Annotated in this window: 98 protein-coding genes, 3 tRNA genes and 1 pseudogene (2 of these 102 only partly in view); 45 read left to right on the top strand and 57 right to left on the bottom strand. The window is 33.6% G+C overall.

Annotated elements, in window-relative coordinates:
* From K5V07_RS02135 to K5V07_RS02120, 4 genes are all read right to left on the bottom strand, one after another.
* Nucleotides 1-1,977 carry the 5' portion of an alpha-amylase family glycosyl hydrolase gene (locus K5V07_RS02135; protein ID WP_221916169.1) on the bottom strand. 912 nt of this gene lie to the left of the window's left edge, so the window shows 1,977 of its 2,889 coding nt (coding positions 1-1,977); the start codon lies at nucleotides 1,975-1,977; the stop codon falls past the left edge of the window.
* A gap of 75 nt (nucleotides 1,978-2,052) precedes the next feature.
* Nucleotides 2,053-2,874 (bottom strand): SusE domain-containing protein, encoded by an 822-nt coding sequence (locus K5V07_RS02130; protein ID WP_221916167.1) that lies wholly within the window; start codon nucleotides 2,872-2,874, stop codon nucleotides 2,053-2,055.
* A 28-nt stretch (nucleotides 2,875-2,902) separates the two neighbouring features.
* A complete protein-coding gene (locus tag K5V07_RS02125) occupies nucleotides 2,903-4,513 on the bottom strand; it encodes a RagB/SusD family nutrient uptake outer membrane protein (protein ID WP_221916166.1) in 1,611 nt (536 codons plus the stop codon).
* 10 nt (nucleotides 4,514-4,523) lie between these two features.
* On the bottom strand, nucleotides 4,524-7,460 hold the full coding sequence (locus tag K5V07_RS02120) for a SusC/RagA family TonB-linked outer membrane protein (protein WP_221916164.1): 2,937 nt from the start codon (nucleotides 7,458-7,460) through the stop codon (nucleotides 4,524-4,526).
* A gap of 236 nt (nucleotides 7,461-7,696) precedes the next feature.
* Between K5V07_RS02120 and K5V07_RS02115 the strand changes: the two genes are divergently transcribed.
* From K5V07_RS02115 to K5V07_RS02055, 13 genes and pseudogenes are all read left to right on the top strand, one after another.
* Nucleotides 7,697-8,716 carry a LacI family DNA-binding transcriptional regulator gene (locus tag K5V07_RS02115; RefSeq protein WP_221916162.1) on the top strand — a complete coding sequence of 340 codons (1,020 nt, stop codon included), beginning with the start codon at nucleotides 7,697-7,699 and terminating at the stop codon, nucleotides 8,714-8,716.
* Nucleotides 8,717-8,989: 273 nt separating this feature from the next.
* Nucleotides 8,990-10,348, top strand: a complete 1,359-nt coding sequence (locus K5V07_RS02110; protein ID WP_221916160.1) for an MFS transporter — start codon at nucleotides 8,990-8,992, stop codon at nucleotides 10,346-10,348.
* 5 nt (nucleotides 10,349-10,353) lie between these two features.
* Entirely contained in the window at nucleotides 10,354-11,007 is a 654-nt protein-coding gene (gene pgmB, locus K5V07_RS02105; RefSeq protein WP_221916158.1) for a beta-phosphoglucomutase, read from the top strand.
* A 103-nt stretch (nucleotides 11,008-11,110) separates the two neighbouring features.
* Entirely contained in the window at nucleotides 11,111-13,414 is a 2,304-nt protein-coding gene (locus K5V07_RS02100; RefSeq protein WP_221916157.1) for a glycoside hydrolase family 65 protein, read from the top strand.
* Between the two features lie 254 nt (nucleotides 13,415-13,668).
* Nucleotides 13,669-15,474 (top strand): glycoside hydrolase family 13 protein, encoded by a 1,806-nt coding sequence (locus tag K5V07_RS02095; protein WP_255577461.1) that lies wholly within the window; start codon nucleotides 13,669-13,671, stop codon nucleotides 15,472-15,474.
* 91 nt (nucleotides 15,475-15,565) lie between these two features.
* Nucleotides 15,566-17,218 (top strand): alpha-amylase family glycosyl hydrolase, encoded by a 1,653-nt coding sequence (locus K5V07_RS02090; RefSeq protein ID WP_221916152.1) that lies wholly within the window; start codon nucleotides 15,566-15,568, stop codon nucleotides 17,216-17,218.
* Between the two features lie 158 nt (nucleotides 17,219-17,376).
* Entirely contained in the window at nucleotides 17,377-18,054 is a 678-nt protein-coding gene (locus K5V07_RS02085; protein WP_221916151.1) for a glycerophosphodiester phosphodiesterase family protein, read from the top strand.
* A 104-nt stretch (nucleotides 18,055-18,158) separates the two neighbouring features.
* A complete protein-coding gene (locus K5V07_RS02080) occupies nucleotides 18,159-18,566 on the top strand; it encodes a GxxExxY protein (RefSeq protein ID WP_221916150.1) in 408 nt (135 codons plus the stop codon).
* A 394-nt stretch (nucleotides 18,567-18,960) separates the two neighbouring features.
* The gene (locus K5V07_RS02075; RefSeq protein ID WP_221916148.1) at nucleotides 18,961-20,184 is read left to right on the top strand and encodes an NAD(P)/FAD-dependent oxidoreductase; all 1,224 of its coding nucleotides are present in this window, start codon (nucleotides 18,961-18,963) and stop codon (nucleotides 20,182-20,184) included.
* A 79-nt stretch (nucleotides 20,185-20,263) separates the two neighbouring features.
* The gene (locus tag K5V07_RS02070) at nucleotides 20,264-20,485 is read left to right on the top strand and encodes a DUF2683 family protein (protein ID WP_144891415.1); all 222 of its coding nucleotides are present in this window, start codon (nucleotides 20,264-20,266) and stop codon (nucleotides 20,483-20,485) included.
* A complete protein-coding gene (locus K5V07_RS02065; protein ID WP_144891413.1) occupies nucleotides 20,467-20,742 on the top strand; it encodes a Txe/YoeB family addiction module toxin in 276 nt (91 codons plus the stop codon). The genes K5V07_RS02070 and K5V07_RS02065 overlap by 19 nt, the downstream gene beginning before the upstream one ends.
* Nucleotides 20,743-20,803: 61 nt before the next feature.
* Nucleotides 20,804-20,905, top strand: a pseudogene (locus K5V07_RS02060) (hypothetical protein); the annotation flags it as partial.
* Between the two features lie 83 nt (nucleotides 20,906-20,988).
* Nucleotides 20,989-21,726 carry a hypothetical protein gene (locus tag K5V07_RS02055; RefSeq protein ID WP_144891411.1) on the top strand — a complete coding sequence of 246 codons (738 nt, stop codon included), beginning with the start codon at nucleotides 20,989-20,991 and terminating at the stop codon, nucleotides 21,724-21,726.
* 30 nt (nucleotides 21,727-21,756) lie between these two features.
* Here K5V07_RS02055 and K5V07_RS02050 read toward each other — a convergent pair whose 3' ends face one another.
* The 3 genes from K5V07_RS02050 to K5V07_RS02040 all read right to left on the bottom strand — a co-directional run bounded on the left by K5V07_RS02050 (nucleotide 21,757) and on the right by K5V07_RS02040 (nucleotide 24,203).
* On the bottom strand, nucleotides 21,757-22,236 hold the full coding sequence (locus K5V07_RS02050) for a TspO/MBR family protein (RefSeq protein WP_144891409.1): 480 nt from the start codon (nucleotides 22,234-22,236) through the stop codon (nucleotides 21,757-21,759).
* Between the two features lie 203 nt (nucleotides 22,237-22,439).
* On the bottom strand, nucleotides 22,440-23,153 hold the full coding sequence (locus tag K5V07_RS02045) for a LytTR family DNA-binding domain-containing protein (RefSeq protein WP_221916146.1): 714 nt from the start codon (nucleotides 23,151-23,153) through the stop codon (nucleotides 22,440-22,442).
* A gap of 3 nt (nucleotides 23,154-23,156) precedes the next feature.
* The gene (locus tag K5V07_RS02040) at nucleotides 23,157-24,203 is read right to left on the bottom strand and encodes a sensor histidine kinase (protein WP_221916145.1); all 1,047 of its coding nucleotides are present in this window, start codon (nucleotides 24,201-24,203) and stop codon (nucleotides 23,157-23,159) included.
* A gap of 204 nt (nucleotides 24,204-24,407) precedes the next feature.
* Between K5V07_RS02040 and K5V07_RS02035 the strand changes: the two genes are divergently transcribed.
* The 7 genes from K5V07_RS02035 to K5V07_RS02005 all read left to right on the top strand — a co-directional run bounded on the left by K5V07_RS02035 (nucleotide 24,408) and on the right by K5V07_RS02005 (nucleotide 31,931).
* Entirely contained in the window at nucleotides 24,408-26,807 is a 2,400-nt protein-coding gene (locus tag K5V07_RS02035) for an outer membrane beta-barrel family protein (RefSeq protein WP_221916144.1), read from the top strand.
* 101 nt (nucleotides 26,808-26,908) lie between these two features.
* Entirely contained in the window at nucleotides 26,909-27,991 is a 1,083-nt protein-coding gene (locus tag K5V07_RS02030) for a diphosphomevalonate/mevalonate 3,5-bisphosphate decarboxylase family protein (RefSeq protein WP_221916143.1), read from the top strand.
* 41 nt (nucleotides 27,992-28,032) lie between these two features.
* Nucleotides 28,033-28,227: a hypothetical protein gene (locus tag K5V07_RS02025; protein WP_221916142.1), complete on the top strand. Its 195-nt coding sequence runs from the start codon at nucleotides 28,033-28,035 to the stop codon at nucleotides 28,225-28,227.
* Between the two features lie 52 nt (nucleotides 28,228-28,279).
* Nucleotides 28,280-29,218 carry a mevalonate kinase gene (locus K5V07_RS02020; protein ID WP_221916141.1) on the top strand — a complete coding sequence of 313 codons (939 nt, stop codon included), beginning with the start codon at nucleotides 28,280-28,282 and terminating at the stop codon, nucleotides 29,216-29,218.
* Between the two features lie 89 nt (nucleotides 29,219-29,307).
* Nucleotides 29,308-30,264 carry a geranylgeranylglycerol-phosphate geranylgeranyltransferase gene (locus tag K5V07_RS02015; RefSeq protein WP_221916140.1) on the top strand — a complete coding sequence of 319 codons (957 nt, stop codon included), beginning with the start codon at nucleotides 29,308-29,310 and terminating at the stop codon, nucleotides 30,262-30,264.
* 320 nt (nucleotides 30,265-30,584) lie between these two features.
* Nucleotides 30,585-31,493: a pseudouridine synthase gene (locus K5V07_RS02010; RefSeq protein ID WP_144891393.1), complete on the top strand. Its 909-nt coding sequence runs from the start codon at nucleotides 30,585-30,587 to the stop codon at nucleotides 31,491-31,493.
* Nucleotides 31,494-31,568: 75 nt separating this feature from the next.
* The gene (locus K5V07_RS02005; RefSeq protein WP_158728438.1) at nucleotides 31,569-31,931 is read left to right on the top strand and encodes a nuclear transport factor 2 family protein; all 363 of its coding nucleotides are present in this window, start codon (nucleotides 31,569-31,571) and stop codon (nucleotides 31,929-31,931) included.
* 77 nt (nucleotides 31,932-32,008) lie between these two features.
* Here the strand turns inward: K5V07_RS02005 and K5V07_RS02000 are convergent, their stop codons facing one another.
* On the bottom strand, nucleotides 32,009-34,156 hold the full coding sequence (locus tag K5V07_RS02000) for a M3 family metallopeptidase (RefSeq protein ID WP_221916139.1): 2,148 nt from the start codon (nucleotides 34,154-34,156) through the stop codon (nucleotides 32,009-32,011).
* 180 nt (nucleotides 34,157-34,336) lie between these two features.
* On the opposite strand from K5V07_RS02000, the gene K5V07_RS01995 reads away from it, so the two are divergent.
* The 5 genes from K5V07_RS01995 (at nucleotide 34,337) to K5V07_RS01975 (ending at nucleotide 39,604) form a co-directional block, all read left to right on the top strand.
* Nucleotides 34,337-36,103, top strand: a complete 1,767-nt coding sequence (locus tag K5V07_RS01995) for a DUF885 family protein (protein ID WP_221916138.1) — start codon at nucleotides 34,337-34,339, stop codon at nucleotides 36,101-36,103.
* A 5-nt stretch (nucleotides 36,104-36,108) separates the two neighbouring features.
* Nucleotides 36,109-36,795, top strand: coding sequence for a hypothetical protein (locus tag K5V07_RS01990; protein WP_221916137.1), 687 nt, complete (start codon nucleotides 36,109-36,111; stop codon nucleotides 36,793-36,795).
* A 255-nt stretch (nucleotides 36,796-37,050) separates the two neighbouring features.
* A complete protein-coding gene (locus K5V07_RS01985) occupies nucleotides 37,051-37,785 on the top strand; it encodes a hypothetical protein (RefSeq protein ID WP_221916136.1) in 735 nt (244 codons plus the stop codon).
* 47 nt (nucleotides 37,786-37,832) lie between these two features.
* Nucleotides 37,833-38,843 carry a sensor histidine kinase gene (locus K5V07_RS01980; RefSeq protein WP_221916135.1) on the top strand — a complete coding sequence of 337 codons (1,011 nt, stop codon included), beginning with the start codon at nucleotides 37,833-37,835 and terminating at the stop codon, nucleotides 38,841-38,843.
* Between the two features lie 2 nt (nucleotides 38,844-38,845).
* On the top strand, nucleotides 38,846-39,604 hold the full coding sequence (locus tag K5V07_RS01975; RefSeq protein WP_221916134.1) for a LytTR family DNA-binding domain-containing protein: 759 nt from the start codon (nucleotides 38,846-38,848) through the stop codon (nucleotides 39,602-39,604).
* A 129-nt stretch (nucleotides 39,605-39,733) separates the two neighbouring features.
* Here K5V07_RS01975 and K5V07_RS01970 read toward each other — a convergent pair.
* Nucleotides 39,734-39,815, bottom strand: a tRNA-Leu gene (locus K5V07_RS01970).
* 111 nt (nucleotides 39,816-39,926) lie between these two features.
* Here K5V07_RS01970 and K5V07_RS01965 point away from each other — a divergent pair.
* Nucleotides 39,927-41,315, top strand: a complete 1,389-nt coding sequence (locus K5V07_RS01965; RefSeq protein WP_221916133.1) for a dipeptidase — start codon at nucleotides 39,927-39,929, stop codon at nucleotides 41,313-41,315.
* Nucleotides 41,316-41,618: 303 nt separating this feature from the next.
* Here the strand turns inward: K5V07_RS01965 and K5V07_RS01960 are convergent, their stop codons facing one another.
* The 6 genes from K5V07_RS01960 to K5V07_RS01935 form a co-directional block, all read right to left on the bottom strand.
* Nucleotides 41,619-42,239 carry a hypothetical protein gene (locus tag K5V07_RS01960; RefSeq protein ID WP_221916132.1) on the bottom strand — a complete coding sequence of 207 codons (621 nt, stop codon included), beginning with the start codon at nucleotides 42,237-42,239 and terminating at the stop codon, nucleotides 41,619-41,621.
* A gap of 319 nt (nucleotides 42,240-42,558) precedes the next feature.
* Entirely contained in the window at nucleotides 42,559-42,957 is a 399-nt protein-coding gene (locus K5V07_RS01955; RefSeq protein WP_221916131.1) for a DUF4345 domain-containing protein, read from the bottom strand.
* A 294-nt stretch (nucleotides 42,958-43,251) separates the two neighbouring features.
* Nucleotides 43,252-43,692, bottom strand: coding sequence for a hypothetical protein (locus K5V07_RS01950; RefSeq protein WP_221916130.1), 441 nt, complete (start codon nucleotides 43,690-43,692; stop codon nucleotides 43,252-43,254).
* A 184-nt stretch (nucleotides 43,693-43,876) separates the two neighbouring features.
* On the bottom strand, nucleotides 43,877-44,704 hold the full coding sequence (gene lgt / locus K5V07_RS01945; protein WP_221916129.1) for a prolipoprotein diacylglyceryl transferase: 828 nt from the start codon (nucleotides 44,702-44,704) through the stop codon (nucleotides 43,877-43,879).
* 17 nt (nucleotides 44,705-44,721) lie between these two features.
* The gene (locus K5V07_RS01940; RefSeq protein ID WP_221916128.1) at nucleotides 44,722-45,081 is read right to left on the bottom strand and encodes a hypothetical protein; all 360 of its coding nucleotides are present in this window, start codon (nucleotides 45,079-45,081) and stop codon (nucleotides 44,722-44,724) included.
* Between the two features lie 182 nt (nucleotides 45,082-45,263).
* On the bottom strand, nucleotides 45,264-45,617 hold the full coding sequence (locus K5V07_RS01935) for a lysozyme inhibitor LprI family protein (RefSeq protein WP_221916127.1): 354 nt from the start codon (nucleotides 45,615-45,617) through the stop codon (nucleotides 45,264-45,266).
* A gap of 290 nt (nucleotides 45,618-45,907) precedes the next feature.
* Between K5V07_RS01935 and K5V07_RS01930 the strand changes: the two genes are divergently transcribed.
* From K5V07_RS01930 to K5V07_RS01905, 6 genes are all read left to right on the top strand, one after another.
* A complete protein-coding gene (locus K5V07_RS01930) occupies nucleotides 45,908-46,333 on the top strand; it encodes a hypothetical protein (protein WP_221916126.1) in 426 nt (141 codons plus the stop codon).
* 9 nt (nucleotides 46,334-46,342) lie between these two features.
* Nucleotides 46,343-46,717: a BlaI/MecI/CopY family transcriptional regulator gene (locus tag K5V07_RS01925; protein ID WP_086455077.1), complete on the top strand. Its 375-nt coding sequence runs from the start codon at nucleotides 46,343-46,345 to the stop codon at nucleotides 46,715-46,717.
* On the top strand, nucleotides 46,714-48,075 hold the full coding sequence (locus K5V07_RS01920; protein WP_221916125.1) for a M56 family metallopeptidase: 1,362 nt from the start codon (nucleotides 46,714-46,716) through the stop codon (nucleotides 48,073-48,075). Before K5V07_RS01925 ends, K5V07_RS01920 begins: the two co-directional genes overlap by 4 nt.
* 152 nt (nucleotides 48,076-48,227) lie before the next feature.
* Complete coding sequence (locus K5V07_RS01915; RefSeq protein ID WP_221916124.1) at nucleotides 48,228-49,589, top strand: M56 family metallopeptidase; 1,362 nt, start codon at nucleotides 48,228-48,230, stop codon at nucleotides 49,587-49,589.
* Nucleotides 49,590-49,741: 152 nt separating this feature from the next.
* On the top strand, nucleotides 49,742-51,106 hold the full coding sequence (locus tag K5V07_RS01910) for a M56 family metallopeptidase (RefSeq protein WP_255577457.1): 1,365 nt from the start codon (nucleotides 49,742-49,744) through the stop codon (nucleotides 51,104-51,106).
* Between the two features lie 28 nt (nucleotides 51,107-51,134).
* On the top strand, nucleotides 51,135-52,598 hold the full coding sequence (locus K5V07_RS01905) for a M56 family metallopeptidase (protein WP_221916123.1): 1,464 nt from the start codon (nucleotides 51,135-51,137) through the stop codon (nucleotides 52,596-52,598).
* Nucleotides 52,599-53,886: 1,288 nt separating this feature from the next.
* On the opposite strand, the gene K5V07_RS01900 is transcribed toward K5V07_RS01905, so the two are convergent.
* The 16 genes from K5V07_RS01900 to K5V07_RS01825 all read right to left on the bottom strand — a co-directional run bounded on the left by K5V07_RS01900 (nucleotide 53,887) and on the right by K5V07_RS01825 (nucleotide 71,511).
* A complete protein-coding gene (locus tag K5V07_RS01900) occupies nucleotides 53,887-54,267 on the bottom strand; it encodes a hypothetical protein (protein WP_221916122.1) in 381 nt (126 codons plus the stop codon).
* Nucleotides 54,268-54,530: 263 nt separating this feature from the next.
* Nucleotides 54,531-55,418: a class A beta-lactamase, subclass A2 gene (gene bla / locus K5V07_RS01895; RefSeq protein ID WP_221916121.1), complete on the bottom strand. Its 888-nt coding sequence runs from the start codon at nucleotides 55,416-55,418 to the stop codon at nucleotides 54,531-54,533.
* 10 nt (nucleotides 55,419-55,428) lie between these two features.
* Complete coding sequence (locus K5V07_RS01890; RefSeq protein ID WP_221916120.1) at nucleotides 55,429-56,355, bottom strand: alpha/beta fold hydrolase; 927 nt, start codon at nucleotides 56,353-56,355, stop codon at nucleotides 55,429-55,431.
* Nucleotides 56,356-56,364: 9 nt separating this feature from the next.
* The gene (locus tag K5V07_RS01885) at nucleotides 56,365-57,420 is read right to left on the bottom strand and encodes a serine hydrolase (protein ID WP_221916119.1); all 1,056 of its coding nucleotides are present in this window, start codon (nucleotides 57,418-57,420) and stop codon (nucleotides 56,365-56,367) included.
* A 427-nt stretch (nucleotides 57,421-57,847) separates the two neighbouring features.
* Nucleotides 57,848-58,732, bottom strand: a complete 885-nt coding sequence (locus tag K5V07_RS01880; protein ID WP_221916118.1) for an aspartyl protease family protein — start codon at nucleotides 58,730-58,732, stop codon at nucleotides 57,848-57,850.
* 8 nt (nucleotides 58,733-58,740) lie between these two features.
* A complete protein-coding gene (locus tag K5V07_RS01875) occupies nucleotides 58,741-60,318 on the bottom strand; it encodes a S41 family peptidase (RefSeq protein WP_221916117.1) in 1,578 nt (525 codons plus the stop codon).
* 80 nt (nucleotides 60,319-60,398) lie between these two features.
* Nucleotides 60,399-61,196, bottom strand: a complete 798-nt coding sequence (locus K5V07_RS01870) for an AraC family transcriptional regulator (protein ID WP_221916116.1) — start codon at nucleotides 61,194-61,196, stop codon at nucleotides 60,399-60,401.
* Between the two features lie 118 nt (nucleotides 61,197-61,314).
* Nucleotides 61,315-61,857, bottom strand: a complete 543-nt coding sequence (locus K5V07_RS01865) for a GNAT family N-acetyltransferase (RefSeq protein ID WP_144891349.1) — start codon at nucleotides 61,855-61,857, stop codon at nucleotides 61,315-61,317.
* Nucleotides 61,858-61,968: 111 nt separating this feature from the next.
* On the bottom strand, nucleotides 61,969-62,742 hold the full coding sequence (locus K5V07_RS01860) for a M23 family metallopeptidase (RefSeq protein WP_221916115.1): 774 nt from the start codon (nucleotides 62,740-62,742) through the stop codon (nucleotides 61,969-61,971).
* 487 nt (nucleotides 62,743-63,229) lie between these two features.
* Nucleotides 63,230-64,120 carry a DUF1963 domain-containing protein gene (locus K5V07_RS01855; RefSeq protein WP_221916114.1) on the bottom strand — a complete coding sequence of 297 codons (891 nt, stop codon included), beginning with the start codon at nucleotides 64,118-64,120 and terminating at the stop codon, nucleotides 63,230-63,232.
* A 96-nt stretch (nucleotides 64,121-64,216) separates the two neighbouring features.
* Nucleotides 64,217-64,744: a hypothetical protein gene (locus K5V07_RS01850; protein ID WP_221916113.1), complete on the bottom strand. Its 528-nt coding sequence runs from the start codon at nucleotides 64,742-64,744 to the stop codon at nucleotides 64,217-64,219.
* Between the two features lie 343 nt (nucleotides 64,745-65,087).
* Complete coding sequence (locus K5V07_RS01845) at nucleotides 65,088-67,718, bottom strand: carboxypeptidase-like regulatory domain-containing protein (protein ID WP_255577454.1); 2,631 nt, start codon at nucleotides 67,716-67,718, stop codon at nucleotides 65,088-65,090.
* Nucleotides 67,719-67,770: 52 nt separating this feature from the next.
* Nucleotides 67,771-68,538: a GLPGLI family protein gene (locus K5V07_RS01840; RefSeq protein ID WP_221916112.1), complete on the bottom strand. Its 768-nt coding sequence runs from the start codon at nucleotides 68,536-68,538 to the stop codon at nucleotides 67,771-67,773.
* 53 nt (nucleotides 68,539-68,591) lie between these two features.
* Nucleotides 68,592-68,801, bottom strand: a complete 210-nt coding sequence (locus tag K5V07_RS01835) for a hypothetical protein (RefSeq protein WP_221916111.1) — start codon at nucleotides 68,799-68,801, stop codon at nucleotides 68,592-68,594.
* A gap of 255 nt (nucleotides 68,802-69,056) precedes the next feature.
* Nucleotides 69,057-69,716 (bottom strand): response regulator, encoded by a 660-nt coding sequence (locus K5V07_RS01830; protein WP_221916110.1) that lies wholly within the window; start codon nucleotides 69,714-69,716, stop codon nucleotides 69,057-69,059.
* A 424-nt stretch (nucleotides 69,717-70,140) separates the two neighbouring features.
* Entirely contained in the window at nucleotides 70,141-71,511 is a 1,371-nt protein-coding gene (locus K5V07_RS01825; RefSeq protein WP_221916109.1) for a saccharopine dehydrogenase family protein, read from the bottom strand.
* 180 nt (nucleotides 71,512-71,691) lie between these two features.
* On the opposite strand from K5V07_RS01825, the gene K5V07_RS01820 reads away from it, so the two are divergent.
* The 3 genes from K5V07_RS01820 to K5V07_RS01810 all read left to right on the top strand — a co-directional run bounded on the left by K5V07_RS01820 (nucleotide 71,692) and on the right by K5V07_RS01810 (nucleotide 75,037).
* Nucleotides 71,692-72,093: a DUF423 domain-containing protein gene (locus K5V07_RS01820; protein ID WP_221916108.1), complete on the top strand. Its 402-nt coding sequence runs from the start codon at nucleotides 71,692-71,694 to the stop codon at nucleotides 72,091-72,093.
* A gap of 64 nt (nucleotides 72,094-72,157) precedes the next feature.
* Entirely contained in the window at nucleotides 72,158-73,759 is a 1,602-nt protein-coding gene (gene pckA / locus K5V07_RS01815) for a phosphoenolpyruvate carboxykinase (ATP) (RefSeq protein WP_221916107.1), read from the top strand.
* Nucleotides 73,760-73,936: 177 nt separating this feature from the next.
* Nucleotides 73,937-75,037: a DUF4407 domain-containing protein gene (locus K5V07_RS01810; RefSeq protein ID WP_221916106.1), complete on the top strand. Its 1,101-nt coding sequence runs from the start codon at nucleotides 73,937-73,939 to the stop codon at nucleotides 75,035-75,037.
* Nucleotides 75,038-75,126: 89 nt separating this feature from the next.
* Here K5V07_RS01810 and K5V07_RS01805 read toward each other — a convergent pair whose 3' ends face one another.
* Both K5V07_RS01805 and K5V07_RS01800 read right to left on the bottom strand, forming a co-directional pair.
* Nucleotides 75,127-75,840, bottom strand: coding sequence for a PH domain-containing protein (locus tag K5V07_RS01805; RefSeq protein ID WP_221916105.1), 714 nt, complete (start codon nucleotides 75,838-75,840; stop codon nucleotides 75,127-75,129).
* A 120-nt stretch (nucleotides 75,841-75,960) separates the two neighbouring features.
* Nucleotides 75,961-77,133, bottom strand: a complete 1,173-nt coding sequence (locus tag K5V07_RS01800) for a glycosyltransferase (RefSeq protein ID WP_221916104.1) — start codon at nucleotides 77,131-77,133, stop codon at nucleotides 75,961-75,963.
* Nucleotides 77,134-77,277: 144 nt separating this feature from the next.
* Between K5V07_RS01800 and K5V07_RS01795 the strand changes: the two genes are divergently transcribed.
* Genes K5V07_RS01795 through K5V07_RS01785 form a run of 3 tightly spaced genes read left to right on the top strand, consistent with a single transcriptional unit; the run spans nucleotide 77,278 to nucleotide 83,136 of the window.
* Complete coding sequence (locus tag K5V07_RS01795; RefSeq protein WP_221916103.1) at nucleotides 77,278-80,370, top strand: hypothetical protein; 3,093 nt, start codon at nucleotides 77,278-77,280, stop codon at nucleotides 80,368-80,370.
* Nucleotides 80,370-81,599 (top strand): hypothetical protein, encoded by a 1,230-nt coding sequence (locus tag K5V07_RS01790; RefSeq protein WP_221916102.1) that lies wholly within the window; start codon nucleotides 80,370-80,372, stop codon nucleotides 81,597-81,599. Before K5V07_RS01795 ends, K5V07_RS01790 begins: the two co-directional genes overlap by 1 nt.
* On the top strand, nucleotides 81,583-83,136 hold the full coding sequence (locus K5V07_RS01785) for a cellulase family glycosylhydrolase (protein WP_221916101.1): 1,554 nt from the start codon (nucleotides 81,583-81,585) through the stop codon (nucleotides 83,134-83,136). Before K5V07_RS01790 ends, K5V07_RS01785 begins: the two co-directional genes overlap by 17 nt.
* On the opposite strand, the gene K5V07_RS01780 is transcribed toward K5V07_RS01785, so the two are convergent.
* Genes K5V07_RS01780 through K5V07_RS01770 form a run of 3 tightly spaced genes read right to left on the bottom strand, consistent with a single transcriptional unit; the run spans nucleotide 83,133 to nucleotide 85,924 of the window.
* On the bottom strand, nucleotides 83,133-84,311 hold the full coding sequence (locus K5V07_RS01780) for a glycosyltransferase (RefSeq protein ID WP_144891313.1): 1,179 nt from the start codon (nucleotides 84,309-84,311) through the stop codon (nucleotides 83,133-83,135). The two genes, K5V07_RS01785 and K5V07_RS01780, sit on opposite strands and share 4 nt — an antisense overlap.
* A gap of 38 nt (nucleotides 84,312-84,349) precedes the next feature.
* Nucleotides 84,350-85,609 (bottom strand): sugar isomerase, encoded by a 1,260-nt coding sequence (locus tag K5V07_RS01775; RefSeq protein ID WP_221916100.1) that lies wholly within the window; start codon nucleotides 85,607-85,609, stop codon nucleotides 84,350-84,352.
* A 24-nt stretch (nucleotides 85,610-85,633) separates the two neighbouring features.
* Nucleotides 85,634-85,924 carry an STAS domain-containing protein gene (locus tag K5V07_RS01770; RefSeq protein ID WP_221916099.1) on the bottom strand — a complete coding sequence of 97 codons (291 nt, stop codon included), beginning with the start codon at nucleotides 85,922-85,924 and terminating at the stop codon, nucleotides 85,634-85,636.
* A gap of 153 nt (nucleotides 85,925-86,077) precedes the next feature.
* Between K5V07_RS01770 and K5V07_RS01765 the strand changes: the two genes are divergently transcribed.
* A complete protein-coding gene (locus K5V07_RS01765) occupies nucleotides 86,078-88,138 on the top strand; it encodes a tetratricopeptide repeat protein (RefSeq protein ID WP_221916098.1) in 2,061 nt (686 codons plus the stop codon).
* Nucleotides 88,139-88,608: 470 nt separating this feature from the next.
* On the opposite strand, the gene K5V07_RS01760 is transcribed toward K5V07_RS01765, so the two are convergent.
* From K5V07_RS01760 to ruvC, 12 genes are all read right to left on the bottom strand, one after another.
* Nucleotides 88,609-88,956 (bottom strand): hypothetical protein, encoded by a 348-nt coding sequence (locus tag K5V07_RS01760; protein ID WP_221916097.1) that lies wholly within the window; start codon nucleotides 88,954-88,956, stop codon nucleotides 88,609-88,611.
* A gap of 105 nt (nucleotides 88,957-89,061) precedes the next feature.
* The gene (locus K5V07_RS01755) at nucleotides 89,062-89,769 is read right to left on the bottom strand and encodes a LytTR family DNA-binding domain-containing protein (protein ID WP_086452840.1); all 708 of its coding nucleotides are present in this window, start codon (nucleotides 89,767-89,769) and stop codon (nucleotides 89,062-89,064) included.
* Between the two features lie 12 nt (nucleotides 89,770-89,781).
* A complete protein-coding gene (locus tag K5V07_RS01750) occupies nucleotides 89,782-90,099 on the bottom strand; it encodes a histidine kinase (RefSeq protein WP_086452839.1) in 318 nt (105 codons plus the stop codon).
* On the bottom strand, nucleotides 90,086-91,123 hold the full coding sequence (locus K5V07_RS01745) for an ATP-binding protein (RefSeq protein WP_221916096.1): 1,038 nt from the start codon (nucleotides 91,121-91,123) through the stop codon (nucleotides 90,086-90,088). The genes K5V07_RS01750 and K5V07_RS01745 overlap by 14 nt, the downstream gene beginning before the upstream one ends.
* Nucleotides 91,123-92,259 (bottom strand): FIST signal transduction protein, encoded by a 1,137-nt coding sequence (locus K5V07_RS01740; RefSeq protein WP_221916095.1) that lies wholly within the window; start codon nucleotides 92,257-92,259, stop codon nucleotides 91,123-91,125. The genes K5V07_RS01745 and K5V07_RS01740 overlap by 1 nt, the downstream gene beginning before the upstream one ends.
* Nucleotides 92,256-95,240, bottom strand: a complete 2,985-nt coding sequence (locus K5V07_RS01735) for a PAS domain S-box protein (protein ID WP_221916094.1) — start codon at nucleotides 95,238-95,240, stop codon at nucleotides 92,256-92,258. The genes K5V07_RS01740 and K5V07_RS01735 overlap by 4 nt, the downstream gene beginning before the upstream one ends.
* A 4-nt stretch (nucleotides 95,241-95,244) precedes the next feature.
* On the bottom strand, nucleotides 95,245-95,787 hold the full coding sequence (locus K5V07_RS01730; protein WP_086452835.1) for a heme NO-binding domain-containing protein: 543 nt from the start codon (nucleotides 95,785-95,787) through the stop codon (nucleotides 95,245-95,247).
* Nucleotides 95,788-95,792: 5 nt separating this feature from the next.
* The gene (locus K5V07_RS01725; protein ID WP_086452834.1) at nucleotides 95,793-96,206 is read right to left on the bottom strand and encodes a response regulator; all 414 of its coding nucleotides are present in this window, start codon (nucleotides 96,204-96,206) and stop codon (nucleotides 95,793-95,795) included.
* Between the two features lie 116 nt (nucleotides 96,207-96,322).
* Nucleotides 96,323-96,688 carry an MmcQ/YjbR family DNA-binding protein gene (locus K5V07_RS01720; RefSeq protein ID WP_221916093.1) on the bottom strand — a complete coding sequence of 122 codons (366 nt, stop codon included), beginning with the start codon at nucleotides 96,686-96,688 and terminating at the stop codon, nucleotides 96,323-96,325.
* Nucleotides 96,689-96,690: 2 nt separating this feature from the next.
* Nucleotides 96,691-97,449, bottom strand: coding sequence for a cyclase family protein (locus tag K5V07_RS01715; protein WP_144891287.1), 759 nt, complete (start codon nucleotides 97,447-97,449; stop codon nucleotides 96,691-96,693).
* A gap of 92 nt (nucleotides 97,450-97,541) precedes the next feature.
* On the bottom strand, nucleotides 97,542-98,675 hold the full coding sequence (gene hemW / locus K5V07_RS01710) for a radical SAM family heme chaperone HemW (protein WP_221916092.1): 1,134 nt from the start codon (nucleotides 98,673-98,675) through the stop codon (nucleotides 97,542-97,544).
* A gap of 50 nt (nucleotides 98,676-98,725) precedes the next feature.
* Nucleotides 98,726-99,280 (bottom strand): crossover junction endodeoxyribonuclease RuvC, encoded by a 555-nt coding sequence (gene ruvC, locus K5V07_RS01705; protein ID WP_144891283.1) that lies wholly within the window; start codon nucleotides 99,278-99,280, stop codon nucleotides 98,726-98,728.
* 166 nt (nucleotides 99,281-99,446) lie between these two features.
* On the opposite strand from ruvC, the gene K5V07_RS01700 reads away from it, so the two are divergent.
* Nucleotides 99,447-100,409 carry a flippase-like domain-containing protein gene (locus K5V07_RS01700; protein ID WP_221916091.1) on the top strand — a complete coding sequence of 321 codons (963 nt, stop codon included), beginning with the start codon at nucleotides 99,447-99,449 and terminating at the stop codon, nucleotides 100,407-100,409.
* A 4-nt stretch (nucleotides 100,410-100,413) separates the two neighbouring features.
* Nucleotides 100,414-101,523, top strand: coding sequence for a glycosyltransferase (locus K5V07_RS01695; RefSeq protein ID WP_221916090.1), 1,110 nt, complete (start codon nucleotides 100,414-100,416; stop codon nucleotides 101,521-101,523).
* Here K5V07_RS01695 and K5V07_RS01690 read toward each other — a convergent pair.
* From K5V07_RS01690 to K5V07_RS01680, 3 genes are read right to left on the bottom strand one after another with little or no spacing between them, the layout of a single operon-like run.
* Nucleotides 101,516-102,229, bottom strand: coding sequence for a DUF4184 family protein (locus K5V07_RS01690; protein WP_221916089.1), 714 nt, complete (start codon nucleotides 102,227-102,229; stop codon nucleotides 101,516-101,518). The genes K5V07_RS01695 and K5V07_RS01690 overlap by 8 nt on opposite strands.
* 3 nt (nucleotides 102,230-102,232) lie before the next feature.
* Entirely contained in the window at nucleotides 102,233-102,709 is a 477-nt protein-coding gene (locus K5V07_RS01685; protein ID WP_221916088.1) for a hypothetical protein, read from the bottom strand.
* Between the two features lie 43 nt (nucleotides 102,710-102,752).
* Complete coding sequence (locus K5V07_RS01680; RefSeq protein ID WP_221916087.1) at nucleotides 102,753-103,139, bottom strand: hypothetical protein; 387 nt, start codon at nucleotides 103,137-103,139, stop codon at nucleotides 102,753-102,755.
* Nucleotides 103,140-103,190: 51 nt separating this feature from the next.
* On the opposite strand from K5V07_RS01680, the gene K5V07_RS01675 reads away from it, so the two are divergent.
* Nucleotides 103,191-103,691 carry a DUF456 domain-containing protein gene (locus K5V07_RS01675; protein ID WP_221916086.1) on the top strand — a complete coding sequence of 167 codons (501 nt, stop codon included), beginning with the start codon at nucleotides 103,191-103,193 and terminating at the stop codon, nucleotides 103,689-103,691.
* A gap of 91 nt (nucleotides 103,692-103,782) precedes the next feature.
* Here the strand turns inward: K5V07_RS01675 and K5V07_RS01670 are convergent.
* From K5V07_RS01670 to dnaE, 6 genes are all read right to left on the bottom strand, one after another.
* A tRNA-Asp gene (locus K5V07_RS01670) sits at nucleotides 103,783-103,859 on the bottom strand.
* A 279-nt stretch (nucleotides 103,860-104,138) separates the two neighbouring features.
* Nucleotides 104,139-104,212 (bottom strand) — tRNA-Asp (locus tag K5V07_RS01665).
* 86 nt (nucleotides 104,213-104,298) lie between these two features.
* Complete coding sequence (locus K5V07_RS01660) at nucleotides 104,299-105,246, bottom strand: DUF58 domain-containing protein (RefSeq protein ID WP_221916085.1); 948 nt, start codon at nucleotides 105,244-105,246, stop codon at nucleotides 104,299-104,301.
* Nucleotides 105,247-105,405: 159 nt separating this feature from the next.
* Nucleotides 105,406-105,723 (bottom strand): thioredoxin, encoded by a 318-nt coding sequence (gene trxA / locus K5V07_RS01655; RefSeq protein WP_024980008.1) that lies wholly within the window; start codon nucleotides 105,721-105,723, stop codon nucleotides 105,406-105,408.
* 349 nt (nucleotides 105,724-106,072) lie between these two features.
* A complete protein-coding gene (locus K5V07_RS01650) occupies nucleotides 106,073-106,996 on the bottom strand; it encodes an outer membrane beta-barrel protein (RefSeq protein WP_221916084.1) in 924 nt (307 codons plus the stop codon).
* Nucleotides 106,997-107,201: 205 nt separating this feature from the next.
* Entirely contained in the window at nucleotides 107,202-111,746 is a 4,545-nt protein-coding gene (gene dnaE, locus K5V07_RS01645) for a DNA polymerase III subunit alpha (protein ID WP_221916083.1), read from the bottom strand.
* Between the two features lie 696 nt (nucleotides 111,747-112,442).
* On the opposite strand from dnaE, the gene leuC reads away from it, so the two are divergent.
* The 3 genes from leuC to K5V07_RS01630 all read left to right on the top strand — a co-directional run.
* The gene (leuC, locus tag K5V07_RS01640) at nucleotides 112,443-113,837 is read left to right on the top strand and encodes a 3-isopropylmalate dehydratase large subunit (RefSeq protein WP_221916082.1); all 1,395 of its coding nucleotides are present in this window, start codon (nucleotides 112,443-112,445) and stop codon (nucleotides 113,835-113,837) included.
* Nucleotides 113,838-113,952: 115 nt separating this feature from the next.
* On the top strand, nucleotides 113,953-114,549 hold the full coding sequence (gene leuD / locus K5V07_RS01635) for a 3-isopropylmalate dehydratase small subunit (protein WP_221916081.1): 597 nt from the start codon (nucleotides 113,953-113,955) through the stop codon (nucleotides 114,547-114,549).
* A gap of 86 nt (nucleotides 114,550-114,635) precedes the next feature.
* Nucleotides 114,636-115,343 carry the 5' end (the start) of an alpha-isopropylmalate synthase regulatory domain-containing protein gene (locus tag K5V07_RS01630; protein ID WP_255577429.1) on the top strand. 813 nt of this gene lie beyond the right edge of the window, so 708 of the gene's 1,521 nt are visible here — the first part of the coding sequence; it begins with the start codon at nucleotides 114,636-114,638; its stop codon lies beyond the right edge, outside the window.

Genomic DNA, 115,343 nt, shown 5'->3' with positions numbered 1-115,343 from the left:
AAACCCTCTACTGGAAGCGTTCATTCCTGATATGTTTCCTGCAAATCCTTTTGTAAGATTGTTGTATTGACCCGTCAAAATTCCCCACATCATTACTCCTTTACTTGGAGTTTCATTCAATCTGTAATTTGCCCATTGCTGTTCTTCGTCATTTCCACCTAAATGTTCGAAAATAACATAGTGATTGGGATCTAAACTCCAAGAATAATCGGCATATTTTTGCAATACCTCTACTCTATCTTGCTGTCTATTACCAGTGCAATTTTCCTGACCACCAGCCACATTAGCTGGACAATTTTGGGTAAACCCTTTGGTTAAATCCCATCTAAATCCATCAATTTTATATTCTTCAACCCATTGTTTAATGACCCGTTGCACATAGTTTTGTGCTCTAGGTTGCTGGTGGTTAAAATCTTCACCCACACTGTAACTATGCATGGCTGTTGTATTAAAATAAGGATTCTCAGTAGAAGGTGAACCCCAGCCATCACCGTCAGGATCATTCATCCACATACGAACCATAGGATTACGACCAAAAGCATGATTTAACGCCACATCAAGAATTACGGCTATCCCGTTTTGATGGCACAAATCAATAAATTCTTTTAGTTTATCTGATGTACCATAAAACTTATCTAAAGCCATGTGAAATGAGGTATTGTACCCCCAACTTTCGTTGCCTTCATACTCCATCACTGGCATTAACTCAATTGCATTGATTTTCAAATTTTTGAAATAATCAATCTTATTAATTAAGTCCTGATAGCTTCTATTAGCATCAAAGTCACGCACTAATAATTCGTAAACAACTAGTTTTTCTTTTTCTGGCTTCACAAAGTTGGTAGTAGCACTGCTCCAGTTATAAGGAGCTTTACCCGTTTGCAAAACAGTAACCTCACGTTCTTGCCCTACTGGATATACAGGCATGTTTGGATACTTTGCTGCTGAGATTCCACCATCATCAAAAGGAGATAATACAAGCGTCGAATACGGATCTGCAGTTTTTACTAAAGAAGGTGTACCTGCAATTGGAGTAGCATCAACAACCCAGTATTGATAGGTGTAATTTACTCCTGATGTTAAGCCTGTTAATTCTAACCAAAACTTCCCAGAGATCGGGTCCTTTTTCATAGCATAAACGTCTGTAGGTTGCCAATTATTAAAACTTCCTGCAACGTAAACAAAGTCTTTAAATGGCGCATCAAGTACAAGTGTTGCTTTTGAGGCATCCGCATTATTATAGTTTATACCATCTAACAACCCCATTGGTATGGCTTGGCTAGCAGCATTTGGGTTTACAATAGCGCTGAATTTTTTACTAATTGTTGTTGCTCCTTGTGTTACTTGAAGTTCGTAATTTTGATTACTAGTAATTCCTATTTGATTAAAATTGTAGTTAGCAGTAGCAGGGTTTGTGTTTACTGTTACTCCGTTTGCTTTTAACACATAACTCGCACTACCACCCGTATTTGAAGCTGAAATATTTAAACTTCCGCCACTAGAAATGATAGTTGCGCTGTTTTCTGAAGGAGCAGTCAATGTTACTTGAAACGAACCTACTTCATTGATTATATCCTGCGATTTTTTATCTCCCGTACCGTCTTTAGCTTTTACTAAAAAACCAATTCTTCCTATTCCGTTTCTGTTATAAAAAGTGTTTGGTGTAAATGTTTTTGTGTAGGTATCTGAGCCCGAATCATACGTAAATCGGTTCGCTTCATTAGATGCTGTCCATGCACCATTAGTAGGACAATCAACAATATTTGCATCATTGATGTCAAAAGACCATGCCCAAATATATAGTGCATTTCCAGTTACTCCCCAAGCAGACTCATTTACACTACTCCCATTGATGGTAATGGTTATAGAATTAGTTTCTTCAAAAGTAGGAGGACTGATGCTATAGCTAACTGTTTGTTGTTGAGCTGAAGCGACAATTGAAAAGAAAAACAATAAAAAAAGTACAATTTTTTTCATGGTTTAAAGAGTTAGATTTAGTGAAATAAAAAAAGGGCTATCTGTATGACAGCCCTTTTTTATCAAAAAAAAAATTTAATTTAAAGTGATCGTCTTAGCAACACCATCAACCTTCAAGACTCTTACTCTTGTTGTACCTGTATATTTAAAATTACTATCACCATCATTTGCATTAACTAATTCAGGAGTAATAGTATATCCAGCATTAGCATAAAACGGATAGTTTCTACTTGAATCCCAATTTCCGTTGCTTGTAAAGTTGTTTCCTAAAAAGATACGAAACGCTTCACCATTTTTTAATACTACGGATACTTGGTACACATTAGTTTGACCCGGTACAAGAGGAAACTCAGTTTCTGCATCGTTATCCCATGTCCATCCACCTGGAGTGGCAGCACCAACTAACCAGTGTGAAGATGCTAGTGGTACTCGGTAAGGAGTAACTTTAATAGTAAATGAATTAGAAAATTGAGCAGCAGTTGCAGCAGCACCCACTGATGATTTAATACGAATATCAACTAGATTTTCTTGCTTGTCTATAAAACCTCCGTTATTTAGTGCAGCATTTAACTCTGCAACAGTAATACTTTTAAAACGACTTGTAGTTGTAGTTACTACTGTTGGAGTAGCAAATTTAGTACCTGCTTTTGCAATTTCAATACTGTAGTTTACAACAGTTGAAGTTCCAGCATAAGCTGCATCATCCCATACCATTGTAGTAGCAATATCTTTTTCGGTAGCTTTAGAAAGAACAATATTAAAATCTCCTTTTGGTGTCAATAATACAGGTGCAGTAGTTGCTGCTACAGCCTCTCTATCCGTATTTTGAATGTCATCGGTACATGAAATGGCTACTATACTTAACATAGCCAGTACTATTTTATTAAAATTTTTCATTTTTTATGTTTTTTGAATTAAATATTATTTAGTAACCCGTGTTTTGAGTTAAGTTTGGATTTGCAGTAATAGAAGCGCTAGGAAGTGGAAACACATTCAACTCAGAAGGAATAGAAGTTCCATTTGCAATATTACCTTTCCAAGCCCAATTGTAAGATCCACCACCATATTTGTTAAAACGAATCAAATCTTGACGTCTGTGTCCTTCCCAATGCAATTCACGTGATCTTTCGTCAATCATAAAATCAAGATTTACTTGTGATTGCGTAACATTTGCAATTGTTGCTCCACCATTTGCACGTTGTCTTAAAGCATTAATATATGTTAATGACTGAGCAGTTGCAGTTGTAGCATTGTTAGTGTTTGTAGCACCATCTTTTCTCATTTGAGCTTCGGCATACATCAAGTAGGCATCAGCTAATCTAAAAAGTGGAAAATCTGTATCCACAAAAGTAGAGTTTACACCAGCAACACCTGTTGTTGTTTTATTAGAATATTTGCGTAAAATGTAACCTTGTCCAGCATTGGTCAAATCGGCAATATCAATAGGTCTAGAACCTGCAGAATACGTTTTTCTCTCATCATTATTAAATTGAGAACCATCAAACTTTTCAACAAATTGTTTTCTAAGTCTAAGGGCACCACCCCAACCACCTACAGCAAACTCAGCACCATTAGACTCAACCGAACCAACTTGACCGTTAATCATAACAGTTGTTGCACCATAATTTTGAGTTTTTACCCCGTCTGATTGTAAAGTAAAAATCATTTCAGAGGAAGTGTGGTTATTTGCCTTAAAGTTGTCAAGGTATTTTGTAGTTAAGGTATATCCACCAGCAATTACCTCTTGACATTTTGCCATACACTCAGCATACTTTGGAGTACCAATGTAAACTTGAGCATTCAAATACATCTTAGCCAAAATCATTTGAGCCATAGCTTTGTCTAGCCTTCCGTACTCATTTGTTCTAGCTGCTTTTAAATTAGGAATAACCTCATTCAATTCTTTTTCAATAAAAGTAAAAAGCTGCTGTCTATTATATTGTGGTCCTTTAAAATCTAAAGGATCATTTTCAGTAATAAACGGTGCTTTTCCAAACAAGTCCATCATGTTATAATAAGCAAATGCTCTTAATACACGTACTTCATTTCTATAAAAATTGATCTCAGCAACATCGGCTGGACTTGTAATTCCTCTTGAACTAAGCAAAGCTGGAGTAGATTGTCTCAAGAAATCATTAGCTAGAGCAACCTCAGCCATCGTTCTACTAAACATTCCCAATAAAATAGGATTAGCAGATGACCATATATTACGCTGAAGTTCAGCAGTCCCTTCGTCATTCTCATAAGTCCACACTACCTCATCAGTAGTTAAATTTTGTAAATACCACATACAACGACCAAACTGGCTTGTACCGGCATCAATACCTTGTAAGAAAGACGAACCAGCATCACCAGTTCCTGTCAAGCTTAAATTACCGTAAACTCCTCCTAGTGCTTGCTTGTACCCTTGAGGCGTAGAAAACAACTCCGCAGGCGTTAGCACACGAGAATCCTCAGCTACAACATCTAAATCACCGGTACACGATTGTAAGGTCGCGAAAGCAAATAGTATGTAAATAAAATTTATTTTTTTCATAATTTAATTATTAAAATTTAACATTAACCCCACCTAAAATAGAACGTTGTCTAGGATAAATTGTTTTATCAACACCATTATTAGCAACCTCTGGATCCAATCCTGAATAATCAGAAATTACAAAAACGTTTTGCATTCCAGCAAACAAACGCAATGAAGCTTTGCCTTCTAACCATTTTGGGAAAGTGTACCCTAATGTGATGTTATCCATTCTTAAAAACGATGCGTTTTCTACATACAAATCAGACAAAACAACATTTGATGTTGTTTTAAAATCAGTATCTAAAACTGATGTAGGAATGTTACCTACTGTAGCACCACTTACTAATTGATCATATTGAGCTCTTCCAGCATTAACAGCGTTAAGCACTCTATTTCCTAAACTCGCTCTTAAGTTGAAAGAGAAATCAAGGTTTTTATAATTTAATGTTGAAGCAAAACCAAAAGTAGCTTTTGGATCTGGATTTCTGTATACATATTTATCATTAGCATTGATCACACCATCATTATTTAAATCTTGATATCCATTCTCAATTGGTTTTCCTGAAGTATCAAATAATTGTTTGTACAACAAAAAAGAGTTTGGTGCAAAACCTACTTGATGTACTTGCCCTTGACTTCCTGTACCTGCAATAAGATCACCTGTTACAATTAAATCTGTTGTTAATTTTGTAATCTCTCTTTGAAAAGTAGTTGCATTAAAGTTTAAATTCCAGTTTACAGCTTCTGTTTTTATAACATCAGCGCTTAAAGACAATTCAGCTCCCTTTGTAGTAAAGCTTCCAATATTTTGCCAAGATCTGTTTGAAAAATTACTACCATCAGCAGTAGCAACATCAGCTAATAAATCTTTAGAATCTTTGTAAAAAACCTCTACACTACCTGTGATTCTATTTCCATACAATCCAAAATCTAAACCTGCATTGTAAGTTGTTGTTTCTTCCCATTTAAGATTAGCACTTTGTCTTGCAGAAACCGCAATAGGCAAGGCAACAGTTCCAAAATAGTATTGAGAGCTTCCGCTTCCTAAATTATATTGTTGTAGGTAATCATTATTATTACCTATTTCTTGTTGACCAGTAATACCGTACCCTACTCTAAGTTTCAAGTCAGATACTGTTGTGTTATTTGACAATAAATCTTCTTTAATTTTCCAAGCAAATGCAGCAGCTGGGAAATTAGCCCATCTGTTGTCTTTGTCAAAACGTGACGATCCATCTCTTCTATAAGACAAAGTTAACAAATATTTGTCTTTGAAATTTAAGTTAGACCTCCCAAAGAAACCAACATTTACTCTATCAAAATCAATATTTGTTTGTGGAAAACCTGTCAATCCAGTTGGTAAATTTGGATCGTTTGTATTTCCTGTTACATAATTAAAAGAATCCCATTTTTGATACGAGTAACCTGCAGTAACATCATACACCAAATCTTTGTATGTGTTGTTGTATACTAAATAAGCATCTAGTAATTTGTTTTTTCTTTCGCTTCGTGAAAATTCCTTAGTCCCATAAGGAATATCATTATTTGAACCGCTACTTGCAGCAAATAAAGATGCAACTCTTGATCTTTCTCCATCAGCTTGATCATAACCTGCATTTACTACAGCTCGTAAAGCTGGCATGAAATGAAATTTGTAGTCCACCTCAAAATTACCAAAAACTCTATTATTAATTCCTTTATCAAATGTTTGTAACAATTGAGCAACAGGATTTCTTGGCGTTTGAGGAAATAATTTATTGTCATTACGGTTGTAATATTCAAAGAAACCACCATAAATAGACCCTGCGCTGTAAATAGGTTGTGTTGGATCAAATCGAATTGCTGAACCTTCTACATTATCTGCAAATCTATTTTTCTCATTAGAGTAATTTGCATTCAATTTTATTCTTAAATGATCTTTCAAGAAGGAAGGGTTTAAGGCTAAACCAACTGTGTTTCGGTTAAACGTATTCGTTAATCGCAATCCTTCTTGGTACGTATTACCTACAGTTAAACGAGTAGGTATTGTATTAAATAAGTTCCCTCTTATAGAAACGTTATTATCAACAAAATCAGTTTTTCTATAAATTGCTTTTTGCCAATCCGTGTTTGCAGTACCTAGTTTAGATAAATCGCTCGGACGCTTATCTGCAATTAATGCTCTAAATTGGTCTGCATTAAATACTGGAATCGTTTTATCAAGTGATCCACTTCCGTATTGAAAATTATAATCAACAGCTAAGTTTTTACTACCTTTTTTTGTTGTAATAATAATCACACCATTAGAAGCTCTTGAACCATAAATAGCAGTTGCCGAAGCATCTTTTAATACGGTCATAGACTCTATAGTACTTGGGTTAAGTGATGCTAAAATAGAAGTTGAACCTGTTCCAGCTGTATTCTCAATAGGCAATCCATCAATAACAATTAAAGGATCATTACTTGCAAATAAAGATGATCCACCACGAATTCTAATTTGAGAACCAGAACCTGGCGCACCACTAGTATTCACAGTAACACCAGCTACTCTACCGTTTAATAAATTCTCAGCAGTTACGTTTGCTCCTTTATTAAAATCTTTCGTACCTAATACAGTTACAGCACCAGTAGCGTCTTTTTTCTTAACAGTTCCGTAACCTACTTGCACCACTACCTCTTTTAACTGGTTTGAATCTTCTTGCAAGCTCACATTAATTGTTTTTTGGCTTAGGAATTCTAAAACAGCACTTGTATATCCTATAAAAGAATAAACAATCTTATCTCCTGTTTTCACATTGTTTATTAGGTATTTCCCTTCGTAATCAGTAGATACTCCATTTTTAATACCTTGAACGTTGACGTTTACTCCAGGAATAGGTTGACCTGTGGTTTTATCAACAACAGTTCCACCTACTGTACTCTGAGCCAGAATACTAAATGGGAGTAGCAGTACTAAAATCAACAACTTTTTATAAATTGTTTTCATACTTTTTGTTTATTTTAATTTAATTTTGTTTTGGTTGCGTTATAGCTTTAACAATTACTTCGAATGTTAAATTTATGTAAAATTTAATACACACAACAAGCTAAAAAAAATATCAGGTTACGAAAACGTAATAGTGTTGAAAACTTTCTGTTTTATTGAAAATTTTGAGAGTATAATTACCATATTAAAAATTTAATTTTATCTTTATTGAGAATTAAATTATATCAAATGCTATCATGAAAAGGAAAATAACGCTTAAACAAATTGCAAAAGAATTAGACGTTTCCATTTCTACCGTTTCCAAGTCCTTAAGAAATAGTCTTGAAATAGGCGAAGAGACAAGACTTAAAGTTCAGGCTTTCGCCAAATTTTACAATTACAAGCCCAACAACATTGCGCTAAGTTTAAAAAACCGAAAAACTAAAGCCATAGGTATCATAATCCCAGAGATAGTGCACCATTTTTTCTCCACTGTAATCAATGGTGTTGAACAAGTTGCAAATGAGCATGGGTATAGCGTAATCATTTGTCTTTCTGATGATTCTTTCGACAAAGAAGTATTAAACATGGAAATGCTCGCAAACGGCAGCATTGATGGCTTTATCATATCGTTATCAAAAGAAACCCAATTTAAAGCAGATTTTCATCACATTACTGAAGTCATCAATCAAGGAATGCCGGTTGTCATGTTTGACAGAGTTACCAATGATGTTTTATGTGATAAAGTAATTATTGATGATCAAGCAGCAGCTTATGAAGCCGTACAAAGCTTAATTGATAAAGGTCGAAAAAAAATAGCCCTAGTAACTACTGTAGACTACGTTAGTGTGGGCAAGTTACGAACTGATGGTTATACAAAAGCACTATTGGATAACGGAATTCCATTTAATGAAGATCTAATCATTAAAATTGAAGACGTAAACACCTGTGAAATCACCATTAGTAAACTCTTAGAAGACAAGGCTATTGATGCGGTTTTTGCTGTAAACGAACTATTTGCCGTAACAATAATCAAAACAGCTAACAAAATAGGTTTAAATGTACCCAAAGATCTAGCAGTAATTGCTTTTACAGATGGTATCATTTCTAAATATTCTACTCCTACTATTACCACTGTAAGTCAAAGTGGGGTAAAAATGGGAAATAAAGCGGCAAAAATGCTAATTGACCGACTTGAAGCCGAAGATGAAGAGGATGAAAACTACAAAACCGAAATTATAGAAACCCACTTGATTGAGAGAGAATCTACAAATTAGTAGTTATCCGATTTAAATCGCAGTTTTCAGCTGCAGTTATTAGTCCCTTTTTGTAAACTGCAGCTGAAAACTGAATTGATTTTTTAAAAATTCTTGTATTATATTCATTACTACAACCTTGTAGTTAAAAAAGATTGCTGATATTTCTATTTGCAAAACAATTGTTCCAAATATCTTTTTATATTTACCCCTCAAAGCTTTAACTTTTACTTCGAAAAAAAAGATAAGTTTTGATAAGCAAAGCGCTTATCGTATCACAATTAAATTACGATAATGGAAAAGCGTAGATTAAGTTTCTGGGAAATTTGGAACATGAGTTTCGGTTTCTTAGGAATTCAAATGGGTTTTGCACTGCAAAATGCTAACGCCAGCAGAATTCTCCAAATTTTTGGCGCTGACGTTCATGAACTCTCCTGGTTTTGGATTATTGCCCCGCTAATGGGACTTATTGTACAGCCTATCATAGGCCATTACAGTGATAAAACGTGGGGAAAATTCGGAAGACGAAAACCTTTCTTTTTAGTGGGTGCCTTGTTAGCTTCTATTGGTCTCATATTAATGCCTCAAGCCGAAATCTTTATTTCGTTTTTGCCTGCACTTTGGGTGGGAGCAGGAATGCTAATGATTATGGATGCTTCGTTTAACATTGCCATGGAACCTTTTCGTGCCTTGGTGGGCGATAATTTACGTACTGACCAACGTACGCTAGGATTTAGCGTGCAAACAGCCTTAATTGGGTTTGGTGCTGTAATCGGATCTTGGTTACCTTACGTATTAACCAATTGGTTTGGCGTTTCTAACCGTGAAGAAAATGGTGGCGTACCAATGCACTTAATCTTGTCATTCATCATTGGAGCTGCAATTCTTGTGGGTTCTATTTTGGTTTCCATCTTTACAACTAAAGAATATTCACCTGAGGAATTAGCACAATTTGAAGACGAAATGGCACATCAACAAACTACGGTAGCTGATGCAAATCCAAAAGAATCCAGTTTACTTGACATTTTTGATGATTTTAGAAAAATGCCTACCACCATGCGACAATTAAGCTGGGTGCAATTTTTCTCGTGGTTTGGTTTATTTGGAATGTGGGTTTTTACCACGCCAGCTATAGCCCATCATATTTATGGCTTACCCATTTCAGACAGCAAGAGTGAAGCATATCAAAATGCGGGAGACTGGGTTGGAGTTCTTTTTGGTATTTACAATTTAGTATCTGCTTTTTATGCTTTTGCTTTGCCTTACATCGCAAAAAAAATAGGCCGAAAATTAACACACGCCATCTCCTTAATTATTGGAGGACTTGGACTAATTTCCATCTATTTTGTAACCAATGAAAACTGGTTAATTCTTTCCATGGTTGGTGTGGGAATAGCTTGGGCAAGTATTTTATCTATGCCGTACGCCATATTAGCGGGATCAATTTCTCCAATGAAAATGGGCGTTTACATGGGGATTTTCAATTTCTTTATTGTTATACCTCAAATTATCAATGCCTTAATTGGCGGACCATTAGTTAAATATGCATACAATGACAATGCCATATTTGCATTAGTTACCAGCGGTGTCAGCTTCTTGATTGCTGCAATATTAGTAGTAAAAGTGAAAGATGTTGATGACGTAATAAAATAATAGTAATGACTAAAAAAGCATTTATATTCGACCTTGACGGAGTGATTGTTGACACGGCTAAATACCATTTTTTAGCATGGCAAAAAATTGCAAATGAATTAAATATCGAATTTACACTCGAACACAATGAATTATTAAAAGGAGTAAGCCGTGTGCGCTCCCTTGATATCATATTAGAATTAGGAAAAGTAACCGCTTCGCAAGAAGATAAAGACCGATGGTTAGTTCAAAAAAATGAAGATTATTTATCCTATATAGTTGACATGGATGAAAGCGAAATTCTTCCAGGAATTTTCCCAATACTTCAATTTTTAAAAGTAAAAAAACAACCTATAGCATTAGGTTCAGCAAGTAAAAACGCTAGACCCATTTTAGAAAAAACAGGACTGCTACCCTATTTTGATGCAGTCGTAGATGGAAATGATGTGACCAATGCAAAACCAGATCCGGAAGTTTTCTTGATGGCTGCAAAATTGCTAAACATCTCTCCGGAAAATTCCATCGTGTTTGAAGATTCAGTAGCAGGAGTTCAAGCGGCTAATATTGGGAATATGACCAGCATCGGAATTGGAGAAGCATCTACGTTGCATGAGGCAAAATATATCTTTAAGGATTTTACCGAAATTGATACCGCTTTCATTGCAGCATTGATACAATAAAACGAAATATATTTTAAAGTTTTCGAGACTACTTGAAACCTTACCCGAGGTGTTGCCAAATTGTATGGAGCGCAGCGGAATAAAACTTTAAACAAAAAATAAAATGAATCAAGATTATATAAAACCAGACAATTGGTCCATCATAGAAGAAGGTTTTGACGCTGAACGTGTAAAATCATCCGAAAGTTTGTTTAGTATTGGCAACGGTGCTATGGGACAACGCGCTAATTTTGAAGAAAATTATAGCGGCGAAACCTTCCAAGGCAGCTACATTGCTGGAATTTATTATCCAGATAAAACAAAAGTGGGCTGGTGGAAAAACGGATATCCAGAATATTTTGCCAAAGTTTTAAATGCACCAAACTGGATTGGGATTGACATTGAAATCAACGGTGAAAAATTCGATTTGAATGCGTGTACTAATGTCAAAAACTTTCGTCGAGAATTGAACATGAAAGAAGGATGGTACCATCGTTCTTTTGAAGCTACTTTAAAAAATGGAACTGAAATTTCGGTAAATATTCGTCGTTTCCTTTCTATCGTTTTGGATGAAATTGGTGTTATCAATTATGAAATTACACCTTTGAATAAGGATTCTAAAATTGTATTCAAACCTTATATTGATGCTGGTGTAACTAATGAAGATGCAAACTGGGAAGAAAAATTCTGGGAAACGGCTGATGTAAAAAAATCAGGAAATGAAGCTTTTGTAACAGCTCAAACCTTCAAAACCCATTTCAAGGCAACCACGTTCATGCACAACAGCATTTTAACTAATGGTGAAAAAACAGGAATTTCACCATCAAATATTGATGCCACTACAGATAAAATCCAATTTAGCTACGATGTAATAGTGGCTCAAGGCCAAAAAACATCTATCCAAAAAATTGGAGGTTATACGGTATCTTTAAACCATGAAAACACCATTACTGCTGCTGAAAAAGTCATACAATCTGCCTTAACATTGGGCTACGAGCAGTTATTACAAGACCAGATTGACGCTTGGGCAAAAATTTGGGATATGTCAGATATTACTATTGATGGCGATGTCAAAGCACAACAAGGAATTCGTTTCAATATTTTTCAATTGAACCAAACCTATCTTGGTAAAGATTCTCGTTTGAATATTGGACCAAAAGGTTTCACTGGCGAAAAATATGGTGGTTCTACCTATTGGGATACCGAGGCGTATTGCATTCCGTTTTACATGGCAACCAAAGACCAAGAGGTAGCCCGAAACTTGTTGACGTACCGCTACAATCAATTAGACAAAGCCATTGAAAATGCAACTAAATTAGGATTTACTAATGGTGCAGCTTTATACCCAATGGTTACTATGAACGGTGAAGAATGTCATAACGAATGGGAAATCACTTTTGAAGAAATTCATAGAAATGGAGCCATAGCATTTGCCATTTATAACTTTTACAGATACACCGGAGATTACAGTTACATTCCTGAAAAAGGTCTTGAAGTCCTTATTGGCATTGCACGTTTTTGGCATCAACGAGCGAATTTCTCGACTAATTTAAACCAATATGTAATTCTTGGTGTAACGGGTCCAAACGAATACGAGAACAACGTAAACAATAATTTTTATACCAATTATATTGCAAAATGGTGTTTAGAATATACATACGAGCAAATTCAGAAAGTGTCCCTGGAATATCCTTCAGATCACAAAAGAATTACTGAAAAAGTAAACATCACAGATGCAGAATTACAATCTTGGAAAAAAGTTTCGGACAATATGTACTTTCCGTTTTCGGAAGAACATAATGTATACTTACAGCAAGATGGTTTCCTAGAGAAAGATTTGGTTCGCGTAGCTGATTTGGATAAAAGCCAAAGACCTATCAATCAAAAATGGTCTTGGGATCGCATTTTACGTTCGCCATACATCAAGCAAGCCGATGTTTTACAATGTTTTTATTTCTTTGAAGATCATTTTTCGAAGGAAGAACTAAAAAATAACTTTGAATTCTATGAATCCTTTACGGTTCATGAAAGTTCACTTTCGCCTTGCGTACACTCGATTCAAGCGGCTTTATTGGACAAAATGGATATGGCATACACGTTCTATTTAAGAACGTCACGCCTAGATCTTGATGATTACAATAAAGAAGTAGAAGAAGGTTGTCATATTACCTCAATGGCCGGAACTTGGATGAGTATCGTAGAAGGTTTTGGAGGAATGCGCGTGAAAGAAAATACACTTCATTTTTCGCCAAAAATTCCAAAAGAATGGATAGCATATTCGTTTAAAATCAATTTCAGAAATCAAATTTTGACAGTGAATATCAATCACAAAGAAACTACTTTCTCTATTGTTGGCAATACAGAATTGACAATTGTAGTAAACGGAGAGCAGGTTATTGTCTCTCCAGAAAACGCACTTGCAGTATAAAAAAATGTTAGAACTTGTAGTACAATCTATCATTTACAAAGTCCTTTACTAGGAAAAAACAATCCCAATTTTTATTGGGATTGTTTACATAATAATGATTCTTAAGTACATTTAATAGTAGAATACACCTCGGAATAGCATCAATTATTTCAACATCGCTTTTTAAAATTATATCATTGACCATGGACAAAATTATTTCTCTACCTTTCGCTAACAGGAAATTTTTTAAAAAGATAACCTTATTCCTTTTTTTTATGTCTGTAACGTTACATGCTCAAATAGACAAGATGGAACCTCCGTTTTGGTACGCAGGAATGAAAAATCCAGAATTGCAGATTCTGTTATATGGCAAAGACATTTCTCAATATCAAGTCACGGTTTCTAATGGGGTAAAAATAAGCTCCGTTCAAAAGACAGAAAATCCAAACTATCTTTTTGTAACCATTGATACCAAAAAAGTACCCGCTTCTGATTTTCTATTTACCTTTAAAAGTAAAAACAAAGAAACGTTTACACAGACATATTCTTTAAGGAAAAGAAGAGAAAACTCAGCGCTTCGCAAAAGCTTTGATTCATCGGATATGATGTATTTATTAATGCCAGACCGATTTGCGAATGGGAACGCAAATAACGACAGTGAAAATTCAACTCAAGAAAAATTTAATAGAGATTTACCTGGCGGAAGACACGGTGGAGATATTGAAGGAATTATAAAAAACTTAGATTACATTTCGTCCTTAGGCACAACGACCATTTGGAGCACGCCACTTTGCGAAGACAACGATGCTAAATTTTCGTATCATACTTACGGACAATCTAATGTCTATAAAATTGATCCGCGTTATGGAACTAATGCTGATTATGCTAGATTGGCTTCTGAAATGCATAAAAGAGACATGAAACTGGTAATGGATTATGTCATCAACCATTGGGGAATTGAACACTGGATGATTAAAGATTTACCCACAAAAGATTGGATCAACCAATTTGAAAAATACACTCAAACCAATCACAAACGCACGGTCATTCATGATATCAATGCTTCTGAAATTGATAAAAAAGTAGCTACTGATGGTTGGTTCGTACCATCGATGCCTGATTTGAATTTAAAGAATCCTTTGACTTTAAAATACTTGATTCAAAACGCCATTTGGTGGATTGAATTTGCCGATTTAGATGGATTTAGAGTAGACACCTACAACTATTCCGATCCAGCAGGAATTGCAACTTGGACAAAATCTATCACCGATGAATACCCAAATTTTAATATCGTTGGCGAAGTTTGGATGCAAAGTCAGGCGCAAATGGCATATTGGCAAAAGGACAGTAAAATTGCAGCTATTCAAGATTACAACTCAAACCTGCCAAGTGTGATGGATTTTACCTTGTACGAAGCCACGACCAAAGCATTCAATGAAGACGATGCAGGATGGGACAAAGGCTTGATGAGGTTTTACGACAATTTCGCAAATGACTTCTTGTATCCAAACCCAAACAATATTTTGGTTTTTGCGGAGAATCATGACACGAATCGCATCAATGAAACTTACGGAAAAGACATTAGGAAATACAAAATGGCAATGACGATTCTTGCAACTGTTCGCGGAATTCCTCAATTGTATTACGGTAGCGAAATAGGTATGGCCGGTGATAAAAACAAAGGTGATGCTGATATTCGTCAAGATTTTCCAGGCGGTTGGAATGGCGATACCAACAATGCTTTTACAGATGCAGGACGAACTGCGGAACAAAAGCAATATTTTGATTTTACGGCTAAGTTATTAAATTGGAGGAAATCAAAAACAGCTATTCATAACGGAAAAATGACGCATTACATTCCGGAGAACAATGTTTACGTGTATTTTAGATACAACAATGATCAAACGGTAATGGTTGTGATGAACAACAGTAACGAAAACAAAACGATAAAAACCGATCGTTTTAAAGAGAACATTAAAAACTTTAAATCAGGAAAAGACGTTATTTCTGAACTTACTTTTGACGTTACCAATGAAATTAAAATCGAAGCTAAATCGGTTTTGATTTTAGAATTGAAATAGTGTAAACCATATTAGTCATTTAAGAAATTTGAAAGTAATTAATATAACTTATATGTTTCAAAAAAAACCATCAATTACTACTAGAAAAAAAATGAAAAAATATTCCCTTTTGCTTTTTACCATAATAGTTTTAAGCAGTTGTTCTAATGCACAAAAAGTTGTTCAAAGTAATAAAACTCCTTTCGTTTGGGAAGGAGCTAATGTGTACTTCTTGATGACGGATCGTTTTAATAATGGCGACACATCCAACGACTTAAACTTTGACAGAAATAAAACCACAGGAAAACTGCGCGGATTTGAAGGTGGTGATATCAAAGGAATCTCTCAAAAAATTGATGAAGGCTATTTTGATAAACTGGGAATTAATGCCATTTGGTTTACACCAATAGTGGAACAAATTCACGAGGGCGTTGACGAAGGAACTGGTTTGAGTTATGGCTTTCACGGCTATTGGGCTAGAGATTGGACGGCTTTAGACCCTAACTTTGGAACCAAACAAGAGTTAGCCGCATTAGTTCAAAAAGCACATGCACACGGAATCCGAATTATTCTTGACGGCGTAATCAATCACACCGGACCGGTTACTGCTGAAGATACCGTTTGGCCGCAAGATTGGGTACGAACAGGACCAACTTGCGATTACAAATCATTTGAAAACACAACCGCTTGTACCCTGGTATCCAATCTTCCGGATATAAAAACAGAAAGCAATCAAGCTGTAGCTTTACCTCCTTTTTTAATCGAAAAATGGAAAAAAGAAGGACGTTACGAACAAGAAATGAAAGAGCTAGATGGTTTTTTTGCTCGTACAGGATATCCAAGAGCGCCAAAATATTACATCATCAAATGGTTGACGGATTATATTACTGAATACGGAATTGACGGATACCGCGGCGACACCGTAAAACACACCGATGAAACCGTTTGGGCCGATTTCAAGATCCAATGTGATTACGCATTTGAAACTTGGAAAAAAAACAATCCAACAAAAGTATTGGATAACAACTCCTTTTATACCATTGCTGAAGTCTATAATTATGGCATCAGTGGCGGTCAAGATTTTGATTTTGGCGATAAAAAAGTAAACTATTTTAAAAATGGTTTCAACAACATGATCAATTTCGAATTCAAGTGGGATGCTCAAAAAGATTACGAATTTATTTTCTCTAAATATTCCAATAAACTAAATAATGACTTGAAAGGCTTTAGTGTTTTAAATTATATGTCATCGCACGACGACGGTGCACCGTTTGATGCGAAACGTACTAAAAATAAGGAAACGGGAACCAAATTGTTGCTTTCGCCAGGAGTTTCACAAGTATATTACGGTGATGAAAGTGCTCGTTCATTAGTAATTGAAGGAACACAAGGCGATGCAACCTTACGTTCTTTTATGAATTGGGATGCTATTAAATCGAATCCTGAAACTCAAAAAACACTGTTGCATTGGCAAAAATTGGGTCAATTCAGAAAAAACCATCCTTCAATAGGTGCGGGAATTCACAAACAAATTTCAGCTCAACCTTATACTTTTTCTAGAACTTTCTCAAAAGAAGATTATACAGATAAAGTGGTTGTTGCATTGGATTTAAAAATTGACACTAAAGAACTTTCAGTGGGAACAATTTTCGCTGAGGGTACCAAAGTGAAAGATGCTTATTCTGGAAAAGAATCGGTAGTGGCTAATGGAAAAGTGACAATCGATACTGAATTTGACATTGTTTTATTGGAGCTGAAAAAATAAAAAAACCTCTCCCCTCCCGACGCTTCGGGACTATCCAAAGGAAAGGGAGACGAAACTAAAAAAAATTTAACTGAATTTAAGTTTAGAATTTAAATCCAAACGCCTTTAGAAATAAAGGCGTTTTTTTTATGTTTACCTTTACCAAAAATTAAAAGACAATGCTCAAAATTGGACATCGTGGCGCAAAAGGATACGAACCCGAAAATACTTTGGTTTCCTTTAAAAAAGCATTAGACCTGTACGCAGATGGCATTGAACTCGATGTGCATTTGAGTGCTGATGGTGAAATAATCGTAATTCACGATGAAACTATTGACCGAACAACTGATGGAAAAGGTTTTGTAAACACATTATCTTTGCAGGAATTGAAGGCTTTTTTAATAGATGGAAAACACGAAATCCCCACGCTCGAGGAAGTTTTTGATTTGACAAACCAAAAGTGTTTAATCAATATAGAACTCAAAAGTCATGATGCAACTGATAAAGTGGTTGAGCTAATTGAAGAGTATGTTATTGAAAAAAGCTGGAAATACGACCAGTTTTTAGTTTCTAGTTTTGATTGGAATGCGTTGCAGCGAGTGGCATCGTTAAATGATAAAATTGGCATCGGCGTATTAACAGAAACCGATTTAGACTTGGCTTTGGCTTTTGCCAAAACGACACAAGCAAAATCCATTCATCCGTATTTTCATTTATTGACAATAAAAAACACAGCGCATATCCAGGAAAAAGGTTTTCAGGTTTTCCCTTGGACTATCAATGAAGTCGAAGACATTCAAAAAATAAAAACATTCAACGTAAACGGAATCATAACCGATTTCCCCGATAGAATATGAATCAAAATTTTGAAATTATTACTACCATTTTTCCAAATAAGATTTTATTTTTAAACCATTAAGTGAGTTAAGTCAATTAAGCAACGAGGTAAATAATTCTGTTTATGACAAAAAAAGAGATAACGCAATTATCCTATGAAATTATTGGCTATGCCATAAAAGTTCACAAAAAACTAGGACCAGGACTATTAGAAAAAATTTATGAAGAATGCTTGAAATATGAGCTAGAAAAAAACGGGTATAATGTAAAACAACAATTAAATGTTGAAATAGATTACTATGATTTAGAACTCGCACATCCTTTACGATTGGATTTATTAGTAAATGATTGTATTGTTGTTGAGTTAAAAACAGTTGAAAAATTCCACCCAATTGATGAAGCTAAACTATTAACTTACATGAAATTATTAGGCATGCCTCAGGGATTGCTGATCAATTTCAATACTACTAATATTTCTAAATCGTGCAAACCATTAATTAATGAATATTTTTTAAGGCTACCTGATGAATAACTTAAAAATAAAAAAAGCTTTTTCAATAATTCAGAAAATTAAGGTCATTAAGCAATTTATATAAGTACGAAACTTAATTATTAACTTAACTCTCTTAATGGTTCAAAAAATATACTGATTTAAACAATTAAGAAAATTAAGGTCATTAAGCAATTTATATAAGCGCAAAACTTAATTAACTTAACTCTCTTAATGGTTCAAAAAATATACTGATTTAAACTATTAAGAAAATCAAGATCATTAAGGAATCTGAATAAGTGCGAAACTTAATTAACTTAACTCTCTTAATAGTTAAAAAAGCTTATTCAATAATTAATAAAAAACGGATTAAAGCTTCAAAGAATTTATATTTGCACAAAAAACCTAATCATCTCAATTCCAGAAATATTTAAAAATGAATCAAAATTTCGATATAATAATTGTAGGTGGTGGCGCAGCTGGTTTTTTTACAGCAATTAATATTGTGGAGAAAAATCCAAAACTGAAAGTCGCAATTTTAGAACGCGGTGCAGAAGTATTACAAAAAGTACGTATTTCCGGCGGTGGACGTTGCAATGTAACACACGCTTGCTTTGAACCGAACGAGTTGGTAAAGTTTTATCCTCGTGGCGAAAAAGAATTGCGTGGTCCTTTTCATCAGTTTTGTTCAGGCGATACGATTGAATGGTTCGAAAAACATGGCGTAGAACTTAAAATTGAAGCGGACGGACGCATGTTCCCAGTTTCGAATTCCTCACAAACCATTATTGATTGTTTTTTGAAAGCCACACAAAAACTGGGAATCGCCGTTCTTACAGGACAAAGCGTACAATCTATTTTCAATCCCGAAGTTTCAGGAGAAAACGTTTGGAAGATAGAAACCCAAACTGAAAATTATCTTGTCGAAAAGTTAATTCTGGCAACAGGCAGCAATCCAAAAGTTTGGGAAATGTTACAACATTTTGGTCATGCTGTAGTCAGCCCAGTTCCTTCTCTATTCACTTTCAACATTAAAGATCCCAGAATAAAAGAATTACCCGGAGTTGCTGCACAAGTAACCGTAAAAGTGAAAGACACCAAACTCACCACAACAGGCCCGTTGTTAATTACCCATTGGGGAATGAGCGGACCGGCAATTTTGAAACTCTCCGCTTGGGGAGCCCGAATCTTGAATGAAAAAAATTATCAGTTTACCATTTTCGTGAATTGGTTGAATGATGAAGACACAGCAGAAGTTGAGAAAAAGCTAAAAGACTTAAAACAAGAGCACGCGAAAAAATCAGTTTCTAAAAAATCACCTTTCGAACTGACCAACAGGTTATGGGAAAGTTTGGTACTCGCTTCCGGAATTGAAGTGGAGACCAAATGGGCCGATTTGTCCAAAACGCAATTGCAAAATCTAGCGAATCAATTGACAAAAGCGACTTTTCAAGTGAATGGAAAAAGTACTTTTAAAGAAGAGTTTGTAACAGCTGGCGGAATTGATTTAAAAGAAATCAACTTTAAAACTATGGAAAGCAAGTTGCATCAAAACCTATATTTTGCCGGAGAAATTGTGAATATTGATGCTATCACAGGCGGTTTCAATTTTCAAAATGCTTGGACCAGCGGTTTTATTGTGGCGAATGCAATCGGTTAAACCCATAACGCATTAAAAATCAACACCAAGCAAAATCTACGATACGACATTTTTTTGTAAATTTGTAAAAAAGTAATTTATGACAACGATAACCTTGAAAATCAATGAAAATACTAAAAAAGGCAAAGCTTTTTTAGAAATGGCTCGTGTCTTTTTTGAAAACTCAAAAGAAATTGTACTCATTGAAGAAGATAATAAAAGCCCCTATAATCCAGAGTTTGTAAAAAAAATTAAAAAAGCAAGCAAGGAAAAAGGAAGAGTTATGAATAGTGCAGAGGAATTATGGGACAATATCAAGTAATTATCAAACAAACAGCTGAAAGAGATTTAGTAAAACATAAGAAATCGGGCGATGTTGCTTCAATAAAAAAAATAATAAAAATACTGACCGAATTACAGGACCATCCATACACTGGGATCGGAAAACCAGAAGAATTAAAACATGAATTAAAAGGTTTTTGGTCAAGAAGAATTAATAAAAAAGACCGCTTGATATATGAAGTTCATGAAAGTACGGTTACTGTTTATGTTGTTTCAGCAATGGGTCATTACTCATAATTATAAAAGTCAGTTCAGTAAGATCTAACCAAATGATCTCCTCTTAATCTCCAAAGATAAATTATTTTTTTTCCTCAATAAATTAGATGTAAATGCTATCACAGACGGATTCAATTTTCAAAATGCGTGGACAGGTGGGTTTATTGTGGCGAACTCCATTTGAGTTTAATTAACAAGAGTTTAAAACTTCAGTAAGTTTTATTTAAGATGATTCTGATAACTTTACCATTCTATTATCAGAACTTTATGAAAACAAAATTACTCGCTTTACTTCTTTTTGTGCTTTATCAAAGTGGATTTTCGCAAGTTACAGAACGCATTCAAGGGCAAATAGTTTTTGATAAAACTGTGGTAAACAAAGTAGAGGTTATCAATGCTACAAGTAAAAATGTCGCCTTAACAGATACTGAAGGTAAATTTACCATTACAGTCGAAGCGAACGATCAATTGGTTTTTGTAGCCAAAAATCATGAAATAAAAGAATTGAAAGTTACAGCTGCAATTTTAAAAGAAGGTTTCATAAACATGACTTTGGTCGCCAAAGTGGAAGAGCTAAAAGAAGTAGTGGTACAAAACACTCCTTCAATCAAATTAAGTAAAGATGCCAAATGGGAACAAGCCAAACTAGATCAATACACATTAGAGAAAAATGCTAGCAAACTAAAAAATCCAGGGGTTTACGATGGCACCATTGAAAACGGCATGGATATAATGAGGATTGGCGGAATGATTGCTAAATTATTCAAAAACAAAAATACCGACCTTGAGACAAAAAGTCCTGTATTACCGTTCACAGAGGCAGCAAAAACACAAATCGAAACCGAATTTTATACCGATACTTTGCAACTTCGTCAAGAAGAAATAGCTGCTTTTCTAGACTTTTGCAACAAAGACCCCAAGTCGAAAACGATTGCTGCACAGCAAAATATACTTTCACTGCAAGAATTTATGAGTAGCAAAATATTGCAATTCAAAAGCCTATAAAATTTTAATGATTAAACAGACTGAAAACTGTTAACTATTATTCAACCACCAAATACTTCCGTTCAAAACCGCAGCAAAACTCACCCAAGCCAAATAAGGAATAAACAAATAGCCCGCAATCTTGTCAATCTTTGCAAACTGAACATAGGTTTCGTAAATCATCAACCACAGTACAATTATTTCTAATCCTGCGAGCATTGGGTTATGCAAACCAAAAAACAAGTACGACCACAAAGCATTTAGTCCGAGTTGTATCAAAAAGAAAATTAAGGCTTTTTTCACGACCTCTTCATTGCTTTTAATTTCGTTCCAGACCAATCCTGCAGCTACACCCATCATGGCATACAAGGTACTCCAAACTGGTGCGAAAATCCAATTGGGCGGATTAAAACTAGGTTTTATCAAGGTAGGGTACCAAGTTGTAATAGAAGAGCGGGTCACCATTCCTGATGTATATCCAATAGCAAGACAAATAACAACTGCGACTAGTATTCGGGTGATTTTATTCATGTTTATTTTATTTAATATAAGTCAAATTTACTCAAATATTCAGTAGGATTTCATAAAACAATAAAAGCTTTCGCTAGACCGGAAAATGGAGTACAATTGGAACTAATTTTAAGGAATACATTACAGTTTAAAATACTTCAAAAAATTTGCTAGAGTATTAATTGCAAAAAAATCGCTTTGAATATCAAGAGAGTTTGAAGATGCTATAATTTTTTTTGTTGAATGATATCAAATAATTCTTTCTTGTAGGTATCGCCAATAGGAATGCTTTTTCCGTTTATAAAAACATTTAAAGAATCCGTTTTCGTGATATGACGCAACGAAACAATAAATGATTTATGCGTTTTAACAAAGTCACTGGTTGGTAAAAAATCCTCGATACTTTTTAGGGTATTATTGGTGATCACTTGTCTGTCTTTTAAATGAATGGCAACATAATTTTTAAGCCCTTCAATAAAGCAAATCTCATTAATTTGCACTTTTTCAAAATTATTTTTACCATCTGTTTTGATAAAAATAAAATCATCCACTTCTTTTGAAACCTCTTTTACCTCAGTTTTAAAACTACTTTTCACTTTTAAAACCGCTTCGTAAAAACGTTCAAATTCAAATGGTTTTAATAAATAATCAACGGCATCCACTTCGTAACTTTGTATGGCAAACTGCGGATAAGCAGTCGTGAAAATAATTTTTGTTTTGCCTTTCACGAGTTTAGACAATTGCAAGCCTGTTAAATCGGGCATTTGAATATCCATAAAAACGAGGTCAATACCTCCTTCTTCGATAAGAGATAATGCTGTAAGTGCACTGGTAGTCGAAGAAACTAATTCCAAGAAGGGAACTCTACTCAAATATTTTTCTATCAATCGGATAGCAGGCGGTTCATCATCAACAATTAGGCATTTTATTACTTTCATAATTTATATTTTAAAGGGCAATTGAAGCAAGGTTGTAAATACATCATTTGAATTGGTGTAAAGTAAAACAAAATCCTCTTTATAAATCGCACTCAATCTACGTTCTAAATTATCTTTTCCAATGCCTGTGTTGGTATACTTTTCTGAAGAAGAAATACTATTTGAAGTTTCAATAATCACTTCTCGCTCCGTAATTTGTATTTTAATTTTTGCTGGAAAGGCCGCATTATTAATCATGCCATGTTTGAAAATGTTTTCTACAAAATGTATAAATACAAGCGAAGGCACTCTTTGCTCGCCAACAATTCCTTCAACGGTGTACTCTAAAAATAAAGTATCTTCAAATCGTTTTCGGTGCAAATAAATATAATCTTCTATGAATTTAATCTCTTTGCTGAGGGGCATAAATTCATTTCCAGCTTCATACGTTACATACCGCAGGAGTTGTGACAACCGATAAATATCTTTGGCCACCTTGGGTTGTACATCAATTAAATCAGTATAAAAAGTATTTAACGTATTGAACAAAAAGTGAGGTTCGATTTGTGATTTAAGCAAATTCAATTCTGCTTTGTTGTAGTCGAGTTCTAGCTTATGCAGTCTACTTTGATTGGCCGCAAATTCAAAAAAGTAATACACTACGGTACTATACAAAATTGATTTTATAGCAAAAATCGAATTATCAAAAGTGTAGAATAAAAACTTGCGGGATTCTTCAAAATAATTGTGTTTCCCTGTAAAATGATACAAAATTACTTCCTCAAGCAAGTATCGAACACGTCCAAAAATAATAATCAAAAATAGCACACCAATAGCAAATCTCCAATAGTGTTTCTTTCCTAAAGTGTAGGGACTTACAAAGTAATAATTAACAGCATACGTTGTAAATGTTGCCGTGTACATGATGATTTGATTGTAATTTAAGGGGAGTTGAAAATTCCTCAAAAAGCCTTTGCTACCTCCATAAACATAATCCGAAAAAAGATCCATTAATACAATAATGAGCAAGAGCCCAAAATGAAAGTACCATTGTTTTTTATTTATTTCCATAAATCGAATTTACGCATTCTCGTTTTACTTATTATTTTTTTTTGGATGAACGCCTAATTTCTCTGTACGAACAGGTTTTTTTTTAATCAAAACAATAAAAAAATTCTTTTTTCAGGTTTCATGTAGTAGAAAACCACTCTGGTGTAAAACGACTTTTTGCCTTGGGTATCTCCTATACATTTGCTGATAACAAAACCAAACAACATGAAAACCACAATCGCCTTTTTATTATTTTTCAACATTAGCCTACTGTTTGCACAAAGCCCAAAAATTACAGGAGTAGTTACTACAAAAAAAAGTACCGAAAAAGTAGCTTTTGCAACTGTTTCCCTTTTTGATGCCAATAAAAATTCTTTTATTTCATTCACGACAACTGATGAAAATGGAAAGTATGAAATTCCTCTTGCTTCTGCCGCATTCTACATCAAAATCGAGTTGTTAGGTTATAAAACTTTACAGTCAAAAACCTTTGCATCTACTACTAAAAATGTAACTCAAAATTTTGACTTAGAGGAAGATTCGGTAGCGCTAAACGAAGTAGTTGTGCTGCAAAAGAAGAGTGTTATAAAACTCAGCAGAGACAAGATGATTGTAGATATTGATAAAGCAGGTTTTGGCAATGGCAATGACGGACTGGAAACCTTAAGTAAATTGCCTGGTGTACAATTAGACAAAGATGACAATGTAGTATTTAGAGGCAACGCCAACCTTCAAATTATGATTGACGGAAAACCATCCCTTTTATCAGGTGAGGAGTTGAAACAGTATCTTAAATCAGTTGATGGCGCCAACATTAAATCCGTTGAAATAATAGCAAATCCTTCGGCAAAATATGATGCTTCAGGAAGTGCCGGAATTTTTAATATCGTTCTAAAAAAATCAGCTGCTACCGGTTTGACTGGAAATGCACGAACCTCAGTAGGCTATGCTGAATTTATCAAAAGTAACAACGGATTAAACCTGTACAATAATACCGAAAAATGGAATCTTAAATTTGGCATGAATTACGGTTACGTAGAAAGTGTGAATCGCAGAACGATAGACCAAACCGTGGAAACGCCAACAATTACAACTACTTTGCAACAAAAAAATGATTGGCTACCCGTTTCAAACAATTATTCAGGAAATTTTGGAGCAGGATATAAAATAAATAAAAATGCGAGCATGGGTGCATCAGCTAATTATTCCTTGTACAAAAGTGATGAATTTACAAAAGGACGTACCAACGAATTTGATGATATGGTTTACAAAAGATACACGATCTTAAACACTCAAAACGACTTGGTGAACAATACCCTAACGGGAACTGTATTTTACAATTTTGCATCCGATAGTTTGGATACCAAGATAGATGCTCAACTTAATTATGCTAATTATAAAAATGATAGCGACCGCATAACGACCAACTCCTACTTCACCTCAGATACGAATGAAATGTATCGCAACACCGAAGATGTTAAATATCAAAACCCTACAAATTTCAATATTATCAGTGCTCGAGTAGACTTCGAAAAAAAGATCAATGACAAATTCAACTTTGAAACCGGTAGCAAACTGAGTTACGTAAACAATGACTACACGATCATTTTAAAAGATAGAAATGATCAAGGAGAATACATTACAAACACAAATAGAAGCAATCAATTAATTTACAAAGAATCCATTCTATCGGGCTATGGCATTACCAATTTCACCAAAGGGAATTTTGACATTCAAGCTGGACTAAGAGCAGAATATATCAATTACAATGCCACCTCATTAACCTCAAATAACACCAACAAAGACAACTATTTATCGCTTTTCCCTTCATTCAGTATTAACGGGAATTTCAAAAACGATCAATTCAAGTTTTCATACAGCCGCCGTATTCAAAGACCGCGTTACTTATACTTAAATCCTTATTTTGAATATATTGACACCTACAATGTATCTGTAGGAAATCCAAATTTAACACCTCAATTTACAGATGCTTTTGAAGTGGTGTGGATTAAAAAACAAAAAACGTCACTTTCACTTTTTGCTAATTTTTCAAAAGATGAAATGTACCAAATTATTGATTATAATACTGATACCAAAATAACTACTTTGTCCTATGACAATATCGGAAAATCAAAAACTATTGGATTGTCACTCAATACAAGTATCACCGTTAAAAAATGGTGGGAAGCACAATTGAGCAGCGAGCTTACGTATGGTCAAGCAACTTCTGATTTGGAAGGTTACAAATTTAACGATAGTGGTGTCTCATTTTCGGGAGCATTAAATCAATCATTTACTCTGGCTAAAGATTGGAGTGCCACATGGAATAGTTTTTATAGCCAAAATGGCGCTTACGGAAACACCACTTTCAAACCAAACTACGACATGTCATTTACCATGCGAAAAGACTTTTTTGACAAAAAAATTCGTTTGAACTTGAGTGCTCAAAATGTATTAAGAAAGAGTCAATGGATACAAAGCACCAAACAAGATAACGTAACTACTAATTGGGTCAATCGTTGGGAAACTCGCAAAATAACGTTGTCCCTTACGTACAATTTTGGAACAGCAAAAAAGAAAGAAGTAAAAGAGGCCGACCTGAATGAGGAGCAAAACAGATTGTAAGGGTTAACCATTCCGTTTTACTCAAAAAATGGTACCGATTTAAAAAAACTACGAATCAGTGATGGCGAAAAAAAAGTATCTTTGCGTAAATTTTTAATTTTATGATTGCAGCAAACGATTTTATTCCATCATCATATACCAATACTGTTGAAAGTGGTAATTTTCAATGGAGCGCACCTAGTAATATTGCACTTGTAAAATACTGGGGGAAAAAAGAAAATCAAATTCCAGCGAATCCATCGGTGAGTTTTACGTTGAATAATTGCAAAACGATTACCAAATTGGCTTTCACCAAAAAAGAAAACAACGGTTGTTTTTCTTTTGATTTGCTTTTTGAAGGGCAACCTAAAGAAGATTTCAAACCAAAAATTCAAAAGTTTTTGGAGCGAATAGAAATCTATTTGCCGTTTTTAAAAGACTATCATTTTACGATTGATACCGAAAATACGTTTCCGCACAGTTCCGGAATTGCGTCATCAGCATCAGGAATGGCTGCTTTGGCCATGAACTTGATGAGTTTAGAAAAAGCGTTAAACCCAGCCATGTCTGAAGATTATTTCTATCAAAAAGCGTCTTTACTTGCCCGTTTGGGTTCTGGAAGTGCTTGCCGAAGTGTAAAAGGACAAGTCGTGGTTTGGGGCAATCAGGTGAACATTCCTAGAAGTTCAGACTTATTTGGAGTGGAATTTCCGCATGCGATTCATCCTAGTTTTTCGAATTTTCAAGACACCATTTTACTGGTTGACAAAGGCGAAAAACAAGTCTCGAGCACCGTTGGTCATGACTTGATGCACAACCATCCTTTTGCCGAAAGGCGATTTGCACAAGCACATGAAAATTTAGATGCGATGATTACTATTTTTAAAAGTGGCGATTTAGACGCGTTTATCAAAATTGTAGAAAGTGAAGCCTTGACGTTGCACGCCATGATGATGACCTCCATGCCCTACTTTATATTAATGAAACCAAACACATTACAAATCATTAATGCTATTTGGAAATTCAGAAACGAGACCAAAATACCTGTTTGTTTCACGCTAGATGCTGGTGCCAATGTACATGTTTTGTATCCCGAAAACGTTAGCGAAAAAGTTTTGCAATTTATTAAAGACGAATTAGTTGGCTATTGTCAAAATGGGCAGTACATTTGTGATCAAATAGGAAACGGAGCAACGCTTGTTTAATCTTTTTTTGTGTATCTTTAAACATTCTTAAAAAGAACGTGATGGATATTCAATCAGAAAAAATAGAATTGATCAAAATGTTACTTGCAACTACTGATGCATCTTTATTAGTAGCCGTTAGAAACGTTTTTGAAACACAACAACAAACTATTTGGACAGATTTGTCAGCCGAAGAACAAGAACAAATTGAAATTAAAATCCAAGAAGACAATCGAGGCGATCAATTGGATTTATAAAAAATAAATACAGTATAATTACCAACCCCAAATTGTTAATTTAAAAATACATATGAAAGGACCATTATTTTATTCAAAAATATTACTCTTTGGAGAATACGGAATCATTCGTGATTCAAAAGGGCTTTCTATTCCTTATAACTTTTACAACGGCGCTTTAAAAAGAGACGAAAATCCATCTGATGAGGCTATTAAATCAAACGGTCATTTAAAACGATTTGTTGTTTATTTAGAAACCTTGCAAACGGAGCAACCGGAACTGGTTACTTTTGACCTTGACTTATTAAAAGAAGATGTTAATACGGGAATGTATTTTGACTCTAGTATTCCCCAAGGTTACGGCGTAGGAAGTAGTGGTGCATTAGTTGCAGCTATTTATGATAAATACGCTCACCATAAAATCACGGTTTTAGAAAATCTAACTCGTGAAAAATTATTGCAGTTAAAAAATATATTTTCTCAAATGGAAAGTTTTTTCCACGGGAAAAGTTCTGGTTTAGATCCTTTAAATAGTTACTTGAGTATTCCAATTTTGATTAATTCGAAAGATAATATTGAAGCAACGGGAATTCCTACTCAAAGTTTTGATGGCAAAGGCGCTGTATTTTTGTTAGATTCAGGTATTGTGGGCGAAACCGCTCCGATGGTCAACATTTTTATGGAAAACCTGAAAGACAAAGGTTTTAGAACCATGTTGAAAAATCAATTTGTAAAATACACCGATGCTTGCGTTGAAAATTTCTTAGGCGGAGATATGAAATCACTTTTCATGAATACGAAGAAACTTTCAAAAGTAGTTTTGAACAACTTCAAACCAATGATTCCTGAGCAATTTCACGGCATTTGGCAACAAGGTATTGACAGTAACGATTACTACTTAAAACTTTGCGGATCAGGCGGTGGCGGCTACATTCTTGGTTTTACCGAGGACTTAGAAAAAGCAAAAGCTTCTCTTAAAGATTACAAACTAGAAGTAGTTTATCAGTTTTAAAAAATACAAACTCCCTGACCCATTCATCAGGGAGTTTCTTAATACACTCATTTGTACCACGTACTCCAATACTCTTTAACCAATTTAAAATGTTAAGCAGACAACACAAACTTCTTATAATGAAAATTGCAAGTTTGTTCTCTGTTGTGCGAGGATATAACATTCCCATTATCATTATCGCGCAATATCTATCTGCGATCTTTATTCTTGCACCAGAAAAAAGAGCGCTGGATATTGTTCTCAATTTCAATCTTTTTATATTGGTATTTGCATCGTCACTTACGATTGCTTCGGGTTACATCATCAATAATTTTTACGACAGTCAAAAGGATTTAATCAACAGGCCTACTAAATCAATGTTGGATCGTTTGGTGAGTCAAAAAACTAAACTAAACGTTTATTTTGCGTTGAATTTCATTGTCGCCTTGATGGCGTTATTTGTATCTTGGCGTGTATTTTTATTCTTTTCAGGATACATCTTTTTCATTTGGTTTTATTCTCATAAAATAAAAAAATATCCTATCATAGGAAATCTTACTGCTTCGTTACTAGCTGTGATGCCTTTTTTTGCAATCCTCTTGTACTTTTATACGCGGATTCCATTTGAAGAAATTGAAAATTACAAACAACAACTTGGTGTTATTTTTGCCCATGCATCCTTTTTATTTTTACTACTGCTCATACGAGAAATGATCAAAGATTTAGAGAACTTAAAAGGCGATTTAATCAATAACTACCAGACTATTCCTGTGGTGTATGGCGAATCACAATCAAAAAAAGTCATTACTTTACTAACCCTACTCACTATAGTGCCTGTATATCTTTTGATTGCTATTTATGATGTGGGGTACATGGATATTTACTTTTACTCCAGCCTTATTGTTTTGATTTTTTTCTTGCTTTACTTGTGGAAATCCAATGCTAAATCTCAATTTTTATTGCTTCACAACGTCTTGAAATTTCTTATTGTTGCAGGTGTTTTTTGTATTGTACTCATTAATCCGAGTGTACTGTGGCACGGAAAAAAATTATTGATGACGGTTTAGATTTATTCTAGTTCTAGAATATAAAAGGGTTGCATAAATACGCTAAAAGACTACCAAATGTTTCATTGAAGATAGCCCCGATTACTTCACTATATTTCTACTTTCAGCGGAATTCAGTGAACTTCGTTTGCAGTGAAAATCCTTTTCTTTTTTCCTTTAAAAAAGAAAAGATTGCAACGGATAGCGGGAATTAGCTCCAAAAAAAACGATACTTAAATATATTAATTAGCTTACTAACTAGCCAGTTAGCGTTTTTATAATTGGTGGTTATTGATTGCCAAGTATATAAATAGTATCTTTGCATAAATTATTGGAATATTATGAATAACAAGGAAGGCAATAATAAGAAAAGTGGTCCAAGAGCAAACAGCTCAAGACCAAGTTCGAATAAGCCAAAACCTGCCATGCAGAAGCGCGCCCAAGGGCCGAAAAAAGTTAAAGTTACTACTAAAGTTGCCGATATTGCTACTGATAAAGTAGAGAAAAAACCAAATCAAGCACCAAAGAGACCGAAAGTAAAAGACGAAATTCGTTTGAATAAATATATTGCCAATTCTGGTGCGTGTTCACGTCGTGATGCCGATATTTACATACAATCTGGGACGGTAAAAGTAAATGGAATTCCTGTAACCGAAATGGGATACATGGTAAAACCAGGCGATGTTGTTAATTTTGATGGATCTACATTGACTCCAGAGAAAAAAGTATACATCTTGTTGAACAAACCGAAAAACTTTACGACAGCCATGGACGAAGGTCAGGAATACCGTAACGTTTTGGAACTGGTTAAAGGTTCAACGACTGCAAAAATTGGTGCGGTTGGGAGAATGGACAAAAACACAACTGGTTTGTTATTGTTCACGAATGATACAGATATGATTCGTAAATTTACGTTGCCAAGTCAAAAATCATCTAAGATTTACCAAGTTTCATTAGACAAAAATCTAAAATTTGAAGATTTAGAAAAAATCCAAAAAGGATTAACGCTAGACGGTCACCGTGTTTTTGTAGAAGACGTGAGTTATATTGATGGCGAAGCAAAAAGTGAAATTGGATTGCAATTGCGCTCTTCAAATGTGAAAGTAGTTCGTTCTATTTTTGAGCATTTTGACTATGATGTATTGCGAATCGATAGAGTTGCTTTTGCTGGTTTAACCAAAAAGAATTTACCAAGAGGAAACTGGAGGTTGCTTACTGAACAAGAAATTATCAATTTGAAAAACGTATAAACGCTTTTCAAAATTTCATTTTAATCCCTTTCGGTTTTTTCGAAAAGGGATTTTTTTATACACTAACAAACACGTATGACTCCAGAAAAATTACAATCTATTGCTTTTAAATGGTTTGAAACTTTCAATGCTAAAGAATTAGAAAAATTACTATCTCTGTATGATGATGAAGCCATACATTATAGTCCAAAATTAAAAATGTACAAACCCGAAAGTGACGGTTTTGTAACGGGTAAAGAAGCGTTGCGCGCTTGGTGGCAAGATGCCTTTGAACGATTACCGAGTTTGAATTACAAAGTAAAATCACTTACTGCAAATGGCGACCGTGTTTTCATGGAATATACCCGTACCGTTGTAGGCGAAGAAGATTTACTTGTTGCAGAGGTCCTTGAAATTAAAGACGATAAAATAATAGCTTCTCGCGTATACCACGGGTAAGCTCTTTTTGATATTAAAAAAAAGCCCTATAACAGCACTTTGCTGTTATAGGGCTTTCTTGTATGCAATAACTAGGACTAGCCTTTTAATTTCTTTACTGGCTCTTGTTTTTTGTCCAGACCACGTTTTCTTAAAAGTGGTTCAATGCTAGGCTCAGCTCCACGGAAACGTTTGTACAAAACCATTGGATCCTCAGTTCCTCCTTTTTCTAACACATTTTCACGGAATAATTTAGCTTTCTCTGGATTGAAAAGAGTTGTTGTTTTAAAAGCTTCAAAAGCATCAGTATCTAAAACACCTGACCAAATATAACTGTAATACCCAGAAGAATAGCCACCAGAAAAAATATGACTAAAATACGTACTGCGGTATCTAGGAATAATCGATGGAATTAAACCAATTTTTGTCATGGCTGCTTTTTCGAAAACGTTAGCATCAACAGTAATGTCTTTGGTTTGTGAGTGGTATTCTAAATCCAATAGCGAAGCTGCTAGGTATTCTGTCGTTGTAAAACCTTGATCAAAAGTTCCTGCTTTTTTTAGTTTGTTTACTAGCGTTTCTGGTATTACTGCTCCAGTTTGATAGTGTTTGGCATACATTTTTAAAACCTCAGGCTCTGCAGCCCAGTTTTCCATAATTTGCGATGGAAGTTCAACAAAATCTCTTGGAACACTAGTTCCTGCAAGACTTCTGTACGTTACATTAGACAATAAACCGTGTAATGAATGTCCGAATTCATGAAAGAAAGTGGTCACCTCATCAAAAGTTAACAATGCTGGCGCAGTTGCTGAGGGTTTTGTAAAATTACAAACAATAGAAACTACGGGAGCAACACGCTTGCCATCAACCGTTTTTTGGCTGCGGTAGGATGTCATCCAAGCGCCGCCACGTTTCGACTCACGTGGATGAAAATCCATGTATAAAACTCCTAAGTGCGTTCCGTCTTTTTCTAAAACTTCCCAAACCGTTACATCTTCATGGTATTTTGGTACATCTGTTAAGGCTTTAAACTGAATCCCATATAACTTTTCGGTTACTTGAAAAACTCCTTTGCGCACATTATCCAAACTGAAATAAGGTTTCAATTCTTCTTCGTCAAGATCAAAACGTTCTTTTCTGATTTTTTCAGTGTAATATCGCCAATCGTATGGTTGAACCGCACCTTTAATGCCATCCTTCACCATCATTTTTTGAATATCAGCGGCTTCTGTTTTGGCAATTTCAAGAGCTGGTTTCCACAAATCATTCAAGAGTTTGTTCACATTTTTGGGTGTCTTGGCCATTGATTCCTCCAAAACATAATCAGAGTGTGATTTATAACCTAATAATCGTGCTTTTTGTCCACGTAAATTAGCTAGTGCAACCGCATTAGCTTTATTGTCAAAAGCATCGTCATGGTTGGCTCTAGTTTGATACGCATTCCAAATTTGTTGGCGCAATTCTCTATTTGAACTGTATTGTAAAAATGGCATCACACTAGAATTGGAAAGCGTAAAAACCCATTTGCCTTCTTTCCCCTTTGCTTTAGCATCTGCGGCAGAGGCATCAATAAGTCCTTGAGGCAATCCAGCTAAATCTTTCTTAGAATCAATAACCAATTCATAACTATTGGTCTGCGCCAAAATGTTTTGACCGTATTTTAAACTTGTCAAGGACAAATCACCGTTGATTTTGCGTAATATTTCCTTATCTGAATTAGACAAATTAGCGCCGCTTCGAACAAAATCTTTGTAGGCATTGTCTAAAATTTTAGCTTGTTCTAAATTCAAACCCAAACTTTCTTTTTGGTTCCAAAGCGACTTTACTCTAGCAAATAATTTTTCGTTCAAGTAAATGTTATCGCGGTGCGCCGATAGATTAGGTGCTGTTTCTTTGGCAATATTTTGAATTTCCTTGTTGGTATTCGCAGAGTTCAAATTAGAAAAAACCGTATTCACATTCGATAATAATTCGCCTGCATTTTCCATCGCTAGGATGGTATTGTCAAAAGTAGCAGGTTGCGTATTGTTTGCAATAGCATCAATTTCCGCTTGATGCTTACTTATTCCTTCTAAAATGGCAGGTTTAAAATGTTCGTTTTTGATTTTGTCAAACGGCGGAACATTGAAAGGCGTGTTATAAGCCTGAAAAAATGGATTCATAATAGTGTTTTCTTTTTTTTCTTGTGCTTGGATGGTGAGCATATTTCCGATGACTAGCATCAGAAAAAGGGATTTCTTTCTCATTTCAATTTGTTAATTAGTAACGTAAATTTAACCTAAATCCTTTTCATACACCAATCACAGCTTTGCCTTAACTTAATTTTATGATAAAAAAGAGCTAGTTCTCTAAAAGGATTTCAAGATCATAATTTAAGTATTGAAATAAAATCAATACATTAGCTATTTAAATCACAAACCTAAATTATGAAAAAAATAACCGTTCTACTTTTTACACTAACTACTGCCCTGCTGTTAGTAAACTGTAAATCTGAAGATAAAAAGCAAGATTTTACTAGCTTAACAAAAAGCTATTTTGACGATAAGAATGCACTAGATCCATTGGGTGCAACCCAAAGTGGCCAAAACGAGTACAACGATCAGTTGCAATTTGAAATGACCGATAGTTACAGAAAAACGCAAGCGGCTTTTTTTGACAAATACCAAACAGAGTTGCAAAATGTTGCTGTAGCCGATTTATCTGAAGAAGAAAAAAACAGTTACGAAATCATCAAATGGGAATTAGAAGTTGGAAAAGAAGTGTTAGAACAGCCAACTAATTTAATTCCGGTTCATCAATTTTGGGGAACACACTTAACCATGGGTCAGTTTGCAGGTGGAACCGGTGCACAGCCTTTTAAAACAGAACAAGATTATACCAACTTTTTAAAACGAATGGACAAATATGCCGTTTGGATTGATTCGGCAATGGTGTACATGAAAAAAGGATTAGACAAAGGAGTGGTTTTACCAAAAGCGTTGACCGTAAAATTAATTCCTCAATTTGCCTCGATGGAAACTCCAAATATCGAAGACAATTTGTTTTATTCTTCGATAAAGTTAATGCCAGCATCGTTTCCTGAAAGCATCAAGAAAGACTTAACGGCAAAATATACGGCTACAATCACCACTAAATTGATTCCGCAGTACAAGAAAATGGCTGATTTTCTGAACAAAGAATACCTGCCAGCATCAAGAGCAACGAGCGGAATAGGCAGTTTACCTTTTGGAAAAAAACTATATGCAGCTTATGTAAAACAATGGACTACCACCAATAAAACTCCTGAGGAAATTCATGAATTGGGATTGAAAGAGGTAGCAAGACTGACTGCCGAAATGGAAAAAGTAAAAGCCCAAGTTGGTTTCAAAGGTACTTTGATTGAGTTTTTTGAAGAAGTACGAAACAAGAAAGAATTAAAACCTTTTACCAAACCAGAAGAGGTTATTGCTAACTTTAACAGTATTTACACCCGAATTAAACCTAATGTTGACAAGCTATTTGCTTTACAGCCAAAAACAAAATTCGAGGTAAGACGCACCGAAGCTTTTAGAGAGCAAACCGCTAGCGCCGAATACAATCAAGGAACGGCTGATGGAACGCGTCCAGGGATTTTTTATGTTCCGATTCCGAATGTAAAAGAATACAACATGTATGGCGACGAAGATTTGTTTTTGCACGAAGCCATTCCGGGACATCATTTTCAAATTTCATTACAGCAAGAAAACAAAAGTCTTCCAGATTTTAGAAAATTCAATTGGTTTGGCGCTTATGGTGAAGGTTGGGCTTTGTACACCGAAAGTTTAGGTAAAGAGCTAGGTTTGTACCAAGATCCGTATCAATATTTTGGGATGTTGGGTAACGAAATGCACCGTGCGGTACGCTTGGTAGTTGATACTGGACTACACGCAAAAGGCTGGACAAGAGAACAAGCCATTAAATATTCCTTGGCAAACGAAGCCGAAAGTGAAGAGAGTATTATTCCTGAAATAGAGCGCTACATGGCTATTCCTGGTCAAGCCCTCTCTTATAAAATTGGACAATTGAAAATAATGGAACTTCGCAAAAAAGCAGAAACTAAATTGGGTACAAAATTTGATATTAAAAAATTCCATGAAAAAGTATTGGAGTCAGGTGTGATGCCATTGGCTTTATTGGAACAAAAAATTAATGAGTGGATTAACGACAAAAAATAAATACTATGAAAAAATTATTAATAAACAGTGTATTATGCATGTTTGCTTTTTCGGCAAATGCGCAACTTCTTATGGATGCGCTAGACCCAACCGCATCTGGCACTTTGTTTAGAAACGATGTAATGAACAAGAAAGATTTGGCTGAAATCAAAGGGTCAGCTTATTTAGTAGACGAGTTTAGACTAGCAGATGTAGCTGGGATAAAACAACAAATCATGGTGCGATACAATGCAATGACCGATATGATTGAAGTAGAAACTCCAAAGAAGGAAGTCTTTTCATTGATGAAAAAAGAGCCTTTTAATACGATAACGATCATTCCTTTTACGGATAAAATCAAACTATTGAATTACAAAACCAAAGAAACTGAAATTTATGGCTATTTAGTGGAGTTATTTAATTCTAACAAAATTGCCTTGTATAGAAGAGATCGTGTTATTTTACAAAAAGGAAAAGAGGCTTTAAACACTTATTCTCCTGCTGTACCAGCCAGATATGTAAAAGCAAATGAAGAGTTTTTTATCAGTAAAAATGGTGAAATGGCTTTTCCAGCGCCACGCAATAAAAAAGAGCTATTAGAAACTTTTCCTGAAAAGAAAACCGAAATTACAGATTTCATCAAGAAGAATGATTATTCACACAAAGATGAAAAAAGTATGCTGAATATGATACGTTTTATTTCAGGTTCTTAAAAAGCAAGTTAAAAGCTTCTCACCACGAGAAGCTTTTTTTTGAACCTTACTGAACTACAATTCACTGATGCAACCTTAATATACATTGGTAAAAGCACCTTCAGCTTTTTAATTTAAAAATCACTTTTACTTTTATAGTTCATTTCAAATTTCCCTTGTTTCAAGTTCATTTTCCCCTGATTGAGAATTAATCCGTTTTAAGGCAAGCGTAAAGCTTCTACTTTAGCAACATAGAAATCCTTAAGACAACATATCATGAACACAACCGATGCAAAATTGAAATTTTTAACGCGCTACTCAACTTTTTTAACCTTACTAATGCTTTGCTTTTTTTTATTCTCCTTTAACAAACTAAAAGAGATTGAAAATTTTGAAGAAATCAACGTAAAAAGAATCAATATTATCGAAAACGATGGCACTCTAAGAATGGTACTTAGCAATAAAGAATTGCAACATTCAGGCAGAATGGATGGCAAAGATTGGGAAAAACGAGAAAGACCATCAGGACTTATTTTCTTTAACGATCAAGGCGATGAATGTGGTGGACTTATTTATCAAACAAAGCAAACAAAGAACGGTTTTATTTCTGGAATGTCAATCACGATGGACCGCTATAAAGACGATCAAGTTTTACAATTATCCAATCAAGAATCAATTGTTAATGGCAAAATCATGTCGCAACGTGGCATTAACATCAATGATTATCCTGCAGAAAGTAATATTACCACAAGAATGGAACTTTTTGCCCAAGCTGAAAAAATAACCGATCCTGAAACACGCAAAAAAAAGATAAATGAAATATACGAGCAACATGGTGAGCGCAATCTTTTGTTCTTGGGGAAAACTAGAGCAAACTCGCAAGGTTTGTTTTTAAATGACGCTACAGGCAAGCCCAAACTAATGATTTATGTAGACGAAAAAGGCAATCCTAAAATTCAAACATTCAACACAAAAGGCGAAATGAAAAATGTGATAACTGAAGATTTGTAAACTGATACTCCTTACAAGGTTTTATTATATTTGCAAAAACAGCAGGAATGAAAACAAAAAGTAGCCTAAAAAATATTTTCTTCACAATACTAGTGGTAATTGTTGTCAACACTACACAGATTTATACGTTGTACCAAACACGTAAGTTTGGTTCAATTAATTTTTTTGCAATCGAAGATCATGTTTTTGGGCTCTCTACTTGTTTCCTGGCCTTGATTAGCTCCTACTTATCATGGCAAATCATCTCTAAAAAGCAGTTCAAAAACACCCAAAAAATCATACTTTCATTTGCACTCTCCTTATTAATATTCGCTGTTTTTACAAGTTTATTTTTTATTTCTTACCGCTATTTAGTACATGGCTTAGCTACGTCAACCTGGCTTTTGATTGGTAATATTGCTTTCGGCGTCACCACTTATCACTTGTACACCTGCGGGTTTACGCTTATTTACCTTTATTTTAATAATTCTAAAAAATTGGAACTCGACATAGCACGATTAGAGCGAGAAAAAGAAATTTTTAAATCTAAAATGCTACAAAAAAACTTAGAACCTCATTTTCTATTCAACAATTTGAGCGTGCTTTCTAGTTTAACTCATAAAAATCCAGAAAATTTAGAAAACTTTATCGACGATTTTTCGGGAGTGTACCGTTATTTTTTAGACCATTACGAACAGGAAATCGTACCACTATCTGAAGAGCTTGAATTTACAAAACGATACCGAAATCTAATTGAAAAAAGATTCAACAACGCCTATAAAGTTGTTTCAAGTATCAATGACACATCAGGATTTATATTGCCTTGTACTTTGCAATTAGGAATTGAAAATGCCATAAAACACAATAAGGGAAGCGAAGAAAATCCTCTGATTATTGAATTGTATCGAAATGAAAACACGATATTCATAAAAAACAAATTGAATGCAATACAACAGCTAAACAGCTCTAAACTAGGAAACCAATACCTCAAAAAACACTATAAACTCATGTTTAACTTGGATGTCATTTTCACAAAAACAGAAAATGAGTATTGTGTAGCAATTCCTTTAATTTACTAAATATGAAATGTATAATCATTGAAGATGAAAATCATAATGCCGAAATCATTAGGAATCACATTCATAAATTTGACCCAAACATTACTATACTTGCTCAAATTAAAAGCAATGAAGAGTTGCGCAATTGGGCCACAAAAAAGGAAACTGTAGACGTCGTTTTTTCAGATATCGAGCTATTAGATGGAACAGTTTTTTTATCGTTAAAAGATAATATTATTAGCGCTCCAATTATTTTTACGACAGCCTACAATACTTTTTATCAGGAAGCTTTTGACACAAATGGCATTGGATATTTACTAAAACCTATTAGTTACAATCGCTTTAACGAAGCCATGCAAAAATTCCTCAACCTAAAAAAGAAAGAGAAAAACACCGTTAACTGGCACGAAATGGCGCTGTCACTATTACAACGCGAAGAGAAAAAATACAAAGAGCGAATTATCATCAAAAATAATGAAGGAATGGCTATGCTGAACACAAATGAAATCGCAGCAATAGTAGCAGAATCAGGCAAATGTGTTGCAATTGACACCTCAGGAAAAGAACATGCCTTTAAGGATACTTTAAGCGAATTGATACAAGAGTTGAATCCAAAAGTGTTTTTTCAAATCAATCGTGGCGAGATTATTAATATCAATAGTATTTTAAAAATAGAAAATTACTTTAATGACCGATTAGCAATTCAGTTAAAAAACTATAAAAAACGTTTCATTACAAGCACCTCATCAACGGCTGAATTCAGACGCTGGATCAATCAATAAATTCCAAAAAAAAGCTTCTCGATTTGAGAAGCTTTTTTTGTGCGGATAAAAGTCCTTCCCGATGAAATCGGGATAATCTTCTCGCCCTAATTCCACAAAAAAAGCCCAAAACTTTCGTTTGGGCTTTTGTGCGGATAATAGGACTCGAACCTACACGCCTTGCGGCACCAGATCCTAAGTCTGGCATGTCTACCAATTTCACCATATCCGCATGCAATTGTGGGTGCAAAGATACACTTAACTTCGAATATTCAAAACAATTTTGATAAAAAATATTCATACTCTTTTTTGTACTTTTGAAAATATAAACAACATTCAACTAATGGAAAACATAAAAGCATACGTTCAAGAACACAAAGAACGCTTTATCAATGAGTTAATCGAATTATTAAAAATTCCTTCTGTAAGTGCTGATACCGCTTATTCGCACGATGTTTTTGAAACTGCCGATGCCGTAAAAGCCAGTTTAGAGAAAGCCGGCTGCGATTTTGTCGAAATTTGCGACACACCAGGCTACCCAATCGTGTATGGAGAAAAAATCATCGACCCTAATTTACCTACCGTTTTAGTCTACGGACATTATGATGTGCAGCCGCCAGACCCAATGGAGTTGTGGACGTCTCCCCCATTTGAACCCGTAATTAAAAAAACCGATATCCATCCTGAAGGCGCCATTTTTGCCCGTGGAGCCTGTGATGACAAAGGCCAAATGTACATGCACGTAAAAGCGCTGGAATACATGGTACAATCAAACACTTTGCCTTGCAACGTCAAGTTCATGATTGAGGGCGAGGAAGAAATTGGTTCCAAAAGCTTGAGCTGGTTTGTAGAACGCAACCAAGAAAAACTTAAAAACGACGTCATCTTAATTTCTGATACCGGAATGATCTCTAACCAGCAACCGTCTATCACAACCGGATTGCGCGGTTTGAGTTATGTAGAAGTGGAAGTTACAGGTCCTAACCGCGACTTGCATTCTGGCTTGTACGGTGGAGCCGTAGCAAACCCAATCAACGTGTTGGCTAAAATGATTGCTTCGCTTCACGACGAAAACAACCACATCACCATTCCAGGTTTTTATGACAATGTTGAGGAATTGTCTCTTGAAGAAAGAGCCGAAATGGCCAAAGCGCCCTTTAGCTTAGAAAAATACAAAAACGCCTTGCAACTCAACGATGTTTACGGTGAAAAAGGCTATGTAACCAACGAAAGAAACTCCATCCGACCTACGCTAGATGTAAACGGAATTTGGGGCGGCTACACCGGCGAAGGCGCCAAAACGGTAATCGCCAGCAAAGCATACGCCAAAATATCTATGCGTTTAGTGCCTAATCAAGACTGGGAAGAAATCACGGAATTGTTTACCAAACATTTCAACAGCATTGCCCCTGCAGGCGTTACCGTTTTGGTAAAACCACATCACGGCGGGCAAGGCTACGTAACCCCAATAGACAGCATTGGCTACAAAGCCGCAAACATGGCGTATACCGAAACCTTTGGTGTACCAGCCATTCCCGTGCGTTCCGGAGGCAGCATCCCTATTGTAGCATTATTCGAAAAAGAACTGAAATCAAAAACCATCCTCATGGGATTTGGTCTCGACAGCGATGCCATTCACTCGCCAAACGAACACTTCGGGATCTTCAATTACCTCAAAGGAATCGAAACCATACCGTTGTTTTACAAGTATTTTGTAGAATTATCAAAATAAATTCTGGTAAAACCCACATCATCCGCTCTCCACAGGGCGGATTTTTTTTAGGCGTTCCCTTGTTGCATAAAATCCTTCTTGAACAACACAATTCATCAAGCAACAAGGTCAGGCTGTACGTTCTCAATCTTTTTAGCCGCCAAAAAAAGGCGCCTAAAAAGGATTTCCACTTCCATCCTTAACGCAAAAGAGTGCTCGTTGATAGTTTTTTTTAGAAGAGATAAAATGCTGCGATGATACAAAACAACTTGACACTAAGTTAGATTCTAAACTATTGCCAAAACTGTAACCATTTAATATGTTTTAGTTGAAATGTATATAATCCGTATATCTATTGATATCGTATTTTACTTTAAATCTTTGTAATTCGGTATAATCTAGCTTTGTTATAATAACACTTTCATCCTTAATTATCTTTGATTCATATAAGTTGGGTAAAATTATTTTTTCAAAATAATCAGATAAAAAATTAAATTCTTTAGAGGTGTGAACATAAAAAAGATGTTTATGAGTTTCATCATTTAAAGTGAATGATACATAGTTTTCAATTCCTTGATATTGACTGTCATCATCGTCCCATTTATTTTTATACGCAATTAAATATATTTCTATATTTTTTAATGCATTCCAATCATAAGAGTCATATTTATTATTTTCCCAAATCTTGACTTCTTGTTCACTAAAATCTATGAATTTATCTTTTTGAATTATTTTTAAGGTTGTGAATTTATAATCACTAAAATAATTGAATGTCATTAATCCAAAAAAACCAATAACTAAACTCCAGCAATAGATTCCTTGTTGTGTAAAAACACCGTAAGTAAAAGGAAGAAAGATAAATGCAACTAAAAATAAAATCAAATAATTTTCCAATTTAGTTGCCGTTGGATGAATTACAATTGGAAAAATCAAATTTTCACTCATTTCAGATTTGCTTTTTATTTTATCATTTTATTCTGCGCAACTTTAACATGTGCCGCATAAAAATCAATTTTTTACAATTTCTAATTTTTAGATTTTTCTTTGATAGCGTTTGAAATTTTTATGAATTTGAAGAGGATTTTTCACGGTCTTACTTTCTCTGACTACAACAGATTTGTTGGTAAACAAAATTAAGTATAGTATTCAGATTTACAACCGAGCTAGTTCGACTAATATCATCCTAGATTCAAAACCATTTGTCCATGAAACCAATTGCTAAAAACTTTTGCAGTATTTGTTTACTATTAACTTTCATGAAATTTTATTCTCTCCTATTATATTTTTTTAATTGAAAAATCGAATAAAATCCGAGCACAAATTCCGCAATAATTCCAAAAATATAACCGCCTGTAGGAAATCCGTCCATTATCATACTTATTGCTCGTCCAGTTGCAAGAGAGAGCATAAATAAAACATTTAATTGCGTAGCAGTTTTCCAATATTCAGTTCTCCAAATTCCCAAAATCCAAATGAATGAAATTCCGAGATACAAACACGTTATTGCTTTTAACATATTGGAAAAGTCAACTGTATTTACTTTTATGTTTAAATACTCCGGCAGAATTGACGGCGAACCATAAATTATTGCTGTTGGAACTACAATCGATAACGATATTATTAGATGTAGATTTTGTAGAATCCAATTTATTTTGCTTTTCATTTATACTTTGATTTCTAAATTCTGTTTCGCATCTTTTTTCTCTTATTCTTTTAACAATGCATATAACATCAGCCTGTACAAAAAACAAAATCAATCTCTTGTAAGTTTGATATTTGATTTTTTTTTCGCTGCATTCCCAATATCAATAAATTTTAAGAGATTTATTCACGGTCTTACATTCCAATATTTTAAGAATTTTGTATTTTATAATCATTACATCTACGTTTAACAAAAACTTGAAACAAAAAGGTGCTAATAAATAACTCAAGTTACTTAAAAATGACTGTTACTTGTTTACTTTTTCAATTCGATTTTTAATCTTTCTACAACCATCTTTTCAAACTCTCTTTTTATCAATATATTTTCAAATAAGCTTAAGTCCTGATTGACCAATTGCCATTTTTCATTTTTATTTTTAACAGCAACAAAAGCTATATTTGTTTCGTTTTCACCAAAGGATCTTGTCCATGAATGAATTTTTTTGTCTTCTAAATCAAAATAAATATTATGCCAATAGTCTGAAGAATCATTATCCTTTAAATCCGTATTTTTAAGATTTAGTTTATCAATTGCTTTGATGATTTTTTCTTCGGAGTAATTGAGATAATATGTTTCCGCATAAGGATAACTTCCTGCCGCATAAAAATGAAAAGTAGAAAAAAAAGAAATTACATAATATGAAAATGCAAGAACTAATACAATAATAATTGAAAGCTTAAATTTAGATTTATTCATTTAATTTCTATTAGGATAAAATATTATACATCGTTCCAGCATTACAAGCATTTCGAGTTTAAATCATGTTTATTATTCGGTTGTAAACTGAATGATTGCGAATAACTTCATCCTAGATTCAATATCATTTGTCCATTAAGACAATTCACAACACCATTAATGTAATCTTCAATGCTCTGGATTTTTAGTACAAACGGTTTCTTGCTACATTCTTTCCCATAAAATAAATCCCAATTGCTATAAAAGGCAGGCTCAACAATTGACCCATATTCAATAGCATTCCCTCTTCAAATTCTACTTGATTGATTTTGACAAACTCAATTAAAATGCGCATTGTAAAAATTAAAGTTATTGCCAGACCAAACAAAAATCCATTTCCTAGCGTAATGTTTTTCGTTTTGTAAATAGCAAAAACAATCCCGAAAATGAGCAGATACGCAATGGCTTCATAAAGTTGGGCTGGATGTCTAGGAACACTATCAATCTTACCAAAAATAAAGGCCCAAGGCAAGGTTGTGGGGTTGCCTATCATTTCTGAGTTCATTAAGTTGGCAAGCCTAATAAATGCTGCTCCTAATGGTGCAACAATAGCTATTAAATCTAGTATTTTCAGGTATTTTATTTCGTATTTTTTTGAATATAAAAAAAGTGAAACAATCAACCCAACCGTTCCACCATGACTGGCTAAACCTGCATAACCACTAAATTTATATCCTCCGTTTATCGTTTTTTGAATGGGTAAAAAGATTTCTAATACGTTTTTTGAATAATAGTCAAAATCATAAAACAAACAATGTCCCAATCTTGCTCCAGCAAAAATTCCTATAATTCCATAAAGAAACAATGCTTCATGAGCGCTATCCTTTAAGTTTTCTCTTCTATAAATTACTTTAAGAATGTACATGCATAAAAGCAAGCCACTGGCAAATAAAAGCCCGTAATATTTTAAGGGGAAACCAAAAATATTTATTATGTCGGAATCAAAATCCCAATTGATGTATAGTGTTGTCATCTTGTTCTGTGTTTATTTTAATCTAGTAAAATTGTTGGATCAAAAACTTCTTTTCTATTTTTTAAAATTGTGTCAAACTCTAAATTAATCGAATTCTCATAATATTCTTCTTCAGTATTATAAATTTCCAAAATCTTAGCTTTAATTTCTGCATCAGGTTTTTCCAAATACCTCTCACACAAACATAATGCTAATTCACGTTTTGCCGATTCAAATTCCCATTGGTTTGAGATTGAATTATTTTCATCAATTTCTTTTTGTCCATTACCAAAACTCATGTATTCAACTTTACAATTTCTGAAAGTTATAGTTTTAGTTTCGTCTTTTTTGCAAGAAATAATCGTGAAAAAGATTATTAAAAAAATAATTCTATTCATAACTATTTGTGTTTAATGATTAGCGGTGAAGTTCCGCTAATAAAGTGGATTTAGAATACATTAAGTCCAATATTTAGATATAACATACAAAAGAAACTAGATGCTAAAATCCTTATGATTGGATCTTGATAAAGCAAAATTTGAAGTATTAAGTTCTTAATTTGGATAGTTTAAGCATTGCGTTATTTATCTCTTTCTTTTATACTTACTTTAATTTCTAAAATTCTTTTCCTTGTTAATTCTTCTAAACAAGTTGAATAGATGAGTGGTTTTATACTTCCGCCTTCATATTGTGAAGATTCAAATTTACAGCTTGAATCTCTAAATTTAACCCAATCCTTTTCAGCTTGAATCAATAGTAATTTTTCACTTTGATTAAGTATTGAAATTAATTGCTTGTACACTTTATTGAGTTCGGCATCAGCTTTTCTGTATTTAGCATCTGCTGCTTTATTCATTTCTAATTGCGTTTGCGCAAATGAATTAGTAGAAAAGCATAGCGCAACTAGAACGATTAAATAATATTTCTGTTTCATTTTGATTTTTATTTGATTACTATCCAACAGCTCATTACTGCTAACTTGTACTTATTTGAAACATACCTAAATCTAGATTCATTTTCGATGGTCTGTTTCGATTTTCCTTGTTCAAATATAAACAAATTTCTTACGGCTAGATAGAGTATACTGTTAAATCGATATATGGCTTTAGCAAAACTCTATTTCAATTACTCCTGTAAATCCTTGACGGACAATTTTTTTACAAAACATTTGTTTATTTCAAATTTTACTCTACATTTGTAGAGCAATGTTTCAAACTGTAGAATATGAAAAACCGCAATTACTATTTTATCATCCTTATAAGCCTCTACATCAGCCTAGCAAGTTGCAGTATCAATCAAACTAAAAACGGTTACAAAACCGGGAAATGGGTAGAAAGCAAGGAGTTTATGAAAATTGAATCTAGTGCTATCGGTCGTTACCGTAAAGGGAACAAAACCGGAACGTGGAAGCACTTCTTAGGGGAAAGATTAGTATCGCAAGAAAAATTTAAAAAGAACAGTTGCCATGTGATTAAATACCACAACACTGGAAGAATTCAGCAAATAGGATTTTCAAAAAAATACCTAATCGACTCAAAAGAAGAATGGCTGCCCACCGGATATTGGGAATTTTATGACTCAGAAGGAGTTTTACTAGGCACCAAAATCTACGAAAAAGGAATACCCGTTCAAGAAACATACACCAATTAAAAAACACACATGCAACAGCTCACCAACGCCGAAGAACAACTCATGGAACACCTTTGGCAACTCGAAAAAGCCTTCATGAAAGATTTACTCGAAGCTTATCCAGAGCCAAAACCTGCTACCACAACGGTTGCTACTTTGCTAAAACGCATGATTGACAAGCAATTTGTAGCCTACCGCGAATATGGAAACTCAAGAGAATATTATCCTTTGGTCAAAAAAACCGACTATTTCTCGAAACACGTTAACGGATTGATTAGTAATTTTTTCAACAATTCGGCATCACAATTTGCTTCTTTCTTTACCAAAGAAACCAATTTGTCACAAACGGAACTGGAAGAACTCAAGAAAATAATTGACAGTGAAATTCTAAAAAAGAAAAAATGACCGACTTTCTAATCAAATCGACCCTTAGCCTTGTGGTGCTTTTAGGAGTGTATCACTTACTGCTAGAAAAGGAAAAAATGCACCATTTCAATAGGTTTTACTTGTTGTTTGCTTTAGTTTTCTCGCTGGTGATTCCGTTTATAACTATTGAAGTTGTTCAAGAAATTGCACAACCCACAGTAACACCCGGAAATATCCAAATCTTACCAGCAACTGCCGTTGTAGTGGAAGAGACAAACTATGTAGCAATAGCGCTTTGGGGTTTGTATGGTTTAGTCACTCTTGTTTTGGGGTTTAGATTCATGCGCAATGTGGTGCAGATTTCAAAAAAAATGAAGTCCAATACTCCCATTGCCTACCAGAATGCTCAATTGGTTTTGGTTCCCGAAAAAACGCTACCGCACACGTTCTTAAACACCATTTTCATCAACGAATCAGAATACAACAACCGTCAAGTTGAAGCCGAATTGTACACACACGAGCTTACGCATGTGACTCAAAAACACACTTTGGATATTTTGTTTATCGAAGTATTGAAAACCGTTTTTTGGTTCAACCCCGTTTTTATTTTTTACAAAAAAGCCATACAACTCAACCACGAATTTCTCGCCGATGAGAAAGTTGTGCACTCTTATAACAATGTTCCGTTTTACCAATCTTTGTTGCTTTCAAAGGCAAACGCGAACCCAACTTTTTACTTGACCAGTAATTTGAACTATTTAATAACTAAAAAACGATTACTTATGATGACTAAAACCACATCAAACTCAAAATCAATTGCGAAGAAAATCATTTTGATACCTGTTCTATCTGGACTATTTTTCTTGTTTTGTTTCAAAACTATTGCTCAAGTAAAAAACATTGCACAAGTTACCACCAAAACTAAACTTATAGCAACAAACGATTCCAAAAAAGATGAATACTACGCAGGAGTAAGAGTGGTCATTCATGATCTTGTAAAAAACAAGGAAATTGACACCAAATATGAAGATCTAAGTGAAGAGTACAAGAAAAGAGCTTTATTCTATGTGCCAACTGCTCGCGAAAAAAAATCACCAACAACTCAAGAACTAGAAAACTTTAAAGATCCTAAAAAATACGCCATTTGGATAGATGATGTTCACCAAACGAATAAATCACTAAACAATTTTAAACCTAGTGAAATTGCTTTTTTTCAAGGTAGCAGCGTTTATAAAAATGCAAGAAGCAAGAAATTCCCTCAGCCTTACCAATATAATTTTTACACACATAATTATTTCGATAAAAATTTAAAAAACTCGCACAAAAAATTCAGTGGAGAAAAATTAGAAGTTACAATTTGTAAAGATAAAAATACAAGACCAATCAGAACTAAATAGTAGACAAGAACATAGACTAAAAAAACTAAACTTCTATCTCCTTTCTGGATAAACCTTTATACTTATTTCTTTAGCAAAGAAACCAATTTGTTGCAAAAAGAACTGGAAGAACTCAAGAAAATAATTGACAGTGAAATTCTAAAAAAGAAAAAATGACCGACTTTCTAATCAAATCGACCCTCAGCCTCGTGGTGCTTTTAGGAGTGTATCACTTACTGTTAGAAAAGGAAAAAATGCACCGTTTCAATAGGTTTTACTTGTTGTTTGCTTTGGTTTTTTCGATGGTGATTCCGTTTATAACTATTGAGGTTGTTCAAGAAATTGCACAACCTGCAGTAACACCCGGAAATATTCAAATGCTACCAGCAACTACGGTTGTAGTGGACGAGACAAACTATTTTGCCATAGCACTTTGGAGTTTGTATGGGTTTGTCACAGTCGTTTTGGGGTTTCGATTCATGTGTAATGTGATGCAGATTTCAAAAAAAATGAAGTCCACTACAGCCATTGCATACCAGAATGCTCAATTGGTTTTGGTTCCCGAAAAAACCTTACCGCACACGTTTTTGAATACCATTTTCATCAACGAATCAGAATACAACAACCGTCAAGTTGAAGCCGAATTGTACACACACGAGCTTACGCATGTGACTCAAAAACACACTTTGGATATTTTGTTTATCGAAGTATTGAAAACCGTTTTTTGGTTTAACCCTATTTTTATTTTTTACAAAAAAGCCATTCAACTCAACCACGAATTTCTCGCCGATGAGAAAGTTGTGCACTCTTATAACAATGTTCCGTTTTACCAATCTTTGTTGCTTTCAAAGGCAAACGCGAACCCAACTTTTTACTTGACCAGTAATTTGAACTATTTAATAACTAAAAAACGATTACTTATGATGACTAAAACCACATCAAACTCAAAATCAATTGCGAAGAAAATCATTTTGATACCTGTTCTATCTGGACTATTTTTCTTGTTTTGTTTCAAAACTATTGCTCAAGTAAAAAACATTGCACAAGTTACCACCAAAACTAAACTTATAGCAACAAACGATTCCAAAAAAGATGAATACTACGCAGGAGTAAGAGTGGTCATTCATGATCTTGTAAAAAACAAGGAAATTGACACCAAATATGAAGATCTAAGTGAAGAGTACAAGAAAAGAGCTTTATTCTATGTGCCAACTGCTCGCGAAAAAAAATCACCAACAACTCAAGAACTAGAAAACTTTAAAGATCCTAAAAAATACGCCATTTGGATAGATGATGTTCACCAAACGAATAAATCACTAAACAATTTTAAACCTAGTGAAATTGCTTTTTTTCAAGGTAGCAGCGTTTATAAAAATGCAAGAAGCAAGAAATTCCCTCAGCCTTACCAATATAATTTTTACACACATAATTATTTCGATAAAAATTTAAAAAACTCGCACAAAAAATTCAGTGGAGAAAAATTAGAAGTTACAATTTGTAAAGATAAAAATACAAGACCAATCAGAACTAAATAGTAGACAAGAACATAGACTAAAAAAACTAAACTTCTATCTCCTTTCTGGATAAACCTTTATACTTATTTCTTTAGCAAAGAAACCAATTTGTTGCAAAAAGAACTGGAAGAACTCAAGAAAATAATTGACAGTGAAATTCTAAAAAAGAAAAAATGACCGACTTTCTAATCAAATCGACCCTCAGCCTCGTGGTGCTTTTAGGAGTGTATCACTTACTGTTAGAAAAGGAAAAAATGCACCGTTTCAATAGGTTTTACTTGTTGTTTGCTTTGGTTTTTTCGATGGTGATTCCGTTTATAACTATTGAGGTTGTTCAAGAAATTGCACAACCTGCAGTAACACCCGGAAATATTCAAATGCTACCAGCAACTACGGTTGTAGTGGACGAGACAAACTATTTTGCCATAGCACTTTGGAGTTTGTATGGGTTTGTCACAGTCGTTTTGGGGTTTCGATTCATGTGTAATGTGATGCAGATTTCAAAAAAAATGAAGTCCACTACAGCCATTGCATACCAGAATGCTCAATTGGTTTTGGTTCCCGAAAAAACCTTACCGCACACGTTTTTGAATACCATTTTCATCAACGAATCAGAATACAACAACCGTCAAGTTGAAGCCGAATTGTACACACACGAGCTTACGCATGTGACTCAAAAACACACTTTGGATATTTTGTTTATCGAAGTATTGAAAACCGTTTTTTGGTTTAACCCTATTTTTATTTTTTACAAAAAAGCCATTCAACTCAACCACGAATTTCTCGCCGATGAGAAAGTTGTGCACTCTTATAACAATGTTCCGTTTTACCAATCCCTGTTGCTCTCAAAGGCAAACGCGAACCCAACTTTTTACTTGGCCAGTAATTTGAACTATTTAATAACTAAAAAACGATTACTTATGATGACTAAAACCACATCAAACTCAAAATCAATTGCAAAGAAAATGATTTTGATTCCGATATTTACTGGACTTGTAAATTTAATGTGTATACAAACAATCGCACAAACCAGCACAAACAACAACGCTACCGTACAGTCTGAAATTAAAAAAAGAGACGTTTATTACAAAGGAGTTCGATTGATTGTAAAGGATGATACGAAAAAAGTACTATTAGACAAAAAATATGAAGCACTAACTCCAAATGAAAAGCGTTTCTATATTAGCAATGTTCCACCAGAAACTTCAATGAAAAAACCAACACAAAAAGAATTTGACAGTTGGACCAAAGATTCTAAGTTTTCAGGACTATTTAAAGGAAAAAAATTGAATAATATTGATTTAAAAAAACATAGTATACAAGAAATTGCTGGTTATATAAGATTCTACAAACCATCAATGAACGGTAAACCTTACGATATTGACCTCAATCATTATGCCCTATTCACCAACTCTGAACGTGAAATGATCACAAAAAAAAGTAGAAAAAGTATTTCTTTTAAAGTGATCGAAAAAACAATAAAAGCAGGAACATTTTCAAATCCAATTTTGATTAAAGAGGTGCAAAGAAATATATAATTGATAGTGAAATTCTAAAAAAGAAAAAATGACCGACTTTCTAATCAAATCAACCCTCAGCCTTATGGTGCTTTTAGGAGTGCATCATTTTCTGCTAGAAAAGGAAAAAATGTACCGTTTCAATAGGTTTTACTTGTTGTTCGCTTTGGTTTTTTCGATGGTGATTCCGTTTATAACTATTGAAGTTATTCAGGAAATTGCACAACCTGCAGTTACAGCTGGAAATATCCAAATCTTACCAGTTACCGCCGTTGTAGTAGAAGAAACAAACTATTTAGCAATAGCGCTTTGGGGTTTGTATGGGTTGGTCACTCTTGTTTTGGGGTTTAGATTCATGCGCAATGTGGTGCAGATTTCAAAAAAAATGAAATCAAATACAGCCATCGCATACCAGAATGCTCAATTGGTTTTGGTTCCTGAAAAAACGCTACCGCACACGTTCTTGAATACCATTTTCATCAACGAAACGGAATACAACAACCGCGAAGTTGAGGCCGAATTGTACACCCACGAGCTTACGCATGTGACTCAAAAACATACTTTGGATATTTTATTTATCGAAGTATTGAAAACTGTTTTTTGGTTCAACCCTATTTTTATTTTTTACAAAAAAGCCATTCAACTTAACCACGAATTTCTTGCCGATGAGAAAGTTGTGCACTCTTATAACAATGTTCCGTTTTACCAATCCCTGTTGCTCTCAAAGGCAAACGCGAACCCAACTTTTTACTTGGCCAGTAATTTGAACTATTTAATAACTAAAAAACGATTACTCATGATGACTAAAACCACATCAAAAAGAAAAGCCATTGCCAAGCAAGCCTTGCTTTTGCCTGCGATAACAGCGCTACTATTTTCATTATGTACCAAGGTTGTGGCTCAGCAAACAGCTACGAAACAAAATGCGCAACCCAACAAAGTGGAAAGTTTGTTTAAAACCTATTACAACAAAACCACTTTTAAGGTCAAAGATGAAAAGGGAAAAATTACTGCCGAAAAAAAGTACAACGACTTAACTCCTGCCGAAAAAAGAGCTATCCCATCGATTTTATCAAAAGAAGAAAGACTCCCAACCAACGAGGAACTTTTAACCAAATTAAGCAAAGGCGCTCCTGAAACTATGGAAATTGATCCGTTCAGCCTTGAAAATAAGATTGTAAAAAAAGGAGAAAACGACCTCTATAACACCTCAGAAATACTGGAAAAACCAGATTTTCCTGGCGGTATGAACAGTTTTTACAAATTCGTAGGTAACAATTACAAAACTCCTGAACAACCCAATTTAAAAGGGAAAATTTACATCACTTTTATCATTGAAAAAGACGGTAGTATTAGTGACGTAAAAAACATTCGCGATATTGGCTTCGGTACAGGTGACGAGGCAATACGCGTAATGAACTTATGCCCAAAATGGATTCCGGGTAAAGTAGATGGCGCGCCAGTGAGAGTGCTATACAGTTTACCAATAACTATACAATCAGCTAAATCCTAATTAAAAACAAATCCGCTTCAAGCCTAGACCTGAAGCGGATTTGTTTTTTATAAATGTTGTTGGCTTTTGATGTTGAAATCCTTTATAACACGAAATTGTTAAGGCGATTTTATTTTAATGTCTTTTGTTCCTTACCAAGAGGAATATGTAATGGGATAATTTTGTATTTCCTCTGCAATATTTTCCGAAATAGAACCTATCTGCTTAGGAATTTGAGGAGTTATGTCGTAAGAAGGTTTCATTGATAGCATCATTTGATACTATCAAAAGTAACTTATTTAAATTCCTTTAAAAACTGAGGTTACTAACTTTCTGAACGGTAATTGTGTTTTGAGTTAAAGTTATATTCATTTTTTTATCTTGCTCCTATCGTCCTGGCATAACAGATGGTTTGGACCTGAATTGAACTCTGTTTTCCGATTTGAACTCGAGCGATAGCGAAGATGAAGTAAATTATCTCAAATACAAAAACAACTTTCCATTAAGCCAAATGCTCAAATTGTTTTAGCGTGTGTTGGCAGTAGTTGTTATACTTAAATTTAATTTCTTTTAGTTGTTAAGAACAAAATTAATTAAGATAATAAAATGTATATTATTCCAATGAATGAAAAAATTATCGTCCACGCTAAACCTTCGTTCATATCAAGTTTATTATTCTTGTATTCAGGGTGCAATATCCAGTACCATTGATAAAAAAGAATTGTTTTTGTGGATAAAAAACCTAGGATGGAGACAATTGAGAATTTTAAATAGACTTCGTGAAAATATTTATTTATAGTTACTTTTCTGCTTAAGAAAGACGTTATAAGAGTAGCAGTCATTATTGGTATAAATTCAAACAAAAAACCAATTCTATGATATTTAAATTGCTCTACATAAGTTCTTAATAAATACTCAACAGCTAAAAAAAATATGTAAGCAAAAATTAGTTTATTTCTCATGTTTATACGTGCTTGCTTTACAATTCTAACTAACTTTTTAATATTGTTATGTAAATCAAATATTTACAAAAATATTTTTTTCTTATTTATTCCTTACATTTTTCCACTTTTCCGTCGTTAGCTTACGGGGTCAGGGCGGGAGTCTACGGGGAATTACTGCTAAAGTTTTGGCACTACAGCAGGTTTCGGACTAAATTAAGCCCTTTTCTACGGATTTACCAAATCATCACAAATACAAAACCATTTTTCCATTAAGCCTGATTCCCGACTATTTCTAACTAGCTGTTATGGGCTGGTTATTTTTGTCGAAATTATAATTTAAAAGCAAACTTTCCACGTTTCCGTTTTCAAGTTTTAATCAACTTGCTTTTTTTATAGATTTGCCTAACTTTTTTTCCGTACGCTTTAGTTTTTTCTATAGCTTTTAATTTTGTCATTTTTCTATTTACTTTAAATACCCAAATAGTTGGTGTTTGTAAAGTCAATATATTTTTATCATAAGTATATAATCCAGCAATTATTTTGGGCTCTTCCATTCCATCGCTCTCAATATGTTCGACTAAAACATAATTATTATCTTGATTTAATTGAAGAGTGAAAATTTGTCCAATACAACCTAAACCATCTTCACAGTAATCTGAAAACCATCTATGCTCAAATTTACCAATTGGCTTGTTTTGTGCACTTGCAGTGATACAAAAAAATAAAAAAAATATTATTGATTTCAATATGTTTGTTTTAGGTTAGTTATTATCCAACGCTTTGTTCTGCTAAGAAAATTAAACTTCACGTTTTTGTTTTTAAAATCGTTATCTTGAACTAGAATTACTTGCTTGATTTCGGTGCAACTGCCCTATAACGTCCCGTTACTAAAGCTGGTTTGGGCCTAAATTAAACTCTATTTTCGGATTATCACTAATATTCCAAATACAAAACCAATTTCAAATTAAGCCTAAAACCCACATTGCTTGTAGTGTGTTGGTGGCAATTTTTATTTTTCCGTGTAGTGATTCCAAGTTGCTTTTGTTATATCTGCAATTATTTTTTCAGTATTTTCTTTTGTTTCTGTTATGTTTTTCAAGTAAACTGAAATAATTAAATGTTTTCCGTTTGGAAGTTTTACAATTCCAACATCGTTCATTGCAGCTCTCAAATTATTTTCATTAGTTCCAGAAATTCCTGTTCGGTGTGCTAATTCGGTTCCATCGGGAAGTCCTGCTTTCATCCAAGTACTTCCTCTCGAACATTCTACCATAATTTGATGCAAATAGTTTGTTGATTTCTTTTTGAGGATTTTTCCTTTATAAAATTTTTCAAGTAGTTCTGTTGTAGCTAATGGCGTTGTTGTGTTTATATAAAGATTTTCCCAAGTTCGCATTTCCTGTTCATTTACTTTTATTGTAAAATCTTTTATTCCTTGATTATTGATAAATTTTTGAACCGCTTCTGTTCCACCAATCAGGTCTAAAAGAATATCACAACCATTGTTGTCACTATGTGAAACGGTATATTTCAATAATTGGTCTACTGTCAAATACATATTTCCGTTGGGAAACTCGTCTCGTATTGGGCTCCAAGTATTTTCGTGCAAATCTTGTTTTTTTATAAAAATTTTCTGTGTTAAAGTAAGTTTTTCTTTGTCTACCAAGTTTAAAGTTGCCAAAGCAATATGAAATTTGAAAACACTCATCAACGGTGCATTCAACTTTCCGTTGATGCTCAACGTATCTTTGTCTTCAATACTTTTGATGGAAACTCCAATGGTTGCATTTTTTGTGGAGATAATTTTGTTCAGTTCTTCCCGAAGTTCATTTGTATTTTGAGCAAATAGTTGAACCGAAAATAGGGAAAGACAGAGTAGGAATATTATTTTCTTCATAATAAAATTATTATTTTAACCATTTTGCTATGGTGTTGATAAATATTTGTTGTTGATCAACAAATAAATAATGTGAACAGTTTTCAATGATTTTAAAGTTTTGTTTATTTACTATTTTCTTTATATCATTCAATTGTTTTTCTGAAAATACGCCGTCTTCTTGTCCATAAATTGCAAATAACTTTACTTGTTTTTTCAGGTTTTTTAAAATTGGCTTTGTGTCTATATTATTTTTGCTTTCATTCTTGTAGAATAAAATAGGTGCATTGTCATTTCTGATGTTGTTTTTACCAAATTCACTTAGTTCATAATTTTCACGAATTTGATTTGCTTCTTTTGTTGGAAATGGCATTTTGAAATAATTGTTTTGGCTTGCAATTTCGTAACATTGTTTTCTGTATTCAGCGGAATTTTTTGGAAGCTTCTCAATTTCAGAAATTTTAGAAAGCATTAAATTATCTTTTTTTTCTGTATAATTTTCTTTAGTGGTTTTTAAAATATGGTCATACGTTTCTTGTTGTGAAAACAAAGCACCTGCCAAAATTAGCGAATTTACTTTTTCAGGATTTTGCTCCGTAAAAAGCGTTCCAACTAAACCACCAAAACTGTGAGCAATAATAGTTGCTTTTTTGATGTTGTAGTTTTTATAAAGTTCAATCAAATCTTTAATCGCTTCTTGATAAGTAAATGTCGCAGTATTATCAATGGAACGACCTTCGCCACGCCTGTCATAAACAATTACATAAAACCCTTTTTCGGCTAATTTTTGGGCAGTTGTTCCTTCAAAAAGTGTCGAATTTCCTCTCGGTCCCCCGTGAATAAATAGGATTGCAGGATTTCCACTTTGTCCATACGTTTTTGAGTAAATAGTGTGATTTGTTTGTGTATTTGCAATGAATGAGATTATACTGCAAAACAGCAATAGTGTTTTTTGCATTGAAGCGATTTATTTCAAAAGTTTACTTTCTTTAACTATTTTTCTAATTTCCTGCTCAAAATAATAAGCAATTTCAAAGTTTTCATGGGCTTGATTTTCCATTACAATTATACTTGTTTTGGTCATTGGGTAATATAGATTTACGGCAGTAAACCCTTCGGCTGGATGAAATCCTGTATGTCCAATTTCGTAGATGTCGGCTTTATCATTAATTCGCAAACCATAACCGTAACCAATAGGATTTTTGCCAAAAAGAGTATGAGTGTTAGTAATAGAATAATTGGTCATCAGTTTGTAAGTAGCTGTTTTTAATAACTTTCCATTATACAAACACTCATTCCATTTAGCTAAATCTGGTGCGGTAACAATCAAATGACTTCCCCAATACTGGTCAGGTGTAAAGCTAATTTTTTCAAATTGCGTTATTGTTCCCTCTTTTTTTATAAGGTGCCCTTTGGTCAAAAAATTACTATTGGTTTCGTTAGGATAATAGCTGTTGTTCATTTTACATTTCTTAAATAGTGCCGTTACTAAGGTTTCGAAACTTTTTCCACTTTGCTTTTCCAAAACCATTCCAGCCACATAATAACCAATATTTGAATAGTTGAATGCAGTACCTGGCTTAGATTTTAAAGGCTTGTCTAAGCTTTCGCTGTACAAACCCGAAGTGTTGTTAAGCAATTGATGAACAGAAACGGTGTCTGCCCAAGAATATTTTAAATCGGGTAAATATTTACGAATAGGAGTCTGCAAATCAATTGTTCCTTTTTCAACTTCTTGTAAGATAAGCGTAGCCGTAAATTGTTTTGCTATCGACATTGTAGAGAATTTGTCGTCGATTTTCAGAGGTATTTTTTTGTTTAAATTAGCAAATCCGTATGCTTTAGCATATTTAAATTCTCCGTTTTGTTGAATATAAACTACTCCGTTAAAACTTCTAGGAATTTTAGTTGTTAGTAAACTATCAATTTTTGTGGAGTAGTTGTCTTTTTGTTGTGCTGATAAATTGCAACTTGCAAATAAAATTGTTGTTGCAAGTATTATTAGTCTAAAAAATTGTTCCATTTAGGTTCTGAAAATTATTAAATATTTGTTCGTTTATTTGTGTTTTGAGGTTACGTCGGTTCGTAAAATTGCCGCCAACTTGCATATAAGCAAAACAAACCTTCGTATACACAACCAAACATGTGCAGATAATCAAGAGTTTTTTTCGCTTTGCACCTTCCAAATATATTAAAATTTTCTTACTATTTTATAAAAATCAGCAACTGAAAACTGGGCTCGCGTGAAGGATGGCAGCGAAAATCCTTTGTGTTTTTTCTTTAAAAACACAAAGATTGTAGTGTACAGCCTGACCCGAAGTTTTTCACGGAGGGGCACGCCCAAGAACTCAAACCAAGGGCATTTTAAGTAGGGACTGTTTTGGGAATTACCACATCTACTTGGTACAGAATAATTATTAAGACAAAAACTTCATCTTGCCAAGTGGCAATTATAGGCTATTTCCCTTTTGATCTGTGTAATGATCTTTAAATAAATGATTTGGTTTTAGGTATGCAAAATTGTTTTGAAAGTCCAAAAACACAGTAAACCTTTTCAAAACTTCATTACCCAAAATGTGAATGCTTTTATTTTTCAACGGCTTATTGGTCGTTATTTGCTGGATAGGAATGTTTTTTAGGGTATGCTTTCCAATTTTCAAAACTTTTAACATTGAGGTAATAACCGGAATTTCATTTCCTTGCGCTCCTTTCATGATGACTTTTTTTACAACCTCCATTTTTTCAATTGGAAATTTAATTTGTTTTAACAAATCGTTATCTAGCATTACTGTTCTTTGGTAACCTGTATCAAACAAAAAAAAGTCCTTATTAGAAATGCCGTTTTGTTTTATCATACTTTGAATTAAAAAAAGGTCTTTATAAAATTCAATAGCAAGTTTAGTGAATTTTCTATTTTTTTCAATGCTATCTGGTAATGTTGCATGGATGATTAATAGTTTTTTATCATAATTAATTTCAACAACTTTATCTTTAAATAAATCCCAACCAAATCTCCCGTCTGTTCCGTGTCCTGATAATGCTGCGTCATAAACTTTGGTTTTATACGTTTCGTTTCCAAGTTTTAAATTGTAAAACGTATTATACAGTTTTGGAATGGATTTGAGCTTATTTTTTAGAGCATCATTTGTCAAAACCAATTCAGTAGTTCCTGTATCAAAGTTAAGATGTAGTGTGTCTTTTTCATTGAAAATGGCTTCGATAATAATTGTATTTTGCTCGTTGATTATAAACGGAATACGCTCACTAGTTATTTTTTGTTGAGCCGAAACACTACTGCATAGTATTAAAAAATAAACCAATAATTTTTCTTTCATTCTTAGTATTATTGAAGTTCAAGTTCTATTACTTTTTTAAACATTGGGTCTTTCTGCATTAAGAAGTTTTTCCCTAAAATATCTTCATTTGTTGTTGCACGATCATGCAAAAAATCAATAGGATAGGTTACAAAGTGTTCTACTTGGTTCTGAAAAATATCAGCAACCGTTTTACAATCCGTAAAATCAATTTGCGGTTCTAATCTAAAAATTACTTTGCTATAGGGTAGACTAAATACGGAGGTTCTTGCTTGAACACCTCCTAATAAATTTGGTGTTTCACCTATACTAATGATACGTTTAGTTTTATAGGCTAAGCTAGATAAATTACTTGCCGAAGAAAATATAAATCTATCTTGTAATACATAGATAGGACCCTCAAAAGGAATTAATTCTTTCGATGGATAGAAAAAACTAAAATTGGGTATCTTACTATAAAACATTTCAAGATCTTTTAGTTTTGGGCCTTCTTTGTCAAAAGTTAAACCATATTTAATAATAGAGTCTTTTTTTAATCCGTTTAATGGGCTGAATATATATCCTATAGTCAAATTCATCTTCAAGGTATCCTTTAATATCTTTCCTAAAAACTTACCATAGGTATTATCACTACCTCCTCCATTTCCTCGAACATCTAATACAATAGATTTTACAGCAAACTTATTTATAATTTTTTGAAATCGATTGATCAAAGTATCCCCCAGTTTTTCATCCATTGTGGGTATTTTTCCATAAAAGAGTTGCTCTTTTTCAAAGTAATGTGTAATAACAGGATCTGTATTAGTATTGTAACCAAAATTATTTTTTTTCTGTTCTAGAAAAGTAACCGTATCATCTTTAGTAATAGTTACTGTTTTGCTTTTTTGCTTGGTATCAACGAAGGTTAATTTTAAATGGTTGTTTTTATATATTTCTCCAACTGTATAAAAGTTCTCATGATAGACTTTATTATTAATCCTGTCCCATCTTAGCGGAGAGATTAATTCTTCCATACTCTTTACAAATTGATGAATTTCTTTACCATTACAACTTACTAACTTCATTGAGGCAGGATAACTTATTCCTTGATAAGAAAAGGGCAATAAATTATAGTATTCACCATTGATGTAAGCAAGTTCTAATTTTGTCTTAGTATAAAAGTTTTTATTTAAAAAATCGTCATATTTATAATTATGAGGAAAGTCTAGTGTATCTAATTCTGCAATACCCTTTGGAATCCAATCCTTTTTTATGATATCCAACAGCCATTTACCTGGTCTACTAGTGTGCCCGTCTTGTGCTACATTTAATGTTTTTTGTACTAAAAAAAGATAATCCTCCATACTTGTTTTAGCGGTGATTTTCCTTTTGAGGTTATTAGTATGCTTATCAAAGTCAATTTTCCTTACTTCTTTATTAAATTGAATAATTGGGCTTACTTGCTTTATATAGGACACTAACGAATCATAATCCGTTAACATCTGTGAGTGGGTAAGTTGCGGAGTATTTTCAAGGTATTTATGAAGTTTCGGGCTATTTTGCGCTTTGATGTTGGAAAAACTCAATATTAAAATAACAGTGAAGAACTGGCGAAGATAGATTTTCATTTTTATATTTTTCAGTGAAATGCAAAAGTAGATTTCTTTAAAAAATGAAAATTGTACAAATCTGCCAAATATTTTAAATGCTATTCCAAATTCCAAATCAACGTATTATCAACCTGAGAACTTGATTGTTTAAATTGAGAGGGCGTTATATTTGTGTATTTTTTAAATGTTTTTATGAAATGTGATTGATCTGTGAAATTTAATAAAAAAGCAATTTCTATTAACGGAACATTTTTTAAAATGAGAGACATCGCTTCTCTAACTTTTTTTATCTGTAAATACTCTTTGGGAGTAGTTTGTAATTGATTTACAAAATACCTGTGTGTTGAACGATAGCTTTTGCATAACAAATCATTTAAATCCTCTATTTCATTTGCCCGTACGGTTTCGTTAAACAATAAACTATTGGATAGCATTTCATCTCGTAAAATAGAAATAAAAAAACTTTCAATTTCGTTTTGAATCAGTTCTAATGAATCATTACTAAAAACAATTTCAAACAACGGATTCCAATTTTTGTTTTCACTCAATATATTATTCTTAAAAATATTTTGTGAAAGTTGCTCGCCAAAAATAGCCTCTAAACCCAATGGATTAAAGTTTATGCATAGCTCTTGATATGGCTGTTTTGCGATAATCTTAATAGGTTCTTTGTAAATACCTGTTAAGTAACTACTGTTTCTTGTGGAAGGTAAAATACTATATTCGTTTGCATTTAATGCAATCATTTCTCCTCCTTTAATTAAACTAAGACAATGATTCGTATTTGGATAACACAACTGACTTACCATCTCAGTATCACCTTTAGTCAAGAATAAAAAATATTGAATAAATTTTTTCAATAAAGGGTTTTTAGGGTAAACTATCTTTGTTTTCATTTTATTCAATTAACGTAAATCTCCCCGATACAAAATCATTTTTCGATTAAGCTGATTGTCTAAATCAATTTTAATAAGTCTTAAAATTAGGGCTTTTTTTGTTGATTTTTTAGTTCACTTATGATTTAGTTGACTTCAGTTTTGCATAAATGTCAAGACTTATAAACTTGCCATTTTTAATTTCACATTCTTTCATCGTTCCTTCGTGTTGGAAATCTAGTTTAGCCATTGCATTTTTACAATTCTTATTTTCAGACTCTACAAATCCTTCAATTCTATGAAGTCCTAAATTGTCGAAGCCATAATCACAAAGTAGTGGCATCGCTTCTTTCATAATTCCGTTACCCCAGAAGTCTGAAATCAACCAAAATCCTATTTCTGCTTTTTTATGTTCTTTACTTAAACTGTTGAGTCCGCCTGCTCCGTAAAATATCTTGTTGTCAGCTGAGCAAACAGCCCACCAAATTCCCGTTTCATTTTTTTCAAGGTCAGCAAAAAAAGTCATTTGTTCTTTCGTTGCTTCCAATGTTTGAAAACTCACTCCATAATATTTGATAATGTATGGGTGCGAAAGTCCTTTGAAAACATTCTCAAGGTCGTCATCAACAAATTGTCGCAGTAAAAGTCTTTCGGTTCTTAATATTGGAAATTCTGTTGTCATTGTATTTTATTGCTGGTAATGAATCGTTGTGTTAGGGGCTTTTGGAGGCATTTTTTCTATTTCACGCGGTCTTTTTTCTTTAAATCCTCTCCTTTAACGCCACTTTCAAATTCAATTTTTGTTGATATTAATCCATGTTCTACTGTTGGTATTTTTTGCATTAAAATGTAAATGTGGTGTAGTCGTAAAGCCTGTCATACCGCTAATTGCAATTGCTTGTCCTTTAACTACAAAATCTCCCAACTTAACTAGAGAGCCTTTGTGGTTTAAATGCACATATTGAGTGAAGATTCCGCTTTGTGGGTGGTACATGGTTATATAATTACTTTTGTCATTTTTTAACCATTTTTTGCTTGTTCCATAATCTTTATAATCTTCAATTAACCCAACTACATAACCACTATCAGCACTTGTTATTGTATCTCCAATTTTTAAATCAAAGTCTATTGCGTATTGACTAATAAGCGTGTTATGAGTAAAATTCCCGTTGTAGCCTTGAATGATTTTATACTCTTTGCCTTTTGGGAAAGGGTAAGAAACTTGATTTTTTAATATTTTTTTATTTAAATCTCCGTATTTAACAATATATTTTGTTTCATTGGCTTGATTGAAATCGCGGTATTTAAAACTAATTACAGTGTCTTGTAATTCTCTTAATGTAATATGACCAAACAAATTTTCGATATTTGGGTTTAGAGAATCTTTTACTAATTTAACATTTACGGGACATTTTAGAGGATTTTTTAAGTGGAAAGATATTGTGTCGTTTTTGATTTCTCTATTGAAGTAGTACAAAAACTCATAGTAATGTTCTTTTGGAAGTTTTCTCAAACTTGAACAAGAAGCAAATACTAGTATGACTATTAATATGATATTTTTCCTCACGATTATTATTCTAAAATTTCACAAACTTTTCGTCGCTTTGCAAAGGCGGGTTGGAGACTAAATTAAGCTCTATTTTCTGATTTGCCATTAGAGCGATAGCGAATATAAGAAGTAAATTATCTCAAATACAAAACTACTTTTCGATTAAGCCTAATTCCCAACTATTGCTTACTAGCTGTTGAACTAAACCTACGGCAGCTTGCGAGCCTTAAAATAAATTCCTTTCAAAAACAACCATTAAAAAAAAATCAAAAACTATTTTTTGTACTTTTTGGAATAGAATAAGGAAGTTTATATTTGTATTACTTAATTGATTATCCATTTATTGTTGATAATTCCGTGATAGAAATAAAAACACTTCTCAAATAGCCTTATTTACACTTTTCGATAACTCCATATTATAAGATAATTGCCGGTTCCGTTCAACACGAGTTTCATTGTTCGTGCTTCGCACGCAACGAAACCCTAGTTGTTGTGCGGAGTATTTTTACGTTGTTTGAAATGAAATCATCAAATTGTTAAAATTCTTATTTTCTAATTCTTTTGTTTTTAACCCAATATAGAAAACACCACTTCCCCCAAATTTATCTAAATTTGTATTTGAATCCATACAATCCAGTTGAAGTAAATTACTGAATGTTTTAGAATTATCAAGAATTTCATTCCACTTTTCTGTATATTTTTCATCTGATATATTCAATTCATTTTTACTGTATTCATAAACAACACTTGACTGAATAGATTTATCCTCTCCAAGAATTTGATGCATATTGTCTGCAATTCCATTTAATTCTTCCGCAATATATTCCTCTGTATCTTGATAAAAATGGAAGTAGAAATCTTCATATTTTTCATCAAAATAAATAAGTTTATAATTTTCATCATCTGGAATAGTTATACTTTCAAAATATTGAATTTCTGCTGGCTCAACTTTTCCTTCTGTTTTTAAAGTCGTTGGATATTCTTTTCGTTCTAAATCTTCAAGGTTTTCTATAAAGAATATTTTGCAATCTTTTTGTTCAATAGAAAATTCATTGTATTCGCCATTAATTCCAATAAATACATACAACATTCCTTTCTCAGGAAGTAAATTTTCAACATCAAATTTTTTAATTTCTGAAAAATTATATTGAGCACAAAAAACTAAATCAGAATCATTTACTCTTGGCCACAAAACATCTTTAGGCAAATCTGGTTTTCCTCCAATTTTCGAACCTCCAATTTTCCAATTATCAGATTCCATTTTTTTTGTTAGTATTCCAATAGCAGGTTTAATTAATTTGATGATTTTTTCTTTATCATCTACTGAAAGTTTATTGTCAGATTTTTTAATAAACTTAATAAGTTTTTCTAATTTACTTTTCTTGAAATTAAACATATTTTCTGTTTTTCAGTTTTTTTTGGGAATATTACACACAACGTTTTGCTGCTTGCCGAAGGCGGGGCTTTCGGAGCGCCATCTGTCAAGCTACGATTAAAGTTTATTCGGAGCCGAGAAGTTTTTGCCACCAAGAACGCCCCCTTTTGGCAAGGTGCTGTTAAGTGTAGTTTTTATTTTCAAAGTTCCGTTTATTTCAAAATCTAGTATTCTCCACTTGTTGTCGCTAAACCAAATTTGATACTTGTCAGCACCAATCTCAGTAATCTTTGCTCCGGTCGCTCGATACATGTCAACTAAGTCAGAAACGAAGCCTTTGTCAACGTGTGCGGATTTTACGTTCTCAAATATTTTGATAAGGTCTGAATATTTGTCTGAGAAAAGTGGGTTGGTCAATAAAAACACTTCGTTGTCATTTGAGAGTCCAACTACAGTGTCAATTATTGTAAATTTGCGATAACCAGTAAAAAATTTCGTCTTATAAAAGTCGAGCTTTGTAATTGCCTGAAGTCTCGGACTGTCTAGTCTAATAATTTCATGTTGGTCTAGAAAAACAAGTCGACCCTCAACCCGTTCTTCTGTCTTCGGAAATTTGCTCGTCAATATGGTTTGAATGTCTGTCATTAAATTACACCTAACTTTAATATAAACGAAACAAACCTTCTTATACACAACCAAACATGTGCAAATAATATAAGTTTTGTTTCGCTTTGCGTTTTTCAAATATAAATAAATTTTCTTACTATTTAATAAAAAAATCAGCAACTGAAAACTGGGCTCGCGTGAAGGATGGCAGCGGAAATCCTTTGTGTTTTTTCTTTAAAAACATAAAGATTGCAGCGTACAGCCTGACCCGAAGTTTTTCACGGAGGGGCACGCCCAAATAGTTAAAAAAATAAATTAGCTCTTTATGTAGAGAATACATGGGTTAATTACTAACAAAAATGTAACAACATCAATTTCATTGCTATAAAGCAAAGATAACTTTGATAAGAGCTTGTCTTGGCCTTAAATTAAAATTAGTCTCAATGTAACTGAAATCGCTTATGCTAACGGTCTTAAAAGTTGAGTTGTTGAATATGTTATTAACCTGAAATTCAAAATCAATTTTTTTCTTTTTTATGGTGTATCTATAAATAAAATCCAGGAATACATTTTTTGAATCTTCGGAAAATAAATTGTTTTTAATGTACTCTGATTTTACGATAAAAATTTGATTTTCAAACCTATTGCAATTTAAATTTAGCAAATGATTTTGCTGTATAATTAAGGGATTATATGTTTCTTGAATTTTATTTTTAGAAAAGTTCATTCTAGATTCATATTCAATATTGATCCCTTTAACGATATCAATATCAATTTTGTTTCCTAGATTCCAACTCTTGTTTTTTATTGTAGTAGTATTTGCATTTAATATTTGCTGTGCTTCTGCTAAGCTGTACCCAAAATTAAGGGTGACATTAGTTTTTAATTCATTGAATTGTTTGTTGATACGTGATGAAATATTTTGACCAAAAACAGTGTTTTTTTGTTCGATCGCTTTTATCTCTGTGGATCCATTAGCTAAAATTTGTGTGTCATATTGCAAATTATTTGTGCTTTTAGTATTCGTGTAGGCAATATTCCAAAACAAGGCTTTTAGTGGGTTTCTGTACCCAAACCCGAGCGATTTATTCTGATTAAAAATTTGCGGCAATGGCGCATCAATTTTTTGTATGCTTCTGTAATTTTGCAAAATATAGGCATAATGCAATTGATTTATTGTCCCAAACTGATTGTTAAAACTTACCGTTGAGTTGATTTTCCAATAGGAATTTAAATCATAAACTATTGATAGTCGTGGTTCAAATGTTGCCGTATTGAAGTTGCTTTTTCTTTGTAAAGGTTTGTCATTTATGGCATAAGTTTGCATGTTTATGGGTGTTGTCAAGTCTAAATGCCATTTGTTTTTTTGATACTGTGTTAGGAGATCAAAATAAATTTTTGATCGCATCCAATCTAAATTATTTGACAAATCACCTCCCAAAGGCACATTACTCGTAGTGACTATCTGGCTATTCAAGTTTTGATTTTCTAATTGAAAACCTATTTTGGGTTCAAATGTAAATTGATAGATTCCTTTAGTTAAACTGAAAGAATTGTTTGTGTAGAACGTTTTTAAATCTACGGCTTGAGTTACTTGCTCATAAGGATTACTATTGTTTAAAATTTCTTCAAACTGTCCCGGATTTACTTTTAATTTTTGTGGTGTTTTATTATAACCTACATAAGAATTAAAAGTTAACAATTGATTTCCGATACCGAAAATTGATTTATGACTATTTGATACTTTAAGATATTCACTCCTTACATTTTGTGTCAAATTTTGATTTCCAGCGTCAATAAATCCTCGCTGGAGGTCCCAGTTCCCTTCAAAATCTAAACTGTTTTTAAAATATTTTTTTTTAGAATTTTTGTGTATCGTAATGTTAGTTTGTACCAGATTTGTAGCATACAGATTGCTGTTTTCTTCCAGAAGATTCACGGTATTATTTTGTGTTATAAAACGAGTATTAGTTGATCCCTCCTGCCGTTGATTGTCGTTTAAATAGGAGAAGTTCAACCTTAGTTCATAATCGTTTTTCATTTTTTGCAAACAGTTAATGGAGAGCAAATTAATGTTATTGTCTAACCATCGTTTCTCTGAAAAATTAGGATTTGATAATTTTTGAATGGATAACCAATTTGTTTTTTCGTTACTACTTTCAAATTGACTTAATAAATCGTCAATAGTTAAGGTCTTGAGTTGAGAAGCTATATTATTACCCGTGTTATTAGCTTGATAGGATACTAATACTTGTCTTTTTTTTGTAAAGAGCATTGGTGTAACATTGATATCCCATAAAAATGGAGCCGTACCTACACCTAGTTTAGCTTGACCGGTAAAGGTGTAGTCTTTTTTTAGTTTAATATTTAATGCTGCATCATCAGAAAATTTTAAACTGTCCAGCAGCTTAACCGCTTGATGATTCTCAAGGATTTGCACTTGGGAAACAGCTTTATAGGATAAGTTATCATTAGCTAAATTGTATTTCCCTTCTAATAAATCTAGTCCTTCTATATAATATTTATTGATAGGCTTGCCTTGATATAAAACTTTTCCATCTGATAATATCTCTATTCCAGGCATTCTTTTCAAAACATCGGCAATACTCCTATCTTGCTCTTTAGAAAATGAATTTACAGTATAATTGATAGTATCTCCTCTTTGAGTAATTGGAGAAGACTTTATTACAACTTCTTTTAATTCAAATACTTTGTCTTGTAATGCAAAATCTTTTTTTTGATTCTCATTTTTGAGTGTTTCAATAACCGTTTCAAAATCTATAGAACTTATTTGAATATCTATTTCTTTTTGATCTACATTGAAATTTAGACTGTACATTCCCTTTTCATCTGAAGTTGAATACGAAATGATGTCTTGGGTAGCTTTATTATTGATTAAAATATTTGCGTTAGCAATTGGATATCCTTTTTTGTCGTATATATTTCCTTTGATAGTAGTTTGTGCGTATCCAAAGTTGCCTATCAAAATAAATAGAATTATCATTCTCATCATTAGTGCGCCGATTTTTTTCCACAAATAAAATTTAACCTTTTCTTGTTTCAACTTATTCTTGTGGATATTTAACATCTAGGAGCACTTGACCTCTATACCTTCTTTTTACTCCGTTAAACCATTTTTTTCTTTCCTCAGAAGTTTTAAATAGTACGACACCATCATCTGCAGTTAAAATTTTAAATCTATTTTTAAAATATTTATCTTTTGCTATTAAAGTATAATCTTTTATTCTTGGCAATGCGTATGTCTCCGTTTTCTTTTTATAGCTCTCAAGTGTGAAATTTATTTTTTTTTCAGAGTCGTACATATTTACTATCAAACCTGGTAAACCTTTGAATTTATATGGCCCATAATTAAGCGGTATTTCAGCTGTAAACCATGCATACCATGTTCTACCATATGCATTGCATTTAGCTAGTTGAGCATTCACTTTACCAATTTTCTTTTTTTCCTTTACTATTTCCCAATTGAGTTTTTCGTTCTCAATATATCTATACTTAAACTCTTTTATATCTTCAAAAACATCAATCTGATTGTTATTTTGAAATACGATCTCAGGAAATTCTGAACCATATGATGCATAATCGTTTGGATTAGTTTTTTTTAAGGAATTTGCGGAATATATGGTACTGCTTAAAAAGGCCGATTTATTACTCTTACTTTCAACTAATAAAATAAATTGTTCATTATCCGAAGAACTGTCATTTCGGGTATATTTTAAATTATACAAAAAAACATAATCGGTATTAATGTTTTGAGAGACTGCTGTTGTAAAAATAAACAAAGCAAGTAAAAGGTTAATGCATCTTAATTTCATTATTATAATATTTATTAGGCTACCTAAATATAATTAGATAGCCCTAATTAATTTTAATTGGCAATCGTAATCGTAACTTTTTTCGGATAAACTCCGCAATTATTAAAGTTATACATTGATACAGCATCTCTAATTTGTTCTACAGATGCATTATCAGCAATGTTTATTGAACCTGTTACTCCGCAAGTTGTAGAAACATTCCATTCTTTTGCATTAACACCAACACTAACAAATACAATAAGTACTAAAAATATTTTTTTCATAATGATTAAATTTTATGCTTCAATCTTCGCAAGAGCTTCTGGCTCATTTAGGCAGTCGAAAATTTCTGCAGTTTTACATATTTATTCTGCCTGTGAACAATAATTCACCAATAAAAAAGAATACAACTTCATAAATATTCGCGACTATTTAAAAATAATATTTTTTTTACATTTCAAAATTATCTTTTTTCTAAATGTGTGGCTTATGGTAAAACCTCAAAAAATGTTAAAATAATCATCCTTAAAAACTAAATTTTAAATAATACAAGCTTTTTTTGCCTCTCGAATTAAGTCTTCATCACTGGTTCCATTTACACCTAACTTGATTTTAATTTTTGATTTTCTTTTTTCTATAGCACTTGTTGTCAAGGGTATGAAATTATATAAATTCTTTGTTTTTATTCCTTGTGCAATTAGAATTATAATCCTCATATCAATATTGTCAAAAAAATAATTCACATTTGAATGATCATCAATCCGATTTTTAATTGTTTCACTTTTATATTTATTACCTGCTATGATTAATGTAAAAATATTAACTAAGTTACCCGCATTTAGATCGATTTTGTCTATCAGCCCTTCAGGATCAATACTATTAATGATTCTATTTAAAATAAGCAAATCATGGTAACCAGAAATAAAAACAATTTTAACCTTGGGATATTTTAATCGTATCAAATGAGCCAAATCTTCGCCACTATAAATGTTTTTTTCTAAAAACACGGGCATACTTATGTCTAAAACAACAATATCAATGTTGTCATTATCATTATCCATAATTATACATTCATAGGCTGCTTGTAAAGTATTCAAAGTAATAATTTCAGTATCGTTTCTGAAACCTTGTGTCAAAATAGTTTTATAAGCACCTGAAACCATTTCATGATCATCGATAATAACAATTTTTAAATTCATATAAAGTAGTTGTATTTTCTTTATTCTCTTGAAAATTTTTAATTATTTTTCCAATACCTTAAGGAGCCGAGTGTGCATAAAGCCAACATTTAATCCATCGTTATTGATAATATCTAGCTCTTAAACCTACCGCTAAATAGTTATAGATGAAGGTTTATCTATTTTAAATTTTCCAAATATATTAAAATTATCTTACAAATTATTAAAAAAATCAACAGCTGAAAACTGGGCTCGCGTGAAGGATGGCAGCGAAAATCCTTTGTGTTTTTTCTTTAAAAACACAAAGATTGTAGTGTACAGCCTGACCCGTAGTTTTTCACGGAGGGGCACGCCCAGGAACTGAAAATAAAACCAACTAAAAAAACAAATCCGCTACTTACTGAAAAGGAGCGGATTCATCCAACTATAAATCTAAAAAAAACTACTAACTAAACTCTTTATCTGGATTGTATCCTAAATACGGCATGGCGGTTTCATTGAAGATTACGCCGTATTCTTCTAACTCTTTTAAAATAGGCTCGTATACTTCCTTGCGAATGGGTAATTGTACGCCTGGCGTGGTGATTTTGCCATTCAGGATTAATAATGTGGCCATGGCAACGGGTAAACCTACGGTTTTGGCCATGGCGGTATAGGTTTGATCGTCTCCAAGGCAAACCATTTTTGCATCAATTTGTTCTTTTTTGCCGTTTATTTCGTAGCCAAATTTATGGTACATGACAATCATGTCTTTGTCCTCTTCTTGTAAGGTCCAGCTATCGGTTAATATTTTCTCTAAAATTTGGGCTGGTGTGGCGTTTGTTAAACCTACTTTTTTGTTGGGATTGAACAAATCGAGTTCTAATAATTTGTCCCACATGATGTCGTCTTGATCAATCTTGAGAATCAAACGAGTCTTGATTTCAACCGAATCGGTAGGATGATACGGCAGAAACGAGTTGACAAATTCACGGTAGCTCATGTTCTCTGAGTTTTCCATGATGTAACTGTCATCGGTCATGCCAAGTTGTACGAACATGTTCCAAGCTTTTGAAAAACCAACTCTACGGATGGTGCCTCGGTACAAGGTGAGTACATCATCTAGTCCATACACAGAGCGGTATTTTAGAGAATCTCTGTTAGAATACGCCTCAAAACGTCCGTAACCTTCTACTTGTAAAAACTCGGTTCTACGAAACAAATTGCAATAGGGTATGTACTTGTACGTGCCTTCTTGAATAAACTTAGCAGCGCCTCCTTGACCTGCCAGCACCACATTGGGCGGCGCCCAAGTAAATTTATAATTCCACAAATTCGTATCTGATTCTGGGGCGACTAATCCGCCACAAAAAGACTCAAACAAAATCATTTCGCCGCCTTTCTCCTTAATTTCATCAATCACTTTCATGGCACTCATGTGATCAATTCCTGGATCAAGTCCGATTTCGTTCATGAAAATAAGATTGTTTGCTTTAGCCTGAGCATCTAATTCTTGCATGGCATCACTCACGTATGAGGCCGTAACCAAGTGTTTTTTGTACGTGATACAATCTTTGGCCACTTGAATGTGCAAATGTGCGGGCAGCATTGAGATTACAATGGTGGCATTTTGAATGGCTTGTTGCCGTTGCTTTTCATCAAAGATATCAAGGGCGATTGCGGTAGCATTAGGATGGTTGTTGGTTTTTTTCTGGGCCAAAGCCAATGACAAGTCACCAATAACGAGATGCAACTGCTCTTGTTCCGATTTTTGAAGCAAATACCGAATTAAAGAAGAGGCCGATCTTCCTGCGCCAATGATTAAAATTGTTCTCATTTTTATATATTTATAACACAAACATACATAATTGTTGTATTTATAACAAATGAAGTGTGATTATTTTATTTAGAACCTAAAAATACAGCTCTTTTTTTAACACGCGTACGCCAAAACAAAGACCTCAAAAACTTTTAATTTCATTTGAGATCAAATACTTTTGTACTAAATACAAGACCCATGAAAAAAAGAATCATAGCCAGCGGTGCTGTTTTAGGAATGATTGCTATAATTTTAGGCGCTTTTGGCGCGCATGCCTTGAAAAAAGTTTTATCAATAGATCAATTGGTAACATTTGAAACGGGAGTTCGGTACCAAATGTATCATGCTTTGTTTTTACTTTTCATAGGGAACTATGATGCGCTTTCACAAAAAAAGCAAAAAGCCATTTATTATTTAGTGCTTTCGGGCGTTACATTATTCTCAGGATCTATCTATCTTTTGGCTACCAACAACCTCACTACTTTCGATTTTAAAATTATAGGATTCGTAACGCCAATAGGCGGTCTCCTACTAATTATTGCTTGGTTTCTGCTATTGGCATCAATATTTGATAAAAAATCACAAAATCATCAGAATTAAAGGCTAACTGAAATTTAATTTCTACTTTTGTAGTCTATTAAATGTAACTATACACACTAAATTTATGGACAATACTATGCATTTCTCGCAATCGATTTCGTTAACAGATTTAGGAATTGAAAACGTAAACATTCATTACCAGTTATCTCCAGAAGAATTACACAATATTACAATACAATCAGGTCAAGGAGTTGAGAGTTCTACAGGAGCTTTAGCCGTTAATACAGGAGAATATACAGGCCGTTCTCCACAAGATCGTTTTATTGTACGTGACAGCATCAGTGAAGATAAAGTTTGGTGGGGTAAAGTAAACATTCCGTTTGAGCCTGCTGCTTTTGAAAAACTATACAATAAAGTAACTGCTTACTTATCTAATAAAGAAGTTTATGTACGTGATTCATACGTATGTTCTGATCCAAATTACAGGTTGAATGTGCGTGTGGTAACCGAAACTCCTTGGGCAAACTTGTTTTGTTACAATATGTTTTTAAGACCTGAAGCATCAGAAATAGCTACTTTTACACCAGAATGGACGGTACTTTGTGTGCCAAGTTTTATGGCTGATCCAGCTGTAGATGGTACACGTCAAAGTAATTTTGCCATATTAGACTTTACTAAAAAAGTAGTTTTAATAGGCGGTACAGGATATACAGGAGAAATGAAAAAAGGAATTTTCTCTGCATTGAATTTCATTTTGCCTGTTTTTAAAAACACATTGCCTATGCATTGCAGTGCCAATGTAGGTGAAAAAGGAGATACTGCTATATTCTTTGGTTTATCTGGAACTGGAAAAACAACTTTATCAGCTGACCCAGATCGTAAATTGATTGGTGATGATGAGCACGGATGGACTAATGAAAATACCGTTTTCAACTTTGAAGGAGGTTGCTACGCCAAGGTAATTAATCTTAGCGAAGAAAACGAACCAGACATTTTTAGAGCTATTAAAAAAGGAGCTATTCTTGAAAATGTAGTTTTTAAAGAAGGTACCAATGAAGTAGATTTTGAAGATGTAAGCATCACTCAAAACACACGCGTAAGCTACCCAATTACACATATAGACAATATCCAACCAGGATCTATAGGTAACAATCCTAAAAACATATTTTTCTTGACGGCTGATTCATTTGGTATTTTGCCTCCTATTGCAAAATTGACTCCAGGTCAAGCAGCGTACCACTTTATATCTGGTTATACCGCTAAAGTTGCTGGAACAGAAGCTGGAGTAACAGAACCACAGCCTAATTTTTCGGCTTGTTTTGGAGCGCCATTTATGCCTTTGCACCCAACGAAATATGCTGAAATGTTAAGCAAAAAAATGAAAGATGCTAATGTAACGGTTTGGTTAATCAACACAGGTTGGACTGGTGGTGCATACGGAGTAGGAAGCCGTATGAAATTAAAATACACTAGAGCCATGATCACAGCAGCACTTAACGGTGAGCTTGATAATGTTGCTTATGAAAACCACAAAGTTTTTGGAATTGCAAAACCACAATCATGTCCTAATGTTCCTAGTGAAATTTTGAATCCTAGAAATACTTGGGAAAACCCAGAGCTTTACGATGAAAAAGCATTAGAACTTGCTCAAAAATTCAAAGAAAATTTTGCGAAATTTGAAGAATTTGCCAATCCAGAGATTATGGCAGGTGCTCCACTAGCATAAGTTAATTATAATTCAACACTTGTAAAGCCGTTCGTAAAGAGCGGCTTTACTTTTTTTATGTGGTAAGACAAAAGAAATCAACATTTTAGCATGCGATTCGTTTTTTGGCGTTAAATTTGTAAGTAATCAAAACGTCCTTGTGACAAAAACACAAATCAATCAAAACAATCTACAATCATGTTAAAACAATTTTTCATTCTATGCTCAGGCGCAGACAAAGACCTTCTAGAAACGTGTTCAGAAGGAGAACAAACAAAATATGTAGGGATAGGCGCCACCGTATTCTTTACAGCTGTTATGGCTTTTTTAGCCAGTGCCTATGCCCTATTCACCGTATTTGACAGCGTATATCCCGCCGTCGCTTTTGGTGTTGTATGGGCTTTTCTTATTTTTAATTTGGATCGTTTTATTGTTTCTACTATTCGAAAAAGAGACCAGTTTGGCGCTGAATTTTTACAAGCTACTCCCCGAATTATTTTGGCGGTAATCATAGCAATTGTTATTTCAAAACCATTAGAAATTAAAATTTTCGAAAAAGAAATCAACACCGTTTTATTGAAAGAGAAAAATGCGATGGCTCTAGCCAATAAAAAAGAAGTAGCTACGTATTTCAAAAGCGATTTAGACAAAAACAAAGCCGAAATAGACAAGTTAAAATTAGAAATAACTACCAAAGAGAAAGAGGTTAATACTTTATACGAAACCTATATCAAAGAGGCCGAAGGAACAGCAGGAACCAAAAAGTTAGGCAAAGGTCCTGTTTTTAAAGAAAAAATTGCCAAGCATGATTTGGCCAAACAAGAATTAGATACCCTGCAAAAAAACAACTTGGCCAAAATTGCTGAGATGGAAAAGAACACAAAAACTTTACAAGCTGATTTAGACAAAAAGGTTACCGAAACCCAACCCATTATCGATGGATTTGATGGTTTAATGGCCAGAATCAATGCTTTGAACAAACTGCCTTGGTTGCCATCGTTTTTTATCATGTTGCTATTTTTAGCCATTGAAACCTCGCCAATTATTGCAAAACTTTTAGCTCCAAAAGGCGAATACGATTTTAAATTAGAAGATCTCGAAACCGCATTGAAAGCAACCATTGAACAAGACAAATACCAACGTTCTTTACTGGTAAAAACCAACGCTTCGATGCATGACAAAGTTTACAATGACATTGCCGAGGATAAAAAACTGTATGATTTACAGCGCAAAAACGCCACTGATTTACTAGAATTGCAATCTAATAATTTTGTAGAAAAACAGAAAAGAACACTTTAAAAAAAACCATTAGACATAAAAAAAGTCCTAAAGTCAAAAGTAAATTATCTTTTGACTTTAGGACTTTTGACTTTAAGACTCCAACACTATTACATGTGACTCAAGATTTCTTTCTTAAAAGCATCATATTCGCCTTGTAAAATCAAGCCGTTATCGAGTAGTTTTTTATAATTATGTAGTTTTTCAAACAATTCGTCTTGAGATAAACTGGCAAGTCCTGCTTCCTTACTTGATTCTGGGACTGCTTGCGCTTGTTCATTTTCATAATTATAAGCTGGCAGTACAGCAACTGGCATTATTTCGGCAAAACTAGTCACTTCTTCAGTTTCCATCTCCTCAATAATTTCAGCATCAGGAACAACTGCAGCTGATTGTGCCTCCTCAACAGTTATAGCACTTACCGCGCCTGTTTTTAAAATATCAAGTTGCTCCTTGGCATACGTAAAAATTTTACGGGCTTGTATTTTTGGAATATAATCAATTGACACTTCCATATTAGTGCGCGTTGTAAATGAAAACTCTGACCCTAAAATGTTTTCCTTAACAAAAGTTCCCTCTATTTCATCCCAAGTATAATCAATGAAATTCATAGATAGCCCAAGGTTTTTAGGCTGACAAATAATGATTCGCTTGTTAGTAAGGACAATACTGTCTGGTAAGACTGTAATAGCTGGTTTTTTTTGAACCGCTATATAACCTACTTCCTCGTTTTTCATTAATAAATCACTCAGTTTAGCAGCAATTTTTTCTATTGCTTTTGGGTCTTGGTCTTCGTTTAAAAATTTTTTAATTTGATCTATCATTGTGTTTACAGTGGTTTTAGACTTTGTATTAATACGCTGTCAAAAGTAATACCAATTTTATTTTTCTGCACTCAAGGTGTGTATTTTTGTTTCCTTATTTTAAAATTTAATTTTAGTTAATTATCTATAGTGAATGGCAATTTGGCCTATTTGGAACACAATTTTCAAGGAATCTTTAAAAGAAAGTTTAGATCCATCAGCATGAATCCATCTTTTTAAGGGCTGTTCACATACTAGCTTTTTAGTTTCTTCATCCCCGTACACTTGTTTCATTCGCATTAAAATTTCTACATCAAACAACCACTTGGTCAAAAACTTGGTTTGAAAGGTTTTTTCAATCACATCTTTGCTCATAATTTTAGCACCACATTGCGTGTCATTGAATTCCATTCCAATTGTTCTTCGAATGATAAAATTAATGATTTTACTAATGATAGCACGAGCGGATTCCTTAGTGATATCTGCACCCATACGAGCCATCCTAGAGCCCCCGACAAATTTAAAACTTGACGTTGAAATGGTAGTCACCAAATCATGAAAATCTTCAAAATCTGTAGATAAATCAGCATCTAAAAAACCGATGTAATCAAATTGATCTTGTTTAGCTAGGTGAAGCATCCCTAATCGTACTGCTTCGGCTTTGCCTCCATTTTTTTCACAATCATAAATACTAATGTGATCTTCATTTCCTTCTCTTAATTTTTCAAGAACTTCAAGGGTTTTATCTTTACTACCATCATTTACAAAACACAAATGGTATCCTAAATTTGAATTAATAAAAGCTTTGAAGTCGTCCCCTAACAAACGAAGTTCCTCATTATAACATGGAATTACAACCCCAATACAGTTGTTTTGAATGATTTGATTTTTTTGCGTTATTTTAGCCGGCTTACCGCCCACACCTATCAACCTTTTTACACGCGCTCCTATCTCACTTAGACTGAGTGGTTTTTTCATGTAATCATCAACTCCTAAATCAAATCCTTTTACAATAATATCCTCCTCTGTATTACCCGATAAAATCATAACGGGAGTATTATGCCCTCTAACTACTTTTATGTGTTTTGCAATTTCAAGACCATTGTACATATTAAGTTCTTCCTTAGTGATTTCCTTTTCATTAGAATAAGGCATGTTAATATCAGCTATAACAAGATTGGGCAAGTGTAAATCATAGCTTTTAATTCCATCAGAAATGGTATTGGCTGAAAATACTTCGTAACCTAAATCAACAAGGCTTTTTTCTAAAGAGAGTATCACTAACTCCTGATCGTCAATAATTAATATTTTCATAGGTATGAGTTTAAGATAGATTGGTTATCGTAAATATATCAAATTTGATTTGAATTATACAATAAAATCTTTGCTAATGACTGCCATCTAGCGTTAAATTAACAGTTTTATTAATACATTTACAAAAACATCAATACAAACTGGATGTCTACTGAAAAATCAAATAAATATTTAATTGTAGCCCTTCTTATAGGAGTGGTTTTTCATGGTAGCGCTATATTTTTCACGCTAGAAAGTACGTATGATGCTTTAATTCATATGTTTTTTGCCAATCATTATGCTACAAGTTGGTTTGAACCCTGGAATTACAGTTGGTACACCGGTTTTACCGTTATGGGGTATCCACCGCTTGTGCATCAAGCTATAGGGCTGTTATCGCTATTAGGTGGTTTAAAGTTTGGTTTATTTACTGTGGCTATTATTGGTATTCTTTTGTTTATAACAGGAGTTTACCGCTATACCCTATTGATTACTGCCGATAGAACTGTAGCTGGTTATGCTGCTTTAGTAGCCGTATTCTCGTCATCATTTGTTGAGACCTTGCATATTTTTGGGCAATTGCCCAGCATAGTAGGTGTTTCAATATTAATGCACTGTATGCCAGAAATTTATCTTTGGATAAAAACTGGAAAAATCAAGAACCTTCTTAGTGCATTTTCATTGCTTGCAGTTACCATATGCTCCCATCATGTAACCCCTATTTTCGGGATGGTTTTCTTTATTTTCCCTTTGATAGGTACTGTTGTTATGGATGTATCTCGGGAAAAGGTAAACTCCTATAAGGAAATACGATTCAAATTATTTGTACAGACCTTGTTCAAACTCTTAAAAAGGATTATCATTTTTGGAGCTGGTTCACTAGTGCTTATTGTATTTTGTATTTTTCCGTATTGGGTCAACTCCAAAGCTAATCCTATCACGCAAGTACCCATACCTCATGGCAGCCGTGATAATTTTCTAGAAGTAACCTCATCTGGGTTAATGTTTTTTGTCATACCCTGGGGAATCTTATTTTTTATTTTACCCTATGTATTTTACCGTTATTTCAGCAAAAGATACATTTGTTTTGGATTGTCAATCACTTTGCTCACCATACTAGGAACTGGAGGTACAACACCCATACCGCTTAAGGTTTTAGGAGAAAATGCGTTTAACATTCTTACGCTTGACCGTTTTACACTTTGGGCTTCTATTATGAGTTTACCCATGTCTGGAGAGTTTGTATACCGCTTAATTGAAGGCGATTTAAAAACGGCTATTCAAAATAAATTTGGGAATATTTACCATCGAATTCTTGGCGCAGCCTTTGCGGGTTCTTTTTTGTTTTTTGCCAGTTTTACAATTACTCTTGGTTATTTTAGACCTTTTCAACCCCAAAAAATAAATACACTACCGCTAGTCAACTTTTTAAATCAAGATCAGCATGATCAATGGCGTTATTTGCCGCTGGGATTTGGGGACCAAATGGCAACTTTATCCTCACAAACCAATGCCAAAACGGTTGATGGAAATTACCATTCAGCCAGAAGATTACCCGAGCTTACCTCACGAGCGATAGAACGTCTTGAAAATTCTAAATTTCGAGGTATGGAAGGAATTGGTTCTTTACAACAATTTTTAACCGTACCCGAAAAATACAATTTAAAATATGTGTTTTCGAATGATAAATTTTATGATCCCATACTATATTTTTGTGGGTGGCACCGCCTTTCTCAGTTAGAAAATGGCATTATGGTTTGGGAAAGACTTAATATTGCTCCGTTACCAAAAGTACTTCCTAAAGATGAAGTTCCAGTTTATCTTAAACTAATGTGGGGTATTATACCAATACTTACCATTATTATTGCCTTTATGGTAAATGTACAAAGTATTTTTTTCAAAGCGTTGAAGTTAAAGGAAGAACCAAAACCCGATTTTTTTAAGTTTAAAGTTTCTTACACTCGGTTTCCTCTAAAACTCATTAGTGTATTACATCTTTGGGTCCTTATATTGTTTATCATTATGGCCTTTGGAGGATATAAAACCTATGTTGCCAATGCTACCCAAATAAGCCCTGAAAATGTGGTAAAAAGCTACTATGATGCGCTCGATTTTAAGTTTTATGAAAAAGCCCACTCTTTTATTGACCCTAGGAGCAAACTTTCTATATCACAATTTATGCTGGAAACATCAGTAGCTGACGGAATTTTAAATTCATACGCTAAACTTGATGCCATAGAAATTCAAATTGTAAAGAAAACCGATCAAAGAACTACGCTTGTTGCCAAAACAAAATGGATTACACCTTTAGAAATCATTAATAAAGATTACTATCACGAAACTATCAAACGCAACGGAAAATGGTTTATTCTTCCTCAAAAAACACCATTAGACATACCGCCAGATCAATTTTTATCTAGCAATTTAACGGAGTATTACAAACAAGGACGACGAAAAATTACAACCCAACAAACCTTTCATGAAGATGTATTAAAGCAACCTGAGCTTGAAATACTTTCGGCAAAATTAATCAAGTACAACAAAGAATACGTAATTATAGGAGAATTACAAAACATAGACAATAGTCCAGCTGATGTTATTGTCAAATCTACTTTGTACAATAAGTACGATAAAGAATTAGCCACATTCAATGCTAAAGACGTTATCAAACATAAAATTTTACCCAAAGAAACGACTAGTTTTAAGGTAAATTTTGAAGAGGTGTCTTGGTTGAAAAAAGAGGCTAACAAGCCTACAACTTTTAACCCTAATGAATATACCCCTAAAAATATTGCCGAAACGCCTTCAAATTTTGATATTCAATCAGCAGGAAATGTTGCCATAACAGATTTTTATATACAAGTAGCCCTGTCAGACCTTGTAGTAGAAAATAACCATCTAAAGGGAACGCTTTTTAATTATGGGATTCAAGAAGTAACCGTTCCAGAATTGATTGTATCTTATTACACTAAAGAAAAAGAACTTTTATATGTTGATCATTATTTTGTTCGGGAAGGTGTTCGGGTGCAACGCAAGCAATATTTTGATTATAAACTCCTTGACTTGACGAACTGTAAAATTATTTTATCATCATTAGAAAATTGCTTTGTAAATGGTTTACCCAATAAAGATCTGGCACAAACTATTGTTCCCAATAGAAACAAGGTAATGGAAAAGGAACTTTTACAAAAAGTAAATGGAAAAGGTTTTGGTTATGTAAAAATTGAATTGAATAACTATATTGGTAATCCTAAATAATGAAAAAAATAGCAGTCATACTCCTTTGTATCTGTTGCCTAGTTGTTTTTGCAGTTGTAAAAACAACTAGCACTGCAGCTACAATTACATTGGATACATCCCAAAAAAAATTTACTGCGGGAACCCCAATACTACTTCAGTTTTCTTCACTAAAAGCGGTTAAAAACGCTGATTTATTTTTGATTCATTCTTACGGAAAAACAATCGTTAAGGGAAAAGTTGACAAGAATAAATTGCGGTTTAGTATTCCCGAATTATATGCCAAAAAAACAGGAACCGTTTCTTGGTATCTTATCCAAGATAGAAAGAATATTGCGGCTGGACAATTTGAAATTGTTCCTAATGATGTCACGCCTACTTTGATTGAAAATTATTTGGGTCCAACTACCATTCTCACAGGACAAGACCATTACACGATGATGGTTGCAATCCCCACGGACAGTTATGACAACCCAAAAACAGACAACACCACTGTGTTTATAAAAGATCAATTCCTAGATGACATTACTGTTACCACTAAGAAAACGGCTGATTTTATAGCATGGAAAAACATTTACTCCAGAACAATATCAGGAAAGATGCTCATTTCAACACAATGCAATACGGCATTATCAAAGGAATTTGAAACTGATATCACGCCATCAATAGCCACAAACTTTACTATTGATTATGCTAGGAACCATCAATTTGCAGATGGAAACCAAATTACCAAACTAAAAACTTCGATTATTAAAGATCAATTTGGCAATTTAGTAGGAGACGGAACCCTAGTTACATTTCAAGTCACTACAAAAAATAATAATTTCCTAAAAACATTTGCAGCCACTATAAATGGTGTGGCTATTGCACAGTTATTGCATCCTGATCATCAAGAAATTTATACAGTAAAAGCCTATGTGACAGGCATGGCCGAAAGCAAACCCATTCAAATTGCGTATCAAGCACTGATAAGAGATTTTCCTTATCAGTTTCTTGAAAAAAATCGGAAAATTGTGGTAGGACCATTAACCAGTTTCATGAATCAAATAGTTCCTGATGGAATAAAAGTAGAGCTAAAAATATTTCATAAAAATAAATTAATAGAAACAAAAATTGTTGAAAGTGCCAAAGGATTAGCTACATTTATACTATTACCTCCTTTTTACAAACAATCCGCTTATCAATTTGAAATTACCACTCTAGGCATCACCAAGAAAACCGAAACCATACCGTATGAAAATTATCAATAACCGAAATATTTACAAAGCGGCCTTTATACTATCCTTTATCGTGATTAGTATTTTTACGCTATTTGGTATGGCAAAAATTCTGGATTACTTGAATACTGGTGCTGACAGAAGTGCCATGTTACACCTTGAAACAAAAAGTGAGGATGTCTACTTACCCAAAGTAACCTGGACCGAACTTGAAAATCCAGCGCGTGAAATGGAGAAAAACACACTAGGAAAAATTGAACGGGACTACCTTTTTTCTTGGCACATAAAAAACAAAGCTTTGCAAAATAATACTCCAAAAGGGATTGACGATTATTATACCATGAACACTCGTGATAATCTATACAAAGTCATTCAACACAATAAAGTCCAAGAAATTACAATAGAAAACACCACACTAAAACATTTTCCTGAATTAGAATTTTACAGCGAAGACGGGCAGCTAGTTGTTTTTACAGATAAAAACGTAATTGAGTTTCAAAAAATCTATCTCAATAAAAAGTTGCTAACCACGGTACAAGACACCGCAACATACAAAGTAATGATGCTGCTTGAGGATGGGTACTGGCGTGTGCGTCATTTTCAAAAAATGGAACCCTCTCCATTTGCTAAAGACTCTATACAACCAGAGCCCGAATACAGTATTCAAGAGGATAAAATTCTTAAAAACAAAAAACAATTTGTTATCAAAGGTATTAATTACTACCCAAAAAATTCAGCTTGGGATACCTTTGGGGAACAATTTCACAAGGATACTATTGCAAAGGATTTTGACATCATCAAAAAATCAAATTTAAACTCTATACGGGTTTTTATTCAATACGATGATTTTGGGAAAGCCAATATAAATCCCGAAAAAATGGCTAAGCTTAAAACCCTTTTAGATTTGGCTGCAGCCAAAAATCTAGGAGTTATGGTAACCTTATTTGATTTTTACAGCGATTACTCACTAGACAGTTGGACTCTAACACACAGACATGCAGAGCAAATAGTATCTACATTTAAAGATCATAAAGCAATCATAGCTTGGGATTTAAAAAACGAGCCTAATTTAGATTTTGAAAACAGAGGTAAAGAAAATGTTTTGCAATGGCTTGACCACATGGTAACGGTAATTAGAGAAAATGACCCAAACCACTTAATTACAATTGGCTGGTCAAACTCTGTGGCGGCTTCACAACTGGCTGATAAAGTAGATTTTGTTTCGTATCACTTTTACAATGATATAAAGCACCTTGAGTATGAAACCAATACTTTAATCAAAACAGTTAAGAAACCGGTTGTAATTCAAGAATTTGGAGTTCCTTCTTACGGCGGGATTTGGAATTTATGGGAAAGTAGTTTAGAAAATCAAGCCCAATACCACCAAAAAATGCAAGCGTATTTCAAGAAAAACAATTATTCATTTATGTCCTGGACATTGTATGATTTTCCAAAAGTACCGGATCAAGTTGCTGGAAAATGGCCTTGGCAAAAAAACAGGCAAAAACAATTTGGGTTTATTGATGTTAAAGGCAAAAACAAACCCGCGTACAAATACATTTCGAATTAAAATTTAGATTTTATAATTTTTTGGAATGTTTTCAAATACATGTCTGTAATTGTTGCCATAGATAAAGCGCTTGCTGCTTTAAAGTTCTGCATAGCAATTGATTTTCGATTTGCATCATCATTAATTATTTTCTCTATTGCAGTTGCAAGTGATTCAGCACTTTCAGGATTAAAAAACTCGCCTTTATACCCCTCTTCTTCTACTAGTAAGGCTAAATCTCCCAGATCTGGCATGACTACGGCTTTGCCATAACTCCCTGCTTGATGTAACACCCCAGAACTCCCTGTGGTAGAAGTGTACGGAAAAGCAACAACTGTACTGTCTCCAAAAATTACGGGTACATCTTTCTCCTCAACATATCCTGTAAATCGAATACCAGGAATATCTTTGTATTTTTCTTGAACACTCGCTAAATAGCCAGGCGTATTAGGACTATCAGTACCTGCGACAACTACTTCTATGGCTTCTGAACTACGTTTTCTAATGATTATAGCTGATTCTATCAAAATTTCGACTTTTTTATAGGTTCCAAATTTCCCAAAAGCCATAATTTGTTTTGGTCCAGGAACTAAGTCAAACGAGGGTTCGTCAATGGTATCAAAAGTTCCATGTGGTACTACAATAACATTATTTACTTTGTATTTCTTTACCAGTACCTCTACATATTTGTTGATAGTTACTGCCACGACATCAGACTTTAATATGAATTTGGTCAATGAAGTGCCTACAAAATTATAGAAACGTTGCGCTAGTTTATTATCTGTAAAACCAGCACTCTCCAGGTCAACTTGCTCTAGGATGTTGTGTAGCAAGGAAACTGTTGGGATAGAATTCAATCGTAAAACCGAAGGAATCATAAGTCCTAAAGCTGCAGGAACCTTTTTATCGCCAAATTTCATGAATTGCAGATTAATCAAAACAGCATCCGGTTTTTCAGCACGTATGGCATCCATTATTGAGATAATATTGGTGTAACTATTAAATGACCAGCATTCCCTCACCTTTACTTTATCACTGTTTTCAAAGTCCAGTTGCTTAGCATCTTGAGTTTTATCACACAGTAAAATCACCTCTGAGATTTCATTTTTTTGTGCAAAATTTTTAACTAAATGATACCCATATTCGTTAAGAGTTACTTTACTTGGCGGAAAAGCTGTGATTACGGCTACTTTCATGTGCTTTAAATTTGGTTTAATACTTAGGCATTGGTTATTTACTGTAATGAAATACGATTTTTGTAAAAGAAATATAACAATTGGAAAAAAAGCAAGGTTACCATGGCAATAATTTGCATGTGAACCACTTGTTCCAGAGAGTTATGGTAAAAAATAATTAAAACAATTTGTGTACATCCCAAAACAGCCGAGACTACTACAGGAATATATTGATTTAAAGACAAATAGTAATAGGCAAAAATATTTGCAACAGCAAAAAGTGAGGTTGCAAGCGCATACTTCCAAAGTAAGTAAGAGATAGAAACATAAGCTTTACCAAACATGATTTGCACTACGAAATTTGGAAATATAGCAGTAAACAAAACAATAAACGAAGATAAAACTACAATATAACTCACATATTTAAGCAAAATAGGAAGCGTATCCTTATTGTCTTTTTTCATTTGAATCACTTTAGGTAGCAAAAGCATAACAAACATCCAAGCTACAAAATATACCACGCGCCCTATTAAGGCAAGTGATGCATACAAACCTGCATCTTTGTTGCTAAAAAAATGCTTGACAAGTATAATATCACTATTATTAATGATGATTTGTGTACACTCATAAAACGCTGTCAACGCAAAAAACACCACAATAGATTTGTGATTGATAGCAGCGTTGCTGTTAGCCTCTACTTTACTAAACATTGTTTTTTGAAATGGAACTAATCCAGCTACAAAAGACAGTAAAATACCTATAGCAACTACAACAGAACTAGGAATTGAAGGCAAAAGAAATAAGAACGGAATTGTAAATAACAACCTGCTCCCCATTTCGGTTTGGTAAGTAGTAGCTAATCGAGAAAGGTTGTTTTGACCTTGATACAAACCCCTATTTACACTCATGACAAAATACAAGGGAACACCAAAACCAAAAATATAAAACATAGAGGCGGTTTGGGTATGAAAAAGTATTTGAAGTTCCTTGTGAAAAACCACAATGCCTAAACCTAGAATAATTCCAAGTATGACAGCATATTTCAAAATAAATTTAAGAAATAACAACAACTGATTCTCCTGAAAAAGAACAGCATATTTTGCAGCTACTATTTGAAAAGTCATCCCAACAAAAGAAAGTATCAGTAAGAGTGTAATTAATATAGCCGCATCAGAAAATGCCTCGGGACCTAAAAGCCTCCCCAAAATAAGATTGTACAAATAATTACCTCCGTTTACCAATAATATGGTCAACATAAAAAGCTGCTCAGGACCTAGTTTTCTGGGTATTTTTGAGGTAATATTTGCAAGTAATTTCATTTGAGACACATTTTTAATTCAATATTAAAGTAACACATCAGTTGAACCAAGTGCATCAAAACAAGCCGAAATACATTTATTTTTTCTACCTATGATAAAAAATGATTTATCATCCTTTTGAGCTTTGTCATATATAGCTAGAATATTTCTGGTTGTATATGCATCCATAGCTTCTACTTTTTCAAATGAAACTACAATACCATTTGAAGTAGAGAGCAAACTATTTAAATGATTCTCTAAATATATACTGTTTTCTGAACTCAACAATCCTTTAATTTCATAAACTCCAGAATTGTATGTAATGTGTACTGCCATCTTATTTATATTGAAGTTAAAATTAGTTTCGTTACCAAATATCGTACATTATTAAAAACAAGCATTAATACTTAGATGAATAACCTGAAAGTGTAGACGAAATATTACGATTTAATACTTAACTTGCAATAACGAATCTTACACCTAACCAATATGAATTTACTACAAAAAATTGCGCTTGTATTTATAAGTATATTTAGTTTTACACTGCAAGCACAAGACATGAATGTGGGATTTAGCCATCTAGAAAAAGGAGAGTTTGCAAAAGCAGAACTTTTTTTTAAAGATATCCTTAAATTTTATCCAAAAAATAAAACAGCCCGACTATGCTATGCAAGGGCCATTGGTTTAAACAATCAAGCTCCAGCAGCACTTGAAAATTTCATTCAATTAAAGAGTGAATATCCTGGAGATTTAGAAATCGAATTAAATTATGCCGAATCTTTACTTTGGAACAAAAAGTTTGACGAAGCTAAAGTATTCTACAGCGAGCTTGTTCAAAAAAATCCAACCAATTTTGTAGCGCATCTTGGTTTTGCCAATACTTTATCCAATTTGAAAGAATATCCTACTGCATTAGCAAACGTAAACAAAGCCCTAGAATTGTCAGCTGCAAACCCAGGTGCTTTGGTTTCAAGGAAATATATTAAATTAGGATATGGTTACCAATATGTGAATGAAAAAAAATACTCAGAAGCCGAGGCGTTTTATGATGAAATCCTAGTTGACTTTCCATTAGATAAAGAGACCTTGATGAATAAGGCAAATATGTACCTCATCACAAAAGATATTGCCAAAGGTAATGCGGTGTACCAATTACTATCAAAAGACCATCCCGTACTAGCATTAAATGGACTTTCACTTCTAGCACACATTGACAATAAAGAAAAAGAGGCCTTAAAACTAGCTACTGAATCATTATCCTTATCGCAAAATATAACTGATGAAAGTTTAAAAAAACAAACTCAAGAGCGCTATACTCAAGCCTTGATTTGGAACAAAAAATACAAAGAAGCTAAAGTTTATATTGAAGCGTTGCAAATAAAATACCCTAATGAAAACTGGGTTTTGTCACTTGCCGCAACGCTGGATATTTACAAAAGTAATTTCCCAGATAGCATCACTTATTATAAAAACATTTTAGAAAACGACACAAAATCATTTGATGGTAACTTAGGTATCGCCAATGCTTACAAAGCTTCTGGCGAAACGAGTATGGCGTATCAGGCAGCTATGACTACTTTATCTATTTTTAATAATCAAGGAGATGCACTTCAATTTATAAAAAAAATGAAAGAGGATTTTACTCCTTTTATCGAAGAAAAATTAAGCTACTCATTTGATAACGGAAACAACACAGCACTTGCGTCAAGAACTGCCATAACATTGCCCTTATCTACAAGATGGACCGTAAATGCAACCTATCAATACCGCAAAACTGAAAATACAGTTACATTAAAAAATGCAGAAAGTAATGATTACTTGATTGGAGCAAGTTATCAATTTCATCCTAAAATAAGTTTCTCCTTTGAGACTGGAATAAATACTGCCAGTTCATTGACTTCCAATTACAACCAACTTTTATTGCATACTTATTTCAAGATGAAGCCTATGAAACTTCAAGATCTTGAAGCGGGTTACAAGCGTGAAATGCAAAACTTTAATACTGATCTTATTGACAAGCAAATCGCTACCAACAACTATTATTTAAATTATAATTTGAGTACCAACTTTAATTTTGGTTGGTTTACTCAATATTTTTTCACATCGCAAACAGACAACAACAATCGAAATTTATTATTTACCTCTTTTTACTATAATTTCCTCTCTAAACCTGTTCTAAAAGGTGGATTAAACTATCAATATATAGCTTTTAAAGATCGTGTTCCTACTGATTATTTTAGTCCAAAGAAATTCAACGCCGTAGAACTATTTTTGGAGGTATTAAAAGATGAAAAAATTATTGAGTCTAAATCATGGTTTTACAATGCTAACTTGGCTACAGGATACCAGTTTATTGAAAACAATTCAAAACAGTGGACATACCGTATTCAAGCAAAACTAGGATACAAATTTTCGGATAGGCTGTTGAGTAATATTTATGTAACCCGAAGTAATATTGCCTCTACTACTGCCTCTGGATTTACTTTTAATGAATTTGGCTTACGAATAAAATGGAATTTAAGTAAGGAACCATTATTTACCCTCAAGTAATACCACTTGATACATCTTATTAACAAAGAAAGACTGCTTGTGGGCAGTCTTTCTTTGTTTTGCTTAACCTCATTATAAATGTTAAAATTGATTTGAATTTGATGTAAAATACAACTTGAAATAATAAAAATCTTACTTGAGTATCAAAGTGAGTTTATAGTATAAACAAAAAAGACTGCTCGTGGCAGCAGTCTTTTTTTACTAACTCAACAATGAAACTAAAAAATTAAACTTGCTTTTAAAAAACTATTTATTCTAGCAAGGACTATTTTCACAATCCAATAAAACAGCATTTAAAAAATTTGATTTGGGGTCAAAAAGGGTTTGCTTCCTGATTGCTTAACAAAGATACATTCAAACTAAAGATAGAAAGAGATGTTTTCGATAAACGATTGATAACCTTCGGTAAACGGTTTAAGACTGTAGGTAAATGGAATTTTATAAGAATAATTTCTGGTCGAAGTTTTATTTTAGTTTGCTAATTGTAAATCGTCATTATCAATATTAATTGCTTTGCGCGCTTCGGCAGTGTTAGGAAGGTATACCACATCATCCAGTATTTGTAAAAAAGGTCGTATTGTGGCAATACTTACAATAGAAATAGAGGGGTTGTTAATACTTAACTTTATAACTTCATGCTTAGTTAATGGACCTGCCCAATCTAAATTGTAACAGTAACCTAACGCATTTTTCCTTACGAAAGTAATATTAACATCATTCATTACAGTCCATTTTGTGGATACTAAAAAATAACCGGATAACTCATTGTTTGAAGAATCAAGAGCTAAAGTTACTGCATTGGGTAGATTTACTTTCATAATTGTCATTTTAAATACAGATCTAAAGTAACAATATTATAGACTAAATGCAAAAATAATCGATGAAATACACTTTTTTAAAAAAATTGTAGTAAATATTTTATATTACAAAACATTAATTCGTTTTAAAAGTTCTGTTTTGTTTGACCTACTTATTGGGATAACATCCTTTGCAATGAGAACACTATTATCCTCAATATCGATAATTTTTGTAACATTGATTATAAAGGAACGGTGAATTTTTAAAAATATATCTTTTGGAAGTATATCCTCTATTTTTTTCATTGCAGAGTGTACAATGTAATTTTTATTATCTGTTTTTATATGAATATAATCTCCTTTTGCTTCAATAACATTCACTGAGTTATTGTCTATTTTAATCAATCTTCGATCTATGTTTACATAAAAATGATCAGGCTTTTCTTCAGCTTGTATCGTTGTATTTACTTGTGGCTCGTCAGTTTTTATTGCTAAGACTTTGTGAACGGCTTTTAAAAAACGTGACTCGGTAATAGGTTTTACAAGATAATCTACAATACATTCATATTCAAAGGCTTCAATAGCAAAATCTCTGTCAGATGTTACTAAGATAATATGCGGAGGATTTTTTATGGTTTGAATAAAATCAAAACCAGTGAAATTTGGCATGTGAATGTCTAAGAAAATAAGATCAACATGATTTTGATTCAAAAATTTTATTGCGTCTATGGCGCTACAAAACTCTCCAATACATTCAATATCTGTTGATTTAGTTACAAATTGAGCTATTATGGCTCTTGCCATTTCTTCATCATCAACAATAATGCAATTCATATAGCTATTTATTTAGAGTTTTATAACAAACTCCTGCATAGCTTTTAAAATTGTTTCAAAATCATTTTTTAAGGCTACGGAGTCATTATTTAAATTATGCTCATAATCAACAGCAATATAATAACTTTTTTCGAGACCTAGTATAGAAATTTTATGTTTCAGTTTATGAACAGATTGTGCAGCATTAAAAAAATCTAATTCTTGCATGTATTTTTCATAATTTTCAACCTCTACTGGCAACTCTTTTTTTAGGATGGATAAAATTTTTGCCTTAAATTGCTCATTGTCACCAGACAATTCATTTACATAGTTTAAATTAGGTGTTTCCATGATCCTTTGGTATTGTGAAGAAAAAAGTAGTCCCTACTTTTTCTTGGCTTTCAAGCCAAATTCTTCCTTTATAAAATTCTATTATTCTTTTAACGATAGAAAGTCCTATGCCTGAGGAGTTATCGTCATTTTGTAATTTAGAAAAAATATCAAATATTTTGTGCTGGTATGCATGAGGAATACCTATACCATTGTCTTTTATTTGAAATAAATATTCTTGCTCATTTTCGGTACTGGATATCTCAATTTCTATGTGTTCTTTATCATTGTATTTAAGTGCATTTTGTATTAGATTTTGAAAGAGTTGTTTCAATCTAAAATCATTTCCCATTAAAACAGGAAGATCATTAGTTATGCTAATGTTTGCATTATTTGGAATTTCAATAGTTTTCAAGAAATCTTGCACAACAAGATTAACATCAATAATACGTTCTTCATGCGTATGATTTTCAATAGAGGAATAGTTTAAAATCCCCTTAATAAGAGAGTCCATTTTCTCTACATTTAACAAAATCCTATTCAAAGATTTTAGATTGGCTTCATTCAATAGAGACTCATTATCCTGAATAAACCAGTTGATCAAAGTATCAATACTACGCAAAGGTGCCTTTAAATCATGTGAAACCATGTGGGCATATTCATTCAATGCTTTATTTTGTTTTTCAAGATTAAACAACAATTCTTCTCTTTGTTTATTAATTTTTACAATTTCAATAGATTGTTGTTTAATATATTCCGAAGAATCAAAAACCTCTGTATTTGTCATAAAATCTTGCCCAACACTCATAGAATCAAGAATAGACTGTAAGTTTTTATTTAATTCTTTTAGGCTTTTAGCTTCATCCCGCAATTTTTGATTCGCCTCAAATAATTCATCGGAGCTAATTTTCATAGCCCTTTGCAGCATCTCTATTTGGCTTTCATAATTTTGGTACGATTCATTAACTGCATCCAAAAAAATATCCAAGTCATTAAGACCTCCCGCAAGTTTTTTATCTATCTGACGTTTTAGTAATGAATGCATTATTCGCTTATTAAGGTTAATGTCATCGTTTGATTGTGTAATTCACAAGCAGTCTCCCCATTAAAAGGAGCCATTTCACCATAAGAATAAAATCCTGCAATAGGAACTTGTTGACCAATAACCTCTCTTACATGTTCTATTTCTTCTTCAACACGCTGACTCATTACCAATTTCCTCCCAATACAGCTTACCAAAAGAGCTAATTCAGGGGCTTTAGTTCTATTTTTCATACCGTAATTTGCAGCAGTATTGGCTCCTTGTGCAATCCCATCAACTGATGCCATCATGAGTTGAACTCTTGAATTTACAGGTACATCACCTGCAAGGATCATAGACTGTGTATCATTATCAATATTTAAAATAGTACGTACAACTGGTTCTTTCTTACCATCTGGTGTTACATTTAAAGGATATAATAAAGAGGCTTGTGGAAGTTCACTAGATTTATCTCCTAGATATTTTTTATATAAGTCTAAAGCTGGTTGACCATCAATTTCATACAATACATTTGCTACTGACTTTGTGATAACGCGCTCTGGACCAAAGGGAATCCAACCACCAAAACTAGCATACGAAACTTCAAATGTTGATCCATAAAAACCAATTAGAACTACTTCTCCCTCTTTTGGATCTTCCTTGTATGAGGCTAGTGTTTTTTCAAAACGTGCATCATCACCACACATACCGCCTGTTATGGATAATCCAGAGTCCTCCATATTGGTCTCAAGACCTGAAATTAAAGAACTTCCATTTACAAAACTCCCCTCTGAGAGTACAAATAAATGTTTAAGATTTTCCTTCGGCATTTGCTCATACAAGTGCTCACCAAGATGTTTAGCATCTTTATTATGGTCTAAAATATTATCTCTTTTAACTATAAAACTTGATTTTTCAAACTCGATCGCTACCACCGAAATGGAATCGTCATTTACATTAGAACCTGAAATTTCACCAGACGTTGACCCAAAAACAAGATCCTCATACGGAAACTCATTACGAATATCCTTTAACACTTGACTATTTTGTAATAATAGACGATTCCCAAAAACAATAACTAATGGATTTGACAATTCTGATTTTTCTTGTATGTATTTCCAACCCTGATGGGCTAATTTACTTGCTTGAATAATTTTCATGATTCTTTTTTTAATTTCACAAAAAATGTGGTACCCACACCCTCTTTGCTATCTAACCAAATTTCTCCTCGATAAAAAGTAATAATTTTTTTCACTATTGATAGACCTAAACCTGTTGAATGTTTACTAGTTGTAAAAGATTTAAAGGTTTCAAATATTTTTGAATGGATTGCTTTTGGCATTCCTACACCATTATCTTTTATAGAAAAAATATAACTATCACCATCTTCAACAGCGCTAATTTCAACTAATCCTTGAGTTTTATCAATATAATTTACAGCATTACCAATGAGGTTTTGAAACAATTGCTGTATCCTAAATTTATCTGCATTAATGCTAGGCAATGTACCTAAAATAGATACGCTAATGTGATCTGGCAAATGAATAATATCTATAATACCTTGAACAATTTCATGGATATTTATTTTCTCTGATTTTACTGATTCTTTATCAATTTTTGAATACGTTAGAATCCCTTCAATAAGATGATCCATTTTTTCGACTTTATGCTCAATTAATGAAAAATATTTTTGAGTTGGCGCGTCAAAGTTATCTACATTCTCCTCTTTAATCCATGTAATCAATGAATTAATACTACGTAAAGGAGATTTTAAATCGTGTGATACTATTTGCGCATAGTCCTCAAGTTCTTTATTGGTTTTTGCTAAATCTGATAACAAATTCTCTTTTTGGGATTCCAGCTCTTTTTGAGCGGTAACATCTTCCTCAATGGCAAAATATTTTAATATTTTGCCGGCTTTGTCATAAAGCGCCTGTCCTTGAATACGTACCCAGTATTTCTCTTTGTTTTTTGAATAATTAATGATCTCACAATTAAAAGGGAGGCCTTTTTTAATTTGATTTCTCAAATAAAGAATCACTTCAGGATTAGATTCTGGACCTTGTAACAATTCTCCAGGAACACGGCCTATAATTTCTTCTTTGGAATATCCTGACATTCTCAAAAAACTAGCATTGGCCCATTCAATTCGACCCATTCGATCTGCAATTATAACCGAATTTAAATTTTTCTCAGCAATCAACGATAACAAATACAATTGCTGCTCTTGATTTTTTTGATCAGTAATATCAAGATGAATGCCTATTGAGCCTATTAAATTGCCTTGTAAATCATAATTTGGAGCACCACTAATAAGCCATATTCTTTCTTTTTTATTTTTATCATAGACTTGCAACTCATAGGAATCTGTTAATCCATCAGATCTTAATTTATCTTTTGTCTTCAATACATTCTTACCACTTTCATTAACAAAGATTTCTATAGCATTATTCCCTATGAGCTCTTGCTGTGTGTAACCACTCATAGTTGTAAAACCGTGATTGGCCATGGTAATGTTATTATCTAGATCAACTTCAAGCAATCCTAGATTCATATTTGCAATTATTCCTCTGTACTTTTCTTTTTCTATTTGTAAACTTTCATCGTACCTTTTTTTAAGAGAAATATCCTCAATCATGGCAAAAAATTGGGTAACCTCACCATTTCCATCAAGTATGGGCTGCCCTTTGGCCTTGACCCAAAAAGAACTACCATCTTTTCTTCCGTGCTTCAGTTCAACATCAAATGGAAATCCATTATAAAAAGAACTAACCATAATATCCAACTGCTCATCATCAATATCCGAGGTTCGACCTATTTGCACTGGAGTTTTCCCTATAATTTCATCTTTAGAATAACCCGTATAGGTGGTATAAGCATCATTACACCAAAATATTTTACCATTAGGCTTGGTAAACACAATACCATTATTATTTAAACTTGCCACGAGTGACAATCTTTTTAGCTCTTCTTCATCTTCCTTTTTTGCTGTAATATCCTCTATTAACGCAAAATATTCTTTTACATTTCCTTCACTGTCAAATAAAGGTTGTCCTTCAGCTTTTGCCCAAAACCACGTACTATCTTTTTTATAATGTATTAATTCCTGACTAAAATGCTCCCCTTTTGCTTTAGCGATTTTTATAACCTCAAAGGTGGATTGATCCACTAGTGCTCCTTGAAACAAATCCTCAGTGGTACGACCTATTGCTTCCTTCAAGGAGAAACCTGTAAGTTTCACAAATCCTTCATTGGCCCAATTGATAGTTCCATCAAGTGCTGTAAAAATTACCGCATTAATGTTAGTACTAGCTACAAGAGACAATCTATTTATCTCTTCCTGACTTTTTTTCTGTTCAGTTACATCACGGCCGTAAATGTTTACATAACCCAAATCCTTGAGTGTCTTGCACACAAAGGAATAATCTCTACTATTAGTTTGCGCTTCAAAAATCCATCGATCTGTATCAAAATCAATTTTAGAAGCAATGTGTTTAAAAAATGCCTCGGTTGCATATTCTATTTCGTCATGAACAAATGTTGTTAATTTTTCTGCTGCTGGATTACGTTTCAAAAGATTTCCCTGCGTGTCAATTCGGATTAAAGGATCTGGATTTTGAGTAGGAAAAAGTGCAATATCTTGAATTTCTTTATTGGCTTGTTTTAACTTGTTTTTTTGTTCATTAATGGTTGTCAATAATTCCTTTAATTCCTTAGAAGTGTTATCGGCATTATTAAGCACATGAAGTAAATCAATTGAAGGATCATTAGGAGCAAAATCTTCAAAAGTTAAGCCTTTATTCATCAATTCAACCATTGATGTAAACCAAGGGGAACCTACAAATAAAACATTATCTCCCATTAATTCAAACTGTCCTCTTAAATTTAGACCAGATGAACTATGTTGTAAAACAAGATGACTGTTACAATGTGACACTATTTCCTGGAACGAAAAAGTTTCTAAATATGGTCTAGTAATTTTAAATAAATCCGAAAATAATTTAGTGTTATTTAAATCTTGGCACACTTTACCTAAGCTAGAACCAAAATTTATAATTTCAAAATTTGGTGAAACCAGTATGTAAAATGGAAACAATCTATTCAAACTGTTTTCATTAAAACAAAGTGCTAGATCCTTCATTATTTTACCAGTTTATTTTGAATATCTCGTGCGTACTGCCTTCGTTTCTTGATTGTAGTAAAGTTATGGTAACTGGTGTCTTGTATACAATACTTAAACCTTGTATAATGCCCTTTACAAAATCTTGAAGTCCTACTCTTTTTGAGTGATAGTGCAAATGAAGACCATCAGCGGTAATATCGCTTACCTTGAACTCAGGAGGTGTGAGCTTAGGGTAAACAAGCATAACTCTATTGTGAAAATTAGGTAAATTGATTAAAAAATCGCTTAAACTTTTCCCTCCAGACTCCATTAAACCGGGATATTTCTCAGATGTGGTATGCACAACCCACCATTCGCCAAAAGCAATTAACACTTGACTTAAAGTCATGTTCATTTCTTCTGAAAGTGTGGTAGCAATTTGATAGGTTATAGCATCATCATAGACTTCATTGCTAAGAAAAAAATCTACATCTATACCGCTTTTTTCATGTACAAGCTCCCATTTTTCTCTGCCAAAATTAGCAACTACTAGATCCTCTATTGATTTATTAACAATACCGTACATAATCCCTAATTTGTGATTAACTCATTTGTGCTCCAATATTCAACAAGCTTAGTAACCCTATCCACATACTCATCGTATTTTAAGGGCTTTAGTAAATAACCTGCGATACCTATTTTATAACACTCTAATAAATCAGACCTATTACTTGATGTGGTCAATATAATGGCTGGAATGTATTTTAAATATTCATCTGACTTTAATATTCCTAAAAACTCTATTCCATTAATCTTAGGCATATTTAGATCTAAAACAATTATATCAGGAATCATTTCTTTTTCCTTTAGAATTGCAATAGCTTCTTCACCATTATTTGCTTCAACAATTTTATGGGTTGTTTTTAAATTGCTCAAAACTCTATTGAACTTCATTACTTCAATTTCATCGTCTTCTATTAGCAAAATATTTAGTGCCTTTGTCATGGTATTTAGTTGTTATTTTAAAAAACTAAAAGTACTAAAGTTATACCTAGCAATTAGGCTCTATCGATAATACTGAATTTAATATAGACGAAAACCCATTAAGTGTCGATAAGTGGTCATGGTAAATTAAGTTCTAGTCGAACTTTTTTAGGCAAACTAATACAAATTAATTCATAAGAATGTTGAATCAATTCTTTAATCAAATCATCTGAAACCGATTGATTAATAGCTATTGTGTTCCAATGGATTTTGTTCATATGAAAACCAGGTTGAATGTCATCATATTCTGCACGCAATTCAAGAGCGCGCTCTGGATCACATTTTAAGTTAACAGATGGTTGACCTTTCTCCCACTGGATTAAAGATGATAACGCAAACATTTTACCTCCTACTTTAAAAACCAAAGTGTCTTCATCAAAAGGAAAATGTTCTGTCACACCTTTTTTCGAAAGGCAATATTCGTAGTAGGTTTCTAAATTCATGGCTATTGAAAAAGGTATAAAACAGGTTTACTCGGACTGGCATCATTCTCAAAAGAAGCGATTTGTAAATTCAGCAAATAACTACCATCTTTAACTTCATCAGCCACATAAATCATTTCGGTAATGGTACAATGCAGTCGTGCATCAGCATTCAGATTATTGACATCGGTTACATTCCAAAAGGCTTTGTGTGACAACAATTTTCCTTCATCTTTTTCTTTATCCACACTAGGCAAATCAATCAATAAGTGCTGAATTCTGCTTTCGCGAATGAAGCGCGCGGCATCTTCTATTAGATATGGCGGATTGGTATTCGAATATTTCAAATGCTTTTTATCCTCTAAATTGGGTAATGTTCTAATAACAATTGCTTCAGGATTTTTTCCTATTAAAGCATTTTCAATTTGGCTTTTAGTAATCACCAAGTCTTCGCCTTGTAATTCAGGTTGTACCGAAATTAATTCGGCCATAAAAAAAAACTGTTTCAAACATTGATTGATGCTGTAAAATTCCCGTGTGATATGACCCAAGCACTCCGTATGCGTACCGTGTCCGTGCGGATTGAAGAAAATATTATTGAAATTGGTTGACGATTTCCCTTCCGAAACTTTCCCGATCCAATCCCCAAAAATAACGGGTTCTATGACTGGTTTATCGATATACCAAGCAATAGGATTTTCATCGGTATTGGTTAACGGAATAGAAATATCAATGGGTTTTGATAGGTCGATATTAAATTCTTTGTTGATGGTTGCTATCATATTTCTTTAAACACTAAGTTCACAAAGAACGCACCAATCACACAAAAGCTTAGTGAACTTTGTGCCTTCTTTGTTTCTTTGTGGTTAATTTGCTATTCCAAATTTAAGTAAAATAAGTCTGATGCAATTCCATCCGTCAAAAACTTTCCTTTTGATGTTGTTTTCAAGATGTTGTTTTCAATAAAAACCAAATCATCATTAAGGAATTTCTGCGTCTGTTTATTCAAATATTCCAAATATTCGTTTCCGAATTCACTTTCAATTCTGGTTAATGAAACGCCCCAAATAGTCCGCAAACCCGTCATTACATATTCGTTATAACGATCAGCAACAGATAAAAATTCAACTTCATTAGACAATTTGTCTTGCTGAATACCTTTTAAATACAAGGCATTATTTGCTATGTTCCAACTCCTAGAAACACCATCATAACTGTGCGCTGATGGGCCAATTCCTAAATATTTCTTCCCTAACCAATAAGCCGAATTGTTCTTTGAAAAATAATTGGCTTTGCCAAAATTAGATAACTCATAGTGTATAAAATCATTCGCTTCCAATGTTTCTACCAAAATAGCAAAGTGTTCTTGAGCAGATTCATCGTTGGGTTTGGCTATTTTTCCCGTTTGGATGAGTTTTTTTAATGCCGTTTTGGGTTCAACGGTTAAGGCATAACTAGAAATGTGCGGTATTCCAAAAGACAAAGCAGTCTCGATATTTTGTTTCCATTTTTCGTTACTCATACCAGGAATTCCGTATATCAAATCAAGAGAAATGTTGTCGAAATATTGGGTAGCTTCTGCTAAACATTTTTTGGCTTCCGCCGAATTATGAGCACGATTCATCAAAAGTAAATCCTCTTCAAAAAATGACTGAATCCCAATGCTCAAACGATTTATTTTGCTTTTTGAAAGTTCAAGTATTCGCTCGCTAGACAAATCATCTGGATTGGCTTCGAGCGTAATTTCGGGATTTTCAATTACTACATAATGACTGTAAACCGTCTCAATCAAAAAATTAATTTCTTCTGAAGTCAAAACACTTGGCGTTCCTCCACCAAAATAAATGGTCTCAACTTGCTCCTTTTCAAACTCGCTTTTGCGCATTTGCAATTCTTTGGCAATAGCCAAAACCATCTCTTCTTTCTTCCTCATCGAAGTCGAAAAATGAAAATCACAGTAATGACATGCCTGCTTGCAAAAGGGTATGTGTATGTAGATTCCGCTCATTTCTATAGTATTCAGTCACAGTCGCAGTTTACATTTGCTGCGACTGAAAACTATTTTTTAACTCGTTCCTCATTTTGTTTCACAAAAGCGTCCCAACCGGTATAACTTTTAGCACCAACCACTTTTCCTGAATTGAAAAAATGACAAACTGCTGCTGCCAAACCATCCGTACTATCGAGATTTTTAGGCAATTCTTTCAGTCCTAAAAGTTGTTGCAGCATTTTAGCTACTTGCTCTTTTGTGGCATTTCCGTTTCCGGTAATAGCCATTTTAATTTTCTTTGGTTCGTATTCCGTAATAGGGATATCTCTGGAAAGTCCGGCAGCCATGGCCACACCTTGCGCGCGACCCAACTTGAGCATTGATTGAACGTTTTTACCAAAAAAAGGAGCTTCAATGGCAATCTCGTCTGGATGGTGCGTATCGATTAATTCAATCGTTCGTTCAAAAATGATTTTCAGTTTTTGATAATGATTGTCATACTTAGATAATTGCAATTCGTTCAACTGCAAAAAATGCATTTTTTTATTGACAATTTTAATCAATCCAAAACCCATAATCGTGGTTCCAGGATCAATTCCTAATATGATGCGTTCGTTTGCCAATTCTTTCTTATTTATACTTCTTTGTTATTACACGAAGAGGCTCTAAGGATCCACAGAGGTTCACTAAGCTTGCCATCCTCCTATTATTTTTTGTAAATCTTCGCGAATTCTTTGTGAATCTCTGTGAAATAGCTTTTTCACAATAGTTTTCCTTTACTTTGCACTAATGATTTCAATTCCACACAAAACTAAGCAATTCCTCGTACTTCTAATCAAAGTTTTGATTGTGGCTGGTGCGTTTTATTTTATTTACAATCAACTTGCCAATAATGATAAATTAGATTGGCAAAAATTCATTGTTCTTTTCCAAAAAAACCAATCTGTTAGCGGAATCGCGTTTCTTTTAGTACTGAGTGTTTTGAATCGGTTTTTTGAAATATTGAAATGGAAAAACCTAGTAGCATTTATCCATAAAATAACTTTAGGCGAAGCCACAAAACAAGTTCTGGGCGCACTAACTGCTGGTCTATTTACGCCAAACGGAGTGGGAGAATATGCCGGAAAAGCACTCTTTTTTGAAAAAAAAGAAACTAAAAAAGTGATTTTCCTAAACCTGATTTGCAACGGAATTCAAATGATTCTGACTGTTATTTTTGGGCTTTTTGGGTTGCTGTATTTTAATGCACAATACCATGTGATTACAATAAAAACTGTTGCGTTGATTTTTGGAATGGTTTTACTCCTTTTCATTATTTTATTTTCGGTCAAAAAAATTACTATCAAAGGATATTCAATTGAAAAACTGATTCATAAAATTAATGAAATTCCAAAATCAATTCATCAAAAAAATATCTTATTGGGTATTTGCCGCTATTTGGTTTTCTCGCACCAATATTACTTTTTGTTTTTAGCTTTTGATGTTGATTTGCCTTACTTCACCCTGATTGCAACAATTTCATCCGTTTATTTTTTAGCATCTTCCTTGCCTACTTTTCAATTTTTGGACTTTGCCGTTAAAGGAAGTGTAGCGGTTTTTTTCTTTGGAATTCTTGGCGTAAACGAATGGATTGTAATTTTTATTTCGACTTTGATGTGGTTTTTAAATGTAGTTTTACCCGTTATAATTGGTACGTATTATGTTTTGAATTTTAATAGTAAATCCATAATAAAAGGAACTAAAACACAATAAAAAGATGCTATTTTCAATTATTGTTTCCCTCATCATACTTTTGTACTGCTTAGCAATACTGGCGTTAATTTATGGTTTTAAAAAGGTAACTACAATAAATTACTTGGGCTTAAAGCCAAAAACAAAATTCTCAATTATTGTTCCTTTTCGCAATGAAGCCGAAAATTTACCCGTTTTATTAGAAAGCTTATCGAAATTGAAATATCCCATAGAGCTGCTTGAGGTGATCTTAGTAGACGATGAATCAGAAGAAGAATTTCAAGTTTCAAGTTTCAAGTTTCAAGTTTCGGTTATAAAAAATATTAGGGTTTCTAATTCGCCTAAAAAAGATGCTATAGTAACTGCAATGCAAATTGTGAACTCCAATTGGGTTATTACCACCGATGCCGATTGTATAGTTCCAGGAAACTGGTTATTAACGTTGGATAATTACATTCAGCTTCATGATGTAGCTATGATTGCTGGTGCGGTCACATATGCGTGTAATAATTCATTTCTACATCAGTTTCAGCAATTGGATTTGGCAAGTTTACAAGGCGCAACTATTGGAAGTTTTGGCATCAACAAAGGATTTATCTGTAATGGCGCCAACTTTGCGTATACCAGGTCCTTTTTTCAAGAGCTCAATGGTTTTGAAGGAAATGATAAAATCGCTAGTGGTGACGATGTATTTTTACTCCAAAAAGCAATTGCAAAATCCCCTAAAAAAGTGCATTATCTAAAATCTGAAAACAATATTGTTACTACAAAACCCCAAAGTAATTGGGAATCTTTGTTTTACCAACGTGTTCGTTGGGCATCTAAAACAAGTTCCTATCAAAGTAGTTTCGGAAAAGGATTGGGATTAATCGTTTTTGCTGGGAATTTGAGTTGGGTGTTAATTCTTGGCTCTTGGTTCTTAGGTTTATCTACTTTTCAAAATACAATTTTAGTCTGTACTTTCAAATTCACAGTTGATACCATTTTGATTTATAAAACCAATCATTTTTTATCCAAAAAGAAAAAGCAATACTTACTTTTAAGTAGTATATTTTATCCTTTTTTCAGTACCAGCGTGGCGTTGTATTCTCTGTTTGGCAAATACGAATGGAAGGGTAGAAAATTTACTAAATAATTTTTTTATTTCTAAAAATCAAACCTGTTAAAGTAATAGCCAGTATTATTGAAGAAATAATAGTCACAATAACATTACCTATTTGATTCAATTGTGTTCCAAAATAAAATCTAAGAGTAATAAAAACTACAGTAAAAAAAATAGACAAATACCAATAATTAAAATTAACTATTTTACCGTTTTCATATTTTTCTGGAAGTTTATAAATATAAAACAAGATCCACAACAAACCAATAACGGAACTTGAATGCTGAGCTATTTTATAAAACGGAATTGAAAAAAACTTTAGATTAAAAAAATAAAATTGTTGTACTATAAAACCATCCCAATGCGTCATTGAATCCCATACTATATGAGTAACCGCTCCTAAAAAAAAGGATATCAAAAATACAAAAAAATCACTTTTGAAATAAAACAACCAATTGAATTTTCTTAATTCCTCTACCCTATTTTGAAGAAAATGAGGCAAATTTTCAATGAAAGGACGTTTTATAATTTCATGAAAAACAAACATAACTATAAACCCAAGAGGAAAATCAATTAGAAAAATTCCTAAAAAAGTATGACTAATTTCGCTTTGTATTTTCATTCTGAAAAAATATTCAAAATCAGGAGACATAGAGCCAACTATCAAAGCGGTAGCTGATAATTTTTTATTTTTTAAAAAAGGCAAAAGTATGGCTGGGTGAGAAAATGTAAATGGCATTAACTACTCTACTTTTAAAATCACCGGAAGAACAAATTGTGTTTTCACTGGAACACCACGTTTTATGGCTGGATTAATTTTTGGAAAATCAACTAGACGAACTTTAAGTATGCTGTCAATTTTGATTTTGTCATACGCTATAGAATCTTTTGGGAATTGAGGTTCAAACTGCATCGTTGCATTTGGAAAAATAGTAACTTTAACTTCAATTGTATCCAGCTCAGGATAAAGAATTGAAAGAGTATCTACACTCAATTTCTCTTGAATCAATTGAGTTAAAACCTCAAAAAAACACTTTTGGCGTTGCTTTTTATCTTCTATTTTTTCACAATCTACCACAGATGGATACTCATCAACCTCTTTCCAATTGATGGATTTCAGCTCCTTTTCTAAAAGCTCTTGCTCTGAAGGAACAGGAGTCTCAAAATACTGACAGGAGTTAAAGATAAGAAAAACTATTAAAAGATAATATGGCTTCAAGATATGTGTATTTGCTATTTTTTTTTAAAGGATAAAACTACAACTAATTTTTTTGCGAATTTTTGATTTTCAAATAATCCTCATAACTTTCAGCAAACCATTTATTCCTACTCTCCATGGCTACTACTTTCTGGTCTGGGTATAAAGCAGCAAGACGTTCAGAGAATATTGCAATTCGAATCGTATAAGAATAAAACTCCACTTTATTTAAAACAGTTGGGCTTGCTTTTTTATCAAAAAATTCAAAAAAAAGCGCATCAAAATCTTTCATCGAAAAATTTAAAACTTTCATTTTATTCTTATTGTATATGCTATCTTTTACTAGAACATCTTTTTGATTATCAAAACCACCTTGAGCATAAATAGAATTACAACTACTCATAATTAGTATTAAGAACACTAAAAGTGACAAACTATTTATTGCTTTCATTTGAAAAATTCGAGTTATATTTATGTTGTACAAAAATACTAAAAATAAATTATGGATTTATTTCTTTTACTCCTTGGATTTTGTTGTGTCATTACCGGAATAATTGGGAGTTTTTTACCCGTATTACCAGGCCCTACAATTAGTTGGCTTGGGGTTGCATTACTTTATTTTACACATGCTGTACCTATGAACCACTGGATTCTTTGGAGTACCTTACTCATTACTATTGTAATTTCCATTTTAGATTACATTATTCCTGCCAAAGGAACTAAAAAATTTGGTGGAAGTAGTTATGGTGTTTGGGGTACCAATATTGGACTTGTGATTGGAATATTTGCACCAATCCCTTTTGGATTTCTTATTGGCCCTTTCTTGGGTGCTTTAATAGGCGAACTTATTTATGATTTTAAAGATCAAAATAGAGCACTAAAAGCCGCTACTGGGTCTTTCATTGGCTTCCTCGTCTCTAGCTTCATGAAGTTTGTACTTTGTATGGTTTTTTTAGGACTCTATATTTGGATTGTTTGGCAATATAAAACAGTTTTGTTTTAATCTACGACATGTAAACTAAATACATAATAGCAACTATTTATTTTTTCCAAAAAACAAAAAAGTCTTTCTTTCGAAAGACTTTTTTAAATACTGGCGGTCTGGACGGGACTCGAACCCGCGACCCCATGCGTGACAGGCATGTATTCTAACCAACTGAACTACCAAACCAGTATTATTCTTTATAAGTTTTGATTCTAAAATTTAGTTTCTTGATAATAACTAATTGCAGTTAAAACAATTAAGATCTTACCGCTTTTGAAGCTATAAATTAAAACACTTCCTTCAATTTAAATCAAAAAAGCTATTCGCCGAGGCGAAAAGCTTTTCATTGGTCTAACTACTAAACCCGCTACGAGTTACAAATTCGTAGCAAACAACACAACTAACGTTAAAAACCGTAAAGGGGCAAAAAAGCCTTTCTGTTACGAAAGGCTTTCCCCAATATTGCGGTCTGGACGGGACTCGAACCCGCGACCCCATGCGTGACAGGCATGTATTCTAACCAACTGAACTACCAAACCTCTGCGTTATTGCGGTGGCAAAGATACAATAGATTTCCGTTTGCGCAAGCCTTTTTTAAAAATAATTTCAAAAAAATTATCACTTATTATCCAAAGTTTTGTTTTTCAGCTAAATATGTCATCATTATTTTTTCAAAATTTTCATCTACGTGTACCGGCACATACTTAATTCTGTTCTGTGAGCAAGTCATAGACAGCTTTTTTAAGTATAATTGCATCTGATTTTGATATTCTTCTTGTACTGTATCTGAGAAAACAGCAACTTCTTCTCCTGTTTCAACATCAACAAACTTTCTAGGTGTATTGTCAAATTCAAAATCAAGCTCCGTTTTGCCGTCAATTACATGAAACAAGACTACTTTATGCTTATTGTGCTTTAAGTGCTGTAGGGCACTAAATAAGGCTTGTTCTTTTTTAGAATCAACAGACTCGTCAAAACTCTGAAACATATCCGTAAACAAGATGACCATAGACCTACGATGCATCTTTTCGGCTATTTGATGTAAATATGTTATGGTATCTGTATTTTTTGCAACCATAGGCTTTTGCAACAAGCCTTCAAGAGCATTTAAGATCATCCTATGGTGTCGGTCGCTTCCTTTTTCTGGTGCATAGTACTCATACGTATCCGAAAAAATACTTAAACCAACAGCATCTCTCTGTTTCTTTAATAAATTCATCAATACCGCTGAGGCCAATACTGAAAATCCTATCTTGTTCTCAAAAAAGTTTTGATTCGCTGACAATTGAGGATAATGCATAGAAGAAGAATTATCAATTATAATATGACATCTTAAATTAGTCTCTTCCTCATAACGTTTGGTATACAACCTATCGGTTTTAGCATACAGCTTCCAGTCAATATGCTTTGTGCTCTCTCCAGCATTATAAACTTTATGCTCAGCAAACTCTGCCGAAAAGCCATGAAACGGACTCTTGTGCATCCCTGAAATAAATCCTTCTACAACTTGATTAGCGAGCAATTCAAGGTGCTGGAAACTAGTAATCTTTTCTATTTGCGATTCAATCTTCATAATCCAAATATATTAAAAGATTAAATGATTTAAAAATTAAAGCGCTACATAACAAGATTAGCCCAAAATAAAACACAAAACTGTTCTTAAACAAAAAAAGGTTTGACTAGCGCCAAACCTTTTCTATATCTAAAATTGATTCTAAAACTTCAATGTTAATTACAACAAAGCGTCAAGACTATCTGCATACGTTTGCTTAGGAGCTACTCCTACTTGCTTTCCTACTACTTCACCGTTATGAAAAACCAATACTGTTGGGATATTTCTAACGCCGTATTTTGCAGCAAATTCTTGATTTGCATCAACGTCAACCTTACCAACAACAACTTTTCCTTCGTATTCGTTGCTTAATTCATCAATGATTGGACCTACCATTCTACACGGTCCACACCATGCTGCCCAAAAATCTACCATTACTGGTTTGTCTGATTTCAAAACTACTTCTTCAAAAGTAGCATCTGTTATTGCTAATGCCATAATATATATTTTAAGTTTATCATTTGAATTTTTAAATATTCAAAACTAGAGTACAAATTTATAAATTAAAAACAAATCAATCACTATTCCCAAATTAGTTTTGACTATTAATCTATTATCAATTCCTATATACTTACTTTATACTAGAAATTTATTTTCTTTTGGAGCTTTTTCCCGCTGTACGCTGTATTCCCGATAAATAAAAACTACGGCTAAAAAGCCTTGTTTTTCTAAATCGGGAGATGCCGCTTCCATCAGGGCTATAAAAACAATCTCCGAAACCTATTTTACGATACAAAAAAAGGGATGCTCTTTCGAACACCCCTTCATATTAAAACTTTTTATTAAATTACAAACTGTACTTTAATCCAAGAGTTAATCCTAAACCACTAATACCAACGTATGAGCTGATATCATCAGAAGCTTTTGTATTATCAAAGCCTGCTGAATTGGTTGTTCTATTATTTGAAGTACTGTTAATCTGCTCTACATAGTTTACGTGATTTACAGAATACGAAGCATCTGGACGAAACGATGTTGGAACAGTCAATTTATCTACGCCATTTTCAGTATACGCTTTCGTTTCTTTAGATTTACCGTGTACTGTAAAGTTACGATACTCCAACTCTCCGTAAACCGAAATGTTTTTCCCTAATTTATAAGATGTTCCTACAACTGCCATAAAACCAACTGTTGGATTTGGTAAAACTTTTTCTTTAGAATAAGAATTTACAGTTCCTGCAGGTGTTGTATATACTCTGTTAGTCTCGATTGTTAAATCACCATGAACTGGTACAATTACACCAACTTTTGTGTAAGGTTCGAAACCATTTGACTCTCCTAAGAATAGAACAACAGCTGGAGCTAAATCAAATGCTGTAATTTTTCCTTGTGCTTTTCCTGTTGCAAAAACTGGACCTGGAGCAACTAGTCTATTAACTGTTTCCACCATTGTTTTGTTGCTACTTTTGAAATAATTCAATCCCATCTCAAAACCTAATCTAGAAGAAACGCGGTAACCAGCAGTTAAACCAGTTCTAAATCCTTCTCCAAAAGACCCGTGATTCGTTTCTCTTGAAAGCAAAGTTGTTCCATTTGCTGCATATACATCCGTGTTTGGTAATTGACCTGAAACTACAGGAAATTCTGTAGCCGCAGTTTGCATAAAATAAGAACCACCTAATTTAAAATACCAACTCTCATTTTTTTCTGTTTGGGCTACCATAGTCATAGTACATAGTGCAAATCCCAATAAGAATAATTGTTTTTTCATGCTATTGTTTTTTTATATTTTATGCAAAAGTACTTCAATTGCACTAATAATTTCTCAAAAATAGCATGAAGATGGATGTTAAATTTAAATATTCATTAATAATCAGCACTTTATAAAAAGTGTTAAAAAAAAATTACAAAAGTCATTCCTACAATTTTAAAGTTTACAAATAAACAAGTACGAATTACAAATCACATCCCAAACATTAATTTAGTTTAAAATTAATTTGCATTTTCTCTAACTCAAATAGTAATTCATTTGAAATTTTAACTTTCAATTTTCTACTAGCCATTGCTAGCTTTGTAACTACTTTTATCTCCTCAACCTCTTCTACTTTTACTACTGCCGTTGCTTCACCCAGTTCCTCATTGCCAGCATCAACTTCTTCTAAATCATCCGCAAAACTGATTTCTTCTGGATCGATCTCTGGCGTTGCAACTGGAATTAGTTTTTTTATTTTTTCGAGTTCCATTACTTCAAATGAAACGATGTTATCTCCTTTATACTCTTGAAAAAGCCGACTTAAATTATGAATAAATTCAGCATGTAAATCATTTATGTTAAGATATAAAATGAGTTTTTTAGCAAACGTAGCCAATACATCCTGCAACTGCTTAACCTCAACAAATTGCATTCTTGGCTCACTTTTTTTGCCTGTATCTTGATTGACCCAACCTTCTTTGATGAGCACTTTTATAAACACAAATTGATTATTGTATAAAAAATGATAAAACTTGAGATACTCTTCACCAAAAATTTTGAACTCAAAACTTTCTTCAAATCCTTCCAGTGTAAATATTGCCCAATCCTTACCATTCTTAGCGGTTCGGCGTTGAAAATTACTTACAATACCTGCAAAAGTTAAATTCTTACCTACATATTGTTCCATATTTCTGAGCGCATCTAAACGAGCATTGCAAAAATATTTTATTTCAAATCTAAAATCATCCAGTGGATGTCCAGAGATGTAAATCCCTACAACCTCCTTTTCTCTTGATAATTTTTCCATCGTGCTCCAATCTTCACATGGAGGCACTACTGGCTCAGCAATTTGCACCTCGCTAGCATCACCAAACAAACTTACTTGAGAGGAATTTTCATTTTCCTGGAACTTAGCTCCATACCGAATCGCTTTTTCGTAAAACGTTATTCCGTCTCCATCATCATGAAAGTATTGCGCTCTCGTTGTATCACCAAAAGAGTCAAAACCCCCAGCCAAAGCTAAGTTTTCTAACGCTTTTTTATTGGCAGCGCGCAAATCAATTCGTTTGGTCAAATCAAAAATGGACTTGTATTTCCCGTCTTTTCTTTTCTCCACTATGGTTGCAACCGCTCCAGAACCAACACCCTTTATAGCTCCCATCCCAAAACGCACCGCATAATCATCATTTACAGTGAATTTATAGAATGATTCATTTACATCAGGACCCAAAACTTGCAAGCCCATTCGCTTACACTCTTCCATAAAGAACGACACTTGTTTGATATCACTCATATTGTTAGAGAGTACTGCAGCCATATACTCCGCAGGATAATTTGCTTTTAAGTAAGCCGTTTGATAAGCAATCCAAGCATAGCAAGTAGAGTGCGACTTATTAAATGCGTATTCTGCAAAGGCTTCCCAGTCTTTCCAAATTTTCTCCAGTTTATCTTCGGCATGCCCTTTGGCAGCAGCCTGACTGATAAATTTCGGTTTCATTTTGTCCAAAACATCCTTTTGCTTTTTTCCCATCGCTTTACGCAAAACGTCGGCATCACCTTTAGAGAAATCAGCCAATTTTTGGGACAAAAGCATTACTTGCTCTTGGTAAACGGTAATTCCGTAGGTATCCTTAAGTAATTCTTCGCAGGCTTCAAGGTCATAAATAATTTCCTCTTCACCATTTTTTCGCTTGACGAAACTCGGAATATAAGCTATTGGACCAGGACGGTATAAGGCATTCATTGCAATTAAATCAGGAAAAACCGTAGGCTTTAACTCCTTCATGTATTTTTGCATTCCAGGACTTTCATACTGAAAAATACCAACCGTTTCACCGCGCTGAAAAAGCTCGTAAGTTTTTAGATCATCAATAGGAAACTCATCTGGATTGAGCTCAATTCCACTGCGGTATTTTACTAGTTTAACGGTGTCTTTTATTAAAGTAAGAGTCTTCAAACCCAAGAAGTCCATCTTTAATAAACCAGCGCTTTCTACTACCGAGTTATCAAATTGAGTCACATACAAATCCGAATCTTTGGCCGTAGCCACAGGAACAAAATTGGTAATATCACTAGGTGTAATAATCACTCCACAAGCGTGAATTCCCGTATTTCTTAGATTTCCCTCTAAAACTTTGGCTTGCTGAATGGTTTCACCACCAAGGTCATCTTCATTGGCAAGTCCTATTAATTCTTTTATTTTATCATACTCTTCCGGTCGAACCGCTTTTTTTATGATATCTTCTTTTTCATTTAAAAACCGAGCTAAATTCCACTTAGACGGCATCATTCCCGGAATCAATTTCGCAATTTTATCTGCTTCAAAAAGTGGTAAATCCAGTACTCGAGCGGTATCACGAATCGCTGATTTGGTAGCCATTTTTCCATATGTGATAATTTGCGCCACTTGTTTCGAACCGTATTTTCGGATCACATAATCCATCACACTGCTTCGGCCTTCATCATCAAAATCGATATCAATATCGGGTAGTGACACACGATCCGGATTCAAGAAACGCTCAAAAAGCAAGTTGTATTTTAAAGGATCTATATTGGTAATTTTCAAACAATACGCCACTACCGATCCCGCCGCAGAACCCCTTCCTGGACCTACCGAAACGCCCATACTACGTGCTTCGGCAATTAAATCCTGTACAATCAAGAAATATCCAGGATAACCAGAATTAGAAATGGTCAATAATTCAAAATCCAATCGCTCTTGAATTTCTTCATTAATTACAGGATATCGTCTTCTTGCGCCTTCAAAAGTAAGGTGTCTCAAATAGGCATTTTCTCCTCGAACTCCACCATCTTTTTCATCTTCAGGATTATTAAACTCCACCGGGATTTCAAACTTTGGAAGCAATACTTCGCGAGCCAAATCATAAATTTCAATTTTATCTACAATCTCCGAAATATTTGAAATCGCCTCTGGTAAATTAGCAAAGAGTTGCTTCATTTCGTCCCCAGACTTGAAATAGTACTCTTGATTTGGCAACCCATAACGATAGCCGCGGCCACGACCAATAGGTGTAGTTTGTTTTTCACCGTCACGCACACAAAGCAAAATATCATGTGCATTCGAATTTTCTTTGTCTATATAAAAGGTATTGTTTGTAGCTACAATTTTGACCTCATGCTTTCTGGCTAAAGCAATCAAAGAAGTATTCACCCTATTTTCATCTTCTTGATTGTGGCGCATGACCTCAATATAAAAATCCTCCTTGAATTCATTTTTCCACCAGATTAAGGCATCTTCGGCTTGGTTTTCACCAATGTTTAGAATCTTATTAGGTATTTCACCATACAAGTTTCCGGACAAAACAATAATATCTTCTTTGAATTCCTGAATGACTTTTCTATCAATTCTAGGTACATAATAAAACCCTTCTGTGTATGCAATGGAGGACATTTTAGCCAAATTATGGTATCCTTTTTTGGTCTTCGCCAAAAGGACTATTTGATATCCATTATCCTTAACCGACTTATTTTTATGGTCTTCGCAAACAAAAAATTCGCAACCTACAATAGGTTTCATAGGAACTTCGGTAGGTTCTTCACCATTTTCGATAGCCGCTTTATTCTTGGCTTCAGCCGCTTTGTTATGGTATAAAATATCACGGACAAAGTGAAAAGCACCCATCAAATTGGCATGATCCGTCATAGCAACAGCAGGCATTTTTTGCTGTGCCGCCGCTTTGACTAATGCCGCAATGCTAATGGTAGATTGCAATACCGAAAACTGAGTATGATTGTGCAAATGAACAAAGGGCGCATCAACTAAAACTTTCTTATTCTCCGAAAGGTCCTCTTTAGAAACAGTAGGCGCTTGCTTTTCGCCAAATTGTTGTCGGATTTTATCTGAAGCCTCTTTTAAATTGATATGTTTTAACCCAATGAGTTTGATTTCGGTTGGGTTTTTACTTTGGAAATCTTTGAAATAAGAAGCCGGAACATCTAGTTCTTCTTTCGTAAAAATTTCACGACGAATTAATTCTAAAAAACAGCGTGTTGTTGCCTCCACATCGGCAGTTGCGTTGTGTGCTTCGCCAAAAGGTTTATTAAAAAGGTACGAGTGCAACTCTGTCAACGTAGGCAATTTGAATTTGCCACCGCGACCACCTGGTAATTTCAATAAGGAAGCGGTAATTTCAGTACACGTATCCAGAATAGGCATCGAGCTCATTTGGCTTTCTACTCCCATTCGATAGAATTCGCAACCCATAATATTGATATCAAAACCTAAATTTTGACCCACAATAAACTTCGCTTTACCTAAGGCTACGTTGAATTTCTCTAAAACTTCAGACAATGAAACGCCATTGGCCTCTGCCAATTCAGTAGAAATACCGTGAATTCGTTCCGCATCATACGGTATATTAAAACCTTCGGGCTTGACCAAATAATCTTGATGCTCGATGAGTTTTCCCATATCATCATGCAACTGCCAAGCAATTTGAATACATCTTGGCCAATTGTCTGTGTCAGAAATGGGAGCGCCCCAGCGTTTTGGTAATCCTGTGGTTTCGGTATCGAATATTAAGTACATAAATCCCCTCCCCAGCCCTCCCCAGAGGGAAGGGTGCCTAAACCCATAGATTTAGACAGTGTATTTAACTGGTTTTAAACACTTTAAAATTAATGAAAGTAGCAAAAAATGAATTTCAAATTTAGTTTTTTTTGAGTAGAACTAAAGCTAAGTTACTAACAAAAAATAAATTTATTTTCCAAGACTATTCTCCTACTAAAACCAAAATTACTTGGAACAAATCGTCTAAAACGTAATTTATTATAAACATAAAAGACCACATATTGATTTTTGGATGTCGTAGTATTTCATCAAAAAAAAATAACTAAATACAATTGAAAAACAACCAACTTATTCCTAAAATTAGATTTAAAAAAAGCTTCGTCAAAAGTCAAAAAACGAATTTAAAATTGAAAAAAAAATCAATTTTAACCTGATTTAATTAAATATTCTCAACCCAAACCACTTGAAAGATACAAATACTAACTATTCGATAAATATTAAAAATTAAAAAAAACGACGATACATTTTATCAAAATAAAAACCACACTTTAAAAAAAGAAATCAAAAAGACGAAATTTAGTTATGAAATATTCGGTTGAGATTTTGGGTATCGTATAAATTGAAAAAATCAAAAATATACATTAACTCCTTTTTTTAGTTTTGCGTTCTTGATTATCTTAAGGCTTATTTGGCCACAAAACTAAAATTTATACAATGAGCACTACATTATTTGATAAAGTATGGGATGCGCACGTGGTGCGTAAAATAGAAGATGGACCTGATGTTTTTTTTATTGATCGTCATTTCATACATGAAGTTACAAGTCCTGTTGCATTTTTAGGATTAAAATCTAGAAATGTATCTGTTTTATACCCTGAGCGTACCTTTGCAACAGCAGATCACAACACCCCAACCATAAACCAACATTTACCCGTACAAGATCCTTTGTCTGCAAACCAGTTGCAAGCTTTGGAAGACAATGCAGCAGAATATGGTATTTCACACTGGGGATTGGGACATCAAAAAAATGGTATCGTTCACGTAGTAGGTCCTGAAAACGGAATTACTTTGCCAGGAGCCACCATTGTTTGTGGAGATTCGCACACCTCTACGCACGGTGCTTTTGGCGCCATCGCTTTTGGAATAGGAACTTCTGAGGTCGAAATGGTTTTGGCTACCCAATGCATCATGCAACCCAAACCAAAAAAAATGCGCATCAATGTAAACGGAACTTTAAGCAAAGGCGTAGGTCCAAAAGATGTAGCCCTTTATATCATTTCTCAACTGACCACTTCTGGCGGAACAGGCTATTTTGTTGAGTACGCAGGAAATGTTTTTGAAGAAATGTCTATGGAAGGCCGAATGACCGTGTGCAATTTAAGCATAGAAATGGGTGCTCGTGGTGGCATGATTGCTCCAGATCAAAAAACATTCGATTTCCTTGAAGGAAGATTATATGCTCCAAAAGGCGAAGCTTGGACAAAAGCCGTTGCATATTGGAAAACCTTAAAAACCGATGCTGATGCTATTTTTGATGCTGAATTAAATATCGATGCAACAGATATCGAGCCAATGATTACTTACGGAACTAATCCAGGGATGGGAATTGGTATCTCAAAAAATATTCCAAACGCCAACCGAGTAGAAGGTGGCGCCGAAACCTATAAAAAATCATTGGCCTACATGGGTTTTCAAGAAGATGATGTGATGATAGGCAAACCAATTGATTATGTTTTCTTAGGGAGCTGCACTAACGGTCGTATTGAAGATTTTAGGGCTTTCGCCGAAATTGTAAAAGGACGAAAAAAGGCCGATAACGTAACAGCATGGCTCGTTCCAGGTTCTCACGTTGTTGAAGCACAGATTAAAGAAGAAGGACTTTTGGACATTCTTACCGAAGCTGGTTTTGTATTGCGTCAGCCGGGTTGTTCTGCCTGCTTGGCCATGAATGATGATAAAGTTCCTGCAGGAAAATATGCAGTAAGTACATCCAATAGAAATTTTGAAGGAAGACAAGGTCCTGGTTCAAGGACTTTGCTTGCAAGTCCTATTATGGCTGCCGCTGCTGCTGTTACCGGAGTTTTAACAGACCCAAGAAAATTAATGTAGCCCACTAACCCCCGAAGAGGGAATTCCCAACAAAATAAATAGTACAATTAAAAAAAACAACTTGCTCCTCCAACAACTCCCCCTTCGGGGGTTGGAGGGCTAATAAAAAATAAAAATGGCATACGATAAATTCAATATACTGACTAGTAGCGCAGTACCACTGCCGATAGAAAATGTAGATACGGACCAAATCATTCCAGCTCGTTTCTTAAAAGCAACTGAGCGTGTAGGTTTTGGTGACAACTTATTTAGAGATTGGCGATACAACTCGGACGAATCTCCAAAAAAAGATTTCGTTTTAAATGACAGTACCTACAGCGGAAAAATTTTAGTGGGTGGGAAAAATTTTGGTTCGGGCTCCTCTCGGGAACACGCCGCATGGGCGGTATATGATTACGGATTTAGAGCCGTAGTGTCAAGTTTTTTTGCAGATATTTTTAAAGGAAACTGCCTAAATATTGGTGTTTTGCCTGTCCAGGTGAGTCCAGAATTTGCTGATTCTATTTTTAAAGCCATCGAAGAAAATCCTAATACTGAATTAGAAATCAACTTACCAAACCAAACCATCACATTATTAGCAACAGGTCAGCAAGAATCATTTGCCATTAACGGCTACAAAAAGAACAACATGCTCAACGGTTTTGATGACATTGATTACTTACAAAACATTAAAGAAGATATTGAAGTATTTGCAAGCACACGCCCCTTTTAATTAAAAAACACAGCACTAAGAACTATTTTAAATCCTAAAACCTAGCTTGAAAAGAGCTGAATTTTTTGGGTTCCAAATTTACAACGATGAAAAGAAAAATTGAAATAATGGACACAACCCTACGTGATGGTGAACAAACCTCTGGGGTATCCTTTTCTGCTGCAGAAAAATTGACCATTGCACAATTATTGATCGAAGAATTAAATATTGACCGTATAGAAATAGCTTCTGCACGAGTGAGCGACGGAGAGTTTCAAGGAGTGAAAGGCATTATGGCTTGGGCCAATAAACAAAATTATACAGATAGAATAGAAGTACTCACTTTTGTAGATGGTGGATTATCTATTGAATGGATGAAAAAAACAGGTGCTAAAGTTCAAAATTTATTAACCAAAGGATCTTTAAATCATTTAACACATCAATTAAAAAAAACACCCGAACAGCATTTTAATGAAATTGCTCAAACCATAACTTTGGCTCAAGAAAATAATATTGAGACCAATGTATATTTAGAAGATTGGAGTAACGGCATGCGTAATTCTCCTGAATATGTGTTTCAATATTTAGATTTCCTGACACAACAGCCCGTAAAAAGAATCTTACTTCCAGATACATTAGGGGTGTTGATTCCGTCAGAAACATTTGAGTTTATTTCGAAAATCACAACTCGATATCCTAGCATCCATTTTGATTTTCATGCCCATAACGACTATGATCTAAGTATTGCAAATGTAATGGAAGCCATCAAAGGAGGCATTCATGGTTTACATGTTACCGTAAATGGCATGGGTGAA

This window comes from Flavobacterium sp. CHNK8 (assembly GCF_019774515.1).
Classification (GTDB): domain Bacteria; phylum Bacteroidota; class Bacteroidia; order Flavobacteriales; family Flavobacteriaceae; genus Flavobacterium; species Flavobacterium tiangeerense.
Note: the sequence above shows the minus strand (reverse complement) of the source record. Positions and strands in the feature narration are given on the sequence as shown.

Excerpts from the sequence above, each read along its gene's own strand:
- K5V07_RS02130 (WP_221916167.1), bottom strand. The coding sequence starts at position 2,874 with ATGAAAAATTTTAATAAAATAGTACTGGCTATGTTAAGTATAGTAGCC.
- K5V07_RS02125 (WP_221916166.1), bottom strand. The coding sequence starts at position 4,513 with ATGAAAAAAATAAATTTTATTTACATACTATTTGCTTTCGCGACCTTA.
- K5V07_RS02120 (WP_221916164.1), bottom strand. The coding sequence starts at position 7,460 with ATGAAAACAATTTATAAAAAGTTGTTGATTTTAGTACTGCTACTCCCA.
- K5V07_RS02115 (WP_221916162.1), top strand. The coding sequence starts at position 7,697 with ATGAAAAGGAAAATAACGCTTAAACAAATTGCAAAAGAATTAGACGTT.
- K5V07_RS02110 (WP_221916160.1), top strand. The coding sequence starts at position 8,990 with ATGGAAAAGCGTAGATTAAGTTTCTGGGAAATTTGGAACATGAGTTTC.
- pgmB (WP_221916158.1), top strand. The coding sequence starts at position 10,354 with ATGACTAAAAAAGCATTTATATTCGACCTTGACGGAGTGATTGTTGAC.
- K5V07_RS02100 (WP_221916157.1), top strand. The coding sequence starts at position 11,111 with ATGAATCAAGATTATATAAAACCAGACAATTGGTCCATCATAGAAGAA.
- K5V07_RS02095 (WP_255577461.1), top strand. The coding sequence starts at position 13,669 with ATGTCTGTAACGTTACATGCTCAAATAGACAAGATGGAACCTCCGTTT.
- K5V07_RS02090 (WP_221916152.1), top strand. The coding sequence starts at position 15,566 with ATGAAAAAATATTCCCTTTTGCTTTTTACCATAATAGTTTTAAGCAGT.
- K5V07_RS02085 (WP_221916151.1), top strand. The coding sequence starts at position 17,377 with ATGCTCAAAATTGGACATCGTGGCGCAAAAGGATACGAACCCGAAAAT.
- K5V07_RS02080 (WP_221916150.1), top strand. The coding sequence starts at position 18,159 with ATGACAAAAAAAGAGATAACGCAATTATCCTATGAAATTATTGGCTAT.
- K5V07_RS02075 (WP_221916148.1), top strand. The coding sequence starts at position 18,961 with ATGAATCAAAATTTCGATATAATAATTGTAGGTGGTGGCGCAGCTGGT.
- K5V07_RS02070 (WP_144891415.1), top strand. The coding sequence starts at position 20,264 with ATGACAACGATAACCTTGAAAATCAATGAAAATACTAAAAAAGGCAAA.
- K5V07_RS02065 (WP_144891413.1), top strand. The coding sequence starts at position 20,467 with ATGGGACAATATCAAGTAATTATCAAACAAACAGCTGAAAGAGATTTA.
- K5V07_RS02055 (WP_144891411.1), top strand. The coding sequence starts at position 20,989 with ATGAAAACAAAATTACTCGCTTTACTTCTTTTTGTGCTTTATCAAAGT.
- K5V07_RS02050 (WP_144891409.1), bottom strand. The coding sequence starts at position 22,236 with ATGAATAAAATCACCCGAATACTAGTCGCAGTTGTTATTTGTCTTGCT.
- K5V07_RS02045 (WP_221916146.1), bottom strand. The coding sequence starts at position 23,153 with ATGAAAGTAATAAAATGCCTAATTGTTGATGATGAACCGCCTGCTATC.
- K5V07_RS02040 (WP_221916145.1), bottom strand. The coding sequence starts at position 24,203 with ATGGAAATAAATAAAAAACAATGGTACTTTCATTTTGGGCTCTTGCTC.
- K5V07_RS02035 (WP_221916144.1), top strand. The coding sequence starts at position 24,408 with ATGAAAACCACAATCGCCTTTTTATTATTTTTCAACATTAGCCTACTG.
- K5V07_RS02030 (WP_221916143.1), top strand. The coding sequence starts at position 26,909 with ATGATTGCAGCAAACGATTTTATTCCATCATCATATACCAATACTGTT.
- K5V07_RS02025 (WP_221916142.1), top strand. The coding sequence starts at position 28,033 with ATGGATATTCAATCAGAAAAAATAGAATTGATCAAAATGTTACTTGCA.
- K5V07_RS02020 (WP_221916141.1), top strand. The coding sequence starts at position 28,280 with ATGAAAGGACCATTATTTTATTCAAAAATATTACTCTTTGGAGAATAC.
- K5V07_RS02015 (WP_221916140.1), top strand. The coding sequence starts at position 29,308 with ATGTTAAGCAGACAACACAAACTTCTTATAATGAAAATTGCAAGTTTG.
- K5V07_RS02010 (WP_144891393.1), top strand. The coding sequence starts at position 30,585 with ATGAATAACAAGGAAGGCAATAATAAGAAAAGTGGTCCAAGAGCAAAC.
- K5V07_RS02005 (WP_158728438.1), top strand. The coding sequence starts at position 31,569 with ATGACTCCAGAAAAATTACAATCTATTGCTTTTAAATGGTTTGAAACT.
- K5V07_RS02000 (WP_221916139.1), bottom strand. The coding sequence starts at position 34,156 with ATGAGAAAGAAATCCCTTTTTCTGATGCTAGTCATCGGAAATATGCTC.
- K5V07_RS01995 (WP_221916138.1), top strand. The coding sequence starts at position 34,337 with ATGAAAAAAATAACCGTTCTACTTTTTACACTAACTACTGCCCTGCTG.
- K5V07_RS01990 (WP_221916137.1), top strand. The coding sequence starts at position 36,109 with ATGAAAAAATTATTAATAAACAGTGTATTATGCATGTTTGCTTTTTCG.
- K5V07_RS01985 (WP_221916136.1), top strand. The coding sequence starts at position 37,051 with ATGAACACAACCGATGCAAAATTGAAATTTTTAACGCGCTACTCAACT.
- K5V07_RS01980 (WP_221916135.1), top strand. The coding sequence starts at position 37,833 with ATGAAAACAAAAAGTAGCCTAAAAAATATTTTCTTCACAATACTAGTG.
- K5V07_RS01975 (WP_221916134.1), top strand. The coding sequence starts at position 38,846 with ATGAAATGTATAATCATTGAAGATGAAAATCATAATGCCGAAATCATT.
- K5V07_RS01965 (WP_221916133.1), top strand. The coding sequence starts at position 39,927 with ATGGAAAACATAAAAGCATACGTTCAAGAACACAAAGAACGCTTTATC.
- K5V07_RS01960 (WP_221916132.1), bottom strand. The coding sequence starts at position 42,239 with ATGAGTGAAAATTTGATTTTTCCAATTGTAATTCATCCAACGGCAACT.
- K5V07_RS01955 (WP_221916131.1), bottom strand. The coding sequence starts at position 42,957 with ATGAAAAGCAAAATAAATTGGATTCTACAAAATCTACATCTAATAATA.
- K5V07_RS01950 (WP_221916130.1), bottom strand. The coding sequence starts at position 43,692 with ATGAATAAATCTAAATTTAAGCTTTCAATTATTATTGTATTAGTTCTT.
- lgt (WP_221916129.1), bottom strand. The coding sequence starts at position 44,704 with ATGACAACACTATACATCAATTGGGATTTTGATTCCGACATAATAAAT.
- K5V07_RS01940 (WP_221916128.1), bottom strand. The coding sequence starts at position 45,081 with ATGAATAGAATTATTTTTTTAATAATCTTTTTCACGATTATTTCTTGC.
- K5V07_RS01935 (WP_221916127.1), bottom strand. The coding sequence starts at position 45,617 with ATGAAACAGAAATATTATTTAATCGTTCTAGTTGCGCTATGCTTTTCT.
- K5V07_RS01930 (WP_221916126.1), top strand. The coding sequence starts at position 45,908 with ATGAAAAACCGCAATTACTATTTTATCATCCTTATAAGCCTCTACATC.
- K5V07_RS01925 (WP_086455077.1), top strand. The coding sequence starts at position 46,343 with ATGCAACAGCTCACCAACGCCGAAGAACAACTCATGGAACACCTTTGG.
- K5V07_RS01920 (WP_221916125.1), top strand. The coding sequence starts at position 46,714 with ATGACCGACTTTCTAATCAAATCGACCCTTAGCCTTGTGGTGCTTTTA.
- K5V07_RS01915 (WP_221916124.1), top strand. The coding sequence starts at position 48,228 with ATGACCGACTTTCTAATCAAATCGACCCTCAGCCTCGTGGTGCTTTTA.
- K5V07_RS01910 (WP_255577457.1), top strand. The coding sequence starts at position 49,742 with ATGACCGACTTTCTAATCAAATCGACCCTCAGCCTCGTGGTGCTTTTA.
- K5V07_RS01905 (WP_221916123.1), top strand. The coding sequence starts at position 51,135 with ATGACCGACTTTCTAATCAAATCAACCCTCAGCCTTATGGTGCTTTTA.
- bla (WP_221916121.1), bottom strand. The coding sequence starts at position 55,418 with ATGAAGAAAATAATATTCCTACTCTGTCTTTCCCTATTTTCGGTTCAA.
- K5V07_RS01890 (WP_221916120.1), bottom strand. The coding sequence starts at position 56,355 with ATGCAAAAAACACTATTGCTGTTTTGCAGTATAATCTCATTCATTGCA.
- K5V07_RS01885 (WP_221916119.1), bottom strand. The coding sequence starts at position 57,420 with ATGGAACAATTTTTTAGACTAATAATACTTGCAACAACAATTTTATTT.
- K5V07_RS01880 (WP_221916118.1), bottom strand. The coding sequence starts at position 58,732 with ATGAAAGAAAAATTATTGGTTTATTTTTTAATACTATGCAGTAGTGTT.
- K5V07_RS01875 (WP_221916117.1), bottom strand. The coding sequence starts at position 60,318 with ATGAAAATCTATCTTCGCCAGTTCTTCACTGTTATTTTAATATTGAGT.
- K5V07_RS01870 (WP_221916116.1), bottom strand. The coding sequence starts at position 61,196 with ATGAAAACAAAGATAGTTTACCCTAAAAACCCTTTATTGAAAAAATTT.
- K5V07_RS01865 (WP_144891349.1), bottom strand. The coding sequence starts at position 61,857 with ATGACAACAGAATTTCCAATATTAAGAACCGAAAGACTTTTACTGCGA.
- K5V07_RS01855 (WP_221916114.1), bottom strand. The coding sequence starts at position 64,120 with ATGTTTAATTTCAAGAAAAGTAAATTAGAAAAACTTATTAAGTTTATT.
- K5V07_RS01850 (WP_221916113.1), bottom strand. The coding sequence starts at position 64,744 with ATGACAGACATTCAAACCATATTGACGAGCAAATTTCCGAAGACAGAA.
- K5V07_RS01845 (WP_255577454.1), bottom strand. The coding sequence starts at position 67,718 with ATGATGAGAATGATAATTCTATTTATTTTGATAGGCAACTTTGGATAC.
- K5V07_RS01840 (WP_221916112.1), bottom strand. The coding sequence starts at position 68,538 with ATGAAATTAAGATGCATTAACCTTTTACTTGCTTTGTTTATTTTTACA.
- K5V07_RS01835 (WP_221916111.1), bottom strand. The coding sequence starts at position 68,801 with ATGAAAAAAATATTTTTAGTACTTATTGTATTTGTTAGTGTTGGTGTT.
- K5V07_RS01830 (WP_221916110.1), bottom strand. The coding sequence starts at position 69,716 with ATGAATTTAAAAATTGTTATTATCGATGATCATGAAATGGTTTCAGGT.
- K5V07_RS01825 (WP_221916109.1), bottom strand. The coding sequence starts at position 71,511 with ATGAGAACAATTTTAATCATTGGCGCAGGAAGATCGGCCTCTTCTTTA.
- K5V07_RS01820 (WP_221916108.1), top strand. The coding sequence starts at position 71,692 with ATGAAAAAAAGAATCATAGCCAGCGGTGCTGTTTTAGGAATGATTGCT.
- pckA (WP_221916107.1), top strand. The coding sequence starts at position 72,158 with ATGGACAATACTATGCATTTCTCGCAATCGATTTCGTTAACAGATTTA.
- K5V07_RS01810 (WP_221916106.1), top strand. The coding sequence starts at position 73,937 with ATGTTAAAACAATTTTTCATTCTATGCTCAGGCGCAGACAAAGACCTT.
- K5V07_RS01805 (WP_221916105.1), bottom strand. The coding sequence starts at position 75,840 with ATGATAGATCAAATTAAAAAATTTTTAAACGAAGACCAAGACCCAAAA.
- K5V07_RS01800 (WP_221916104.1), bottom strand. The coding sequence starts at position 77,133 with ATGAAAATATTAATTATTGACGATCAGGAGTTAGTGATACTCTCTTTA.
- K5V07_RS01795 (WP_221916103.1), top strand. The coding sequence starts at position 77,278 with ATGTCTACTGAAAAATCAAATAAATATTTAATTGTAGCCCTTCTTATA.
- K5V07_RS01790 (WP_221916102.1), top strand. The coding sequence starts at position 80,370 with ATGAAAAAAATAGCAGTCATACTCCTTTGTATCTGTTGCCTAGTTGTT.
- K5V07_RS01785 (WP_221916101.1), top strand. The coding sequence starts at position 81,583 with ATGAAAATTATCAATAACCGAAATATTTACAAAGCGGCCTTTATACTA.
- K5V07_RS01780 (WP_144891313.1), bottom strand. The coding sequence starts at position 84,311 with ATGAAAGTAGCCGTAATCACAGCTTTTCCGCCAAGTAAAGTAACTCTT.
- K5V07_RS01775 (WP_221916100.1), bottom strand. The coding sequence starts at position 85,609 with ATGAAATTACTTGCAAATATTACCTCAAAAATACCCAGAAAACTAGGT.
- K5V07_RS01770 (WP_221916099.1), bottom strand. The coding sequence starts at position 85,924 with ATGGCAGTACACATTACATACAATTCTGGAGTTTATGAAATTAAAGGA.
- K5V07_RS01765 (WP_221916098.1), top strand. The coding sequence starts at position 86,078 with ATGAATTTACTACAAAAAATTGCGCTTGTATTTATAAGTATATTTAGT.
- K5V07_RS01760 (WP_221916097.1), bottom strand. The coding sequence starts at position 88,956 with ATGAAAGTAAATCTACCCAATGCAGTAACTTTAGCTCTTGATTCTTCA.
- K5V07_RS01755 (WP_086452840.1), bottom strand. The coding sequence starts at position 89,769 with ATGAATTGCATTATTGTTGATGATGAAGAAATGGCAAGAGCCATAATA.
- K5V07_RS01750 (WP_086452839.1), bottom strand. The coding sequence starts at position 90,099 with ATGGAAACACCTAATTTAAACTATGTAAATGAATTGTCTGGTGACAAT.
- K5V07_RS01745 (WP_221916096.1), bottom strand. The coding sequence starts at position 91,123 with ATGCATTCATTACTAAAACGTCAGATAGATAAAAAACTTGCGGGAGGT.
- K5V07_RS01740 (WP_221916095.1), bottom strand. The coding sequence starts at position 92,259 with ATGAAAATTATTCAAGCAAGTAAATTAGCCCATCAGGGTTGGAAATAC.
- K5V07_RS01735 (WP_221916094.1), bottom strand. The coding sequence starts at position 95,240 with ATGAAGGATCTAGCACTTTGTTTTAATGAAAACAGTTTGAATAGATTG.
- K5V07_RS01730 (WP_086452835.1), bottom strand. The coding sequence starts at position 95,787 with ATGTACGGTATTGTTAATAAATCAATAGAGGATCTAGTAGTTGCTAAT.
- K5V07_RS01725 (WP_086452834.1), bottom strand. The coding sequence starts at position 96,206 with ATGACAAAGGCACTAAATATTTTGCTAATAGAAGACGATGAAATTGAA.
- K5V07_RS01720 (WP_221916093.1), bottom strand. The coding sequence starts at position 96,688 with ATGAATTTAGAAACCTACTACGAATATTGCCTTTCGAAAAAAGGTGTG.
- K5V07_RS01715 (WP_144891287.1), bottom strand. The coding sequence starts at position 97,449 with ATGATAGCAACCATCAACAAAGAATTTAATATCGACCTATCAAAACCC.
- hemW (WP_221916092.1), bottom strand. The coding sequence starts at position 98,675 with ATGAGCGGAATCTACATACACATACCCTTTTGCAAGCAGGCATGTCAT.
- K5V07_RS01700 (WP_221916091.1), top strand. The coding sequence starts at position 99,447 with ATGATTTCAATTCCACACAAAACTAAGCAATTCCTCGTACTTCTAATC.
- K5V07_RS01695 (WP_221916090.1), top strand. The coding sequence starts at position 100,414 with ATGCTATTTTCAATTATTGTTTCCCTCATCATACTTTTGTACTGCTTA.
- K5V07_RS01690 (WP_221916089.1), bottom strand. The coding sequence starts at position 102,229 with ATGCCATTTACATTTTCTCACCCAGCCATACTTTTGCCTTTTTTAAAA.
- K5V07_RS01680 (WP_221916087.1), bottom strand. The coding sequence starts at position 103,139 with ATGAAAGCAATAAATAGTTTGTCACTTTTAGTGTTCTTAATACTAATT.
- K5V07_RS01675 (WP_221916086.1), top strand. The coding sequence starts at position 103,191 with ATGGATTTATTTCTTTTACTCCTTGGATTTTGTTGTGTCATTACCGGA.
- K5V07_RS01660 (WP_221916085.1), bottom strand. The coding sequence starts at position 105,246 with ATGAAGATTGAATCGCAAATAGAAAAGATTACTAGTTTCCAGCACCTT.
- trxA (WP_024980008.1), bottom strand. The coding sequence starts at position 105,723 with ATGGCATTAGCAATAACAGATGCTACTTTTGAAGAAGTAGTTTTGAAA.
- K5V07_RS01650 (WP_221916084.1), bottom strand. The coding sequence starts at position 106,996 with ATGAAAAAACAATTATTCTTATTGGGATTTGCACTATGTACTATGACT.
- dnaE (WP_221916083.1), bottom strand. The coding sequence starts at position 111,746 with ATGTACTTAATATTCGATACCGAAACCACAGGATTACCAAAACGCTGG.
- leuC (WP_221916082.1), top strand. The coding sequence starts at position 112,443 with ATGAGCACTACATTATTTGATAAAGTATGGGATGCGCACGTGGTGCGT.
- leuD (WP_221916081.1), top strand. The coding sequence starts at position 113,953 with ATGGCATACGATAAATTCAATATACTGACTAGTAGCGCAGTACCACTG.